This is a genomic window from Pseudomonas sp. WC2 (assembly GCF_050586545.1).
GTDB lineage: Bacteria > Pseudomonadota > Gammaproteobacteria > Pseudomonadales > Pseudomonadaceae > Aquipseudomonas.
Genome location: NZ_JBOBDR010000020.1, coordinates 1 through 108,833 on the forward strand (window position 1 = coordinate 1; position 108,833 = coordinate 108,833).

Annotated in this window: 119 protein-coding genes, 1 tRNA gene and 1 pseudogene; 63 read left to right on the forward strand and 58 right to left on the reverse strand. The window is 58.3% G+C overall.

The window, feature by feature from the left end; translation table 11 throughout:
- Both ACQ4OE_RS21825 and ACQ4OE_RS21830 read left to right on the forward strand, forming a co-directional pair.
- Window positions 1-829: RHS repeat-associated core domain-containing protein (locus tag ACQ4OE_RS21825; protein WP_430947885.1), on the forward strand; the 829-nt coding region annotated here is incomplete at its 5' end.
- On the forward strand, window positions 826-1,245 hold the full coding sequence (locus tag ACQ4OE_RS21830; RefSeq protein WP_430947886.1) for a hypothetical protein: 420 nt from the start codon (window positions 826-828) through the stop codon (window positions 1,243-1,245). The genes ACQ4OE_RS21825 and ACQ4OE_RS21830, both read left to right, overlap by 4 nt.
- Before the next feature lie 12 nt (window positions 1,246-1,257).
- Here the strand turns inward: ACQ4OE_RS21830 and ACQ4OE_RS21835 are convergent, their stop codons facing one another.
- Window positions 1,258-3,048: a bifunctional diguanylate cyclase/phosphodiesterase gene (locus ACQ4OE_RS21835; protein ID WP_430947887.1), complete on the reverse strand. Its 1,791-nt coding sequence runs from the start codon at window positions 3,046-3,048 to the stop codon at window positions 1,258-1,260.
- 134 nt (window positions 3,049-3,182) lie between these two features.
- A complete protein-coding gene (locus ACQ4OE_RS21840; RefSeq protein ID WP_163005301.1) occupies window positions 3,183-5,267 on the reverse strand; it encodes a carboxy terminal-processing peptidase in 2,085 nt (694 codons plus the stop codon).
- Between the two features lie 138 nt (window positions 5,268-5,405).
- Between ACQ4OE_RS21840 and ACQ4OE_RS21845 the strand changes: the two genes are divergently transcribed.
- Window positions 5,406-6,368, forward strand: coding sequence for a zinc-binding dehydrogenase (locus tag ACQ4OE_RS21845; protein ID WP_430947888.1), 963 nt, complete (start codon window positions 5,406-5,408; stop codon window positions 6,366-6,368).
- A 147-nt stretch (window positions 6,369-6,515) separates the two neighbouring features.
- On the opposite strand, the gene ACQ4OE_RS21850 is transcribed toward ACQ4OE_RS21845, so the two are convergent.
- The 6 genes from ACQ4OE_RS21850 to ACQ4OE_RS21875 all read right to left on the reverse strand — a co-directional run bounded on the left by ACQ4OE_RS21850 (window position 6,516) and on the right by ACQ4OE_RS21875 (window position 11,951).
- Complete coding sequence (locus ACQ4OE_RS21850) at window positions 6,516-7,169, reverse strand: HAD family hydrolase (protein WP_430947889.1); 654 nt, start codon at window positions 7,167-7,169, stop codon at window positions 6,516-6,518.
- A 111-nt stretch (window positions 7,170-7,280) separates the two neighbouring features.
- Complete coding sequence (locus tag ACQ4OE_RS21855) at window positions 7,281-8,270, reverse strand: ABC transporter ATP-binding protein (RefSeq protein ID WP_430947890.1); 990 nt, start codon at window positions 8,268-8,270, stop codon at window positions 7,281-7,283.
- A complete protein-coding gene (locus tag ACQ4OE_RS21860; RefSeq protein ID WP_430947891.1) occupies window positions 8,267-9,067 on the reverse strand; it encodes an ABC transporter permease in 801 nt (266 codons plus the stop codon). Before ACQ4OE_RS21860 ends, ACQ4OE_RS21855 begins: the two co-directional genes overlap by 4 nt.
- Complete coding sequence (locus tag ACQ4OE_RS21865; protein ID WP_163005303.1) at window positions 9,054-9,890, reverse strand: ABC transporter permease; 837 nt, start codon at window positions 9,888-9,890, stop codon at window positions 9,054-9,056. The genes ACQ4OE_RS21860 and ACQ4OE_RS21865 overlap by 14 nt, the downstream gene beginning before the upstream one ends.
- 5 nt (window positions 9,891-9,895) lie before the next feature.
- Window positions 9,896-10,702, reverse strand: coding sequence for an alkaline phosphatase family protein (locus ACQ4OE_RS21870; RefSeq protein ID WP_430947892.1), 807 nt, complete (start codon window positions 10,700-10,702; stop codon window positions 9,896-9,898).
- A 181-nt stretch (window positions 10,703-10,883) separates the two neighbouring features.
- Entirely contained in the window at window positions 10,884-11,951 is a 1,068-nt protein-coding gene (locus ACQ4OE_RS21875; protein ID WP_093441622.1) for an ABC transporter substrate-binding protein, read from the reverse strand.
- A gap of 350 nt (window positions 11,952-12,301) precedes the next feature.
- On the opposite strand from ACQ4OE_RS21875, the gene ACQ4OE_RS21880 reads away from it, so the two are divergent.
- A complete protein-coding gene (locus ACQ4OE_RS21880; protein WP_250608340.1) occupies window positions 12,302-13,015 on the forward strand; it encodes a UTRA domain-containing protein in 714 nt (237 codons plus the stop codon).
- Window positions 13,016-13,521: 506 nt separating this feature from the next.
- Here the strand turns inward: ACQ4OE_RS21880 and ACQ4OE_RS21885 are convergent.
- The 8 genes from ACQ4OE_RS21885 to minC form a co-directional block, all read right to left on the reverse strand.
- On the reverse strand, window positions 13,522-14,856 hold the full coding sequence (locus ACQ4OE_RS21885; RefSeq protein WP_430947893.1) for an amidohydrolase: 1,335 nt from the start codon (window positions 14,854-14,856) through the stop codon (window positions 13,522-13,524).
- Window positions 14,857-14,920: 64 nt separating this feature from the next.
- On the reverse strand, window positions 14,921-17,074 hold the full coding sequence (locus ACQ4OE_RS21890) for a mechanosensitive ion channel domain-containing protein (RefSeq protein WP_122594957.1): 2,154 nt from the start codon (window positions 17,072-17,074) through the stop codon (window positions 14,921-14,923).
- Between the two features lie 77 nt (window positions 17,075-17,151).
- Window positions 17,152-17,328 carry a hypothetical protein gene (locus tag ACQ4OE_RS21895; RefSeq protein WP_162835980.1) on the reverse strand — a complete coding sequence of 59 codons (177 nt, stop codon included), beginning with the start codon at window positions 17,326-17,328 and terminating at the stop codon, window positions 17,152-17,154.
- 187 nt (window positions 17,329-17,515) lie between these two features.
- On the reverse strand, window positions 17,516-18,805 hold the full coding sequence (locus ACQ4OE_RS21900) for a M18 family aminopeptidase (protein ID WP_122594945.1): 1,290 nt from the start codon (window positions 18,803-18,805) through the stop codon (window positions 17,516-17,518).
- A 116-nt stretch (window positions 18,806-18,921) separates the two neighbouring features.
- Entirely contained in the window at window positions 18,922-19,557 is a 636-nt protein-coding gene (locus ACQ4OE_RS21905; protein ID WP_007960625.1) for an RluA family pseudouridine synthase, read from the reverse strand.
- Window positions 19,558-19,648: 91 nt separating this feature from the next.
- Window positions 19,649-19,903 (reverse strand): cell division topological specificity factor MinE, encoded by a 255-nt coding sequence (gene minE / locus ACQ4OE_RS21910; protein WP_003223146.1) that lies wholly within the window; start codon window positions 19,901-19,903, stop codon window positions 19,649-19,651.
- Window positions 19,903-20,715, reverse strand: a complete 813-nt coding sequence (minD, locus tag ACQ4OE_RS21915) for a septum site-determining protein MinD (protein WP_007913953.1) — start codon at window positions 20,713-20,715, stop codon at window positions 19,903-19,905. The genes minE and minD overlap by 1 nt, the downstream gene beginning before the upstream one ends.
- A 169-nt stretch (window positions 20,716-20,884) precedes the next feature.
- Window positions 20,885-21,622, reverse strand: coding sequence for a septum site-determining protein MinC (gene minC, locus ACQ4OE_RS21920; RefSeq protein WP_064391243.1), 738 nt, complete (start codon window positions 21,620-21,622; stop codon window positions 20,885-20,887).
- 117 nt (window positions 21,623-21,739) lie between these two features.
- Between minC and ACQ4OE_RS21925 the strand changes: the two genes are divergently transcribed.
- Window positions 21,740-22,672, forward strand: coding sequence for a lipid A biosynthesis lauroyl acyltransferase (locus tag ACQ4OE_RS21925; RefSeq protein ID WP_430947894.1), 933 nt, complete (start codon window positions 21,740-21,742; stop codon window positions 22,670-22,672).
- Between the two features lie 35 nt (window positions 22,673-22,707).
- Entirely contained in the window at window positions 22,708-23,880 is a 1,173-nt protein-coding gene (locus tag ACQ4OE_RS21930) for a patatin-like phospholipase family protein (protein WP_122594942.1), read from the forward strand.
- A gap of 90 nt (window positions 23,881-23,970) precedes the next feature.
- Here ACQ4OE_RS21930 and ACQ4OE_RS21935 read toward each other — a convergent pair whose 3' ends face one another.
- The 8 genes from ACQ4OE_RS21935 to puuE all read right to left on the reverse strand — a co-directional run bounded on the left by ACQ4OE_RS21935 (window position 23,971) and on the right by puuE (window position 32,069).
- Window positions 23,971-24,756, reverse strand: coding sequence for an outer membrane protein OmpK (locus ACQ4OE_RS21935; protein ID WP_430947895.1), 786 nt, complete (start codon window positions 24,754-24,756; stop codon window positions 23,971-23,973).
- A 373-nt stretch (window positions 24,757-25,129) separates the two neighbouring features.
- Entirely contained in the window at window positions 25,130-25,915 is a 786-nt protein-coding gene (locus ACQ4OE_RS21940; RefSeq protein WP_430947896.1) for an outer membrane protein OmpK, read from the reverse strand.
- A gap of 101 nt (window positions 25,916-26,016) precedes the next feature.
- A complete protein-coding gene (locus ACQ4OE_RS21945) occupies window positions 26,017-27,375 on the reverse strand; it encodes a nucleobase:cation symporter-2 family protein (protein ID WP_430947897.1) in 1,359 nt (452 codons plus the stop codon).
- 165 nt (window positions 27,376-27,540) lie between these two features.
- A complete protein-coding gene (locus ACQ4OE_RS21950; RefSeq protein WP_122594938.1) occupies window positions 27,541-28,851 on the reverse strand; it encodes a urate hydroxylase PuuD in 1,311 nt (436 codons plus the stop codon).
- 51 nt (window positions 28,852-28,902) lie between these two features.
- Window positions 28,903-29,406: an ureidoglycolate lyase gene (locus ACQ4OE_RS21955; RefSeq protein ID WP_024012211.1), complete on the reverse strand. Its 504-nt coding sequence runs from the start codon at window positions 29,404-29,406 to the stop codon at window positions 28,903-28,905.
- Between the two features lie 141 nt (window positions 29,407-29,547).
- Window positions 29,548-30,543 carry an allantoicase gene (gene alc, locus ACQ4OE_RS21960; protein WP_008080896.1) on the reverse strand — a complete coding sequence of 332 codons (996 nt, stop codon included), beginning with the start codon at window positions 30,541-30,543 and terminating at the stop codon, window positions 29,548-29,550.
- An 87-nt stretch (window positions 30,544-30,630) separates the two neighbouring features.
- On the reverse strand, window positions 30,631-31,146 hold the full coding sequence (gene uraD / locus ACQ4OE_RS21965) for a 2-oxo-4-hydroxy-4-carboxy-5-ureidoimidazoline decarboxylase (RefSeq protein WP_430947898.1): 516 nt from the start codon (window positions 31,144-31,146) through the stop codon (window positions 30,631-30,633).
- Entirely contained in the window at window positions 31,143-32,069 is a 927-nt protein-coding gene (gene puuE / locus ACQ4OE_RS21970) for an allantoinase PuuE (protein WP_093441662.1), read from the reverse strand. Before puuE ends, uraD begins: the two co-directional genes overlap by 4 nt.
- Before the next feature lie 420 nt (window positions 32,070-32,489).
- Between puuE and uraH the strand changes: the two genes are divergently transcribed.
- Window positions 32,490-32,843, forward strand: a complete 354-nt coding sequence (uraH, locus tag ACQ4OE_RS21975) for a hydroxyisourate hydrolase (RefSeq protein WP_008080901.1) — start codon at window positions 32,490-32,492, stop codon at window positions 32,841-32,843.
- A gap of 127 nt (window positions 32,844-32,970) precedes the next feature.
- On the opposite strand, the gene ACQ4OE_RS21980 is transcribed toward uraH, so the two are convergent.
- The 4 genes from ACQ4OE_RS21980 to ACQ4OE_RS21995 all read right to left on the reverse strand — a co-directional run bounded on the left by ACQ4OE_RS21980 (window position 32,971) and on the right by ACQ4OE_RS21995 (window position 38,916).
- A complete protein-coding gene (locus ACQ4OE_RS21980; RefSeq protein ID WP_430947899.1) occupies window positions 32,971-35,925 on the reverse strand; it encodes a hypothetical protein in 2,955 nt (984 codons plus the stop codon).
- 186 nt (window positions 35,926-36,111) lie between these two features.
- Complete coding sequence (locus tag ACQ4OE_RS21985) at window positions 36,112-36,741, reverse strand: LysE family translocator (RefSeq protein ID WP_122594933.1); 630 nt, start codon at window positions 36,739-36,741, stop codon at window positions 36,112-36,114.
- Between the two features lie 88 nt (window positions 36,742-36,829).
- Window positions 36,830-38,179 (reverse strand): NCS2 family permease, encoded by a 1,350-nt coding sequence (locus ACQ4OE_RS21990; RefSeq protein ID WP_122594932.1) that lies wholly within the window; start codon window positions 38,177-38,179, stop codon window positions 36,830-36,832.
- A gap of 290 nt (window positions 38,180-38,469) precedes the next feature.
- On the reverse strand, window positions 38,470-38,916 hold the full coding sequence (locus tag ACQ4OE_RS21995; protein WP_430947900.1) for a MarR family winged helix-turn-helix transcriptional regulator: 447 nt from the start codon (window positions 38,914-38,916) through the stop codon (window positions 38,470-38,472).
- Between the two features lie 82 nt (window positions 38,917-38,998).
- Between ACQ4OE_RS21995 and ACQ4OE_RS22000 the strand changes: the two genes are divergently transcribed.
- The gene (locus tag ACQ4OE_RS22000; RefSeq protein WP_430947901.1) at window positions 38,999-40,165 is read left to right on the forward strand and encodes a PLP-dependent aminotransferase family protein; all 1,167 of its coding nucleotides are present in this window, start codon (window positions 38,999-39,001) and stop codon (window positions 40,163-40,165) included.
- Between the two features lie 161 nt (window positions 40,166-40,326).
- Here the strand turns inward: ACQ4OE_RS22000 and ACQ4OE_RS22005 are convergent, their stop codons facing one another.
- From ACQ4OE_RS22005 to ACQ4OE_RS22025, 5 genes are all read right to left on the reverse strand, one after another.
- The gene (locus ACQ4OE_RS22005; RefSeq protein WP_122594929.1) at window positions 40,327-40,698 is read right to left on the reverse strand and encodes a glutathione S-transferase N-terminal domain-containing protein; all 372 of its coding nucleotides are present in this window, start codon (window positions 40,696-40,698) and stop codon (window positions 40,327-40,329) included.
- A gap of 104 nt (window positions 40,699-40,802) precedes the next feature.
- Window positions 40,803-41,348, reverse strand: coding sequence for a GTP cyclohydrolase I FolE (gene folE / locus ACQ4OE_RS22010; RefSeq protein WP_003442011.1), 546 nt, complete (start codon window positions 41,346-41,348; stop codon window positions 40,803-40,805).
- A 77-nt stretch (window positions 41,349-41,425) separates the two neighbouring features.
- Window positions 41,426-41,983, reverse strand: coding sequence for a Smr/MutS family protein (locus tag ACQ4OE_RS22015; protein ID WP_430947902.1), 558 nt, complete (start codon window positions 41,981-41,983; stop codon window positions 41,426-41,428).
- Window positions 41,984-42,057: 74 nt separating this feature from the next.
- Window positions 42,058-42,378, reverse strand: a complete 321-nt coding sequence (locus tag ACQ4OE_RS22020) for a hypothetical protein (RefSeq protein ID WP_007914024.1) — start codon at window positions 42,376-42,378, stop codon at window positions 42,058-42,060.
- A gap of 132 nt (window positions 42,379-42,510) precedes the next feature.
- Entirely contained in the window at window positions 42,511-43,101 is a 591-nt protein-coding gene (locus ACQ4OE_RS22025) for a cysteine hydrolase family protein (RefSeq protein WP_122594927.1), read from the reverse strand.
- Between the two features lie 238 nt (window positions 43,102-43,339).
- Between ACQ4OE_RS22025 and prmB the strand changes: the two genes are divergently transcribed.
- Window positions 43,340-44,248 carry a 50S ribosomal protein L3 N(5)-glutamine methyltransferase gene (prmB, locus tag ACQ4OE_RS22030; protein WP_122594926.1) on the forward strand — a complete coding sequence of 303 codons (909 nt, stop codon included), beginning with the start codon at window positions 43,340-43,342 and terminating at the stop codon, window positions 44,246-44,248.
- A gap of 42 nt (window positions 44,249-44,290) precedes the next feature.
- On the opposite strand, the gene ACQ4OE_RS22035 is transcribed toward prmB, so the two are convergent.
- Together ACQ4OE_RS22035 and ACQ4OE_RS22040 are read right to left on the reverse strand one after the other, a co-directional pair.
- Window positions 44,291-45,082, reverse strand: coding sequence for a hypothetical protein (locus ACQ4OE_RS22035; RefSeq protein ID WP_430947903.1), 792 nt, complete (start codon window positions 45,080-45,082; stop codon window positions 44,291-44,293).
- 99 nt (window positions 45,083-45,181) lie between these two features.
- Window positions 45,182-46,135 (reverse strand): alpha/beta fold hydrolase, encoded by a 954-nt coding sequence (locus ACQ4OE_RS22040; RefSeq protein WP_122594956.1) that lies wholly within the window; start codon window positions 46,133-46,135, stop codon window positions 45,182-45,184.
- A 130-nt stretch (window positions 46,136-46,265) separates the two neighbouring features.
- Between ACQ4OE_RS22040 and aroC the strand changes: the two genes are divergently transcribed.
- From aroC to mtnC, 5 genes are all read left to right on the forward strand, one after another.
- A complete protein-coding gene (aroC, locus tag ACQ4OE_RS22045; protein WP_122594924.1) occupies window positions 46,266-47,357 on the forward strand; it encodes a chorismate synthase in 1,092 nt (363 codons plus the stop codon).
- 31 nt (window positions 47,358-47,388) lie between these two features.
- On the forward strand, window positions 47,389-48,534 hold the full coding sequence (locus ACQ4OE_RS22050) for an MFS transporter (RefSeq protein WP_158830637.1): 1,146 nt from the start codon (window positions 47,389-47,391) through the stop codon (window positions 48,532-48,534).
- Window positions 48,531-49,157, forward strand: a complete 627-nt coding sequence (locus ACQ4OE_RS22055; protein ID WP_430947904.1) for a methylthioribulose 1-phosphate dehydratase — start codon at window positions 48,531-48,533, stop codon at window positions 49,155-49,157. Before ACQ4OE_RS22050 ends, ACQ4OE_RS22055 begins: the two co-directional genes overlap by 4 nt.
- Window positions 49,158-49,251: 94 nt before the next feature.
- The gene (locus ACQ4OE_RS22060) at window positions 49,252-49,797 is read left to right on the forward strand and encodes a 1,2-dihydroxy-3-keto-5-methylthiopentene dioxygenase (RefSeq protein ID WP_102901171.1); all 546 of its coding nucleotides are present in this window, start codon (window positions 49,252-49,254) and stop codon (window positions 49,795-49,797) included.
- 4 nt (window positions 49,798-49,801) lie between these two features.
- Window positions 49,802-50,485 carry an acireductone synthase gene (mtnC, locus tag ACQ4OE_RS22065; protein WP_368967981.1) on the forward strand — a complete coding sequence of 228 codons (684 nt, stop codon included), beginning with the start codon at window positions 49,802-49,804 and terminating at the stop codon, window positions 50,483-50,485.
- A gap of 180 nt (window positions 50,486-50,665) precedes the next feature.
- Here mtnC and ACQ4OE_RS22070 read toward each other — a convergent pair whose 3' ends face one another.
- Complete coding sequence (locus ACQ4OE_RS22070; protein WP_122594919.1) at window positions 50,666-50,944, reverse strand: DUF3509 domain-containing protein; 279 nt, start codon at window positions 50,942-50,944, stop codon at window positions 50,666-50,668.
- A 392-nt stretch (window positions 50,945-51,336) separates the two neighbouring features.
- On the opposite strand from ACQ4OE_RS22070, the gene ACQ4OE_RS22075 reads away from it, so the two are divergent.
- From ACQ4OE_RS22075 to ACQ4OE_RS22120, 10 genes are all read left to right on the forward strand, one after another.
- Window positions 51,337-53,175: a long-chain-acyl-CoA synthetase gene (locus ACQ4OE_RS22075; protein ID WP_430947905.1), complete on the forward strand. Its 1,839-nt coding sequence runs from the start codon at window positions 51,337-51,339 to the stop codon at window positions 53,173-53,175.
- 97 nt (window positions 53,176-53,272) lie between these two features.
- Window positions 53,273-53,791, forward strand: a complete 519-nt coding sequence (locus ACQ4OE_RS22080) for an ankyrin repeat domain-containing protein (protein WP_430947906.1) — start codon at window positions 53,273-53,275, stop codon at window positions 53,789-53,791.
- An 87-nt stretch (window positions 53,792-53,878) separates the two neighbouring features.
- A complete protein-coding gene (locus ACQ4OE_RS22085; protein WP_430947907.1) occupies window positions 53,879-54,409 on the forward strand; it encodes a hypothetical protein in 531 nt (176 codons plus the stop codon).
- Between the two features lie 71 nt (window positions 54,410-54,480).
- Window positions 54,481-54,672, forward strand: a complete 192-nt coding sequence (locus tag ACQ4OE_RS22090) for a PLDc N-terminal domain-containing protein (protein WP_007914053.1) — start codon at window positions 54,481-54,483, stop codon at window positions 54,670-54,672.
- A 170-nt stretch (window positions 54,673-54,842) separates the two neighbouring features.
- Window positions 54,843-55,718 carry a polyamine aminopropyltransferase gene (gene speE, locus ACQ4OE_RS22095; RefSeq protein ID WP_008080944.1) on the forward strand — a complete coding sequence of 292 codons (876 nt, stop codon included), beginning with the start codon at window positions 54,843-54,845 and terminating at the stop codon, window positions 55,716-55,718.
- Window positions 55,719-55,934: 216 nt separating this feature from the next.
- Window positions 55,935-56,168: a hypothetical protein gene (locus ACQ4OE_RS22100; protein WP_008080946.1), complete on the forward strand. Its 234-nt coding sequence runs from the start codon at window positions 55,935-55,937 to the stop codon at window positions 56,166-56,168.
- Between the two features lie 209 nt (window positions 56,169-56,377).
- On the forward strand, window positions 56,378-56,725 hold the full coding sequence (locus ACQ4OE_RS22105) for a ribonuclease E inhibitor RraB (protein ID WP_007914059.1): 348 nt from the start codon (window positions 56,378-56,380) through the stop codon (window positions 56,723-56,725).
- Window positions 56,726-57,212: 487 nt separating this feature from the next.
- Window positions 57,213-58,622, forward strand: a complete 1,410-nt coding sequence (locus ACQ4OE_RS22110; RefSeq protein ID WP_007914061.1) for a circularly permuted type 2 ATP-grasp protein — start codon at window positions 57,213-57,215, stop codon at window positions 58,620-58,622.
- A 12-nt stretch (window positions 58,623-58,634) separates the two neighbouring features.
- Complete coding sequence (locus tag ACQ4OE_RS22115) at window positions 58,635-59,585, forward strand: alpha-E domain-containing protein (RefSeq protein ID WP_016982907.1); 951 nt, start codon at window positions 58,635-58,637, stop codon at window positions 59,583-59,585.
- Window positions 59,582-60,385 carry a transglutaminase family protein gene (locus tag ACQ4OE_RS22120; RefSeq protein WP_430947908.1) on the forward strand — a complete coding sequence of 268 codons (804 nt, stop codon included), beginning with the start codon at window positions 59,582-59,584 and terminating at the stop codon, window positions 60,383-60,385. The genes ACQ4OE_RS22115 and ACQ4OE_RS22120 overlap by 4 nt, the downstream gene beginning before the upstream one ends.
- 115 nt (window positions 60,386-60,500) lie before the next feature.
- On the opposite strand, the gene ACQ4OE_RS22125 is transcribed toward ACQ4OE_RS22120, so the two are convergent.
- Entirely contained in the window at window positions 60,501-61,322 is an 822-nt protein-coding gene (locus ACQ4OE_RS22125; protein ID WP_430947945.1) for a c-type cytochrome, read from the reverse strand.
- Between the two features lie 585 nt (window positions 61,323-61,907).
- Here ACQ4OE_RS22125 and ACQ4OE_RS22130 point away from each other — a divergent pair.
- The 3 genes from ACQ4OE_RS22130 (at window position 61,908) to ACQ4OE_RS22140 (ending at window position 66,097) form a co-directional block, all read left to right on the forward strand.
- Window positions 61,908-63,113: an acetyl-CoA C-acetyltransferase gene (locus ACQ4OE_RS22130; protein WP_122594914.1), complete on the forward strand. Its 1,206-nt coding sequence runs from the start codon at window positions 61,908-61,910 to the stop codon at window positions 63,111-63,113.
- Between the two features lie 25 nt (window positions 63,114-63,138).
- Window positions 63,139-65,283 carry a 3-hydroxyacyl-CoA dehydrogenase NAD-binding domain-containing protein gene (locus ACQ4OE_RS22135; RefSeq protein WP_430947909.1) on the forward strand — a complete coding sequence of 715 codons (2,145 nt, stop codon included), beginning with the start codon at window positions 63,139-63,141 and terminating at the stop codon, window positions 65,281-65,283.
- 91 nt (window positions 65,284-65,374) lie between these two features.
- A complete protein-coding gene (locus ACQ4OE_RS22140) occupies window positions 65,375-66,097 on the forward strand; it encodes an amidotransferase (RefSeq protein ID WP_430947910.1) in 723 nt (240 codons plus the stop codon).
- A gap of 97 nt (window positions 66,098-66,194) precedes the next feature.
- Here ACQ4OE_RS22140 and ACQ4OE_RS22145 read toward each other — a convergent pair whose 3' ends face one another.
- The 3 genes from ACQ4OE_RS22145 to ACQ4OE_RS22155 form a co-directional block, all read right to left on the reverse strand.
- Complete coding sequence (locus ACQ4OE_RS22145; RefSeq protein ID WP_122594911.1) at window positions 66,195-67,166, reverse strand: magnesium and cobalt transport protein CorA; 972 nt, start codon at window positions 67,164-67,166, stop codon at window positions 66,195-66,197.
- Window positions 67,167-67,297: 131 nt separating this feature from the next.
- Window positions 67,298-68,020, reverse strand: coding sequence for a 1-acylglycerol-3-phosphate O-acyltransferase (locus ACQ4OE_RS22150; RefSeq protein WP_122594910.1), 723 nt, complete (start codon window positions 68,018-68,020; stop codon window positions 67,298-67,300).
- 216 nt (window positions 68,021-68,236) lie between these two features.
- A complete protein-coding gene (locus tag ACQ4OE_RS22155; protein ID WP_122594909.1) occupies window positions 68,237-68,926 on the reverse strand; it encodes a crotonase/enoyl-CoA hydratase family protein in 690 nt (229 codons plus the stop codon).
- Window positions 68,927-68,990: 64 nt separating this feature from the next.
- Between ACQ4OE_RS22155 and ACQ4OE_RS22160 the strand changes: the two genes are divergently transcribed.
- From ACQ4OE_RS22160 to ACQ4OE_RS22180, 5 genes are all read left to right on the forward strand, one after another.
- Entirely contained in the window at window positions 68,991-69,113 is a 123-nt protein-coding gene (locus tag ACQ4OE_RS22160) for a hypothetical protein (RefSeq protein WP_430947911.1), read from the forward strand.
- Window positions 69,114-69,221: 108 nt separating this feature from the next.
- Window positions 69,222-69,311: transfer RNA gene (locus ACQ4OE_RS22165), tRNA-Ser, on the forward strand.
- Window positions 69,312-69,515: 204 nt separating this feature from the next.
- On the forward strand, window positions 69,516-69,734 hold the full coding sequence (locus ACQ4OE_RS22170) for a hypothetical protein (protein WP_430947912.1): 219 nt from the start codon (window positions 69,516-69,518) through the stop codon (window positions 69,732-69,734).
- 269 nt (window positions 69,735-70,003) lie between these two features.
- Complete coding sequence (locus ACQ4OE_RS22175) at window positions 70,004-71,143, forward strand: AAA family ATPase (RefSeq protein ID WP_430947913.1); 1,140 nt, start codon at window positions 70,004-70,006, stop codon at window positions 71,141-71,143.
- Between the two features lie 2 nt (window positions 71,144-71,145).
- Complete coding sequence (locus tag ACQ4OE_RS22180) at window positions 71,146-72,189, forward strand: DUF4435 domain-containing protein (RefSeq protein WP_430947914.1); 1,044 nt, start codon at window positions 71,146-71,148, stop codon at window positions 72,187-72,189.
- 278 nt (window positions 72,190-72,467) lie between these two features.
- Here ACQ4OE_RS22180 and ACQ4OE_RS22185 read toward each other — a convergent pair whose 3' ends face one another.
- The 9 genes from ACQ4OE_RS22185 to ACQ4OE_RS22225 all read right to left on the reverse strand — a co-directional run bounded on the left by ACQ4OE_RS22185 (window position 72,468) and on the right by ACQ4OE_RS22225 (window position 78,723).
- Complete coding sequence (locus tag ACQ4OE_RS22185) at window positions 72,468-73,652, reverse strand: Arm DNA-binding domain-containing protein (RefSeq protein ID WP_430947915.1); 1,185 nt, start codon at window positions 73,650-73,652, stop codon at window positions 72,468-72,470.
- A 106-nt stretch (window positions 73,653-73,758) separates the two neighbouring features.
- Window positions 73,759-73,929, reverse strand: a complete 171-nt coding sequence (locus ACQ4OE_RS22190) for a hypothetical protein (RefSeq protein ID WP_177413148.1) — start codon at window positions 73,927-73,929, stop codon at window positions 73,759-73,761.
- Window positions 73,919-74,170: a hypothetical protein gene (locus tag ACQ4OE_RS22195; RefSeq protein WP_180699815.1), complete on the reverse strand. Its 252-nt coding sequence runs from the start codon at window positions 74,168-74,170 to the stop codon at window positions 73,919-73,921. The genes ACQ4OE_RS22190 and ACQ4OE_RS22195 overlap by 11 nt, the downstream gene beginning before the upstream one ends.
- A 63-nt stretch (window positions 74,171-74,233) precedes the next feature.
- Window positions 74,234-74,527: a hypothetical protein gene (locus tag ACQ4OE_RS22200; protein WP_430947916.1), complete on the reverse strand. Its 294-nt coding sequence runs from the start codon at window positions 74,525-74,527 to the stop codon at window positions 74,234-74,236.
- Window positions 74,528-74,542: 15 nt separating this feature from the next.
- On the reverse strand, window positions 74,543-77,341 hold the full coding sequence (locus ACQ4OE_RS22205; RefSeq protein WP_430947917.1) for a toprim domain-containing protein: 2,799 nt from the start codon (window positions 77,339-77,341) through the stop codon (window positions 74,543-74,545).
- Window positions 77,342-77,343: 2 nt separating this feature from the next.
- Window positions 77,344-77,577 carry a hypothetical protein gene (locus ACQ4OE_RS22210; RefSeq protein ID WP_150730524.1) on the reverse strand — a complete coding sequence of 78 codons (234 nt, stop codon included), beginning with the start codon at window positions 77,575-77,577 and terminating at the stop codon, window positions 77,344-77,346.
- A gap of 74 nt (window positions 77,578-77,651) precedes the next feature.
- Window positions 77,652-78,017: a hypothetical protein gene (locus ACQ4OE_RS22215; protein ID WP_430947918.1), complete on the reverse strand. Its 366-nt coding sequence runs from the start codon at window positions 78,015-78,017 to the stop codon at window positions 77,652-77,654.
- Complete coding sequence (locus ACQ4OE_RS22220; protein WP_430947919.1) at window positions 78,014-78,493, reverse strand: YmfL family putative regulatory protein; 480 nt, start codon at window positions 78,491-78,493, stop codon at window positions 78,014-78,016. Before ACQ4OE_RS22220 ends, ACQ4OE_RS22215 begins: the two co-directional genes overlap by 4 nt.
- A gap of 29 nt (window positions 78,494-78,522) precedes the next feature.
- A complete protein-coding gene (locus ACQ4OE_RS22225; RefSeq protein WP_160054840.1) occupies window positions 78,523-78,723 on the reverse strand; it encodes a DNA-binding protein in 201 nt (66 codons plus the stop codon).
- Between the two features lie 87 nt (window positions 78,724-78,810).
- Here ACQ4OE_RS22225 and ACQ4OE_RS22230 point away from each other — a divergent pair, with 87 nt between their 5' ends.
- Window positions 78,811-79,179: a helix-turn-helix domain-containing protein gene (locus tag ACQ4OE_RS22230; protein ID WP_430947920.1), complete on the forward strand. Its 369-nt coding sequence runs from the start codon at window positions 78,811-78,813 to the stop codon at window positions 79,177-79,179.
- Window positions 79,180-79,282: 103 nt separating this feature from the next.
- Complete coding sequence (locus tag ACQ4OE_RS22235; protein WP_430947921.1) at window positions 79,283-79,468, forward strand: hypothetical protein; 186 nt, start codon at window positions 79,283-79,285, stop codon at window positions 79,466-79,468.
- Window positions 79,469-79,528: 60 nt separating this feature from the next.
- Here the strand turns inward: ACQ4OE_RS22235 and ACQ4OE_RS22240 are convergent, their stop codons facing one another.
- The 3 genes from ACQ4OE_RS22240 to ACQ4OE_RS22250 form a co-directional block, all read right to left on the reverse strand.
- Complete coding sequence (locus ACQ4OE_RS22240; RefSeq protein WP_008084736.1) at window positions 79,529-79,786, reverse strand: ogr/Delta-like zinc finger family protein; 258 nt, start codon at window positions 79,784-79,786, stop codon at window positions 79,529-79,531.
- Window positions 79,787-79,851: 65 nt separating this feature from the next.
- Entirely contained in the window at window positions 79,852-80,703 is an 852-nt protein-coding gene (locus ACQ4OE_RS22245) for a phage portal protein (RefSeq protein WP_430947946.1), read from the reverse strand.
- Window positions 80,642-82,699 (reverse strand): terminase large subunit domain-containing protein, encoded by a 2,058-nt coding sequence (locus ACQ4OE_RS22250; protein WP_430947922.1) that lies wholly within the window; start codon window positions 82,697-82,699, stop codon window positions 80,642-80,644. Before ACQ4OE_RS22250 ends, ACQ4OE_RS22245 begins: the two co-directional genes overlap by 62 nt.
- Window positions 82,700-82,862: 163 nt before the next feature.
- Between ACQ4OE_RS22250 and ACQ4OE_RS22255 the strand changes: the two genes are divergently transcribed.
- The 24 genes and pseudogenes from ACQ4OE_RS22255 (at window position 82,863) to ACQ4OE_RS22370 (ending at window position 100,104) form a co-directional block, all read left to right on the forward strand.
- Entirely contained in the window at window positions 82,863-83,780 is a 918-nt protein-coding gene (locus tag ACQ4OE_RS22255) for a GPO family capsid scaffolding protein (RefSeq protein ID WP_430947923.1), read from the forward strand.
- 1 nt (window position 83,781) lies between these two features.
- On the forward strand, window positions 83,782-84,801 hold the full coding sequence (locus tag ACQ4OE_RS22260) for a phage major capsid protein, P2 family (RefSeq protein WP_430947924.1): 1,020 nt from the start codon (window positions 83,782-83,784) through the stop codon (window positions 84,799-84,801).
- Entirely contained in the window at window positions 84,798-85,526 is a 729-nt protein-coding gene (gene gpM, locus ACQ4OE_RS22265) for a phage terminase small subunit (protein WP_430947925.1), read from the forward strand. The genes ACQ4OE_RS22260 and gpM overlap by 4 nt, the downstream gene beginning before the upstream one ends.
- A gap of 98 nt (window positions 85,527-85,624) precedes the next feature.
- The gene (locus tag ACQ4OE_RS22270) at window positions 85,625-86,086 is read left to right on the forward strand and encodes a head completion/stabilization protein (RefSeq protein WP_430947947.1); all 462 of its coding nucleotides are present in this window, start codon (window positions 85,625-85,627) and stop codon (window positions 86,084-86,086) included.
- Window positions 86,083-86,529: a phage tail protein gene (locus ACQ4OE_RS22275; RefSeq protein ID WP_430947926.1), complete on the forward strand. Its 447-nt coding sequence runs from the start codon at window positions 86,083-86,085 to the stop codon at window positions 86,527-86,529. Before ACQ4OE_RS22270 ends, ACQ4OE_RS22275 begins: the two co-directional genes overlap by 4 nt.
- On the forward strand, window positions 86,516-87,199 hold the full coding sequence (locus tag ACQ4OE_RS22280) for a virion morphogenesis protein (protein WP_430947927.1): 684 nt from the start codon (window positions 86,516-86,518) through the stop codon (window positions 87,197-87,199). The genes ACQ4OE_RS22275 and ACQ4OE_RS22280 overlap by 14 nt, the downstream gene beginning before the upstream one ends.
- 11 nt (window positions 87,200-87,210) lie before the next feature.
- Complete coding sequence (locus ACQ4OE_RS22285; RefSeq protein WP_430947928.1) at window positions 87,211-88,326, forward strand: DUF2586 domain-containing protein; 1,116 nt, start codon at window positions 87,211-87,213, stop codon at window positions 88,324-88,326.
- Window positions 88,327-88,331: 5 nt separating this feature from the next.
- Complete coding sequence (locus tag ACQ4OE_RS22290) at window positions 88,332-88,781, forward strand: phage protein (protein ID WP_064381012.1); 450 nt, start codon at window positions 88,332-88,334, stop codon at window positions 88,779-88,781.
- The gene (locus tag ACQ4OE_RS22295) at window positions 88,781-88,993 is read left to right on the forward strand and encodes a TraR/DksA family transcriptional regulator (RefSeq protein WP_339433567.1); all 213 of its coding nucleotides are present in this window, start codon (window positions 88,781-88,783) and stop codon (window positions 88,991-88,993) included. The genes ACQ4OE_RS22290 and ACQ4OE_RS22295 overlap by 1 nt, the downstream gene beginning before the upstream one ends.
- The gene (locus tag ACQ4OE_RS22300) at window positions 88,990-89,196 is read left to right on the forward strand and encodes a hypothetical protein (RefSeq protein ID WP_064392730.1); all 207 of its coding nucleotides are present in this window, start codon (window positions 88,990-88,992) and stop codon (window positions 89,194-89,196) included. Before ACQ4OE_RS22295 ends, ACQ4OE_RS22300 begins: the two co-directional genes overlap by 4 nt.
- A complete protein-coding gene (locus tag ACQ4OE_RS22305; RefSeq protein WP_430947929.1) occupies window positions 89,193-89,726 on the forward strand; it encodes a lysozyme in 534 nt (177 codons plus the stop codon). Before ACQ4OE_RS22300 ends, ACQ4OE_RS22305 begins: the two co-directional genes overlap by 4 nt.
- Window positions 89,726-90,178 (forward strand): lysis system i-spanin subunit Rz, encoded by a 453-nt coding sequence (locus ACQ4OE_RS22310; protein WP_430947930.1) that lies wholly within the window; start codon window positions 89,726-89,728, stop codon window positions 90,176-90,178. The genes ACQ4OE_RS22305 and ACQ4OE_RS22310 overlap by 1 nt, the downstream gene beginning before the upstream one ends.
- A gap of 43 nt (window positions 90,179-90,221) precedes the next feature.
- Entirely contained in the window at window positions 90,222-90,515 is a 294-nt protein-coding gene (locus tag ACQ4OE_RS22315) for a putative phage tail assembly chaperone (protein WP_064392723.1), read from the forward strand.
- A 23-nt stretch (window positions 90,516-90,538) separates the two neighbouring features.
- Window positions 90,539-90,679, forward strand: coding sequence for a DUF6890 family protein (locus ACQ4OE_RS22320; protein WP_163005298.1), 141 nt, complete (start codon window positions 90,539-90,541; stop codon window positions 90,677-90,679).
- Between the two features lie 7 nt (window positions 90,680-90,686).
- Window positions 90,687-92,672, forward strand: a complete 1,986-nt coding sequence (locus tag ACQ4OE_RS22325; protein ID WP_430947931.1) for a phage tail tape measure protein — start codon at window positions 90,687-90,689, stop codon at window positions 92,670-92,672.
- Entirely contained in the window at window positions 92,669-92,986 is a 318-nt protein-coding gene (locus tag ACQ4OE_RS22330) for a DUF2590 family protein (protein WP_123533180.1), read from the forward strand. Before ACQ4OE_RS22325 ends, ACQ4OE_RS22330 begins: the two co-directional genes overlap by 4 nt.
- A complete protein-coding gene (locus ACQ4OE_RS22335; protein WP_430947932.1) occupies window positions 92,983-94,158 on the forward strand; it encodes a baseplate J/gp47 family protein in 1,176 nt (391 codons plus the stop codon). Before ACQ4OE_RS22330 ends, ACQ4OE_RS22335 begins: the two co-directional genes overlap by 4 nt.
- Window positions 94,151-94,674, forward strand: a pseudogene (locus tag ACQ4OE_RS22340) (phage tail protein). Before ACQ4OE_RS22335 ends, ACQ4OE_RS22340 begins: the two are co-directional and overlap by 8 nt.
- An 8-nt stretch (window positions 94,675-94,682) precedes the next feature.
- Window positions 94,683-96,272: a phage tail protein gene (locus ACQ4OE_RS22345; protein WP_430947933.1), complete on the forward strand. Its 1,590-nt coding sequence runs from the start codon at window positions 94,683-94,685 to the stop codon at window positions 96,270-96,272.
- A gap of 8 nt (window positions 96,273-96,280) precedes the next feature.
- The gene (locus ACQ4OE_RS22350) at window positions 96,281-96,988 is read left to right on the forward strand and encodes a hypothetical protein (RefSeq protein WP_430947934.1); all 708 of its coding nucleotides are present in this window, start codon (window positions 96,281-96,283) and stop codon (window positions 96,986-96,988) included.
- Entirely contained in the window at window positions 96,985-97,908 is a 924-nt protein-coding gene (locus tag ACQ4OE_RS22355; protein WP_430947935.1) for a hypothetical protein, read from the forward strand. The genes ACQ4OE_RS22350 and ACQ4OE_RS22355 overlap by 4 nt, the downstream gene beginning before the upstream one ends.
- Window positions 97,905-98,459 carry a DNA-binding protein gene (locus ACQ4OE_RS22360; protein ID WP_430947936.1) on the forward strand — a complete coding sequence of 185 codons (555 nt, stop codon included), beginning with the start codon at window positions 97,905-97,907 and terminating at the stop codon, window positions 98,457-98,459. The genes ACQ4OE_RS22355 and ACQ4OE_RS22360 overlap by 4 nt, the downstream gene beginning before the upstream one ends.
- Window positions 98,456-99,148, forward strand: coding sequence for a hypothetical protein (locus ACQ4OE_RS22365; RefSeq protein WP_430947937.1), 693 nt, complete (start codon window positions 98,456-98,458; stop codon window positions 99,146-99,148). Before ACQ4OE_RS22360 ends, ACQ4OE_RS22365 begins: the two co-directional genes overlap by 4 nt.
- Window positions 99,133-100,104: a hypothetical protein gene (locus ACQ4OE_RS22370; RefSeq protein ID WP_430947938.1), complete on the forward strand. Its 972-nt coding sequence runs from the start codon at window positions 99,133-99,135 to the stop codon at window positions 100,102-100,104. The genes ACQ4OE_RS22365 and ACQ4OE_RS22370 overlap by 16 nt, the downstream gene beginning before the upstream one ends.
- 7 nt (window positions 100,105-100,111) lie before the next feature.
- Here the strand turns inward: ACQ4OE_RS22370 and ACQ4OE_RS22375 are convergent, their stop codons facing one another.
- The 3 genes from ACQ4OE_RS22375 to ACQ4OE_RS22385 form a co-directional block, all read right to left on the reverse strand.
- A complete protein-coding gene (locus tag ACQ4OE_RS22375; RefSeq protein WP_430947939.1) occupies window positions 100,112-101,452 on the reverse strand; it encodes a hypothetical protein in 1,341 nt (446 codons plus the stop codon).
- 969 nt (window positions 101,453-102,421) lie between these two features.
- Window positions 102,422-103,093: a hypothetical protein gene (locus ACQ4OE_RS22380; RefSeq protein ID WP_430947940.1), complete on the reverse strand. Its 672-nt coding sequence runs from the start codon at window positions 103,091-103,093 to the stop codon at window positions 102,422-102,424.
- Window positions 103,094-104,046: 953 nt separating this feature from the next.
- Window positions 104,047-104,307: a hypothetical protein gene (locus tag ACQ4OE_RS22385; RefSeq protein ID WP_122594865.1), complete on the reverse strand. Its 261-nt coding sequence runs from the start codon at window positions 104,305-104,307 to the stop codon at window positions 104,047-104,049.
- 150 nt (window positions 104,308-104,457) lie between these two features.
- On the opposite strand from ACQ4OE_RS22385, the gene ACQ4OE_RS22390 reads away from it, so the two are divergent.
- Window positions 104,458-104,778: a YbjQ family protein gene (locus ACQ4OE_RS22390; protein ID WP_122594864.1), complete on the forward strand. Its 321-nt coding sequence runs from the start codon at window positions 104,458-104,460 to the stop codon at window positions 104,776-104,778.
- 55 nt (window positions 104,779-104,833) lie between these two features.
- Here the strand turns inward: ACQ4OE_RS22390 and ACQ4OE_RS22395 are convergent, their stop codons facing one another.
- Window positions 104,834-105,118, reverse strand: coding sequence for a hypothetical protein (locus tag ACQ4OE_RS22395; protein WP_122594863.1), 285 nt, complete (start codon window positions 105,116-105,118; stop codon window positions 104,834-104,836).
- 238 nt (window positions 105,119-105,356) lie between these two features.
- On the opposite strand from ACQ4OE_RS22395, the gene ACQ4OE_RS22400 reads away from it, so the two are divergent.
- The 4 genes from ACQ4OE_RS22400 to ACQ4OE_RS22415 all read left to right on the forward strand — a co-directional run bounded on the left by ACQ4OE_RS22400 (window position 105,357) and on the right by ACQ4OE_RS22415 (window position 107,067).
- Window positions 105,357-105,545: a hypothetical protein gene (locus ACQ4OE_RS22400; protein ID WP_122594862.1), complete on the forward strand. Its 189-nt coding sequence runs from the start codon at window positions 105,357-105,359 to the stop codon at window positions 105,543-105,545.
- Between the two features lie 317 nt (window positions 105,546-105,862).
- Window positions 105,863-106,234 (forward strand): glycine zipper domain-containing protein, encoded by a 372-nt coding sequence (locus tag ACQ4OE_RS22405; protein ID WP_122594861.1) that lies wholly within the window; start codon window positions 105,863-105,865, stop codon window positions 106,232-106,234.
- 138 nt (window positions 106,235-106,372) lie between these two features.
- Entirely contained in the window at window positions 106,373-106,792 is a 420-nt protein-coding gene (locus ACQ4OE_RS22410; protein ID WP_430947941.1) for a YMGG-like glycine zipper-containing protein, read from the forward strand.
- A 122-nt stretch (window positions 106,793-106,914) separates the two neighbouring features.
- Entirely contained in the window at window positions 106,915-107,067 is a 153-nt protein-coding gene (locus ACQ4OE_RS22415; protein WP_430947942.1) for a hypothetical protein, read from the forward strand.
- A 650-nt stretch (window positions 107,068-107,717) separates the two neighbouring features.
- Here the strand turns inward: ACQ4OE_RS22415 and ACQ4OE_RS22420 are convergent.
- The gene (locus tag ACQ4OE_RS22420) at window positions 107,718-108,155 is read right to left on the reverse strand and encodes a DUF6896 domain-containing protein (protein ID WP_430947943.1); all 438 of its coding nucleotides are present in this window, start codon (window positions 108,153-108,155) and stop codon (window positions 107,718-107,720) included.
- Window positions 108,152-108,833: RHS repeat-associated core domain-containing protein (locus ACQ4OE_RS22425; protein WP_430947944.1), on the reverse strand; the 682-nt coding region annotated here is incomplete at its 5' end. The genes ACQ4OE_RS22420 and ACQ4OE_RS22425, both read right to left, overlap by 4 nt.

The following is a 108,833-nucleotide window of genomic DNA, read 5'->3' on the forward strand; positions in this document are numbered from 1 at the left end:
TTGGTCAGCGCAATACGACGCCTACGGAAAAGTCGCCAACCTGACACTGGCCGCCGACGAATACCTGAATCAGCCGCTGCGGTTTCAGGGGCAGTATTTCGATGCGGAAAGCGGACTGCATTACAACCGGCATCGGTATTACGACCCGAGGTTGGGGCGGTATTTGACGCCGGATCCGGTGAAGCTGGCGGGTGGGTTGAATCAGTACCAGTACACGCCGAACCCGACGGGGTGGGTGGATCCGTTGGGGTTGAGCTCTAACTGTCCGCCGCCGAATAAGCCTGGGTGTGAAGTGCCGGGTGGGATTGATGGGGTTAAGGTTGATGAGGGGGGGCCAGCGCTGCCGAAGATGACAGCGCAGGAGCGGAGGGCGCGAGTTGATGAGTTGGCGGAGGCTAATGCAAAGCGACGTGTGACTGAATATGAAAAACTTTATGACATGCACACTGTGAAAAAGCATGGTTCGGAAATTTCTGATCCAGCTCTTAAGCAGCGAGCGATCGATGGCGCGGACCCTCATACCGGCGATGTCCCGAAAGGTGCCAAAGGTAATCTAAGCTCTCAGTTTCATAGTTGGCGCATGCATTTGGGGGCCTTGAATAAAGCGATGACGAAGGATAAAAACGGGTTGATTAAGCATACAGGGAAGGATCAGAAGAAAAATCCAATAGTCAGGTTGGAACTGCCTGGGGCTGGGCGCGGTTACAGACCCAATAAAAAAGATAAGCAAAATCCGGGACTCAATGAGGATATGAATTGGTTTGAGGTGAAATTCGATAAAGTGAATACACAGGTGCCTTTCACAGGCTTCCCTGCGGAGGGGAAATGATGCTGAAGGATCCATTTTTAAATGAGCCTTTTGAACCTGACTTAATGTGGTTCGTTGGGGTGTTCGATGTTTATGATAGAGAGGAGTCCAAGGGTGTAGAGCTCGAGGCTTATGATCCGAACGATAAAGCTGATAGGAGTATGTTAATAAGGAAATATTGCTTGGATCAGCCTTATTTCTCACATAGACATAAGCTTGTACTCATTGAAAATCTAGAGGCGGCGCTTAAGGATCCAAGCTTCGATTTTCAAGTTATATTCGAAATTGATGAGTGCGAGGCAAACAGTTGGCCGCGCGAGGAATGGTATTCATTAGAAAGTCCACGCTGTTTTTTTCAAGATATTTTTAAATTGGCGAAAGAAGTTTGGGAAGAGGATCTGTTGATGGCAGAAGGTGAGGATAAGTCGTCTTGGTAGACTAAAATCAAGTCATCGTTGCCCGATTAGCTGCGACGGATGAAGGTCGGGCGCGGTGAGACTATCAATCACATGCACGCTATACCCCGGAATATTCTTCGCATGATGCTTCGCCTGTGATGCCATCTCAGCAAGCTGACTGGCATCCAGCTGTGCGCAGGCTTCCGGGTGTAGGTGCACGACGCCAATGGACAGCGACAACAACGGAAACTCCTGCCGCACGCCTTGGCGATTCGGGGCGATGAAGCAGCCGGCGTCGAGGTGTTCAGTGCGATAGAAGCGTCGGCATTGGCTCTGGAAATCATCGAGCAGTTGATTCAGTCGCTTGCGCCAGTCTTCGGGGCCGAGGACGAGGAGGAAGTCGTCGCCGCCGATGTGGCCGACGAAGTCGCGGGTGGGGTCTACGCGTTCGTTGAGGCATTGCGCCAGGCACAGCAGGACTTCGTCGCCACGTCCGTAGCCGTAGATGTCGTTGAAGGGTTTGAAGCTGTCGATGTCGACGTAGCAGATGACGGATTCTCGACCCTGCTGCAGCAGGCGGGTGAGGCACTGCTGAATCGGAACGTTGCCGGGCAGCAAGGTCAGCGGGTTGGCGTAGCGGGCCTGTTGGATCTTCAGTTCAGTGATCAGTTTGAGCACGTCGATCACCCGGCCGAGGCCGAGGTAGCTGCCGTTGAGGGTGATGATGAAGTCTTCTTCGATGCGCTGGCGGGCGCGGCTGGTGATGAGGCGGCTAACTTGTTGCAGCGACTGGCTCATTTCCACGGCGAGGAAGTCGTCGTTCATCAGGCGGCTGATCGGTTTGCGTGCGAACAGATCGGTGGCGAAGGGTTTCAGCAGGGCGTCCGACAACGAATGACGGTGGACGATGCCGCAGGGCTGGCCTTGTTCGTCGTGCACGGCCAGTGAGTTGAGGTTGGCCTGGCGGCGGAAGGCTTCGAGCACGGTGGCGGTCGGTGTGTCGCGAGGGACGGCGGGTTGGTCGTTGAGCAGGGCGCTGAGGTCGCTGCCCTCGTCATTCAGCGCCACGGCGCTGCTGTCGTGTTTCGGCATCAGGGCGCGGGCATCGCGCGGTGGTTGCTCTTGCGGGCGACCGAGCAGGTAACCCTGTACCAGGTCGACGCCCATTTCCGTCAGCACGGCGAGTTCTTCTGGCAGTTCGATGCCTTCGGCAATCACCTGTGCCCGAGAGGCTTTGGCGATTTGCAGGATCGAGCCGACGAATTCACGCTTCAAGGCGTCCTGATGAATGCCATCGATGAAGTGCCGGTCTATCTTCACATAATCCGGACGCAGTTCCGACCACAGTCGCAGGCTCGAATAGCCGGCGCCAAGATCATCTAGCGCAATTGAAAAACCCATCGCCCGATAGTGATGCAGCGCGGTTTGCAGCAACTGGAAATCATCGATTGGCGTTTGTTCAGTCAGTTCGATAACGACCTGGCTGGGTGGAATGCCGAAATCCTGCAGCAGTTGCAGCGTACGTCCCGGTTGGTGTGCGGCTTCAAGCAGTGATTCTGGCGAGACGTTGAGAAACAGCTTGCCCGGCAGTTGCTGTTCGTTGAAGCGGCGGCAGGCACTTTGCCGGCAAGCGATCTCCAGTTCACTCAAGCGCCCGGCCTGTCGCGCGACAGCGAACAAAGCAATCGGTGAGTGAAGAGGGCTGTTGGACGGCCCGCGTGTGAGGGCTTCATAACCGAGAATGCGTCGTTCGGAGAGGCAAATGATCGGCTGGAACAGGCTGTGCAATCCGCTTTGAGTCAGGATCGAGCTCAAGGCACTCAGCTGTTCGGTCGTGGTCATGGCAATCTCTGGCGATAAAAAAAGGACTGGGAGCGCTCTCTTTGCAGAGAGTGGCTCCCAGTCCTTTATTGCACGACAGAATGATGACTATTTGATGACGATCCGGGGATCGTCAGCACTAAATTGCCATCACTTTACTTCTTGGCCACCTGATTGCTCAGCTTCAGGTAATCCAGCAGCACGCGCCCGGTTTCGCTCAGGTAGGCATCGTCTTCTGGTTTGACCTTGTCCGGCTCAGCGGCAGTGAGGGCGTCGTCGTCTTCTTTCTTCAGCTCTTTGAGTGGCTCTTCGCCTTTGGCTTTGCGACGGATGTTTTCCATCGTCAGCTGTTTGGCGTCGATGTCGGCGTGCTGGGCACGACGATCGGCTTCGTTGAGGCTGACGGTTTTTTCTTCCATCAGTTTCTGCGCCAAGGCCAGCTTGTCACGGATGAACACGAACTCGGCATCTTTTGCGGTGCGAGTGTCGTGCTCGGACTTGAGCTGAGCCAGGTACGGTTTGAACGGATCAGCCGCCGGTTTGATCGCCGCGCGGATGGTGTCCCACGGCATGGCTTCCGGCAGTGCGCTCTCACCGATTTCCTTGGTGTCGATCAGCGACGGGTAGTCGATGTCCGGCAGCACGCCCTGATGCTGGGTGCTCTGACCGGAAACCCGGTAGAACTTGGCCAGGGTCAGTTTCAGCTCGCCATGGTTCAGCGGCTGAATGGTCTGCACCGTGCCCTTCCCGAAGGTCTGACCGCCAATGATCAGCGCGCGGTGGTAGTCCTGCATGGCGCCGGCGAAGATCTCCGAAGCCGAGGCAGACAAGCGGTTGACCAACAATGCCATCGGGCCTTTGTAGAACGCACCCGGGTTTTCATCTTCGAGTACGTCGACGCGGCCATCGGCGTTACGCACGAGAACGGTCGGGCCTTTGTCGATGAACAGGCTGGTCAGCTCGGTGGCTTCCTGCAGGGAACCGCCGCCGTTGTTGCGCAGGTCGATGACCACGCCGTCGACTTTGTCTTTCTGCAGCTCGGTCAGCAGCTTCTTGACGTCGCGAGTGGTGCTCTTGTAGTCCGGATCACCGGCACGGAACGCCTTGAAGTCGAGGTAGAAGGCCGGAATCTCAATGACGCCGAGCTTGTAGTCCTTGCCGTCCTGTTTCAGGTTGAGGATGGACTTCTTCACCGCTTGGTCTTCGAGCTTCACCGCTTCACGGGTGATCGGCACGATCTTGGTGGTCTGGTCGTTCGGGGCATTGCTCGCCGGAATCACTTCCAGACGCACCACGGTGCCTTTCGGACCGCGGATCAGCTTGACCACTTCGTCCAGACGCCAGCCGACCACGTCGACCATCTCTTTGTTGCCTTGGGCAACGCCGATGATCTTGTCAGCCGGGGCGACTTGTTTGGTCTTGTCGGCCGGGCCTGCCGGCACCAGACGCACGACTTTCACCTGGTCGTTGTCGCTCTGCAACACGGCGCCGATGCCCTCTAGGGACAGGCTCATGTTGATGTCGAAGTTTTCCGCGTTATCTGGCGACAGATAGTTGGTGTGCGGATCGTAAGACATCGCGAAGGTGTTGATGTACGCCTGGAAGATGTCTTCCGGACGGGTCTGATCCAGGCGCGCCAACTGGTTCTTGTAGCGCTTGGTCAGGGTTTCCTGAATCTGCTTCGGCTCTTTGCCGGCGATCTTCTGGCGCAGGACTTCGTCCTTGACGCGTTTGCGCCACAGGTCATCCAGCTCTGCGGTGGATTTCAGCCAAGGGGCGTCCTTGCGATCGATCAGCAAGGTCTCCTTGGTGTTGAAGTCCATCTTGTCGACGCCCTTGTTCAGCTCGGCAAGGGCGAAGTCCAGACGCGCTTTGACGCGGTCCAGGTAGCGCTTGTAGATGGTGAACCCGGCGTTGAGGTCGCCGCTTTTGAGGAAGTCGTCGAACTGAGTCTTCCACTTGTCGAACTCGGCGATGTCGCTGGCCATGAAATAGCTGCGCGACGGATCCAGCAGCTTGATGTAGCTGTCGTAGATGATCACCGAGCGCGCATCGTCAAGCGGCGGCTTGCTGTAGTGGTGACGCTTGAGCAACTCGACGACGTTCAGACTGGCGATGACTTCATCGCGATCAGGCTGCAATTTGTCCCAGCTGTTGGCTGCGAATGTATTGCCCGACACCGGCATAAGGCCGATACCGATGAAAAGAGCGAGGGCGGTGCTGGGGAGCAAATGCTTCATGCTGATTCGACGCGGGGACAATTGATAACGCATATTAGGCCGTCTTTGAAGTCGCCGGTTCTACGAGAGCCGGTCGCATAATGCAAAAAGCCCGGCGCTACAGCTTCGGGCTCAGTCCAGACTCACTATGGAGGCACTGTGAAGGCATTGCAAGGCGTTGAAGGTCAAGTGGCATGGGTTGAGGAGCCGAGTCCTACATGTGATGTAGGACAAGTCCGTATCCGAGTGGCGGCAGCTGGCCTCAATCGCGCCGATTTATTACAGAAAGCGGGGCTTTATCCGCCACCGCCAGGGGCCAGCCAAGTGCTCGGTCTTGAGTGTTCCGGGGTCATCAGTGAGGTCGGTGCGGGCAGTCCGTGGCAGGTCGGCGACCGGGTTTGCGCCTTGCTGGCCGGGGGTGGCATGGCCGAAGAAGTCGTGGTCGACGGGCGACATGTATTGCCGGTTCCCGAGGGCGTTTCGCTGATTGAGGCGGCGGCATTGCCTGAGGTTTACGCAACAGTCTGGTTGAATGTGTTTCAACTTGCGGCGCTCAAACCGGGTGAGAAAGTTCTCTTGCACGCCGGGGCAAGTGGAATCGGTTCAGCCGCCATTCAGTTGTGCAAGGCGTTTGGCAATCCTTGCTGGGTCAGCGTCGGTTCAACCGAGCGGTTGGCTTACTGCGAGGCACTGGGGGCTCAAGGCGGGGTGGTACGCACCGATGACCTGGAAAGCCTGCGCGATTTCGGCCCGTTCGATGTGATCCTTGATCCAGTCGGCGGCAATTACTCGGCGCTGAATCTCAAACTGATCGCGCTGGACGGACGTTGGGTCTTGATTGGTCTGATGGGTGGCCGCGAGGCGAAACTGGATCTGGCGCAGGTCTTGGGCAAGCGCGTGCAATTGCTCGGTTCTACGTTGCGCAGTCGTGGGGATCAGTTCAAGGCCGATCTGTTGAGTGATCTGGGGCAGCAGGTGTGGCCGCTGTTCGCGGAAGGGCGGTTGAGTCCGCAGTTGGCCAAGGCGTTTGCGGTGAAGGATGCCGAAGCGGCGTTTGCCGAGCTGGCCAGCAATACTGTTTCCGGGAAGTTGGTATTGGTGATCGACGATAGCCTGAGCTGACTTGCAGGCAGAAGAAGCCCCTCACCCTAACCCTCTCCCAAAGGGAGAGGGGACTGACCGAGTTGTCCTGTCGAGATTCGTCGACCTGACACATGGCGTCGAACTCAGGTTCGGGATGTCAGCCTGCAATTGCAGATTAAATCTTTGTCATTTCCAGATATGGATCGGCCAGCCGGCTTTTTCGGCGTGCTCGAGCAGCACCGGATCCGGGTTGACCACGTGCGGGAAATCCACCTTCAGCAACAACGGCAAATCATTGCGTGAGTCGGAATAAAAACTCGCGCCCTCCAGATTTTCTTCCTCGGCATCCAGCCATTCCAGCAAACGGGTGATCTTGCCTTCGCGGTAAGTCAGGGTGCCGACGGTGTGGCCGCTGTACACGCCATGGGCGACGTCCAGTTCGATGCCGAGGACTTCATCGATGCCCAGTCGATCGGCAATCGGTTTGACCAGGTGTGTACCTGACGCCGAGATCACCAAAATCCGGTCACCGGCCTTGCGGTGGGCGGCGATGGTTTTCGTCGCGTCACTGAAGATGATCGGCTCGATGAAGTCTTCAACCCACGGCCCGACCAAGTGATCGACTTCTTCTGGCGTGCGCCCGATCAGCGGTTCCAGGCTGAACTCCATGTAGTCTTCCATGCGCAATTTGCCTTGGCTGTAGGCGTCCATCAGTTCGTTGTTCTTGCGCATGAACGATTCGGGATCGACCCAGCCCAAGCGGCCCATCTGCTCGCTCCAGAGGGTGGCGCAGTCGCCGTGGATCAACGTTTCGTCCAGATCAAAAATTGCCAGGGCCATCAGTTCTCTCCGAGAACAGCTGCGAGCTACAAGCGTCGAGCTGCAAAAATTGGAATCAGCTGCGCCGCAGTCTACAACTTGAAGCTTGTAGCTCGAAGCTTGCAGCTGTTTTTAAGCTACTTCACACAGGGCCGTCGGATCGATGGAAAGCGCCAGACGCTGACCGTCGGGGTGCAGATCGGCGGCCGAGCGGTTGAGCACATCCACCACCAATTCCACTCCACGCGCTTCGACGCGATAGCGAATCACATTGCCCAGCAGGCTGTGGCTGCGGATCTGTGCATCGAGTTCGCCGTTGAGGCTCAGCTCGATAGCCTCCGGGCGAATGGCAATGCGGTGGCTGATCGGGCGCTGCAACAGTTTCGACGCGTCATCGGCATCGAGCAGGTTGTAGTTGCCGATAAAACCCGCGGCGAACACATCGACCGGCGCCGTGTACAAGGTTTCGGCATCGCCGCTCTGTACGATTTTTCCCTGATTCATCAGGAAAATTCGGTCCGACATGGTCAGCGCTTCTTCCTGGTCGTGGGTGACGAAAATCGTCGTCAGGCCGAGTTCGCGTTGAATCTGGCGAATCTGTTCACGCAGGTGTTTACGAATCCGTGCATCAAGCGCCGACAGCGGCTCATCCAACAGCAACAAACGCGGGCGCGTCACCAGCGAGCGGGCGAGGGCGACACGCTGACATTGGCCACCGGAGAGCTGGTGCGGATAGCGAGTGGCGAAGTCGTTCAGTTCAACCAGTTTCAACACTTCCGATACACGTTTATGGCTGTCGTCCGCGTTGACCTTTTGCATGCGCAAACCGAACGCAACGTTCTGTTCGACAGTCATGTTGGGAAACAGCGCATAGCTCTGAAACACCATACCGATTCCGCGCTTCTGCGGGCTTAACGGCACGATGTCGACGCCATCGAGCAGGATCTTGCCGCCATCCACCGGCGTCAGACCCGCGATGCAGCGCAGCAGCGTGGACTTGCCGCAACCGGACGGGCCGAGCAGGGTAACGAACTCGCCTTTGTTGATCTCGCAGTCGATGTCGCTGAACACCGGCGTGCCGGCGTAGCTTTTCTGCAGGTGTTGGACGCTGACATAGCTCATTCGCTTTTGTCCTTGTTCAAGATGTTGGCGATCCAGGTCAGGACCAGCACGAAAAAGAAATACGAGATGACCAGCGCACTGGTGAAGTGACCGCTGCTGTTGCGCATGTTGTTCAGATAAACCTGCAAAGTTTCGTAGCGCGTGCCGACCAGAATGTTGGCGAAAACAAACTCACCAAAGAGGAACGAGAACGACAGTAGCAACGCGACCATCAGGCCTTTGCGCAGGTTCGGCAGCACCACCAAAAACGCAGCCTGAAAAGTGCTGGCGCCGAGCAGCTGTGCGGCGTCCATCAGGTCGCGCAGGTTGATCGCTTGCAGGTTGTTGGTGATCGCCCGGTACATGAACGGCAACGCCACGGTGAAGTAGCAACCGATCAGAATCCACGGCGTGCCGACCATCGCCATCGGCCCGGAACCGTAGAGTTGCAACAGGCCAACCGAAGACACCACCGGCGGCACCGCGAATGGCAGCAGGATCAGGATGTTCATCAGCGCATCGAGTTTCGGAAAGTGGTAATGCACCACAAACAGCAGCGGCAGAATCAGCACTACCGACAACACCAGCGCGCCGACGCACACCAGCAACGATTGGCCGAAGGCGTGAAGGAAGCGCGGGTCGCTCCACAACTGGAGGTACCACTTGAAGGTGAAACCGCTGGGCAGAATGGTCGCCGACCAACTGCTGGCGATCGAGTAGACCAGCGTGCCAACGAGCGGCAGCAAGAGGATGGCGAACAGCAGATAAACCACGACGCGGTGGTAGAGGCCGGCCGGGCCGGATTCAGCGCGAGACATGGTAGCTCCTCTTCAACAGCAGTTGATGCACGACGGTGACGATAGTCATCAGCGCCACCAGCACCACGGCCAAGGCACTGGCCAGATTCGGGTCGAGGGAAATATCCCCGGAAACCATCGCGGCAATCCGGATCGGCAGCACGTTGAAGTTGCCAGTGGTCAACGCATAGACCGTGGCATAGGCGCCGAGGGCGTTGGCCAGCAGGATCACGAACGTGCCGAGCAGCGCTGGCGTCAGCACTGGCAAACCGATGTGCCGCCAGAACTGCCAGCCGTTGGCACCAAGCAATGCGGCGGACTCGCGCCAGTCTTCACGCAAGGCGTCGAAGGCCGGATAAAGCAGCAGCACGCCGAGGGGGATCTGGAAGTAGGTGTAGAGGATGATCAACCCGGTTTTCGAGTACAGGTTGAAATCCTGAATGATCCCGGCCTGCTTCAACATGATGGTGATGCTGCCGTTGAAACCGAGCAGGATGATGAACGCGAACGCCAAAGGCACGCCGGCGAAGTTGCTGGTCATGTTGGCGAAGGCATTCACAAAGTTGCGCAGTTTCGAGTCGACCCGGCGCAGGGAATACGCACCCAGCACGGCAATGATGATGCCGAACACGCTCGACCAGAAACTGATTTCGAGGCTGTACTGAATCGCCTGCAGATAGAACTTCGAGCTGAAGATCTTGCTGAAGTTGGCGAAGCCCCAACCGAACTCTTCCGATTGCAGACTGTTGATCATCACCCAGACCAGCGGGGCGATTTCGAAGACGATAAAGAACAAGGCGAAGGGCACCAGGCACAGCGCCGCCAGCCATTTGCCGCGAGTCATGGCATTCACTTGAGCAGCTCCCGGCACACAGGTTTGTCGTGGGGTGCGCCGAGCAGTTCGCACACTGTGCCGCAGATTTCCGTCTGCTTCGGTGCTGCATCAGTGTTCAGGCTGAAGGCGTCGCCGAGGACGAAAAGCGGCACTTGGCGTTCTTCCGGCAGCAGGCCGTTGTGCGAGCGGTCGTTGTTCATGCCGTGGTCGGCGGTCACCAGCACTTGATAGCCGGCATCGAGCCAGCTCTGCAGATAGTCGGCGAGGATGATGTCCGCCGAACGCGCGCTGTTGCGGTATTGCGACGAGTCGAGACCGTGTTTGTGCCCGGCGTCGTCGATGTTCATTGGATGGATCAGCAGGAAGTTCGGATCGTGGCGCAGGCGCAGGTTTTCGGCGTCGGCGAACAGGTGCGAATCCGGGTAGTGATCGCTCCAGTAGAAATGCCCGTGCTGGATCGGCAGCGACAGATTGTCGGTGTGCCGGTCGCGGGCGGCGACGAAGGGCGAGCGGTTATACAACTCGCTGACCCAGTGATACGCCGCAGCGGCGGTTTTCAATCCGGCATCGCGGGCGTAGTGATAAATGCTGCGCTGATTGGACAGGCGCGAGACGTTGTTGTGGACGATGCCGCTGTCGATCGGCGGCACGCCGGTGAGGATGCATTCATAAAGCGGTCGGGACAGGGCCGGCAGCTCGCACTCCAACTGGTAGAGCGCGGCGCGTCCTGCGCCAACATAAGCCTGCAGATGCCCCATGGCGTGGCGCGCGACCTCGTAGTTGAGGCCGTCGAGCACGACAAGGATGACGTTGTGCTTCATAGGGGCAAAAACTCCGCGAAACAGGAAATTTCAGATCCAATCCGGATCCCCTGTGGGAGCGAGCCTGCTCGCGAATGCGGCTGATCATTCAACATTGATGTCGACTGACACGACGCCTTCGCGAGCAGGCTCGCTCCCACATTTGGATCTTCAACAGATCACGCAACCGTGATTAGCCGCTTTATTTCATCTCTACGATGACTTCTTCGTTCCAAGCCTGTGGCAGGGCTTTGGAGGTTTTTTCCCATGCGTCGGCGTCTTTGATCGGGGTGACCTTTTTGTACTGCTCGTTTGGCAGCAGTTTGGCCTTCACGTCTTCCGGCAGTTGCAGGTGTTCGGCGCGGATCGGGCGGGCGTTGCCGCGGGCAAGGTTGGTCTGGCCGGCGTCGCTGAAGATGTACTCGCGGGTCAGCTTGGCGGCGTTAGGGTTTTTTGCGTACTTGTTGATGATGGTGGTGTAGCCGGAAATCACCGAACCGTCGGACGGGATCAGCACCACGTAGTCATCCGGGTTGGCCATCTTGGCTTTGTAGCTCAGACCGTTGAAGTCCCAGACCACACCGACTTCGATCTCGCCTTTTTCCATGGTGGCGATGGTCGGGTTGGCCATCGACAGGCGACCTTGCTTGGCGATGTCGGCAAACAGCAGCAGGGCAGGCTTGATGTTTTTCTCGTCGCCACCGTTGGCCAGTGCCGCAGCCAGAACGCCGTTGGCAGCTTGGGCGGCGGTGCTCACGTCACCGATGGAGACCTTGTATTTGCCGCCCTTGAGGTCAGCCCATTTGGTCGGCACTTCGGAGCCGTGCAGGAGCTTTTTGTTGACGATGAAGGCGATGGTGCCGGTGTACGCCAGCGCCCAGTTGCCGTCCTTGTCCTTGGCCCAGTCCGGGACTTGATCCCAGGTGCTTGGCTTGTACGGTTGCACCACGCCTTGCTTGACCGCGATCGGGCCGAAGGCGGCACCGACGTCGCCGATGTCGGCAGTGGCGTTGTCTTTTTCCGCAGCGAACTTGGCGATTTCCTGGGCCGAGCTCATGTCGGTGTCGATGTGTTTCAGACCGTAGGTCTTGGCCAGGTCTTCCCAGGTGCCTTTCCAGTTGGCCCAGTCATCCGGCATGCCGACGCTATTGACGGCGCCTTCCGCTTTTGCAGCGGCTTCGAGGGTTTTCAGATCGGTGCCGGCCGCCATGGCGGAGGTGCACATTGCAATGGTCGAGCCTAACAGTGTTGCCAGGAAAAGCTGTTTCATTCCGAAGCTCCTTGGTCGTGTTCAACGCTGCGTTTGCGGTGTGTGTTGGTCTAGGTCAGCAATACCTGAGCCAATTTAAGGGGGCTGGATGACACTTTGATGTCGATGGCCCGGCGGCAGGCCTTTTGTTTGCCCGGTATCAGCCGTTGCCAGATAAGCGTAGACCATGCTCAGGCCCCGGCGCACAAGGGACTTGGCCGATGTATTGCAAGTCGTGAGGACGACCGTTCGGTAGTTTTGTCATCTCTCGGTCATCTGCACTGCCTAGGCTTGCAACACACGGAAACGCTCCGTTGGCCGTGGTTTTTTGCCCTGAAACAGTGCTGGTCTAGTCCAGATAGGTAACGTTGATGCGCGATGAGGCAACAAAAGCGGTGACAGCGATTGGCCAGGTGCTGCAGGAGCAGCTCGATCATGGTCTGTTGGCGGCGGGCAGCAAGTTGCCAGCGGAGCGCAAGCTCAGTGAGCTGTTCGGCACGACGCGGATCACCGTGCGTGAGGCGTTGTTGCAGTTGGAGGCACAGGGGCAGATCTATCGAGAGGAGCGCCGTGGCTGGTTCGTGTCGCCGCCGCGTCTGGCGTACAACCTGATGCAGCGCAGTCACTTTCACGCGATGGTCAGTGCGCAGGGGAGGGAGCCTTCAACCGAGGTGATTTCGGCGCGGTTGCAGCCGGCTTCGGCGGCGGTGTGTGCGTGGTTGCAGTTGCCGGCGTTGTCGAGCGTGATTCAGATTTGCCGGTCGCGGCGCATTGATGGGCGGTTGGTGTTGTATGTGGAGCACTATTTGAATCCGCAGTTTTTTCCGGGGATCCTGGAGTTTGATTTGAATCAGTCGATGACCGAGTTGTATGCCCGACATTACGATTTGCACTATGGGCGGGTGCGGTTTGAGATTGTGCCGACGTCATTGTCTGTGGATGCGGCGGCGGCCTTGCGGGTTTCTGTCGGGAGTCCGGGGTTGAGGATTGCTCGGGTTAATTATGATCAGCATGAGCGGTTGATTGATTGTGATCTGGAGTTTTGGCGGCATGATGCGATTCACGTAAGTGTTGATGTTGTTTGATCGTTTTGGGTGTATATCCGTTGCTGCGGTAACGGCTTCTTAAGGTTCCGCCCTTACGGCGGGTCTCTTTTTCCAGACGCCCGGAATGCCGGCCCAGAAAAAAGTAACCAAAAAGGCTTGCTCCTACGTTCGGCCCGCTCGCTGGGGCTCGGGGTTCCTTCGCTCCGGGATCGATCCGGGGGCATCGCCTACGGTTTGCTTCGCTGCACCTCCTCTCGATGCGTTCGACTTCGTCGAACGGTCGCTGCGCTCCCACCCCCAGATCAATCCCTCCACTCAGCCTGCCGAAGGGGCCGGCACGGCAAGATCAAGAGCGGTACTCGAGCTTGCGCTCATTGTGTTGAGTGGGGCGGCTTTGCCGCTTGGGGTGTTCGCAAATCAAAACTGTGGGAGCCAGCCCTGCTGGCGATGGCGGCCTGACAGCCGACCAATTTCTGGAAGGGTGCATAGGGTCCAATTGTGGGAGCGAGCCTGCTCGCGAAGACGCCCCCACATTCACCTCATGCCTACTTGCCTGCCCCCGCATTGGCATACAAATAATCCGTCGCCAACGAGGCCAATGTCCTCACGCCGACCACCAGCGCCGACTCATCCACAAAGAACCCCGGATTATGATTCGGCGCGGCTTTGCTCATGTCTTGGTCCCTCGGTGTCACGCCGAGAAACACAAACAGGCCCGGCACTTCCTTGGCGAAAAATGAAAAGTCTTCTGCGCCGCCCACCAGCGGTGCATTGACCACGTCGTCCTTGGCCGCCCATTTCAACGTCGGCAGCATTTTTTCCGTCAGTGCCGGGTTGTTGATGGTCGGATCGTATTTTTCGAAGATGGTGACATCCGCTTTGGCGCCGCCGCTTTCGGCGATTTTTTCGATGGTCTGGCGGACGTCGGTGTGCAGTTTCTGGCGGATGCCGTAGTCGTAGGAGCGGATCGTCCCGGTCATGTCGACGGATTCGGGGATGATGTTGTAGCGCGTCCCGCCGTTGATGGTGCCGATGCTGACCACTGATGGATACGAGGAAATATCGGTGCGGCGGCTGACCACGGTTTGCAGACCGACGATGGTTTGTGCGCCGACGGTGATCGGGTCGATGCCGTCCCAGGGGCGGCCGGCGTGGGTCTGTTTGCCGAGGATTTTGATGCGCAGGTCGTCGGAGCTGGCCAGCGTTGGGCCGGGCCGGTAGGCAATCTGGCCGGCGGGTACGCCGGCCCAGACGTGCAGGCCGAAGACGGCGTCGGGTTTGGGTGATTTCATCACGCCTTCCTCGACCATCATTTTCGCGCCCCAAGTGTTTTTGCCGTCGGGGATGAAGTCGCTCGGGCCTTCTTCGGCGGGTTGGAAATAGAACACTACGGTGCCGGGCAAGGTGTCGCGCATGCCGGTGAGAATTTTCGCCGTGCTGAGCAGGATCGCGGTGTGGGCGTCGTGGCCGCAGGCGTGCATCACGTCGACTTCTTTGTCGAGGTAGGTGCCTTTGGCTTTTGAGGCGAACGGCAGGTCGGCGACTTCCTTGACCGGCAGCGCGTCCATGTCGGCGCGCAGGGCCACGGTCGGGCCGGGCAGGGCGCCTTTGAGGACGGCGACCACGCCGGTGCGGGCGACGCCGGTTTTCACTTCCAGGCCCATGGCCCTGAGCTGTTTGGCGACCAGTTCGGCGGTGCGTTTTTCGGTGTTGCCGAGTTCCGGGTGGGCGTGGATGTCGCGGCGGGTTTCCAGCAGTTGCGGTTCCAGTTTTTGCGCCTGTTCGGCGATCTCGGCGCGGGTGCTGTCCATCGTCGCGGCGCCGGCGTGGCTGGCTAACAGCGTGAGCAAAACGGTCTGGGCAATGCGCGTCAGTTGCATCGGTTTCTCCTTGATTATTGTTGTCGGGCTTCCCTGCCTGTGACTGCAACCGCGCGCCTGAGTGCTATTCCTTCGGTTCGCCACCGCCGGCGGTGATCACTTGCACACTCATGCGTGGCGTTGCCAGATCGAGTCCAGCCTCGTCGAGGTGGCGCTTGAGCGACAAGTTGAACGCTCGGGAAACTTCCCACTGTTTGATCGGCGCAGTCTTGAAGCGTGCGCGCAGAATCGCGCTGCCGGATTCGAAACTCTCGACGCCCTGAATCTCCAGCGGCGACCAGATATTGCGGCGTTGCAGTGGATCTGTGCGCATTTTCTGACCGACTTCGCGCATCAGTTTGATCGCGTCGTCGATTTCCATGTTGTACGGCACCGCCACCCGGAAGATCGCGTAGCCGAACTCGCGGGAGTAGTTCTTGATGCTTTTGATTTCACTGAACGGGATCGTGTGGACGATGCCGTCGATGTCGCGCAGGCGCACGGTGCGGATGGTCAGGCCTTCGACGGTGCCGAGGTGGCCGCCGACGTCGACGTAGTCATCGATGGCCAGCGAATCTTCGATGATGATGAACAGGCCGGTGATCAGGTCGGCAACCAGCGACTGCGCACCGAAACCGATGGCCAGACCGATCACACCGGCACCGGCCAGCAGCGGCGTGACGTTCATGCCCATGTTCGCCAGGGCGACGATCAGCGCAATGATGAAAATCGCCACGAACAGCACGTTGCGGATCAGCGGCATCATCGTTTGCGCACGGGCATTGGCCAAGCCTTTGCGCGAGCGGGTGAGGGCGTGGTGCACGGCGGTGTCGGAGAGAATCCAGATCAGCCAGGCGAAGATCAGCGTGCCGACCAGGCTGAACAGTTTGACGCTGATGTCATGCCCTTCACCTTCGGTGAAACCGATCAGCGACATGCCCCACACGCGCAGGCCGAGTTCGATGAACACCAGCCACACCAGCAGGTGCGCGAGGGTGTAGAAAAAACTTTTCAAGCGCTCGGAATACAGCGCATGACGTTTAACACCGCGCTGCGGTTTCATTGAATGACGGCGCACGAGGCCGTTGATCACCATGCACATCACCAGCAATACCGTGCAGATCAGCGACTGGCGCAGTGCGGTGCTGGTGTCGCCGGCGGAGACGAACGTGGCGAACAGCGAGATGCCGACCAGCACCAGCGCCGGCACAAACCAGAAGGTCCCGAGGATTTCGATGGTGTCGCTGAGGGCGCGGCGGGTCAGACGCCGCGACAGCGGCTGGTTGCGGATCAGGTGGGCGATCGGTCGGCGGAAACGCAGGATGAACAAGCCGGTCGAGAGTGCTGCGAGCACATTGGCGACGGTCGCGGCGCTGTGCGCCAGATGTACGCCGAGGCTTTCGATCAGCCGCGGGTCGTTCAATGCTTCGCCGAACGCGGCGAAGCTGCCGATCAGCCAGAGTGGCCGGAAGGCCTGATGACGCAGGATGTACAGCGCGCGATGGCGGTGCGGGCCATCGAGCAGGGAGAAGGCAATCACGCAGATCGCCGAGAAACAGGTGCCGACCACCAACGCATAAGCAAGCACCATCGCCAGGCTTTTACCCAGCGACGACGGCAGCGCGTAGCTCATGTAAACGGTCATCACCAACGCGATCAGCCACGGCCCGAGTTTGCGCAGGGCGAAGCGCAGCATGTCGAGGGCTTTGGGGTGTTGCGGCAATTCTTCAGTGAGGCCGAAACGCATGCGCACGCGATGGCCGAGCCAGATCAGCGCGGCGGCGAGCAGGCTCCACACGGCGAGGATCATGGCGAAGCCGAAGATGATCGGCAGCCATTCGTTGGCCGGCAACATCATGCCGCTGAGTTCTTCCTTGGCCAGGTCGAACTCGTTGCCCCAGCGGTTGAGCGGGCTGTCGGCGCCGGTGAATTGTTTTTCGAAATTGGCGAGGGTGCCGCCGATCAGGCCGAGTACGCCTTCTTCGGGCGAGGCCTGGGCCTTTTTCGTGGCGTCGCGCAGCTTCTTCAGGTCGGTCAGCAACTGCGCGCGTTGCTTGTCGTTTTCCAGCGACTTGATGACTTCGTCAAGGGACTGGCCGAGCGGTTCCTGGGCTTCGGGCTGCGCCTTGCTGGTGTTGAGCAGGCCCGGCAAACCGACCGCGTGGGCGGGCGCCAACGGCAGCAGCGTCATCAGGCAGACGAGAAACAGACTGGGCAGAGCAAAAAGACGAGCAAACACTAGGCGGTCAACCTCGCAAGGGGCGGATTCGCTGGAGTGTACGAGGCCCATCTCGTCAATGCGAGCCGGGTGCGGATTTATTCGTTGAGTTTGGCGAGGATCTTGTAAACCACGGTGGCGAGGATCGTAAGCATGCCGATCCACATGGCGAACACCCCGGCGTTCTTGTCACGGAAGTTGAAGCCAATGGCCAGCAGGATCATTCCGCACAGGATAGGAATGAGCATGGCGTGGAACGAAGACATCGAGATCATGGAGACTGCCTTGTCGAAATGAATGATGTAAGTCTAGGTCGGATTTGGTTAAGCGGTTCTGATGTGTATCAGAATTGAGCCGGTTTCAGGATGAAATTTGTAGGGTCTGAACTGGCGCTTTCGCGAGCAGGCTCGCTCCCACATTGGAATGCATTCCAAGGTGGGAGCCAACCTGCTGGCGAAATTTTTACGGCAATTCGCGGCAGGCGTAGAACGCGCTCAGCACTTTGACCAGGTGCGCCAGGTCGTGGCTGCCGCACAGTTCGCGGATCGAGTGCATGGCGAAGGTCGGCAGGCCGATATCGACCGTGCGCACGCCGAGGTGGCTGGCGGTGATCGGGCCGATGGTCGAGCCGCAGCCCATGTCGCTGCGCACCACGAAGCTTTGCACCGGCACTTCTTCGGCCATGCACAGATGGCGGAAAAACCCGGCGGTTTCGCTGTTGGTCGCGTAGCGCTGGTTGCTGTTGACCTTGATCACCGGGCCGGCGTTGAGTTTCGGGCCGTGGTTGGCGTCGTGCTTTTCCGCGTAGTTCGGGTGCACGCCGTGGGCGTTGTCGGCCGAGACCAGCAGGGATTTCTGAATGGTGCGAACGAACTCGTCACCTTCCGGCAGCAAGCGGCGCAGGGTCTGTTCGAGCATCGGGCCATCAGCGCCACACGCCGAGCAGGAGCCGACTTCTTCATGGTCGTTGCATACCAATACGCAGGTTTCGTCGGTTTCGGCGGTCAGCAGCGCTTGCAGACCGGCGTAGCACGACAGCAAGTTGTCGAGGCGCGCGCCGGCGATGAAGTCGCCATTGAGGCCGATCACCGCAGCGCTTTGCGTGTCGTAGAAGCTCAGCTCGTAATCGAGCACGACGTCGGCATTCAAACCGTGTTCGCGGGCCAGTTGATCGGTGAGCACGGCACGGAAATCGACGCGTTCGTCACCGGCAAATTGCGCGAGGATCGGCGGCAATTCGGTCTGCGCATTGATCGCCCAGCCCTGATTGGCTTCACGGTTGAGGTGAATGGCCAGGTTGGGAATGATTGCGATCGGTGCCTTGAAATCGATCAACTGGCTCTCGACCTTGCCGTCGCGGCGGAAGGTCACGCGGCCGGCCAGCGACAGGTCACGGTCGAACCACGGCGCCAGCAGCGCGCCGCCGTAGACTTCGACGCCCAGTTGCCAGAAACCCTGACGTTGCAGTTCCGGTTGCGGCTTGACCCGCAGGCAGGGGCTGTCGGTGTGGGCGCCGACCAGGCGAATGCCGTCGTGCAACGGCGAGTTGCGGCCCATTTTGATCGCGACGATGGAAGAGTCGTTACGGGTAACGTAATAGCGGCCATTGGCCTCGGTGTGCCATGGCTCACGCTCGTCGAGGCGCACGAAACCGGCAGCCTCCAGACGCTGAACAAGGCTGGCAGTGGCGTGGAACGGGGTAGGGGAGGCCTTGAGGAAGTCGATCAGGCCTTGGTTCAACTCTTCGCGCATAAGAAGCTCCAGACAGCAATGGGCGGGAGTTTAACGCATTGACCGGGGAATTGAATCTGCACCGGATCCCTGTAGGAGCGAGCCTGCTCGCTCCTACAAGGGTTCAGTGTGGTCTGTCAGAACGGCGCGGGGCACTCGAAGCGCAGGCGTTCGCCGGTTTGCGGATGGGTGAAGCTGAGCATGCTCGCGTGCAGGCACAGGCGTGGCCAGGCCGCGAGGGCTTGTTCGTGGGCGTAGAGCCCGTCACCGAGCAGCGGATGCCCGATGGACAGCATGTGTACGCGCAACTGGTGCGAACGGCCGGTGATCGGCGTCAGCTCAACGCGGCACCAGTCGCCGCAACGTTCCAGCACGCGCCAGAAGGTCAGCGCATGTTTGCCGAATTCGTGATCGACCACGTGGCGGGGTTTGGTCGGCGGATCGTAGCGCAGGGGCAGGTCGATGCTGCCGCTGTCCAGCTCCGGTTGTCCCCAAGCCAAAGCGGTGTAGGCCTTTTCGGTTTCGCGGTCATGAAACTGGCGGGACAGTTCGCGATGCGTATCGGCGTCACGCGCGAGCAGAATGATGCCGGAGGTTTCCCAGTCCAGCCGATGGACGATGCGCGCTTCCGGGTAGCCGTTTTCCTGCAGGCGGGTAATCAGGCAATCCTTGTTGTCGTCGGCGCGACCGGGCACCGAGAGCAGCAACGTCGGTTTGTCGACCACCAGTACGGCGGCGTCCTGATGGATGATGCGGATGTTGGACAACGGCATTAAAACAGCCTCGTAACAAATGCCAACGGCGGTTCAGGATCATTCCAACGAGGGAATGACCCTGAACCGCCGTCGTACCTGCCGGATCGACTCAGCGATCGGGCAGGGTGATGTTGAGTTCCAGAATCGAGCAACTGCCCTGGCTTTCCAGTGCAACATGTACGTCGTCGTTGCCGATGTTGACGTACTTGCGGATCACGTCGACCAGTTCCTTCTGCAAGGCTGGCAAGTAATCCGGCGTGCTGCGCTGGCCGCGCTCATGCGCCACGATGATCTGTAGACGCTCTTTCGCTACCGAGGCGGTACTTGGCTTTTTGTTGGCACGAAAGAAGTCAAAAAGGTTCATTACCTACCTCCAAACAGGCGCTCGAAGAATCCCTTCTTCTCGACATCGAGGAAACGGTGGGCTTTTTCTTTGCCCAGCAAACGGTCGACGGTATCGCTATAAGCCTGACCGGCATCGCTCTGGTCGTCGAGAATCACCGGTACGCCCTGGTTGGATGCCTTGAGCACCGCCTGGGATTCCGGGATCACGCCGAGCAGGGTTACCGAGAGGATTTCCTTGACGTCTTCAACGCCAAGCATCTCGCCCTTTTCAACACGCTCAGGGTGGTAGCGAGTGATCAGCAGGTGTTCCTTGATCGGGTCTTCGCCACGTTCGGCGCGACGCGATTTGCTCGCCAAAAGGCCGAGCATGCGGTCCGAATCTCGTACCGAGGACACTTCCGGGTTGGTCACGACGATCGCTTCGTCAGCGAAGTACATGGCCAGGTGCGCACCTTTCTCGATGCCCGCCGGGGAGTCGCAGACGACGAACTCGAATTGTTCCTTGAGCTCCATCAGGACTTTTTCCACGCCTTCGACGGTCAGCGCGTCTTTGTCGCGGGTCTGACTGGCGGCCAGTACGTAGAGGTTTTCCAGGCGCTTGTCTTTGATCAGAGCCTGTTGCAGGTTGGCTTCGCCGTTGACCACGTTGACGAAGTCATACACCACGCGGCGCTCGCAACCCATGATCAGGTCAAGGTTACGCAAGCCCACGTCGAAGTCGACGATCACTGTTTTGTGGCCGCGCAGAGCGAGGCCGGTACCGATAGCGGCGCTGGTGGTGGTCTTACCCACACCACCCTTGCCGGATGTAACCACGAGAATCTTGGCCAAGGTGTTTCACCCCTAAGGAAGAAGGACTTTTTAGCCCCTGAAAAACATCTCTTGAAAACTACTGCAGTCGGACAGCCTTGGCTGGAATTCGGCTTTTGGCCTTTTTCCTACTTCGTTTGAGCCGTTTTCGCTACGTTTTAGAGATGCTTGGAAAATGCGGCAGTATCCGTTAAAGCCGAATGATGTTCAACACGTCGCCCGATAGGCTGACCTGTACGCCCGAACCCCACATTGGGTCGCGACGCAAATCTTCGGAAACCTTGTAATGACCGGCGATGGAGATCAGTTCAGCGCTCAATTGCTGACAGAAAATCCGTGCCTTGGTGTCACCTTTCACGCCGGCCAGCGCCCGACCGCGCATCGGGCCGTATACATGGATGTTGCCATCGGCGAGAAGTTCCGCCCCCGGGCTGACCGAAGACACCACCACCAAATCGCCACCCTGGGCATATATCTGTTGGCCACCACGTACTGGCGTGGTGATGACGCGGGTCTGTTTGACGGTCGGCTCAGGCGGCTTTTCCGGCTTCTTTTTGACTTCGGCTTCGGCCATTTCCAGCGGTCGCTCACGGGCACCGGACGGCGGCAGCACGGGGATGTCGATGGCGATGGCGGCGGCGATGTCTTCGATGCGGCTGGCGCGGATTGCCAGGGTGCGCAGGCCATGTTGGCGACACACGCGCATCAGGCCCGGCAGATCGACCGCACCTTCGCCCGGCGGCAATTTGTCCAGCGCCAGAACCAGCGGCGCGTTGCTGAAGAAATTCGGCGCCTGCGCAACTTTGGCGGCCAATTGCCGATCGAGGCTGTCGAGGTCGTTACGGGCCAGTTCCAGCACGGTAATGGCCAGCATGCTGCCCTTTAGCTGGAACACGGGATCTTGGTCTAACGGTTCGGTTTTGCTCATGTCGGCATACAACGGCTTGTCACTAAAAGTGCCGAGACTTATAACGAGAACGCCCGCAGGCCGCAAGCCGGGTCGAACGATGTAGAATGCGCGGCCACTGAATTTACGGAAGCTTTAATGGATCGCCCGCGTTTTCGAAAAGCATTTCTTGCTCCACGCTTCTGGCCGCTCTGGTGCGGCTTGGGGCTGTTGTGGCTGATCGTGCAGCTGCCGTATCCGGCCTTGCTGACCATCGGTCGAGTTTTGGGTGCAGTGATGTATCGCTTCGCCGGCGACCGGCGGCGCATTGCCAAGCGCAATCTGGAGTTGTGCTTCCCGGAAAAATCCGCCGCTGAGCGCAAACGCCTGCTCAAGGAAAATTTCGCCTCCACCGGAATTGCCTTTTTCGAGATGGCGATGAGCTGGTGGTGGTCGCGCAAACGCCTGGCGAAACTGGCCCACGTCGAAGGCCTCGAGCATCTGCAAAAAGCCCGGCGCGAAGGCAAGGGTGTGATTCTGATGGCGGTGCATTTCACCACGCTGGAAATCGGCGCGGCATTGCTTGGCCAGCAGCACACCATCGACGGCATGTACCGCGAACACAAGAATCCGTTGTTCGACTACATCCAGCGTCAGGGCCGTGAGCGGCACAACCTCGATTCGCTGGCGGTGGAGCGTGACGACGTGCGCGGCATGCTCAAGTTGCTGCGGTCGGGACGGGCGATCTGGTACGCGCCGGATCAGGACTACGGCGCCAAGCAAAGTATTTTCGTGCCGCTGTTCGGCATTCCGGCGGCGACCGTGACCGCGACCACCAAGTTTGCCCGTTTGGGTAAAGCGCTGGTGGTGCCGTTCACGCAGGAGCGTCTGGCCGACGGCAGCGGTTATCGTCTGGTCGTGCATCCGCCGCTGGAGGACTTCCCGGGCGAGACCGAAGAAGCTGACTGCATCCGCATCAACCAGTGGGTCGAAGGCGTGCTGCGTGATTGCCCGGAGCAGTATTTGTGGGCGCATCGGCGCTTCAAGAGTCGGCCACCGGGCGAGTCGAAGCTGTACGCCAAGCGCGGTTGATTGACCCATCCCTTTAAGCACCCTGGAGTGTTGCGATGAGCCCAGCTGAACCGGTCACAGGTTTGATTCTTTCTGGCGGCGGGGCTCGGGCGGCGTATCAGGTGGGGGTGCTGGCGGCGATTGCCGAATTGCTGCCGTTGGGCGCGGACAATCCGTTTCCGGTCATCGTCGGTACCTCCGCCGGGGCGATCAACGCGGTCAGCCTCGCCAGCGGCGCCACGGATTTTCGCGCCGCCATCGAACGCCTGACGCTGTTCTGGCAGGGCTTTCGCAGCCATCGCGTGCTGCGCAGTGACTGGCCCGGCGTGATCCGCCAGGCCAGCCGTTTTGTCAGCCACAGCCTGCTCGGCCTCGGTCGGCATTTGCCGGTGGCGCTGCTCAACAGTTCGCCGCTGCGTGAACTGCTCAATGAAAAACTGCACATGCCCGGCATCGCCGAGTCCATCGCGCGCAAGCAATTGCATGCGGTGGCGGTGACCGCGTTCGGCTACGAATCGGGGCAAGCGGTGACGTTCTATCAGGGCGGCGGCACGATCGATTCATGGCTGCGGCATCGGCGCATTGGTGTGCCGACGCAATTGTCGGTGGACCATTTGCTCGCCAGTTCGGCGATTCCGCTGTTGTTCGCGCCGGTGAAAATCGGTGATGAATATTACGGTGATGGTGCGGTGCGGCAATCGGCGCCGATCAGCCCGGCGCTGCATCTGGGCGCCAGTCGCGTGCTGGTGGTGGGTGTTAGCGGCAACCCGCGCGGGTTTGATCCGCAGCAGCCGCTGGAGCGCACCTACACGGGGCAGCAGCCGACGCTAGCGCAGATCGGCGGGCACATGCTCAACAGCACGTTCATTGACAGTCTGGAGAGCGACATCGAGTTGTTGCAGCGTCTCAACCAGTTCAGCCATCTGATGCCTCCCGGAACGCCGACCCGCGAGTTGGGCGTGGCGCCGGTGGAGGTTTTGGTGATTTCGCCGAGTCAGCCGATCGATGAGATTGCGGCGCGGCATCGTCAGGAATTGCCGGCGGCATTGCGTTTGTTCTTGCGTGGGCCGGGGGCGACGAAGACGAGCGGGGCGGGGGTGTTGAGTTATCTGTTGTTCGAGGCGGGGTATTGCAGCGAGTTGATCGATTTGGGGCGACGGGATGCGTTAGCCAAGCGTGCAGAGTTGTGCCGGTTTTTGGGTATTAGTGAAGCGGTGACTTCGGCCTGAAATTGGCGCTGGGGCATTCGCGAGCAGGCTCGCTCCCACATTGGAACTCGGTCGAATGTGGGAGCGAGCCTGCTCGCGAAGCTTTCAAGATCAGAAGTGGAACTTCACCAGGAAGTTGGTCACGCTCTGATTGGTCTTGAACGCACCGGTGTCGTCGATGCCGTACTTGTCTTTCCAGTAGTCGTATTCAACACCGACATACAACTGCTTCTCGCCAAAACTCAACGCTTTGCCCAAGTCGTATTTGACCTGTGGGTTGAAGTGCAGGTTGGCGTGGTAATCGCCCTTGGAGTTGGAATCGTTGTCGGTCACCCAGTCCATGTAGCCGTCGATCAGGATGTCCGACTTGCCGACCGGGATGGTGTAGGACCAGACCGGGGTGATCTGCCAGACGTTGTCACCGGCACGCGGGCCTTCGGTGTGGCGCTGGTAGAAGTTCAACTGGAAGTAGTCGAAGCCCGGGATGGCCAGGTCGAAGCCTGGACCGATCAGGTAGGACTCGGTGTCACCTTCGCCGAACTCGTAGGTCATTGCCAGCAGGACATCTTTGATCGGGCCGAACTCGATCTTCTGGTCGAGCACCTTGCCCAGCGAGATGCGCGGGCTGAACTCACCGTAGTAGGTATTCGGACCGTTGCTGAAGTCCTTGCCACCGTTGTAGAAGATCTTGTCGAAGAAGAAGAAGTTGTCGCCGTACGTCCACGCATCGGCGTGTTCGAAGGTGACGGTCTGCTGGATGCGCGGGTTGACCTGGAAGTCCTTGCCATACAGATAGGTCAGGCTGTTGTTCTGCCACTGCAGCAGGCCCTCGGCCATGGCCTGGCCGCCGGCCAACATCGATCCCGCGAGCATCAGGCTGGTGCACATACGTTTCATTCGGTTGCTCCCAAAGTAGGTGTTCCACGTTTATTTTTTTAAGATCGGCGCTCTGGTGTGGCGCCTTTTTTCGTTGCTGCAAAAGTCATCCGATTGGTCAGCTTTCATGCTGTTAGCAAGAGCTGGGCCAAGGCTTTTCGAAAAGCAAAAAAACGCCCGTCGGCTGCAAAAAAACAGTCGATTGAGCGTGTTTTCGGGATGCCTCGGTACTGACCGGGGCCGGGATAAGTTGGCCCGTCGGTCAGGAATTAAATCCGGGCTTTTTTTTAGACCGAATTCAAGAGGCCGCGGAGAATACTGACTCCTCGGCCAGCTCTCAAGTGCCCCGCAACAGAGCACCGACGACAGGTATGGAGCACGGTTGCGGGCCATCTTAAAAGTGCACCTTCACCAGCAGGCTGGCGGTGTTCTGATTAGTGTCGAAATTGTGGGTGTTTTCGATGCCGTATTTGTTCTTCCAGTAGCTGTATTCGGTGCCGACGTACAGCTGCTTCTGACTCCAGCCCAAGGCTTTGCCGAGGTCGTATTTGATCTGCGGATTGATGTGCAGGTTGGCGTGGTAGGTGCCGCGCGAGTTCTCGTCGTTGTCGACCACCCAGTCGAGGTAGCCGTCGATCAGCACATCGGAATTGCCCAGGGGAAAGCTGTACGACCAGGCCGGGGTGATCTGCCAGACACCGTCGCCGGGGCGCGGGCCTTCGGTCTGGCGGCGATAGAAATTCAGGGTGACGTAGTTGAAGCCGGGCACCTTGAGGTCGAAGCCGGGGCCGATCAGATAGGCTTCGCTGTCGCCTTCGCCGTATTCATACGTCATGGCGAGTAGAACGTCTTTGATCGGGCCGAACTCGAGTTTCTGGTCGAGGATCTTGCCGAAGGACAGGCGTGGGCTGAATTCGCCGTAGAAAGCGTGGGGGCCTTTGTTCGCATCTTCTTTGCCGTTGTAGAAGATCTTGTCGACGAACAGGAAGTTGTCGCCGTACTGCCACTTGTCGGCGTGCTCGAAGGTCAGCGTTTGCTGAATCGACGGGTTGATGGCGAAATTCTTGCCATACAGATAGCTGAGGCTGTTGGTTTGCCACAGCAGGAGATCGCCGGCCATGGCTTGACTCGCAGCCAGCAGGCCACCGCTTAACAGCACATTTGTCTGTGTACGAATCATCTGTTGCTCCCTCTTGTTTTTATTGTTTGAGGCGCAGAGCTGTTGCTGCCCCTTGTGGCAGCGAGCAGGCTCGCTACAACAAGGGGATATCCGTGTTGCTGTTAGTGCTGGTGTGCGTGGCAGTCGTTGATCGCCGCGCGCTCTTTGCCGCCGAGAATGTTGAACAGCAGGTTCAGCGTCAGCGCGCTGAGCGTTGCCATGGCGATGCCGCTGTGAGTAATCGGGCTCATCCACATTGGCAGATGGGCGAAGAACTCAGGGCGCACCACCGGGATCAGGCCCATGCCGATGCTCACCGCCACCAGCAACTGGTTGCGACGGTCGCCGATGTCGGCTTCCTGAAGAATCTTGATGCCGGTGGCGGCGACCATGCCGAACATCGCAATCGCTGCACCGCCGAGAACGGCCGGTGGAATCGAGGCGACGAGGAATGCCGCTTTCGGCAGCAGGCTGAGGACGATCAGCAAGCCCCCGGCCACGATGGTCACCGAGCGGCAGCGCACGCCGGTCATCTGCACCAGGCCGATGTTCTGCGCGAACGAGGAGTGGGTGAAGGTGTTGAAGAAACCGGCGACAAACGAAGCGCTGGCATCACACAGCAGGCCGCGTCGCAGCATGCGTGGGCAGACTTCCTGGCCGGTGATCTTGCCCAGCGCGAGGAACATGCCGGTGGATTCTACGAAGATGATCACGACTACCAGACACATCGACAGGATCGGCGCGAGTTCGAATTTCGGCATGCCGAAATGCAGCGGGGTGACGAATTGAATCCATGGCGCGTTGGCCATGCCACTCAGGTCGACCATGCCGATCGCGCCGCACAGGATGTAGCCGAAGCACATGCCGATCAGTACGGAAATATTGACCCAGAAACCGCGCATGAAGCGGTGGACCAGCAGAATAGTGCCCAACACCAGAGCGGCGATGGCGAGATAAATCGGTGAGCCGAATTGTGCAGCATCGACGCCGCCACCGGCCCAATTCACGGCCACGGGGAACAGCGATAAACCGATCGAGGTGATGACCGTGCCGGTCACCAGAGGCGGGAAGAAGCGTACGACCTTGGACATGAACGGCGCGATGATCATGCCGAAGAAACCGGCGGCGATCGTGGCACCGAAGATGCCTTGCAGGCCGATACCGGGCATGCCGGCCATGGCGACCATGCTGCCGACTGCGGCAAAACTGGCGCCCATCATCACCGGCATGCGAATGCCCATCGGGCCGATGCCCATGGACTGGACGATGGTGGCGACACCGGCGACCAAGAGGTCAGCGTTGATCAGGAAGGCAATTTCTTCACGACTCAGGCCAGCGGCCTGTCCAATGATCAGCGGCACCGCGATGGCACCACCGTACATCAGCAGAACATGTTGCAAACCGACCAGGATCAGTTGCAAAAGGGGCAATCGCTGAATGGCGGGTGCGTCGGGGATGCGCGCTTTGGACAGCTCGGACATGCAACACCTCGGATCTTTTTATTCTTGTGATTAACAGCTGCCGGGTTGCTCACAGCTGTTTCTTTGCATCAGGTAAAACGCATTAAGGCGATTCGCGAGCAGGCTCGCTCCCACAGGAAATGCGCGATCTCTGTGGGAGCGAGCTGGCTCGCGAAGTTTTACGGCTTAGTTGGTCTGGGCTCCCTGCACAATCCAGGCGCCGATCAGGTCACGTTCCTGCTGGGTCATCTGCGTGATGTTGCCCAGTGGCATGATCTGACTGGTGACCGCTTGTGCCTGAATCCGCGCCGCGTTCTGGCGGATTTGCTCAGGGGTGTCGAACATCACACCCGCTGGTGCAGCGCTGAACAACGGGCTGGTTGGCTTGGCCGAGTGGCAAACCGCGCAGCGTTCTTGAATCACGCTGTGCACTTTGTCAAAGCCAGGGCCTGCGTTGGAGGCTTGCGCCGGTGCTGCTGCGGGTTCGGCAGGGGCTGCCGGTGCCGCTTCAGCGGGTTTCGCGCCACCGCCCAGTGCCGTTTCAGGCAGCGGTTGGTACTCGATTTTTGCCGGAGCCTTGGCCACTTCCGGCGCGGTCGACATCGGCGTTGGGCCGGTGACGTAGGCCAGGGTGATCATGCCCACCGCTGCCACTGGCAGGGTCCAGGCAAACTTGTGGCTGTCGTGACGGGTGTTGAAGTAGTGACGCACCAACACGGCCAACACCGCGATCCCGGCCAAGATCAACCAGTTGTACTGGCTGCCATAAGTGCTCGGGAAGTGGTTGCTGATCATGATGAACAGCACCGGCAGGGTGAAGTAGTTGTTGTGACGTGAACGCAGCAAGCCTTTGGCCGGCAGCGCCGGATCCGGCGTACGGTTCTCGGCAATCGCCGCAACCAGTGCACGCTGCGCCGGCATGATGATGCGGAACACGTTACCGACCATGATCGTGCCGATGATCGCGCCAACGTGCAGGTACGCACCACGACCGCTGAACACTTTGCTGAAGCCATATGCCGCGCCGATGATCAGCACGAACAGGATGAAGCCCAGCAGAGCAGGGCGTTTGCCCAGGGCCGAGTCGCACAGGAAGGAGTAGATGAACCAGCCGATAAACAGCGAGCCGATACCGATGGCCACGCCTTCAGGGCCGCTCAGTGTGCTGCCCGGAGCCAGCAGGTAGAGCGTTGGGTTGGAGTAGAACACCACGCACAGCAGCGCGATACCCGACATCCAGGTGAAGTAGGCTTCCCATTTGAACCAGTGCAGGTTGTCCGGCATGGTCGGTGGAGCCAGTTTGTATTTTTCGAGGTGATAGATACCGCCACCGTGGATCGCCCACAGGTCACCGGCCAGGCCGGTTTTCGGGTTGACGCGGTTGAGGTTGTTCTCCAGCCAGACGAAGTAGAACGACGCGCCGATCCAGGCCACGCCAGTAATCATGTGAACCCAGCGCACGCTCAGGTTCAGCCATTCCAACAGATGTGCTTCCACAGTCTTTACCTCTCGCCTGTCACTCTTGTTGTCGAGTGATCAGACCTTCTCTTATTGGTGGGGGGCGAGGATCAAACGCTCATCCTCTTTGAAAAAATGCTCATCGCAGTTATTGCCTGTGCCACTGCGATCAACCACCAGGAAGTCATCCCGCTTTTCGATCGTCAGCACCGGATGGTGCCAAACGCCGCGATGGTAATTAATGCCCTGCCTGCCGTTGGTGACGAAGGCGCGGACCAAGCCTGATACAGGTTCATCGCCAACTGGCGCGACCACGATCAGAAAGGGGTTGCCGAGCAGCGGTATGAAAGCCTGGCTGCCCAGCGGATGGCGTTCCAGCATGCAAACGGTCAGTGGCATGTCCTGCGCGTCGGCGCGGAAGATGCTGATGATCGCGTTGTCCTCAGGCTGAGCGGTTTCGACCGTCGCCAGTTTATGGAAGCGCATGGTCGAACCGTTGTTGATCATGAAGTGATCGCTGCCGTCGGTTTCGATCACGTCACCGAAAGGGGCGAAGGCTTCTTTGGTCAGCGGTTCAATCGTTAGTGTGCGCATGCTGTTCTTCTTTTCGTTGAGTGATCGTTCCCACGCTCCGCGTGGGAATGCAGCCCGTGACGCTCCGCGTCACATCCAGAACGGACGCAGAGCGTCCAGTGATGCGTTCCCACGCAGAGCGTGGGAACGATCAGTGCGGCGTTATTTAGCGACCTTGCCGAGAACGCGCAGGCGGCTCACACCACCGTCCGGGAACACGTTCAGGCGGATGTGGGTGATCGGGCCCAGTGCCTTGATCTGCTCGACGAAGGTGTGCTCGGCGTGCATTTCCAGTTTCTGGCTTGGCAGCAGATCGCGCCAGAACAGCGACTGGGTTTCGATCTGGCTGTCCGTACCGCCCTTGACGAACGCGCCCTGGATCGAGCAAGTGTCCGGGTAGTTGCCTTTGAAGTGCAGGGTGTCGACGACGATCTTCTCGATCTCGCCCGGATGACCCAGCGCGACGATCACCCAGTCATTACCCGGCGTGCGACGACGAGCAGTTTCCCAGCCGTCGCCCATGTTGATGCCACGGCCCGGGTTGAGGATGTTGCTCATGCGGCCGAAGTGTTCGTCGGAGCAGGCGAGGGCGCGGCCACCGTTGAGGGCTGCTGCCAGATCGACTTGCTCGTTGTCGCCAACCGCCGACCAGTCGCGATGCGGCACACCGTACACGCGCAGACGGGCAACACCGCCGTCCGGGTAGATGTTGAAGCGCAGGTGGCTGAACGCTTGGTCGTTGCTGATTTCGTGGTAGTGGTGGCTGTTGCCCTGCAGCTCGACGGCCGACAGCACTTCAGTCCACTGGGTGTTTTCATCAGGCTCGCCCGAGGCCAGGAAGCAGGCTTCCAGCGAGGCCGATGGCGGGAAGTTGCCGGTGAAGAATGAAGTGTCGATGTCCACGCCTTTGATCGAGCCCGGTACGCCCAGACGGATCACCGCGCTGTCGAAGCCTTCGAAGCGCTTGCGGCGCGATTCCCAGCCGTCCATCCACTTGCCGTTGTCATCGAACACGCCCTCCTTCCATACGGCCGGGGTCGGTTGGAACAGACGATTGGCGTCTGCGAACCAGTCATCGGTGACCGAGATGATTTTGGTGCCCAGACGGGCATCGGCCAGGTTGACGAACTTCTCGAAAGGTACGGCGTAAGCTTTCATTCTTCTTGTCTGCCTTTAAATAAGTGGCTGGGGATGCTTGCAAGACCCTGGGTACTCTCCGCGTTTGATGTACTCGGGTCAGGCTCGCTATAGGGTCAGTAAACGGAACAGGGCGATCTTGTTGATCTCCGCCAGCGCGCATTTGAACTCGGTATCTTGCGAGTTGTGAATGCGCGTTTCGAACGCCGCGAGGATCTGATGCCGATTGCTGCCTTTTACCGCCATGATGAAGGGAAACTTGAACTTGGCCTTGTAGCCGTCGTTCAGCTCGGTGAAGCGCTGGAACTCTTCGGCCGTGCATTGGTGAATACCGGCGCCAGCCTGTTCATTGGTGCTGGCTTCGGTCAGTTGGCCCTGGACGGCCGCTTTGCCGGCCAGGTCCGGGTGAGCGTTGATCAGTGCCAGTTGACTGGCGTGATCGGCGCTCAACAGGATGTCGCTCATGCGCTGGTGCAGGGTTTCGATCTCGTCGATCGAAGCGTCCGCGCCGAGGTCGTAGGCCTTCTCGGCCACCCATGGCGAATGTTCGTAGATGTCGGCGAAGGCTTTGACGAAAGCGTCGCGGCTCAGGGTCGACGGTTGCAGGGTTTGAAAGCGGCTCATTTCGCGGCCTCTTGGTACGGGTGGGTTTCGTGCCAGTGACGCGCGATGTCAACGCGACGGCTGAACCACACCTGTTCATGACTTTTGGCGTATTCGATAAAGCGTTTGAGCGACGCGAGGCGACCCGGACGGCCGATCAAGCGGCAGTGCAGACCGATCGAAAGCATCTTCGGCGCTTCGGCGCCTTCGGCGTAGAGCACGTCGAACGCGTCTTTGAGGTATTCGAAGAAGTCGTCACCCTTGTTGAAACCCTGCACTTGGGTGAAGCGCATGTCGTTGGTGTCGAGGGTGTAAGGAATCACCAGATGCGGCTTGCCGGTCGGGTTGTTCGGTTCCCAGTAGGGCAGGTCGTCATCGTAGGTGTCGCAGTCGTAGAGGAAACCGCCTTCTTCCATGACCAGACGACGGGTGTTCGGGCCGGTGCGGCCGGTGTACCAGCCCAGTGGGCGCTCACCGGTGATTTCGGTGAGGACGCGGATCGCTTCGAGCATGTGCTCGCGTTCCTGCGCTTCGTCCATGTACTGATAGTCGATCCAGCGGTAGCCGTGGCTGCAGATTTCGTGGCCGGCATCGACCATCGCGCGGATCACATCCGGGTGGCGCTGCGCGGCCATGGCGACGGCGAAGATGGTCAGCGGAATGTCGAATTCCTTGAACAGTTTCAGGATCCGCCAGACGCCGGCACGGCTGCCATACTCGTAAAGCGATTCCATGCTCATGTTGCGCGCGCCTTGCAGCGGCTGAGCAGCAACCATCTCGGACAGGAAGGCTTCGGATTCTTTGTCGCCGTGCAAAATGTTGCGCTCGCCGCCTTCTTCATAATTGAGTACGAAGGACAGGGCGATGCGGGCATTGCCCGGCCAGTGTGGGTGAGGAGGGTTACTGCCGTAACCGATCAGGTCGCGTGGGTAGTCAGCGCTCACTGCAGTTTCCTTCTTGTTCGTTGACAGATGGGTGTGGCGGCCTGGCAGGCTGGCGTCACAGCGATGGGCTGATTGTATACAACTTCAATCGCAATTTGTAAGCCTGAATTTTCGCATTTTTCACCGGCTGTCATCTTTTACGGGGATAGCCGTCAACCTGCAAGAAACCTGCCTGATCAGTCAGCTAATGGATCGGAGGTTCACTGATCAGGCGCTTTACCGGCCTATCCGTGGTAAATGCCCGGATGGCGGGGGTGACGGAAAAAATGTCGTTTTTATTGTGTACAATTTTTTTGAAAAGTGTCTTAATCAATCGCTCGCCGCAGCTTTTCGTGCTCCGAATCGGTGCGGTCTCCTTTTTATCTGACTTCGGGAGGCGCGAGGTCTGACTGCTTCCACGCAGGCAGGCGCGCAGAATCAATGGGACGTTTGACAACACACGTTTTGGACGCTGCACACGGTTGCCCGGGCAGTTCGATCAAGGTCGAGCTGTACCGCGTTGAAGGTTCGCAACTGGAATTGGTCGCCAGTGCCGTAACCAACAGCGATGGCCGGGTCGATGCACCGCTGCTGCAAGGCGATGACTATCGCACCGGCGTTTATCAGGTTCAGTTCCATGCGGGCGATTACTACCGCGCCCGTGGCGTGCAGTTGCCGGAACCGGCATTTCTGGACGTGGTGGTGCTGCGCTTCGGCATCTCTGCCGAACAGGATCACTACCACGTGCCTTTGCTGATTTCACCTTACAGCTATTCCACGTACCGGGGCAGCTGACCCCCAAGCAGCTGCCCCCACCGGGAAGCGACTGCGCATATAGCTTCTTTGGTCTTTCGCCCGCTCACACTGCGGGCTTTTTTTTGTGCGCAGTTTTGGTGCCGTGGTGATGCTCGGGCCTCGCTGATCAGATCATTGGAATGTCGTCCCTGACCATGAACACCGTCTCCATGCCTGCCGTTTGCTGAATCCCGCCCTTAAGCCAGATCACTTTGCCACCGGCGTCGGCGTCCAGCAGCACTTGCGAAGCCGGCTCGCCAATGCGGTCGATCAGTGTGCTCGCCGTGCGTGGATCAGGCGTCAGCGGCAGCGGGATGAAGTTTTCGCGGATGCGATACAGGCTCAGGAAAAATACCCGGTCATGCCCCTCGCGCGTGAACACCAGCGCCGGCCAGGCGTTGCCGCCGTTGGGCTGGATCACGCTGTATCCCGTGCGCCTGAGCATGTCCGCCATGTACACCTTGAAGTTGAGTCCGCCGGGATGCGCGAGGAAGTAGTCGTAATCGGAGCGGTAGTAATTGACCTCCAGATCGATGCGCGTCAGGTCACCGCTGACTTTGTCCGGTATCACCAGTTTGCGAACGGCCTGGCCGCTTTCCGGGGTGATCGGCAGGGTGGGCAGCATCAGCAACGGTTCGGCCAGTTCCGCTCGTGAGGCCGGATTACCCACCCGCCAGTCGTTGAAGGTTTGCCGCAGGGCGGTCAATCCGGCACCCGTGGTGGTTGTGGAGCCGTTGGCCAGAATGAACTGGTGCCTCGCGACATTGTGCAAGGTGATCGAAGAGAAGACCGGGAAGAAGTCGGCAACCGAGGCCGTCATGGATTTTTCGAAGGCCATGAAGGGGTCGATTTTCCAGGCATTTTCCGGTGGCACACGGATCGCACCGCGCGGTTGATGGTGCTTGTTGATGTGCAGCACCGTTTCCAGTGTGTCGAAACTGCGGGCCGGATGGGCCGGGTCGTCGATGTAGACAATCAAGTCATCGGTTGCCCGTGGCAGTAACGCATGGCGCTCGCCTTCGACGGAAATCGAGTGGGGTGGCGACGCTTCCACCGGAATGTCGCGATTGGCCAGCGTGGCTTGCGTTGGCCGAGTGGCCTGCGAAGGGTACGCATCAAGTTCCGGTAAAGGCTGCTGGCCGGGCTTTCTTGCCGCTTTAAGTTCAGGGGCGGAAACGCGGTAAATAAAAAAGTCCGTCTGCCTGGCTTCGGTGAGATGGACGCCCCCGACGAGCCAGTTCAGCGTGTTGCTTTCGTGTGCCTCGACCACCACCTGATGAGTTTCGTGACCTAGATAAGTGCGCATGGATTGTGAGTAAAGATCCCTCGGCAAGTCGTAGGCAAGGTGACGGGTCGAGGTGTTGCGCAGGGTCATGAAATAGGTTTGATCGGCTCGCCTCAGCACCAGCGTTGCACCCGCGCTTTGCGCAGAAGGGGGGAAAACCTCGTAACCGCAGCGTGTCAGCAGGGTTTGATAGGTCTGCCGGATCAGCATTTGGTTCACGCCTTGGTGAAAGGTTTGCCATTCGTCATGACGCAATTTGAAGTCGACGCGGTGCGCTGCCTGAGCATGGTCGACCAACGGCAGGTACAACGTGCGCCATCCGGACACTTCGCCGCTATGAAACACCGGGAGCAATTGCAGCGGATCGTTGAGGTTCCCGAGCGCAGCAGCGGCGCTGCTGTCCGTCGACGGCGCGCCCCTCCATCGGGCCAGGGTGTTTGAGAGGTGCAGCAAGCCATTGGCCGTCATTTCATTGGAGGGAAAGGTGCTTTCGAACAAACCTCGGGCGAGTGTCCGAGCGGTGACTTCGGTGAAACTGTCGAAGCTCTCCGCGATGCTTTGCGTCAGCGGTTTGTCGAAGATCGGCCCGGTGACGTGCCATTGCGCGGTGGGTACATCCGTTGAGTTGGAAGCCGGGGTGCTCACCTGCGACACGGCGCGAACGGGTTGTCGCCAGGGTTGAGCAATGAGCATGCCTTCAAATGAATCAAACCCTTCAGGAAAGGTAAATGGACGAATCACCGCCACGTCCGCCGACGAGCCGGGCAGGGTTCGGTAGTGCTGCCCACCGATCTTGATGGACCCGGAAAGACTCGGCTCGGCCTCTCCCCACGTGCGCCACAGATCCGGGTTGAGGCGGGGCCTGTTGCCGCGTTGCGCTGGGTTGCCTGGCGATCGGCTCGGTGGCTCGAGGCGTACGCGTTTGCTTGGCCCGGTATCCATCGAGGGAGGCGCGGGGCGCTTGACGGTGTCTTTAGCTTGGGGTTTCTCTTGCCACAGCGAGGTGCCTTCAATGCGCTCAAGCAGCGGACCTTTGGCATTTGGATTGGTCGCGCTGATGGCTCGAATGTCACCACTGCGGTGGGTGGTCACCATTACCACGCCGCCGTCCTTGATGCGGGCATACCTTCTGTTGGCGTTTCCTCGCACGCTCCACGACGTGCCATCGGCATCAGGCTCGGTGAGAAAGGCCTGCTGATATACGGAAATTTCGAGCTTCTTCAATGGCACCGGCGCGGGCGGCGAAACGGGGATGTTCCAGTCAGCAGCGGCCGGTGGTGTGGCGTCGGCGGGTGTTTGCCATTTCGACGTGCCGTCGACGCGCGTCAGTACCAACAGATCCTGATGGGGCGACTGGCTCGCCAGGACAAACTGACCTTGACCGTCGGTGCGGATACTGGTCACGCCCAGACCTTGCACGTCGGCATACAGCGTGCTGCTCGAATCGACGAACAGACCGGTATCGCCGAGGGGCATGCGGTCGCGGGCGCTGTCGGCACCGAGCACCACCAGGTCAGGCGGAACGTTCGGAGAATCGGGGCTGGTCAGGTCGACGACGATCACTTCTGCGGGGCTCGCCGGTTGGGTGTCGAGCGTTGTGCCAGCCTGGGTCGGGTCGACGGGGCGCTCACTGCCGGGCTGAAGAATGCCGGGCAGATCCGGGCGCGGAATGATGGGTGTCGCGTCTGGCGTAAGCCTGGGAGGCACGATGTTGACGGTATCCGGCGTGACGGGTGTGCCGCTGCCAGGCGTCGTGGGGGTGTGGGTGCCAGGGACTGGCTTTGGAGGTTTATACACGGTAACTCTCCGATCGTTGATCGCTTGTCTGGGCCGTCGGCGAAACGCTCGCCGGGGGATGGCCGGAGATGCTAGCGATGGATCAGCGGGGGAGAGGCATACATATATATTGCGTGGTTACGGGGTATTGCGAGGCATGAGCGGGTGATTGCCCTCGCCAGCAATTCTGGCGAGGGCTGCGGCGGATCAGTGGCTGCTCAGCAGCGAAACACCGCCAGCGGTGCCGAACAGCGCAGCACTGATGCGGTTGAACCAGCTCTGGCCCTTGCCGCTGCGCAGATAACGCGCGGCACCGTGAGCGCCGAGGCCGTAGGTCAATTTGCACAACAAATCGAGCACGGTCCAGGTTGCAATCATGATCAACAGCTGTGGCAGGAACGGCTGCTCGGCGCTGAGGAACTGCGGCAGAAACGCGGCGAAGAACAGAATGTCTTTCGGGTTGCTCGCGCCCAGTACGAAGGCTCGGCCAAACAGTGCACGGAAGCGCGGTACTGCGGCAGCTTGCGGCACTTCAGCGCCGGTCGATGGCTGGCGCGATTGCTGCCAGCTCTGCCAGGCGAGGTAGAACAGGTACAAGGCGCCGACGATTTTCAACGCGCTGAACAGTTGTTCCGAGGCCAGCAGCAAAGCGCCCAGCCCGAGCGCCGAGGCACTGAGCAGGCAGATCGACGCGGTCACGCCGCCGAGAAATGCCGGATAAGAACGGCGCAATCCGTAATTCAGACTGTTGCTGATCATCAGCAACGACAGCGGCCCCGGAATCAGGATCACCACCAGTGCAGCACCGCTGAACAGCAGCCAGGTTTCCAGACTCATCACTTTCCTCCTTTTTGTTGTATTGAAAAATGCACAAAAGCCCCACCCGCAAGGGTGAGGCTGTTTTGAAGCCTGAACCGCTTAGCGCTTACAAGAAGATGAACTTGGCGATGAAGATCGCGCAGAGCACCCACAGGCTGACGGAAATTTCCTTGTACTTGCCAGTGCCGGCCTTCAACGCCACGTAAGTGATGAAGCCCAGCGCGATGCCGTCGGCGACCGAAAAGGTCAGTGGCATCATGATCGCGGTGACGATGGCGGGGATGGCGTCAGTGGCTTCGTCCCACTCGATGTGGGCCATGCCGCCCATCATCAGCATCGCAACGTAGATCAATGCACCGGCGGTGGCGTAGGCCGGAATCATGCCGGCCAGCGGTGCGAAAAACATTGCCGCTATAAATAGCACACCTACGGTGACTGCGGTAAGACCAGTCCGACCACCAGCGGCCACGCCGGCAGCACTTTCTACATAGCTTGTTACTGGAGGAACACCGACCACGGCGCCGAACACGCTGGAGGCACTGTCGGCTTTCATTGCGCGGGAAAGGTTTTCGATGCGACCGTCGGCGTTGACCAGATTGGCGCGCTGGGCGACGCCCATCAGGGTGCCGGCGGTGTCGAACATGTGCACAAAGAGGAACGCCAGGACCACGCTGATCATGCTGACGTTGAACACGCCGGCCACGTTCATCGCCATGAAAGTTGGCGCCAGACTGGGTGGCGTCGACATGATCCCTTCGTAATGCACGATGCCCAGGCCCCAACCGGCCAGGGTCACGGTGATGATGCTGATGAGGATTGCGCCGAATACGCGGTGGTAGCTGAGGATCGCGATCATCAGGAAGCAGATGGCGGCGAGGAGCGGGCCAGGTTCACGCAGGGAGCCGAGCTTGATCAGTGTCGCTGGACTGTCGACGACGATGCCGGCGGTTTTCAGACCGATCAGACCGAGGAACAGACCGACACCGGCGCCCATCGCAAAGCGCAGGCTGACCGGAATACTGTTGAGCAGCCATTCGCGAATCCGCGAGAACGTCAGGATCATGAACAGCACACCGGAGACAAACACCGCACCGAGCGCGGTTTCCCAGTTGTAGCCCATGGTGCCGACCACGGTGTACGTGAAGAACGCATTGAGGCCCATGCCCGGCGCCAGACCCACCGGCCAGTTGGCGTACAGGCCCATCAACAGGCAGCCCAGCGCAGCGGCGATACAGGTGGCGACGAAGGCTGCACCGTGATCAATCCCGGCATCGGCCATGATGTTCGGGTTGACGAAGATGATGTAAGCCATGGTGATGAAGGTTGTCAGACCGGCAATCAGCTCGGTCTTCACCGTGGTGCCATGCAAGCTGAGTTTAAACAGACGTTCCAGCAAGCCACCGCGTATTGGTGGCGAGAGATCCAGCGTCGATGCTTCGGATTTGCGGCTTTCCACAGCGAGTACTCCTCAAGAGTTTTATTGTTATTTCCAGGGCCGGACCCATGAGGGGTGGCAGCGGCCCTTTGAGGCATACGCGAATTTGTTGACCATGCGGTCAGGAACTCGCACGCTGTGGATTATGCTTTTGTGTACAAATAAAGCAAATATTGTTTTTGGTTTTGTTTACGAAAGTACCGTCGATAGGGATATATCGCCCTTGAGCGCACCTTCCCGAGCAAGCTCGCTCCAACATCGGAATGCGGTCAAATGTGGGAGCGAGCGTGCTCGCGAAGAGGCCGTCCCATTCAATCGAGCACTGCCTGACTGTTCCCCAACGCCAAATTCACCGCCAACCACCCATTCACAGCCGCCTCCCCAGCCTCGGCAAACACCCGCTCCAGCAATTTCACCTGCTCACGCCGCAGCGCCTGCTCGAACTTAGCGCCTTCCGCCGTCAACTCGAGCAACCGCTTACGCTTGTCGGCCTCCGACGCCACGCTGTCGACCAGGTGCATCTCCTGCAACTGGCGCAACGGCATGTTCAACGCCTGTTTGCTCACGCCCAGCAATCCGAGCAACTCCTTCACACTCAGATTCGGATAGCGCGCGATAAAAAACACAATGCGTTGGTGCACCCGGGAGAGGCCGCGGCGCTCGAGCATTTCGTCAGCCTTGGCGGTGAACGCCTGATAGCCGAAGAAAAACGCTTCCATCGCTTGTTGTTGGCTGGATGGGTTTTTAAGGTCAAGCATGTTGACGTACTCGCTCAAGCTGTCGTAATTTCAGTCAACCAGTTTGACTCATTTTTCATCCGCCTCGCTACCGGTGACCCCTATGGCTTTTTCCGAACGTGTTTCGCGCCTTAAAAGTTCTCTGATCCGTGAAATCCTCGCCGCCGCTCAGCGTCCCGAAGTGATGTCGTTCGCTGGCGGCTTGCCGGCCGAAGCCATGCTGCCGAAAGTCGAGTGGGCTGAGATGCCGCTGGCGCTCGGCCAATACGGCATGAGTGAAGGCGAACCGGCGTTGCGCGAAGCGTTGGCGGCGGAGGCGAGGGCGCTCGGCCTGGAATGTCAGGCGAGTCAGGTTCTGGTGGTCAGTGGTTCCCAGCAAACCCTCGATCTGGCGGCCAAGCTGTACATCGACAAGGGCACGGAGATCCTGCTCGAAGCGCCGACTTATCTCGCCGCGCTGCAAATATTCCAGTTGTTCGGCGCCGATTGCCTGACCGTAGCGCAAGAGTCCGATGGTCCGAACCTGGCGCAGTTGCGTAGTCGTCTGGAGCAACATCGTCCGGCGTTCATCTACCTGATCCCGACGTTCCAGAACCCATCCGCCGTGCGCTACAGCGAAGCCAAACGCGCAGCGGTTGCCGCGTTGCTCGACGAGTTCGGCGTCACACTGATCGAAGATGAACCGTACCGCGAACTGACCTTCGACGGCGGCAGCGCCAAACCGATTGCCGGACGCTTGCAGAAATCCAGCTGGATCTACACCGGCACCGTGTCGAAAACCCTGCTGCCGGGGCTGCGCGTTGGTTACCTGATCGCCAGCCCGGATCTGTTCCCGCATCTGCTCAAACTCAAGCAATCGGCGGACTTGCACACCAACCGCATCGGCCAGTGGCAGGCGCTGCAATGGATCGGTACGGAGAAATATCAACAGCATTTGAGTGAATTGCGCGGGTTCTACCGCCAGCGCCGGGATGCATTTCAAGCCGCGCTGGAAACGCATTTTTCTGATTTGGCCGACTGGAACATGCCTCAAGGCGGGCTGTTTTTCTGGCTGACGTTGAAGCAACCGCTGGACACGCGAACCTTGCTCAACGAGGCGTTGGCCAATGACGTAGCGTTTATGCCGGGTGAACCGTTCTTTCCAGAGCCAGATAACCATCACGGGCATTTGCGCCTGAACTTCAGCCACATCGATCCGGCGCGACTGGATGAAGGGTTGAAGCGATTGGCGGCGGTGGTGCGCCGGGCTCAGCTAGAGAAAGCGGCGTGAAAACAAATAAACCGGCTCATGGGCCGGTTTATTTTTGTCTGGAATTTGAGGCGGCTGAGAGGGCCTCTTCGCGAGCAGGCTCGCTCCCACAGTGGAAATGCATTCCAAAGGGTGGGAGCGAGCCTGCTCGCGAAGGCGTCAATCAGCCCACCACATAATCATCAGACTGCCGCGAAGCGTTTATCCAGATAATCAATAATCACCTTCGACTCATACATCCACGTCGTCTGCCCATTCTCTTCAATGCGCAGGCAAGGCACTTTGATCCGGCCGCCCTGTTCCAGCAGCGTCTGACGATCCTGCTCGTTGTTTTTCGCATCCTTCAGCGCTACCGGCACATTCAAACGACGCAAAGTACGGCGGGTTTTCACGCAGAACGGGCAGGCGTGGAACTGGTACAGGGTCAGATCCTTCGCGGAGGCATCTACTTGAGCCTGGGCAGCGGCGGGGCGTTTTTTCTTGCCCGGACGGGTGATGAAGTCGATGAAGATAACCAGTTGGCCGAGGCCGACACGAAGCGCTTTGACGAACACGTTGAAAGCCTCACGGTGCAGATTGAGAAAGGCGCGCAGCTTACCCGATTTTTCACGGACGAAAAAAAACCGGCGATGAATGCCGGTTTTCTTCGTGCTGCAGATTACTTGATCAGGCTGAGAAACTCGCTGCGGGTCGCTGCGTTTTCACGGAACTCACCGAGCATCACCGAAGTGATCATCGACGAATTTTGCTTCTCGACACCGCGCATCATCATGCACATGTGCTTGGCCTCGATCACCACGGCCACGCCCAGCGCGCCGGTCACTTGCATCACTGCATCGGCGATCTGGCGGCTGAGGTTTTCCTGAATCTGCAGGCGGCGGGCGTACATGTCGACGATCCGTGCGACCTTGGACAGGCCCAGCACTTTGCCGCTCGGGATGTACGCAACGTGCGCCTTGCCGATGAACGGCAGCAGGTGATGTTCGCACAGCGAGTACAACTCGATGTCCTTGACCAGCACCATTTCGCTGTTGTCGGAGCTGAACAGGGCACCATTGGTGACCTCTTCGAGCGTCTGTTCATAACCGCGGCAGAGGTACTGCATGGCTTTGGCGGCACGCTTTGGCGTGTCGAGCAGGCCCTCGCGGGACACGTCCTCGCCCAATTGGCCGAGAATCGCGGTGTAATTCTGTTCCAGGGACATGAAACTACCTGTGGGGATTTTCGCAAAGGGCAAGGGTACGGTGGCGGACACAACCCTGCAAGTTCGGTGTAACGCGATTATTCGTCGCGGCCTTCCATCATGGTGCGTTTGAGCATCACGTAAACCGCACCGGCGCCGCCATGTTTCGCCTGGCACGAGCAGAAACCGAGGACCTGCGCATGCTGGCGCAACCAGGTGTTGACGTGGCTTTTGATCATCGGGCGTTTGCCGTCCAGACGCACGGCCTTGCCGTGGGTGACGCGCACGCAGCGGATTTCGAATTTGGTCGCTTCGGCCAGAAAGGCCCACAAGGTTTCGCGGGCCTTTTCCACGCTCATGCCGTGCAGGTCGAGGCTGCCTTCGAACGGAATCTGGCCGACCTTGAGCTTGCGCATCTGGCTTTCCTGCACGCCGTCGCGGGACCACATCAACTCGTCTTCCGGACCGACGTCGATCACGAACTGATCGGACAGACCATCAACCGTGGTGGCATCGGTGCGCACAGTGGCGGACTGGCGCAGCTTGGCGATCTGTGCGCGGTCAGCCTTGGGTTTGCCGGTGTCGGCGCGATCGTGCTTGATCGGTTTGACGCCGCGCAACTCGTTTTTGAACAGGGAAAAATCGTCGTCTTGCATGTCAGCCTCCGCGAAGGGCGGCCAGTTTACCCAAGTCGAAACAAAACGGCCCGGCAAAAAGCCAGGCCGGTGATTCAGTCGTGTTTTTTCATCAAGTGCGGGGACATGTTCAGTTCCCGCGATTGCCGTGCGCGACGGCGGCAACGGCGCCACAGGGCGACACCGAAATACAGAAACAGCAAACCGACCGCCAGAATGATCGCCGAGCCCATTGGCGTAGCGTTCAAGTCACCGAGTGCCGGTGGGCGCCCGAGCAGGCTGGCCGCCCCGGCCATCGCCAGCAGCACGCCGAACGTTGCCAGAATGGCCGCGATCGCCGCGCCGAATCGAAATCGCCAGTTGCTTTGGCCTTTGGGCCGCAAGCGGCGTGCGTCAAATCCATCGGATAACTTCATTCCGACCTTCCTCAATGGGTATCGGCCCTTCGACCGGGAGTTGACCGGGTTGTTCCTGAGGCTATGGCATTTGCGGCAAATGAGAGGATTTTGCGGATGAGCGGCGCTTGAGGCCGCCCATCAGCGCGCGAATCAGATCAGATCTTGAGTCAAGGCGAGGGTGGCGAAGTTGTCGGCCATGATCGCCATTTCGGCTTCCTGCACGACTTCGGCGCTGAGCACGCGGCCCTTGAACGGCAAGTCGCGAGTGGCGCAGGCGTCTTCAACCAGTGTGCAACGGAAGCCCAGGTTCTTCGCCGCGCGCACGGTGGTGCTGACGCTGGAATGACTCATGAAACCGCAGACGATCAGGTCCAGCGAGCCGAGGTTTTGCAGACGATCCAGCAACTCGGTGCCATGGAAGGCGCTCGGCAGCAGTTTGCCGATAATGGTTTCATCACCTTGCGGCTCGAGGCCGGGGATGAATTCGCCGCGTTCGCCTTGGGGGTCGAACAGGCCACCGACGGTGCCGAGATGACGCACGTGCACGATCGGCCGACCGGCTGCACGGGCTGCGGCAACCACTTGTTTGATGTTCGCGACGGCCGCGTCCATGCCGCTCAGGGCCAGCGGGCCACTGAGATACTCTTTCTGGGCATCGATGATGACCACGGTGGCATGGCTCAGTGTGGCCGCTGCGTAACCGCGACCGCTGAGTTGAAACATCGTTTTTGGAACGGACATTCTGGGGCTCCTTGGGGTGGGGCTTTTGCGACATTGTCCTCTGGCTGAGCGGTTCTGTGAATCGCTACCATCGTAGGCACCGTCGTTACTGGCCTGCAGCCTTGTCAAGTTACACGTTCTGTTCAATAGCCGGTGCAAAAAACAGAAAACTCCTACCGTCGCCCGGCTGATTTTCCTGCGTCGTCGTGGCGCGTTTTGGCTGTTAGAATCGCCAGTCGTTTTTTCTGGAGTTTGCCCCGTGATCACTTCCCGACTTCGTACCCTGCGCGACCACATCCGTTGGGCCGTCAGCCGCTTCCATGGGGAGGATCTGTTTTTCGGCCATGGCACCGACAATGCCTGGGACGAAGCCCGGCAACTGGTGCTCGGTGCGTTGCACCTGCCATGGGAAATCGCCGACAGCTACCTCGATTGCGCGCTGGAAGACGACGAACTGGTCAATCTGCAGCGCCTGCTCAAGCGCCGCATCGAAGAACGCATTCCGACCGCTTACCTGTTGGGCGAGGCGTGGTTCTGCGGCATGTCGTTCATCGTCGACGACCGTGTGTTGATTCCGCGTTCACCGATTGGCGAGCTGATCGAAAACCACTTCGCGCCGTGGATCGGCACCGAGCCTGCTCGCATTCTCGACCTTTGTACCGGTTCCGGCTGCATCGGTATTGCCTGCGCTTACGAGTTCGAGAACGCCGAAGTGGTACTGGCCGACCTGTCGTTCGAAGCGCTGGAAGTCGCCAACCAGAACATCGAGCGTCATGGCGTCGATCAGCGCGTTTACACGGTGCAGGGCGATGGTTTCGATGGCTTGCCGGGTCAGCGTTTCGACCTGATCGTGTCGAATCCGCCTTACGTGGACGCGGAAGATTTCGCGGACATGCCAGACGAATATCAGCATGAGCCGGAGCTGGGCCTGGCCTGTGGCGATGATGGTCTGAACTTGGTTCGGCGGATGCTCGCTGAGGCGGCGGATCACTTGACCGAGAAGGGCTTGCTGATCGTTGAAGTGGGCAACAGCCAGGTGCACGTTGAAGCGTTGTACCCGGAAGTCGATTTCGCCTGGCTCGAATTCGAGCGCGGCGGACATGGCGTGTTCATGCTGACCGCAGAGCAGTGCCGCGATCATCAGGCCCTGTTCGCTTCCCGCGTCTAATCGGCCGATTGTTCCCACGCGGAGCGTGGGAACGATCAGCCCTCAGCGGTGCGTGGCAATCCAGATCAACAACCCCGCCTGAAACACCGCAAACGCCACCAGACAGGTAATCGTGAAACGCAACCCGGCGTCTTCACGCTTGAACTTGCTGACCTTGTCTTCCTGCTTCTTCAGCTTCACTTCCTGCTCGGCCAGATTCTGCTCGGCCTGCTGCAGCATCTGCGCCGCTTCGAGAATCTCGACGATCTGCAGCTTCTCGCTGTTCCAGTCACCGAGCAAATCGCCGACCTGCACTTCCTTGACGCTGCCCTTCAAATGCTGGGCATCGGCGTACACCACATCAAACCCGTGCACGCGCAAAAAGTGATCGCGACGCAGACGGGTGTCTTCGTTCAGCGCATCCTTGTTGTTCAAGTCGATGCCGTCGACGGTGTAAGTCGGCCAACGCTTTTTCGCCCAATTGATGCCTTGTGCGGCCATGTAACGGCCGATGCCACGGTTCATCGGTTCGATCTGCAGGCCGCTGTCGGGACCGAAGTGCACCCGCTTGGTGGTGTGATCGACCCACACATCCAGCTGATTCTGCTCTTTGCGCACACGCTGGCCGGGCAGTTTGATCGCCATGCGCATCAGGCTTTTTTCTTTGCTGTTGCGCTCGGCATAGCCGAATTCGACAAAGCGCAAAGGTCGCCCGCCAGTGTTGCGGTCGGTTTGCAGCGGGGCCAAACGGAGCATCTTGTGGTGCTCGACGTGGACATCCGCCCACGGCAGCTCGGCCGCTGGCGGTGCGTCTTTTTCAGCGGTGGTGTCGGGTGAAGTCTGGGTATCAGTCATAACGGCGAGATCCTGTCCAAGCCCTGCTTGTCGCCAGCCATTGCGCTGGCGACAAAGGCTTATCGGCCGTTTCCTGCAAGACTAGAGGGCAAACAACGGTTAACTGGCGCGAAGTCCGCCAATAAACTCGATGATCTTCGCGCCGAGTTCTGCCGCCAGTGGCAAATTCGGATCCTTGTACGAGGCCAATTGCCGCTTCATATCGTTGTGCACGATGCGCATGACGTGGTTCATGCCTTCGATCACCACCAGTTCGGCGTCCGGTTTGGCGGCCTTGAGCAGCTTCGCGTCCTCGGTGCCGACCTGAATGTCGTTGCTGCCCTGAACGATCAGTGCCGGCATTTTCAGTTGCGCAAAGGCTTTTGCCGGATCCTGGCGGAACAGCGAGATCAGATAAGGCTGCACACTCGGGCGGAAAATCACCTGCAACGGTTGCGGCACATTGTCATCGGTGTGGCCGGCCTTGAGGCTGTCGAGCAGTTCGTTGCTGCGCAGCATCAGCGGCGGCGGCAGGCTGCGGGCCAGTTGTTCGCGGATCACCTGATCGACCGGGCGGGCGCTGCCGGACAGGGAAATCACCGCCGCTGCATCCATTTTTGGCGCGGCGAGGCTGGCGATCAACGCACCTTCACTGTGGCCGAGGACAATCAGCTTGCCAAATCGCGGATCAGCCTTGAGCTTCTGCCCCCACGCCACCGCATCCGCCGCATAGGCTTCCACCGACAAATTGCGCTCATCCGGCGTCGCCGCCAGGCTCGCGGCCACGCCGCGTTTGTCGTATCGCACGCTGGCGATATTGTGTTTGGCCAGCACCCACGCCAGCCGTTTGAGACTGTCGTTGCGCCCGCCGTCGGGGTTGTTTCCGTCACGATCCGTGGGACCCGAGCCAGACAGGATCAGGACAACCGGCACCGGACTGTCGGATTTCGGCAGCAACAGCGAGCCGAAAAGCTCACCGGTGCCGGTATCCAAAGTTACCGGGCGTTGTAGGACCGTCGCTTGGGCAAAGCCCGTAAACAGGGTAAGACTCAAGATCAAAACTCGCAGCATCATCACGCCATCATTCGCCAAGGTGCCGGTTGGACTCGCCAGCACCACTAAGGTTCGAGGATGAACTACTCGGTTAGCCTGCGTATACTGGCGCGCATCACGAATTTGGGTTTGATTTCACGGAGCGTCCTGCATGTCCGGCAATACCTACGGCAAGTTGTTCACTGTCACCACCGCTGGCGAAAGCCATGGTCCGGCGTTGGTCGCCATTGTCGACGGCTGCCCGCCGGGCCTGGAGATCTCCCTCGAAGACCTGCAGCGCGACCTCGATCGCCGCAAGCCGGGCACCAGCCGCCACACCACTCAGCGTCAGGAAGCCGACGAAGTCGAAATCCTCTCTGGCGTGTTCGAAGGGCGCACCACTGGCTGCTCGATCGGCCTGCTGATCCGCAACACCGACCAGAAGTCCAAAGACTACTCGGCGATCAAGGATCTGTTCCGTCCGGCCCACGCCGACTACACCTACCACCACAAATACGGCGAGCGCGACTACCGTGGCGGCGGCCGCAGCTCGGCCCGCGAAACTGCGATGCGCGTGGCGGCCGGTGCGATCGCCAAGAAATACTTGGCCAGCCAGGGCATCGTCATCCGTGGCTACATGAGCCAGCTCGGTCCGATCGAAATCCCGTTCAAGACCTGGGATTCGGTGGAAGAGAACGCCTTCTTCAGCCCGGACCCGGACAAAGTGCCGGAGCTGGAAGCCTACATGGACCAGTTGCGCCGCGATCAAGACTCGGTCGGCGCCAAGATCACCGTGGTTGCCGAAGGCGTGATGCCGGGTCTGGGCGAGCCGATTTTCGACCGCCTCGACGCCGAACTGGCCCACGCGCTGATGAGCATTAACGCGGTGAAAGGCGTGGAAATCGGCGCCGGTTTCGCCTCGGTCGCCCAGCGCGGCACCGAACACCGCGATGAAATGACCCCGGAAGGTTTCCTCAGCAACAACGCTGGCGGCATCCTCGGTGGCATCTCGTCCGGTCAGCCAATCGTTGCCCATCTGGCGCTGAAACCAACGTCGAGCATCACCACCCCGGGCCGTTCGATCGATATCCACGGCAACCCGGTCGACGTCATCACCAAGGGCCGTCACGACCCGTGCGTCGGCATCCGCGCCACGCCGATTGCCGAAGCGATGATGGCCATCGTGCTGATGGATCACCTGCTGCGTCACCGTGGCCAGAACGCCGATGTGCGTGTGAACACGCCGGTGCTGGGTCAGCTTTGATGGCAGGCCTGAAAGCCGTCGCGGCATAACCGTGGCGGCGCTCCCTTACTGGCGGCTGTCCAGTTTCTATCTGTTCTATTTCGCCTTGCTCGGTTCGACCGCGCCGTTTCTGGCGCTGTACTTCGATCACCTCGGTTTCAGTCCGGCGCGGATCGGTGAACTGGTGGCGATCCCGATGCTGATGCGCTGCGTGGCGCCGAACATCTGGGGTTGGCTCGGTGATTACACCGGCAAACGCCTGGCCATCGTGCGTTTCGGCGCGGTTTGCACGCTGCTGACCTTCTCGTTGATTTTCGTCAGCAAGACTTACGCCTGGCTGGCGATGGTCATGGCGCTGCACGCATTCTTCTGGCACGCGGTGCTGCCGCAGTTCGAAGTCATCACCCTGGCGCATCTGCAAGGGCAGACTTCACGGTACAGCCAGATTCGCTTATGGGGTTCGATCGGTTTCATCATCACCGTGGTCGTGCTGGGGCGGTTGTTCGAATGGCTCAGTCTCGACATCTACCCGGCGGCGCTGGTGCTGATCATGGCCGGCATCGTCCTCAGCAGTCTGTGGGTGCCGAATGCGCAACCGCCGCAAGGCAATCGACCGAGCGGCGAGGGTTTCCTCAAGCAGCTGCGCAATCCCGGCGTGCTGGCGTTTTACGGCTGTGTCGCGCTGATGCAAATGAGCCACGGCCCGTATTACACCTTTCTGACCTTGCACCTTGAACGACTCGGCTACACCCGCGGCACCATCGGCATGCTTTGGGCCGTAGGCGTGGTCGCCGAAGTGTTGATGTTTATGGCGATGAGCCGGATTCTCGCGCGGTTTTCCCTGCGCCGCGTATTGCTGGCGAGTTTTCTACTGGCGGCGCTGCGCTGGTTGCTGCTAGGTTCGTTCGCCGAGTTCCTCTGGGTGCTGTTGTTCGCGCAGATTCTGCATGCGGCGACCTTTGGCAGTTTTCACGCCGCGGCCATTGCTTTCGTGCAACGCAGCTTCGGTGCGCGCCAGCAAGGGCAGGGCCAGGCGCTGTATGCCGCATTGGCCGGCACCGGTGGCGCCATGGGCGCGTTGTATTCCGGTTACAGCTGGAATGCCCTCGGCGCAACATTGACCTTTAGTATTGCCAGTCTCGCGGCGCTCGCTGCCGCCGTTATCATTGCCACACGTATGCAAGAGGACAGGCCATGAGCCTTACGCGTGAACAACTCGCCCAGCAAATCGTCGACGCCGGGCGTTTTCTTTATGGTCGCGGCTGGTCGCCGGCCACCAGCAGCAACTACTCGACGCGCCTGTCGCCGAGCGAAGCGCTGCTGACCGTGTCCGGCAAGCACAAAGGCCAGTTGGGTCTGGACGATGTGCTCGCCACTGACCTTTCTGGCAACAGCCTGGAACCGGGTAAAAAACCGTCTGCCGAAACCCTGCTGCACACCCAGCTCTACAGCTGGCGCCCAGAGATCGGCGCGGTGTTGCACACCCATTCGGTCAACGCCACGGTGCTCTCGCGCCTGACCCCGGAAGACTTTATCGAGTTCGAAGATTACGAACTGCAAAAAGCCTTCAGCGGCATTTCGACCCACGAATCCCGGGTGCGCGTGCCGATTTTCGACAACGATCAGGACATTGCGCGCCTCGCCGCCAAGGTGCAGCCTTGGCTCGACGCCCACCATGATTGCGTCGGTTATCTGATTCGCGGCCACGGCCTCTACACCTGGGGCGCGCAGATGAACGACGCGCTGCGGCAGATCGAGGCTTTTGAATTTCTGTTTGAATGCGAGTTGAAAACCCGCAGCGTCATGAACCGCCAAGGCTGACTTCACCAGAAGTAGCCCATTTGCCTGATGAAATGCTGTGCCCGACCGGTCTGCAAGAACCGGACGGCAAGGCCGATACCGAGGAATTGCCCCAATGAGCAGCCTGTCCGTCTATCACGTCTCCAGCCCCGACATTCCCAACAAAGTGCTGACGCACTTTGAAGACATCGCCTCGACCCTGGCCGAGCAGGGCGTGCGCTTCGACCGCTGGCAAGCCGCCGCCAAGATTCAGCCCGGCGCCACTCAGGAAGAAGTGATCAGCGCGTATAAAGAGCAGATCGACCAATTGATGACCGAGCGCGGTTACATCACCGTCGATGTGATCAGCCTGAACAGCGATCACCCGCAGAAAGCCGAACTGCGTGCCAAGTTTCTCGAAGAGCATCGCCACGGTGAAGACGAAGTACGATTTTTCGTCGCCGGCCGTGGGCTGTTTACTCTGCACATCGACGATTACGTCTACGCCGTCCTCTGCGAGAAGAATGATCTGATTTCCGTGCCGGCTGGCACCAAGCATTGGTTCGACATGGGCGAGCATCCGCACTTCGTCGCGATCCGCCTGTTCAACAACCCTGAGGGTTGGGTTGCCAACTTCACCGGCGAAGACATCGCCGGCCGTTTCCCGCGTCTGGAGGACTGAGTCGATGTCGATCAAAGCCATTGTCACTGACATCGAAGGCACCACCAGCGCGGTGAGTTTCGTCTTCGACGTGTTGTTTCCGTACGCGGCCAAACACCTGCCGGATTTCGTGCGGCAGAACGCCGAGCGTGCCGATGTCGCCGAGCAACTCGACGCCGTGCGCCGTGACAGCAATGCACCGCAGGCCGATGTTGAACGGGTAGTTGAAATTCTGCTGAGCTGGATCGAGGAAGATCGCAAAGCCACGCCGCTTAAAGCCTTGCAAGGCATGGTTTGGGCCCAGGGTTATCACGCCGGGCAGTTGAAGGGGCATGTTTACCCGGACGCGGTCGAAGCGCTGCAACGCTGGCACGCGGCGGGTTATCAACTGTTTGTGTATTCGTCGGGTTCGATTCAGGCGCAGAAGCTGATTTTCGGCTGCTCAGAGGCGGGGGATCTGACGCCGCTGTTTAGCGGTTATTTCGACACCACATCGGGGCCTAAGCGCGAGGCGCAGTCATACACCAATATTCAGCAAGCCATCGGCGTTGAAGCGGGCGAGATTCTGTTCCTTTCAGACATCGTCGAAGAACTCGACGCTGCTCAGGCAGCCGGTCTGCAAACCTGCGGCCTAGCCCGCGAAGGCGGGGAGTTGGGGAGCCACATCACCGTCGACACCTTCACCGGCATAGAACCCGAAGCCTTCTAACCACACCCATAACTAATGTGGGAGCGAGCCTGCTCGCGAAAGCGTCCGTTCAGCCAACTTTTTCAGTGGCTGACACACAGCCTTCGCGAGCAGGCTCGCTCACAAGTTTTGTATCAGGCACAAAAAACAGGCCGTGAAGCGAATGCTCCACGGCCTGTTTTGTTTAATGCGGTTTAAAGCTTACAGCGAGTGATACGTCGGCAGGGCAAAACGCTGTTGGCTCTGCAGCATACCGATCTGCGGCAATTCACTGGCTTGTTCAGCCAAGTCACGACGGATCGCACTGATCGCCCACGACAGTTGGTCGCCGGCATGCAGTTGCGAATACGTCAGTGCGCGTTTGAACACTTTGCCGTCGCTGCTGCGCAGAGTCAGCAGGATCCCGCCATCAGGACGTGGCGCAGTGGTGACGTCGAAGTTGGAGAACAGGGAGGTAAATTTCTCTTGGATCAGGCTCATGTTTTTCAGCTCCGTATGCACTTGAATGGCAAGCATGCAGAGGAGATTGCAGCGATTGTGCCAGCATTTGAAAATAAAAAAACCGTTATAAAACAATGAGTTAAAAAATAATAAATTTCAGGCTGTCGTGCAATCTGCATGAATGGCCATCGTGCATCCTGCATTTTGCGGGATCGTTGCCCGATCAACGGAACCAAACGCCGAATCCGAGATCCGCTCTGTCGCCGTCGGGTCAGCAGATACAAAACATTGCAAAAACGGCGTGTACAGCCTGAGAAGCGCTGACGTATTTTCGATCTCGACCCGCGCTTGAATGTGCCGGTCGCTTAAAAAGCCAAAGCCCGAAAAATAAAAACATCGACCTGCATGCCAAGGTCGAACGGGGAGCTTCCATGCATCATGCGCCAAGCGACACGATTACCTGGAGCATGATGCTCCGCAAACTGCCGATGATTGCCAAAGCCATCCCGCGGGTGGTCAAAGGCATGAAGGCAGCCAATGTCACGGATCCGACCCAAAGCTGTGGCCTTGGCTGGACGTTCGAACAAGCAACCCTGCGCAATCCCGACGGGCCGGCGTTTTTGCATGGCGATGTGCTGCTGACCTACTCGCAGGTCAATAAGTGGGCGAACCGCATCGCGCACTATCTAAACGGGCAGGGCATCGGCAAAGGCGATGTGGTCGCGGTGTTCATCGAAAACCGTCCGGAATTGCTGGTGACGATTCTGGCGCTGGCCAAGGTCGGTGCAGTCAGCGCGTTGTTGAATACCTCGCAGACTCGCGAAACCTTGATCCACAGTGTGAATCTGGTGGCGCCGGTGGCGATTGTCGTCGGCGAAGAGTTGCTGCCGGCGTTTGCCGCCGTACGCGAGCAAGTAGCGATTGCAGCGCAACGTACCTGGTTTGTCGCCGATCAGGACACCTACAGCCACCCGGGCATTGCGCCCGAGGGTTATGTCAATCTGATCAGCGCCAGTGCCGACGCCTGCAGCGATAACCCGCCAAGCAGTCAGCAGATCTTCTTCGACGATCCTTGTTTTTATATTTACACATCCGGCACCACAGGGCTGCCGAAGGCTGGTGTGTTTAAACACGGTCGCTGGATGCGCAGTTCGGCGAGTTTCGGCCTGATCGCCCTCGATATGCGCCCCGAAGATGTTCTTTACTGCACCTTGCCGCTGTATCACGCCACCGGTCTCTGTGTGTGCTGGGGCTCGGCGATCAATGGCGCTTCCGGGTTCGCGATCCGCCGGAAATTCAGCGCCAGTCAGTTCTGGAGTGATGTGCGTCGCTATCGCGCGACCACCATCGGCTACGTCGGCGAGTTATGCCGTTATCTGGTCGATCAGCCGACCAGCGCCGATGACAGCCTTCACGACGTGCGCAAAATGATCGGCAACGGTTTGCGCCCCGGTGCCTGGGCAGAATTCAAGACACGCTTTGCGGTTGATCACATCTGTGAGCTGTACGCGGCGAGCGACGGTAATATCGGTTTTACCAACATTCTCAACTTCGACAACACCATTGGTTTTTCCCTGATGGCCTGGGAACTGGTGGCCTACGATCACGACAGCGGCCAACCGCTGCGCAGTGACGACGGCTTCATGCGCAAGGTCGGCAAGGGTGAACAAGGTTTGCTGCTGGCGCGGATCGACGAGAAAGCGCCACTGGACGGCTACACCGATCCGCAGAAAACCGCCAAGGTTGTTCTTCACGACGTATTTACAAAGGGCGACCGTTTCTTCAACACCGGTGATCTGCTGCGCAACATCGGTTTCGGCCATGCGCAGTTTGTCGATCGCCTGGGCGATACCTACCGCTGGAAGGGCGAGAACGTCTCCACCACGGAAGTGGAGAATCTGCTGCTGCAACATCCGCTGATCTCCGAAGCGGTGGCTTACGGCGTGGAAGTGCACAACACCAACGGCCGCGCCGGCATGGCGGCGATCACCCCGGCGGAATCGCTGGCGACCCTGGATTTTGCCGAATTGTTGAGCTTCGCCCGCCAGCGCATGCCGGCTTACGCGGTGCCGCTGTTTCTTAGGGTCAAGGTGAAAATGGAAACCACCGGCACGTTCAAATACCAGAAAACCCGTTTGAAAAACGAAGGCTTCGACCCCGGCCAGACGGGGGATGATCCGATCTTCGCCTGGTTGCCGGGCAGCGAAACCTATGTGCAGGTCACTGACGACGTGCTGGCCGATATCCATCAAGGCAAATACCGTTATTGATTCTGGCTATGGCTGATCTTGAGAGAAAGGGGGTGACAGCGTGCGCCGCGCTCGGGAAACTGTCTGCTTTCCGATTGACCGAAAGTGGAGTTGCACCATGTCCGACCAAAGCCGCCAGATGACCCCTGACGAAGCCGCCGAATTCACCGAGCAGGTCTTCAACAAGGCACGCGACGGTGATGCCGAGATGCTCGATCGCTTGGTCACGGCCGGTTTGCCGGTAAATTTGAAGAACAGCAAGGGCGACACCCTGCTGATGCTGGCCAGTTACTACGGCCATGTTGATGCGGTAAACGTGCTGCTTAAACACAAGGCTGATCCGGAAATGCGCAATGGCAACGGCCAGAGCCCGATTGCCGGTGCGGCGTTCAAGGGTGATCTGGCAGTGGTCAAGGCGTTGGTCGAGGCGGGCGCCGAGCTTGAAGGCTCGTCGTTTGATGGTCGCACCGCGCTGATGATGGCGGCGATGTTCAACCGTGTTGAAATCGTTGAATACCTGATCAGCAAAGGCGCCAACGCCCACGCCAAGGACGCCAATGGCGTGACGGCGCTGGACGCCGCGCGAACCATGGGCGCGGTGGATACCACCGCGCAGCTGGAAAAGCTGTCGGGCTGAAATACATTTTCGATGGCCTGTGACGACGGAGAGAATGCGCTATCCTTCGCGCCCTCAAAATTCACCTTCGTCACAGGATCCGCCCTCATGAAAGCCGCACTCGCCGAACTCATCAGCAAAATCAGCTCTGGCTGCATGGGCGAGGACGAGATCCTGAAAGTGGCCGACGAAGCGGCGCAAGCCTACGCCGATGCCGACGCCTTTCTGGCAGCCAATCCGGACATCAACTACGACGACACCTTCCCGATTCCGTTGGGCGAGTGGGTCGTGGTGGGCAGCCTGCCGGAAACCGTGCTGTTCCAGGCCGACACCTACGTCGACCTGTTCGCCCAGATCGTCGCCTCGTTCGGCCCGACCGTGGACTTCAACCTCAAGCCCAAGCAGCTGGCCAAGACCGAAGCGCTGACTGCACTCAACCGCATTCAGGTGCAGATGAGCAGCCTGAGCAAGGAAAACGGCGGTTACACGCTGATGAACTTCAGCCAGTTGCTCGACGACGAGCTGCAAATGGTGCTGGTCTACGGCGACGACGTGCCTCGCGTGCTGGAATTGTGCGGCGAAGTCGGCATCGCCGCCGCGCCAGCGCTGGAAGCCCTGAAGATCGCTGTTCACGTCTGAGTGCAATAAAAGGGAACCCTGCGCGCGACCGTCTATCCTAAAAGTGCATGCCACTATTCTGGAGCGACACCATGGGTTCCACGTTCAACGGTCTGATTGGCCTGATCATCCTCGCCCTCGACATCTGGGCCATCATCAACGTACTGAAAAGCGGCGCGACCACCGGGATGAAAATTGTCTGGGTGCTGCTGATCATCCTCCTGCCAGTGCTGGGCCTGATCATCTGGGCGATTGCCGGACCGCGTGGCAACGTGCGGATCTGAATCAACTAACACCGCAATACCCATGTGGGAGCAGGCTCGCTCCCACATGGGATTATGGTTTGCCGATGAAGTGAGGTTCGACCTGTCATCTTCGGCAACGTAGAATGCGCGCCTTTCCCGGGCAATCGTCCCCACGATTGACGCCCGCGCATTCATCGGAGCACTTCACCATGACCGTCACCAAAACCAGCGAGTACCTGGAAACCCTCTACGAAGGCTACGGCCAGCGTTTTCGCATGGAAAAACTGCTGCACGAAGTGCGCACCGAACACCAGCACCTGGTGATCTTCCAGAACCCGCGCATGGGTCGTGTGATGGCGCTGGACGGCGTGATCCAGACCACCGAAGCCGACGAATTCATTTACCACGAAATGCTCACCCACGTGCCGATCCTCGCCCACGGCAGCGCCAAGCGCGTGCTGATCATTGGCGGCGGTGACGGCGGCATGTTGCGCGAAGTGACCAAGCACGCCGGCGTTGAACACATCACCATGGTCGAGATCGACGGCACCGTGGTCGACATGTGCAAAGAATTCCTGCCGAACCACTCCAGCGGTGCGTACGACGATCCACGGCTGAACCTGGTGATCGACGACGGCATGCGTTTCGTCGCCACCACCACCGAAAAATTCGACGTGATCATCTCCGACTCCACCGACCCGATCGGCCCGGGCGAAGTGCTGTTCTCGGAAAACTTCTACCAGGCCTGCCACCGCTGCCTGAATGAGGGCGGCATCCTCGTGACGCAGAACGGCACACCGTTCATGCAGATCGATGAAGTGAAAACCACCGCCGGTCGCCTGAAAAGCCTGTTCCCGGACTGGCACTTCTACCAAGCGGCCGTACCGACCTACATCGGCGGCTCGATGACCTTCGCCTGGGGTTCGACCAACCCGGCGTATCGCAAACTGAGCCGTGAAACCCTGCAGCAGCGCTTCATCGGCAGCGGCATCGTCACCCGCTACTACAACCCGGAAATCCACATCGGCGCATTCGCCTTGCCGCAATACGTGCTGCAGGCAATCAACAAGCCAAGCAACGACTGACACTGAACCTGCGATCTGCTCACTGATCATTCCCACGCTCTGCGTGGGAATGCAGCCGGGGACGCTAAGCGTCCCAAAGATCGCAGCCTTCGGCAGCTCCTGTAGCAGATGTCGTTTTTTTCATGTTCGCCCGCTGTAATCCTTTTGAACCAACTTTCGGCGTACACAGTCGAGATAGTTGTAAGCCCATTTGCGGGTTTGATCGAGGAGGCACCGATGCAAAAGTGGAAAGTCACTTTCGTGGACGATCATGGTGAAATTGTCGATGAGGTGTTCGAGCGCGCGGAATGCCCTAGCGACGATGAGGCCGCACAACTGATCAAGGCGAAGCTTCTGCCCGTCGCCGCCGCACTGGATCTGAACGATCTGGAAGGGCGCACCCCCGACGCCGGGGCGAAAAGCCTGAAAACCCAGAACAGTATTGAAATCCGCAGCATCACTCCCGTCTGACATTCTTCCCGTCACCTTTCACACCAGGCCTTGGCAGCAGCTCTAACTTGGGGCTACTCTGCAAGCGAGATCAGCGAACGGATCGCTAAGGTCTGGTCTTGTCAGCTACATGCTTGTTCCCGCGTGCAACCACGTTGCCGTAGTACTTTGGCCAAAGGCCCGGGGCGGGAATACGGAAAGTCTATCCATCTATGCGAGGGGGACGATTCATGAGCACAGCCTATCAAGAAGACATCAGCAGCAATGTTCTGCGCCGCATGAAAGAAGGCGGTTTCGATTTTTCCCGATTCCATCCGATCGAGTTCTACGCCATTTTCCCGGACGAGGAGCGGGCGCGCAGGGCCGCGGGCAAATTTCGCGGTGAGTCCATCAATGCCCAGGTCAGCGTGCGTGACGACGGGGCGTGGGCGCTGGAATTGAGCAAAGTGATGTACGCGACCTATGACGATATTGGCGATTTCGAGCAGGGCTTCTCCGCCGTGGTCGAACCGCTGGGCGGCATCATCGAAGGCTGGGGCGTCAAGCAGGAGGTACGCAACCGCCACCGTTTGAACTGATGACCTGATTCAACAGTGATGCAACGGCTGACCCTCGGGTCGGCCGTTGTCGTTTCCGGCGTTCGTAAACCATTGTGGCAAAACCCTGAAACAAGAATCCCAGGCAAAAAAAAGCCACCGGAGAGGGTGGCTAAAAGGGAAGACCGATAAGGAGAGGAAACCGGTCAGGGTTAAGGCAGGGCGGGCTGCGCGGGCAGTCCAGGTCAGTTGAGCTGAAGACTTTTCAGCGCTGTGGCCGAGCAAGTTTTGCAGCGAATGCGCGGATTATCCGCACGCGGCGCCGGGCAGTGAAATCAACTCTGACTATGCTGGTGATAGGCGATGCAGTGCGTCGCAATGAAGCGGGGGCAATCGGCTTGGGGCATTTGCCGCACAGGAATGGTGCGGCGTCTGTGGCGTGATTATCCAACCGATTGAAATCAAAGCGTTTATGCCGATGGCACGGGCCTTGCGAAGGCCTGTATGTCCGGGTGACAAGGAGTACGGCATGATCCGCACCTATTTTGATGAAATGTACGATGCCGGCGGCCAGGTTCGCCCGCATTATCGGGAGTTCGCCCGATGGCTGGCCGACACGCCTGACGAGCTGCTGGCCCAACGGCGACGCGAGGCCGATCTGCTGTTCCATCGTGCCGGGATTACCTTCACGCTCTACGGCGACGAGCAGGGCACCGAGCGCCTGATTCCGTTCGATACCATTCCGCGCAGCATCCCTGCCAGTGAATGGAGGATCGTCGAGCGCGGCTGCATCCAGCGCGTCAAAGCGCTGAACATGTTTCTCGCCGACCTTTATCACGAACAGCGCATCATCAAGGCCGGGATCATTCCCGCCGAGCAGGTGCTGGCGAACGAGCAATATCAGCTGGCAATGCAAGGCCTGGATCTGCACCGCGATATCTATTCGCACATCTCCGGCGTCGATCTGGTGCGCGATGGCGACGGCACGTATTACGTGCTCGAAGACAACCTGCGCACGCCGAGCGGCGTCAGCTACATGCTCGAAGACCGCAAGATGATGATGCGTCTGTTCCCGGAGCTTTTCGCCGCGCAACGCATCGCCCCGATTGACCACTACCCGAACCTGTTGCTCGACACCCTGAAAAGCTCGAGCCCTATTGACGACCCGAGCGTGGTGGTGCTGACGCCGGGGCGCTTCAACAGTGCGTTCTTTGAGCACGCGTTTCTCGCCCGGGAAATGGGCGTGGAACTGGTCGAGGGCGCGGATCTGTTCGTGCGTGATGACAAAGTCTTCATGCGCACCACCGACGGCCCGAAAGCGGTGGATGTGATTTACCGCCGCCTCGACGATGCGTTTCTCGATCCGCTGGCTTTCAACCCCGACTCAATGCTCGGCGTACCGGGCCTGCTGTCGTCCTATCGCTCGGGCAACGTCGTGTTGGCCAATGCCATCGGCACCGGGGTGGCGGACGACAAATCGGTCTATCCGTTTGTCACCGACATGATCCGTTTCTACCTCGACGAGGAACCGATCCTGAAGAACGTGCCGACCTGGCAATGCCGCAACCCGTCTGAACTTTCCCATGTGCTGGCCAATCTTCCAGATCTGGTGGTCAAGGAAACCCAAGGCTCTGGCGGTTACGGCATGCTCGTCGGGCCAGCGTCGACCAAGGCAGAAATCGACGCCTTTCGTGAGCGCATCAAAGCCAAACCACACGCCTATATCGCGCAACCGACGTTGTCGCTGTCGACTTGTCCGACCTTTGTCGAAAACGGCATTGCGCCGCGCCATATCGACTTGCGTCCGTTTGTCTTGTCCGGTCGCGAAACCCGCGTGGTGCCCGGCGGCTTGACCCGCGTGGCGCTGCGCGAAGGCTCTCTGGTGGTGAACTCATCCCAGGGCGGCGGAACCAAGGACACCTGGGTGGTCGAGGATTGAAGGAAGCTTGCCATGTTAAGTAGAACTGCCTCGGATCTGTATTGGATGTCGCGTTACCTGGAGCGGGCGGAAAACCTCGCCCGGATGCTCGATATCAGTTATTCGCTGTCGCTGATGCCGCAAGACGGTCGCGGTGACGGTCTGCACGAATTGGCCATGCCGCTGCTGATCACCGGCACCCTTGACGATTATCTTGAGCGTCACGGCGCGTTGCATGCTGAACGGCTGCTGCACTTTTTCGCCCTCGATGCCGCCAACCCGGCGAGCATCTACAGCTGCCTCGGTGCGGCGCGGGCCAGTGCCCATGCGGTGCGCGGACGGATCACGGCGGATATGTGGGAGAACATCAACTCGACGTGGCTGGAGATCCGCGGCATCGCTGAACAGGGCCTCAGTCGCTATGGCATGAGCCGTTTCTGCGAGTGGATCAAGGAACGCTCGCACCTGTTTCGTGGTGCGTCTTACGGCACGATCATGCGCAACGATGCCTTTCGTTTCATTCGTCTCGGCACCTTTATCGAACGGGCGGACAACACGCTGCGATTGCTCGATGCCCGCTATGAGATGGCCGGCGATCAAGCCGAAGCGGTCAGCGACGGCACGGCCCACGCCTATTACCAGTGGAGTGCATTGCTGCGAGCGCTGTCGTCGTTCGAGGCGTACACCGAAATCTACCGTGATGCGCCCGGCGCCCGACATGTCGCCGAGTTGCTGTTGTTGCGCGCCGATGTGCCGCGCTCGCTGCGGGCCTGCACCGAAGAGATCGATCAGATTCTCGCGCAACTGCCCGGGGCCAACGGTCGCCCGGCGCAGCGCCTGGCCGCGGAAATGGATGCGCGCCTGCGCTACACCGGCATTAACGAAATCCTCGAAGAAGGCCTGCATGCCTGGCTGACCGAATTCATCCCGCTGGTGCGCCAGTTGGGCAACGCCATTCACAGTTCCTACCTGGAGGCTGCATGAGACTTTCCATTAGCCACGAGACCACTTATCACTACGAAGATAAGGTGCGGGCGAGCATCCAGTACCTGCGGCTGACCCCCCACGACAGCGAGCGTCAGCATGTGCTGAGCTGGCAACTCGACCTGCCGCGCCCGGTGCGCGCGCAACTCGATCCATTCGGCAACATCCTGCATGTGCTGACCATGGATGAACCGCACGAGGCGATCATCATCGGTGCACGCGGGCAGGTCGATATCGACGAACTGCGCGAGGCCGAACACGAGAGCCAATCAGCGTTGCCGTTCCTGCGCTTCACCCGGTTGACCGAGGCCGATGAAGCGTTGCGAGCGTTCGCCGAAAGATCCTGCAAGCAGCGGCGTGATCGCACGGCGTTGATTGATCTGATGCACGGCTTGAATCAGCACATGACTTACACGCCGGGCTCCACCGAAGTCGACACCAGCGCCGCTGAAGCTTTCGCCGGGCGTGCCGGAGTTTGTCAGGATCACGCTCACGCGTTTCTGGCGTGCGCACGCAGCCTCGGGATTCCGTCGCGTTATGTGTCGGGGTATTTGTACAGTGAGGATTGCGAGCATCTGGCCAGCCATGCCTGGGCGGAAGCGTGGCTTGATGACGCATGGTACAGCTTTGACGTGACCAACGAACTGGCGCGGCCGGAGCGGCACCTGAAACTGGCGGTGGGCCTGGATTATCTGGATGCCTGCCCGGTGCGCGGCATGCGTCGGGGTGGCGGGTGTGAGCAGATGCACGCGAAAGTGTTCGTCTCGCCGACCCCCGTGATCTCCGTCCAGCAACAGTAAACGCCCGTACTCCTGTGGGAGCGAGCCTGCTCGCGAACGCGGTTTATCAGTCACTGGTGCAGTGTCTGACACGCCGCTTTCGCGAGCAGGCTCGCTCCCACAGGTGAAATGGCGTTTACGGCTTAACCTTGCGCCCTGCCATGTGTTTCAGGTATCCCACCAACATCTGCAAATCCCCATCCGGCAACACCTCTGCCGAAAACCCCGGCATCTTCGCCTGCGGCCAGTGACGCAAACTCTGCGGATCACGAATGTAGCGCTTCAAGAAATCTGCAGCGAAATACTCGGTCGGGCTGTAAGGGATATTCAGATCCGGTCCGAACTGCGCATCCCCCGCACCGTTCAACCGGTGACACGCCAGACAATTTTTCTGAAACAGCGCGAACCCCAGATTCACCGGGTCATCGGCCTTCAACGCAGGATCCGGCAGCAGGGCAGGGAAACGCTCCGCCACCGGCGCCATACGCTTGATGCTCGCCACTTCAAACGGCCATTGTTCAGGGCTGATATTGCCGGCCTGAGGATCCGTCCACACCAGGTAGAACGGCCCGGCGCTGTGCTTGCCTTCGGACAGCGGTGGCCACGGTTGAGCCGGGTCTTCAATCGCCAGCCACGCTCGCGCGCCTTGTTGATTGAGCAACGGCGCCGCCGCCAATTCTGCGGCGAAGCCGTCCAGCGCCACCGCTTGCAGATGATCCTGCGGTTTGATGCCGGGGAGCAGGGCGGCCACCGGCACGGCGCGGTAGACCATGTCCTTCTTGTAGGACACGTCATTTTTAATTGTGAGGGTTTTCGCTTGAGGGTGCTTGAGCAGCTCCTCGGTCTGCCAGGTGCGGCTGTTTTCGCCAAGCTGCAGATCCAGCTGTGCGGCACACAAGGGCATGCTCAGCAGCATGGCCCCGAACACAATGAGCGCTTTCAAATGATCGCCGTCCATGTCGTGGAAGTGCGCAAAGGTTGGCACAGCCACGCTGGCCCGGGTAGCGGGCCAGTCACATTTTTAGTGGCGATAAACCGCACCTGCCGCTCGATTCAGCCGATGACCTTGGTCAGATTCGGCAAAATCAACAACAGCGTCGTGGCGAAAAGAATGAGTCCTGCTTGACGAACTTTCGGTTGTTTGAACATGGCTTGACCGCCTTTATTGTTATTTCCTGATGCGTACCTGCATATCCATGACGGCACGCGTTGCACTTCCTGTTGAAGAACGCTGGCCCCGGCAAAACCCGACGACACTGACGTACAAGTACTACCTTAGGGCCCGCGTCACGCTTGGCTTAGATCCATTTCATATGGACGGTTTGCCAATTGCGATTAAAAAAGCATGAGGCGTATGGCCAGCTTCTTTGCCGCCCGCTGGCTAGACAACTCGCCGACCTGAACCGGTTCACCCGGGCCCCGATGACCGTCCGTCTGAGCGCGTGCGTCAACCGTATTGAGCGCTGTGGTCATTGAATCCACGGCCGCTCGGGTCAAGAGTGACGGCACACGCATTCACTCACCGCACAGGTTCGAGGACGTCATGACCCAAGCTTTGATTTTCGATGCGCTACGCACGCCCCGCGGCAAAGGCAAGGCGGACGGCGCCTTGCACAGCGTCAAACCGGTGAATCTGGTGGCCGGTTTGCTGACCGCGCTGCAACAACGCACGTCACTCGACACCAGCCAAGTGGATGATGTGGTGCTCGGTTGTGTGACGCCGATTGGCGACCAAGGCTCGGACATCGCGAAAACCGCGGTGCAAGTGGCCGACTGGGACGTCAGCGTTGCGGGCGTGCAGATCAATCGCTTCTGCGCTTCCGGGCTTGAGGCGGTGAACCTCGGCGCGATGAAAGTGCGCTCCGGTTTCGAAGACCTGGTGGTGGTTGGCGGCGTCGAATCGATGTCGCGGGTGCCGATGGGCAGCGACGGCGGTGCCTGGGCGCTGGATCCGCAGACCAACCTGCACAGCCATTTCACCCCACAGGGCGTTGGCGCAGACCTGATCGCGACGCTGGAAGGCTTCAGCCGTCAGGACGTCGATGCCTACGCCTTGCATTCGCAACAGAAAGCCGCGCGCGCCCGCGCCGATGGCTCGTTCAACAAGTCGCTGGTGCCGGTGCAGGATCAGAACGGCATCATCCTGCTCGATCACGATGAGTTCATTCGTGCCGAATCGACTCTTGACGGCCTGGGCAAGCTCAAGCCGAGTTTCGAAATGATCGGGCAGATGGGTTTCGACGCGACCGCGCTACGGGTCTACAGCCACGTTGAGCGCATCAATCACGTGCACACGCCGGGCAACAGTTCCGGCATTGTCGACGGTGCGGCGCTGATGCTGATTGGTTCCGAAGCCAAGGGCCGCGCGTTGGGTCTGCAACCTCGGGCGCGGATTGTTGCCACGGCAGTCACCAGCACAGATCCAACCATCATGCTCACCGGCCCTGCGCCGGCCACGCGCAAAGCACTGGCCAAGGCTGGCCTGCGCGTGGAAGACATCGACCTGTTCGAGGTCAACGAAGCGTTTGCCTCGGTGGTGTTGAAATTCATCAAGGACATGGCCGTTGACCCAAACAAAGTCAACGTCAACGGCGGCTCCATCGCCATGGGCCATCCGCTGGGCGCCACCGGTTGCGCGATTCTCGGCACCCTGCTCGATGAACTGGAAACGCGACGCCTGCGTTATGGCCTGGCGACGCTGTGCGTCGGCGGCGGAATGGGCATTGCCACCATCATCGAACGTCTCTGAGCCCCCGAATTCAAGGAACCTTGTTATGAGCGAAGCCATTCGTTACGAAAAAGGCCAGGACGGCATCGTCGTGCTGACCATCGACATGCCGGGCCAGAGCGCCAACACCATGAACGCCGTGTACCGCGAGGCGATGGCCGCGTGCGTCGCCCGTCTGGTCGCTGACAAAGACACGCTTGCAGGCGTCATCATTACCTCGGCCAAGAAAACCTTCTTCGCTGGCGGCGACCTTAACGAGCTGATCAACGTCGGCAAGCCTGAAGCCAAAGCTTTCTACGACATGGTGCTGACGCTCAAAGGCCAACTGCGCACCCTGGAAACCCTCGGCAAACCGGTGGTGGCGGCGATCAACGGAGCGGCGCTGGGCGGCGGTTGGGAAATTTGTCTGGCCTGCCATCATCGCGTGGCGCTGGATGATGCGTCGGTGCAACTCGGCCTGCCAGAAGTGACCCTAGGCCTGCTGCCGGGCGGCGGCGGGGTGGTGCGCATGGTGCGCATGCTCGGTATCGAGAAGGCATTGCCGTATCTGCTCGAAGGCAAGAAAGTGCGCCCGCAACAGGCATTGCAGGCCGGTTTGATCGATGAGCTGGCGGCTGATCGCGATGAACTGCTGGCCAAGGCCCGCGCCTGGATCGTTGCCAATCCGACGGCCGTGCAGCGCTGGGATGTGAAGGGCTATCAGATTCCTGGCGGTACGCCGTCGAATCCGAAAGTTGCGCAAATGCTGGCGATTGCGCCTTCGATCCTGCGCAACAAAACTCAAGGCACGCTGCCCGCGCCGGAGAAGATTCTGTGTGCGGCAGTGGAGGGTGCACAGGTCGATTTCGACACCGCGCATCTCATCGAAACCCGTTACTTCACCGAACTGACCACCGGACAAATCTCGAAAAACCTGATCGGCACCTTTTGGTTTCAGCTCAATGAAATCAATGCGGGTGGCTCGCGACCGCAGGGTTTTGCGCCGTATAGAACCCAGAAGGTCGGCGTGCTGGGTGCGGGGATGATGGGCGCGGGGATTGCGTTTGTCAGCGCTTCGGCGGGGATCGAGGTGGTGCTCAAGGACATCAATCTGGCGGCGGCCGAGAAGGGCAAAGCGCATTCTGCGGCGTTGCTCGACAAGAAAGTTGCCCGTGGCCAAATGACAGTCTCACAGCGTGAGACGGTGTTGGCGCGGATCACGCCGTCCGAGAGCGATGCGGATCTGGCCGGTTGCGATCTGATCATCGAAGCGGTGTTTGAAGATCGTGATCTCAAAGCCAGAGTCTCGGCAGCGGCGCAGAAGGTGGTCGGCGCCGATGCGGTGATCGCGTCCAACACGTCGACCTTGCCAATCACCGGTCTGGCAAGCGCCGTACCGGATCAAAGCAAATTCATTGGCCTGCATTTCTTCAGCCCGGTGGAGAAAATGCCGCTGGTGGAGATCATCAAAGGCGCGCAAACAAGCGATGAAACCCTCGCCCGTGGTTTTGATTTCGTTCTGCAAATCAAGAAAACCCCGATCGTGGTCAACGACAGTCGCGGTTTCTTCACCTCGCGGGTTTTCGGCACGTTCACCAATGAAGGCATCGCCATGCTCGGCGAAGGCGTGAGCGCGCCGATGATCGAGACTGAAGCACGCAAGGCTGGTATGCCGGTCGGGCCTCTGGCGATCTCTGACGAAGTTTCCCTCAGCCTCATGAGCCATATCCGTCAGCAAACCGCCAAGGACCTACAGGCAGAAGGGAAACCGCTGATTGAGCATCCGGCCTTCGCCGTGATTGACTTGCTGCTCAACGAATACAAGCGTCCGGGCAAGGCCGCAGGCGGCGGTTTCTATGATTACCCGGCGGGTGGTCAGAAGCATTTGTGGCCCGAACTGAAGACGCGTTTCGAGAAGGCCGATGGGCAAATTTCGCCGAAGGATGTGCGTGATCGTCTGCTGTTCGTGCAGGCCATCGAAACCGTGCGCTGTGTGGAGGAGGGCGTGCTGACCTCGACAGCGGACGCCAACGTCGGATCGATCTTCGGTATCGGTTTTGCCGCGTGGACCGGTGGTGCGCTGCAGTTCATCAACCAGTATGGGGTGAATGATTTCGTCGCTCGTGCGCAGTATCTGGCCGAGCAGTATGGCGAGCGTTTCGCGCCGCCCGCGCTGCTGCTGGATAAAGCGGCGAAAGCTGAACTGTTCTAACGGGAGGCGCATTCCGGGGCTTGCCTTGCCAGGGTGTTTCGAGGCAGGCTCTGGGGTGTTCATTATTCCCATCACGTGTCAGGTATTTTTTATGTCGCTACGCATCTGCATTCTGGAAACCGACATCCTGCGTCCAGAACTGGTCGATCAATATCAGGGTTACGGGAAGATGTTCCAGCGCCTGTTCTCGCAGCAACCGATTGCCGCTGAGTTCACTGTGTACAACGTGATGCAGGGCGAATATCCGAGCGACGATCAAACCTTCGATGCGTACCTGGTCACCGGCAGCAAGGCCGATTCGTTCGGCACTGATCCGTGGATCCAGACCCTCAAGGAATACCTGCTGACCCGCTATGAGCGCGGCGACAAACTGCTCGGCGTGTGTTTCGGTCATCAACTGCTCGCATTGCTGCTCGGTGGCAAGAGTGAACGTGCGACGCAGGGCTGGGGTGTTGGCACCCACAACTACAAACTGGCGGCCAAGGCGCCGTGGATGAGTCCGGTGCGTGAAGAATTGACGCTGCTGATCAGCCATCAGGATCAGGTGACGTCGCTACCGGAAAACGCCACCGTCATCGCGTCCAGCGATTTCTGCCCGTTTGCCGCGTATCACATCAACGATCAAGTGCTGTGCTTCCAGGGACATCCGGAATTCATCCACGATTACTCGCGGGCGCTGCTGGATTTGCGTCAGGAAGCGTTGGGGTCGCAGATCTACAGCAAAGGCGTGGCCAGCCTGGAGCAGGAACACCATGGCGCCACGGTCGCGGAATGGATGATGCGCTTCGTCGCGCACAAGCCAGAAACCGTCTGAAGCCTTAAATATGGCTCCCGCATTAGATCTGCGCTCTTGCACAGATCCCTGTGGGAGCTAGCCCTGCTAGCGATTTTCCCAGCCAACGCGGTCTGCGCTACAACCACCCCGACCTCTTGAAACTCGCCCACAAACTCACACACCCCACCGTAATAAACCCCAGCACGGCGAAATAGCCGTAATGCCAACTCAACTCCGGCATGTTCTGGAAATTCATCCCGTAAATCCCCGCTACCGCCGTCGGAAACGCCAAAATTGCTGCCCACGCGGCAAACTTGCGCTGGACGACACTCTGCCGTGATGCCTCAAGCAACACACCAATCTCAATGGTCTGGCTAGCAATGTCAGCCAGCGTGCTGAGGTCTTCCATCTGCCGCGTGACATGGATCTGCACATCACGGAAGTACGGACGCATGTTTTTGTCGATAAACGGGAAGCTCAGCTTCTGCAGTTCCTCGCCGATCTCCACCATTGGTGCCGCGTACCGGCGCAGCCGCACGACATCGCGACGCAAGCCGTGCAGCTTCTGAATGTCACGCTCGTTTAATGCGCTACACAGCACGTTGCGTTCGAGTTCATCGATCTCGGCATGGATCGCCTCACCGACGGGCTGGTAGTTCTCGATGACGAAATCCAGCAGCGCATACAGTACGAAATCTTCCCCGTGCTCCAGCAACAGCGGACGTGCCTCACACCGTTGGCGGACATGCGCGTAGGACGCCGAGTGGCCATTGCGCGCGGTAATGATGTAGCCCTTGCCGGCGAAGATGTGCGTTTCGATGAACTGCAGAACGCCGTTTTCACGGATGGGCGAGTAGGTAACGATAAACAAAGCGTCGCCAAAGGTTTCCAGCTTGGGTCGGCTGTGCTTTTCCAGGGCATCTTCAATCGCCAGTTCGTGCAGGTTGAACTGACGTTGCAGGTTTGTCAGTTCCTGCGCGTCCGGCTCTTCCAGGCCGATCCAGACAAAATGGCCAGTTTTTGCGGCCCAGGCCGCGCCTTCATCAAGGGAAATATTGGTGACTTTCTTACCCGCGCTGTACACCGCAGCAGCAACAACTCGACCCATGGTGGTGATTCACTTCTTCTTGGCAGATGGCAGGGAATGCAAGGCTTCAGCTTAGCCGTGTCGTTGCTTGAGAGTCAGTGAAATCTGCACAGTTCCGGCAAAAGAAAACCCGCTCAGGGCGGGTTTCATTTTCAGGCGGCTTGCAGCTGCCGATCCATCGATTCGATGCATTCGCGCATCTGCTCGCGGCACTGATCGATGAGCATGGGCATGTCATCCATGGTCAACCCGGCTGTAGGAATTGCCGGCAGCGAGCGTATGAGGATTTTCCCGCTTTGCCAGCGGTTCAGCCGCATGTGCTTGATGTAGCTGCTGACGCAAACCGGAACAATCGGCACCCCGGCGGCAATAGCCATCTGGAACGCGCCTTTTTTAAACGGCAGCAGGTCTTCACCGAGGTTGCGCGTACCTTCCGGGAACACCCATATCGAGGTGTCTTCGTTTTGCAGGGTATTGGTGGTGGTGAGCATCGACTGGCGCGCCTTGTGCGCATTGCCTCGGTCGATCAGAACATTGCCTGCCAGCCAGAACAATTGGCCGAACAACGGCACCCACTTCAGGCTTTTCTTGCCGATGCACACGGTGCGGCGTGGCACAACGTTGCCGAACACAAACAGATCGTAGTTGGATTGATGGTTGGCGATGATCACGCAGCTGGCGGGTTTGTTCATCAAACCGCTGACGTCGGACTTCACGCGTAAACGCAAAATACACATCGCCGGCAAGGCGTAGAGGCGGGCGCATAAACGGCTGTTGTCCGGATTAAACGGCCGGCAGATGCCGAGGATCACCCCAAGCACACCCGCCAGAATAAAGTGCAGGCCCATCAATAACATACGAAACACAAACAGCATTTTCAGGCCCCACCGGGACAAAAGGTGGCGCAGTGTACGGATGTGCACTGTTTTCGGCAATTGCCGCTATAGAGTGCGGAGATAGGCGATGTTTAAGCGTATGTTTCAGAGTGGCTTGTCAGACCCGTCCTAGAGCCGCCACAGCGTTTTCAACCGAGCAGATACGAAAAAGCCCGACTCGATGGTCGGGCTATTCTTCGCTGCAGGCGTTTGGGGTTAACCCAGGTGCTCCTGATCCTGAACAATCGCACTGTCCAGGGTTTCCAGCAGCGCCTTGCGCACCTTCAGTTTGGTGTTTTTGTGCGCGAGCATGTTGATCTTCTTCAACTGACGCGCAGCGGCGAGTGCGGCGCCTTGCAGCTCCTCGGCAGACACCACCTTGTCGAGGAAGCCAGCGTCCACAGCGCTTTTCGGGTCAAACATCTCGCCATTGATCACCGAACGGTGGAACGCCGAGCGACGCAGGCGATCACGGGCCAGTTCGATACCGGCGTGATGCATGGTCATGCCAATCTGCACTTCGTTCAGACCAATGCTGAACGGGCCATCGACGCCGATGCGATAGTCGGCGGACAACAGAAGAAAGGCACCCTTGGCCACAGCGTGACCCGGGCAAGCGACGATCACCGGGAAAGGGTGAGAAAGCAGACGACGGGCCAGGGTCGAACCCGCCGTCACCAGTGCCACGGCTTCTTTAGGGCCAGCCGTCATCACTTTCAGGTCGTAGCCGCCGGACAGAATCCCTGGCTGGCCGGTAATGATCACGATGGCACGATCAGTCACCGCCTGATCCAGCGCCGCGTTAAACGCCGCAATCACGTCAGGGGAAATGGCGTTGACCTTGCCATTGCTCAAGGTCAGGGTCGCGATACCGTCTTCGAGGTGGTAGGTAATCAGCTCACTCATGACGCTATTCCTTGTAAGAAAGATGGGCAGACGTTACCCACCACCGCAGGCCAGGTAAAGCGCCGTGACTGACTCACCGGTCACCGATTCCCGGCGCATGCGCCATGGCCCGCCGTTCTGCTTCTATATAGAAGGCTGGCCGAAACCGAAGATTGGCCGGTTTGCCATGGCCCGCCGACAGAGCTAATGGCTTTTTCTCTTAACCGCATGAAAATTCTGAAAAAAAGTTTGCCATCGGAAAAGCTTTCGACTACATTAGCGCGCCTCGACAGACAGAACATGTTTGAAGAGTTACGGTGAAGTGTCCGAGTGGCTTAAGGAGCACGCCTGGAAAGTGTGTATACAGGAAACTGTATCGAGAGTTCGAATCTCTCCTTCACCGCCATATTCTGAAAACGCAAGCCCCTGATTTTCCTAGAGAAAGTCGGGGGTTTGTGGTTTTTGCTGTCTGAAAAATGGCCCCATGGGACTGATATGGGACTGGCGCACTGTTCTGGTGCGAAAAGGAGCTTGGCTGTGAATATCTGGGCCGCCCTACTCGGCCGCATGAGCTAGGCTTCGCAAACCCCTCACGTCCAGGATGGATAACATGCCGAATAACTCTGCCTCCAACATCGTCACAGCGGATGCGCTGACATTGCTTCTGCACAACCAGCATGCATTGGCGGCGGCGATTGAGGAGATCACCAGATGGCTTTCAAGGAAGGGCGAAGCGGTCGTTGCAGATAACGCCATTGTGGCTATGGAGACCCTAGACACAAACGCAAAAGCGATTACGGATGCGATTATGCGATTGCGGCAGTCCTAGGGAAATTGCCCAGCCAGACATCGATCGGTCAACAAGACAAAGCAGATACTCGACATAGCTCTCTAAAAACTGTAGCCACAGAGAGTCACGAGTGACAACCAATGTCAGCTGGGGCACTCCGTCATTTTTTAACGACGCTATAAAAACTCACCAGGCTTCCTCTGGAAGGATTTCTGGGTGATATTCGGATGGTCATTCGCTATTATCAACAAATGCCTTTACACAAACGCTTGCCGATTGTGAGCTGATTCAGATTTCGGGAATGAAAATTGAAAAAAATTACCAGCATCTCTCTATTCAATACGCCGATATTAGGTACTAATATTGAATTAGCTATTGAGCCTGGAAAAAATGTTCTGATATTGACCGGATATAATGGCTCTGGGAAAAGTAGAACCATCGGTGTGATTCTTGAAGCTCTGTCGCTTCTTCGAGACGAAAGCCATAATGTAACCAGCTATGATTGGATTGTTGAGCTTGTTTTCGAGAAGGAGATAAAGCTTCGAGCATTGAAGATGAATGCGCACACCTACTCTCCAACAGAAATGAAAAACTTAATTGAGGAGGAGTTTACAGGTGCTGACACCATTGAGCATGCTTATAATCGAGTTCAAGATATAGTTAGTAAGTATAAGCCGACTGGTAGCTTCAAATCAAAAAGTGAAAAAGAGGATCGAACTTTTGGTTGTGTGGCCTTATCGCCAAAAAATAAACAGTCAATAGAAGATTTTGGCGATAAAACTGAGGCTGTTGCTTTTATCGATTCGGAAATTTACTTCAACTATAAGCGTGAAGTATCAGAAGAAGTAATGAATCGAAGTTCGGGTATAAATCAAACTCTGTACACGTTGTTCTTCGAGCTTGCGGTGAGGCAGGTAGAGAATCCAGATGTCTTCAGTAAGGTATACTCGTTACTTAAGGAGTTCGAGGAAAAGAGCGGGGGGAAAGAGGATGAGGAAAGTGCTCGTAAGTATGTGAAGAGTAAGCTGGATCCCCTTGTTCTTGAAAATACCTTGAGTGCTTTAGAAAGTACAGAGGTGTTTATCGAGCTTAATAAATTTTTTGCACTCACGAATCGTAAATTGAGATGGACAAATACGCATGCGGTGATGCATCTCGATAATGGGCAGGAGATTCCTTGGATCTATTTCTCAAGAGGTGAAAAAACGCTGCTTGCATTGTTGTTGATTGTACATCTTTATAGTGATAGTGCTATTTTTCTGTTTGATGAGCCTGATCTTTCCTTGCATGTGGAGTGGCAGCGGATGCTAATTCCTGCACTTACAAAACTTGCTCCAAATTCGCAGTTCGTAATTTCGACTCACTCCCCTTTTATGGTCATGAATACCGATTGTGAACAAGTTGTAAATATGGTTAATTTTAGCTGCGCTACGTCTAGGCGGGGTTGATTATGAAGGCCACGAACAAGGATGTAGGATTCTCATTTACTAGTGCAGATTTAGAAAAAACCAAGTTTTTCAACATTGATGGTTCGAGTGTTATTCATGTAGATATATGGGTGGAGGCTTTCGATGATAAACGGTTTTGGCTTGCTCACCTGCCTATCTCTTCAAAGTATAAATTCTTTCCAAAGACCCCAGACCAAATAACTGCGCCTGACGGAAAAGTTTCAACAGGTTGCGACAGGCTTTTTAAGATGGAAAGGGATGGCGTAATTGTCTTAGGCAAGTCGCAGATTTTTTGTTTGGATAGTGATGATAGTTATTTAAAAGGGTTTATCGGTGGTTTCTCATCTCAGAAGCAAGAAAGAGATTTTGTTTACCTTACAAAAGTATACGCAATCGATAATGTGTTTTTAACTGGTTCCTTATTAGATAGAGTGTTCGAAAGCGTGACAGGTGCATCAGTCGCGGGTTTGTTGAGCAAGCCTTCAACTTTACTTGCTGAAGTTTCCAGTCTTGTTTCAGACATAGTTTTAGGTTTGGCGTTTTACGATGTGGTACTGTACTGTCGTAAAGTGCGTAATGAGTTTAAAATTAAATTTAATAAATTGCTTGAGTCACTAGTTAAGCTAGATTGCCAGCGAGCGTTGACGTCTTGCCCTGAGTTTTCAAAAATCACGATGTCTCTCGCGAAGCTTAATAAGCGACTTGAAAGCCTTTTTGTCTCGAGTGGAAAGAAATCGGAATATGACAAGTTTCGGGCGGCTGTTTTTGTTGACGGTTATTCGAATAAGAACGCGTATCTTTTCGTGAAGGGCCATTGTGTATATGAGGGCTTGGTGGGGTCTCTGGAAAAAACATCCCTAGAAATCCGGGATGCAGAGATAGTGCGAATTACAGCTCTGCACTCTGATTATGAGCAAAGAGTTCAAGCTCTCAAGAATCAGTGGCCAAATTTTGGCCACACGCTGAAAACATCTTATTATGCGGCACTACCTGCCGTGCCTTTTTTTGATGCATGTCGCAGTCGACTTGTTGCAGATTACGCTTAGGAAGGTTGATTTTTTATTGTTCGCTTCGCCATTGTTATAAACATAGCGAGTCTAATGCTTTCAACCCATAGCTCATCATTTATCAATAGTAGCTAGTGGCCGATCTTGGCGTGACGGTCCATGATAGGCAGGCAGAATTCCAGCCTATGTTCAATCGGCCCCCACACCTCGCCCAGGTGTGGGGGCCTTTTTTTGCGGGCTTGGAAACCAGTATCCCCTGGACTGGACCACTATTACATGACCTCCTGGCTTCGCCGAAAGCGGTGGCCTCAGTGGGTTCAGTGTAGAGCGGTGACCGGTGACAGGTTCAAAGCCATTTGCAGCATCCCCACCACATCTGGTCCGTCTTCATTGATCCATGTGCCGTAGTGCTGACGGATCATGTTGCCATTGGTGTGACCCATCTGCTCAGCAATCCAGTCGATCGACGCCACGCCGGTGGTCAGCAGCTGACTGGCGTAGGTATGCCGGCATTGCCCGGGTCCGCGGTAACGAACGCCGGCGGCGAGCAGGTGCGCCTTGAAGAAACGATCGCGCACCACGAAGTCATTGGCGTGCGGCAAGCCGCTTTTGCTGTTGAGGAACACAAAGTGCAGCTTGTGTGGCCGCACCGTCTTGTTGTCCCGCTCGACGATCTCCACGGTTTCCGCCTTGCGTTTGCGCGTCAGCGCATCGATCTTACGCAGGGCGTCCCACGCCGGAGCCAGCAGCCGCACCCGCCGCATCGATCGGCGGGTTTTCGTCACCCGGTACGCGCCGCGCACCTTGGAGCGGCGAAAGGTTACTGTGCCCTGAGCCAGGTCGACGTCCTCCCAAGCCAAGGCGATCGTCTCGGACACACGCGGGCCGGCCCATAACATGAACTGGACCATCAGCAGTTCGTGGGTGCGGTGGGTGGGCGTGTCGAGGATCTGTTTGATTTCCGCCCGGGTGAACGGGTCCGGGGCTTCCGGATCGGGCAGGCGCACCATCAACCCTTCGGTCGGGTCGTGCGCGACCTTCATCCGCGTGCGGTACAAGCGAAACACTTGGCGCACGTTGCTGATGATGTCGCGGATAGTCTTGTTCTTCAGGGTCTTCGACAGCGTGTCCTGAATCCAGACCTGCAGGTCGAGGTGATCGATCTGGTTGATCTGCACCTTGCCCCAGCGTGGCCGCACATGCACTTCGGCCTTGTTGGCGTAACCCCGGTAGCTTGAGGCCGCGACGCTGTTGGCCTTGATCTTCAACCACAGGTCTAGGTAATGGCCAAAGGTGTTTTCCACCAGTCGCGGCGAGTTTGGAAAGTGCCGGGCGTAATCAAAGGTGCCAGTCTGGATCTCGTATTCAATGATGTCGGCCAGGCGTTTGGCCTGGGCCACGGTAGCCGGTGTGTTGGCGCCCGGGACCGTTTCCCGGCATTTCTCCCCTTTGTATTGAAAATAGATTCTCACGGACTTGCCGCGAGCTTCGACCCCACTCATGTAAACCCCTAAAGCTGTACTCGTATTTCGACAGTCTGACGATCGGAAACAAAAAGGCCCGTTTCCGGGCCAAGTATCTGCAAGCGCGTCTTCTGGTGGACGCGGCTTATGGTTTGGGCTTGTGCCGGCGCAGGTGGGCATTCAACAGCTGACGCCGCCGGCTGCAGGCCTGGTGATTGCCCTGGGCGCGCCACTTGCCACACTGGTCGCACACGCTGGTGTGATCCATGTTCCAGGGAAAGCGGCGCACCGGTGTTGCGGCAGGGTCATTGGTCATGGCGGGACGCTCCCCGAGTGGCCGGGGTGGCCAGCAGTTGGCTGATCACGGCGACATCCGTTTCGCTCAGGTCGCCCAGGGTGCTGGCCATCTGGCTGAGGCTTTCCAGGCGCGTTCGAGCTTCAGGGGTTTTATGCACCAGGTAGCCGATGACGGCGGCACCGATGATCGCGGTCGCCACCAGGTGCCGCGCCGGTGTGGTAGCCTTCGTGCCGCTGCTGCTGGGGTTCTGTGCTTGCATGGTATGGTCCTCGTAAGTGGTGGGGTGTCGAGGAGCTGCAACTCCTCGGCACTGTTTTTAAGCTCAGTCCTTTCGTGCCAGGTGGATCACCAGGCCGTCAAAATCCGGCTCATGCTCAACACATGATTGCCATTCCAGTACCCGCAAGATCTGTTGCCTGCTGCAGTTGTCCACGAGGATCTCGCGCTGGCCAGCGGCTGCCCGCACTTCCAGAATCTGCAGCAAACCTTCCTCCCCGTAAGCACCGGCCTGAATGATCGGCGCGCTTTGCCCAGTAAATTCCATACGGCTTTGCACCCATTGGAGCTTGCTGGTTTTGCCGTCGCCGGCATTGCCCATCAACACTTGGATCTGCATCGGTCTTGCTCTCCTTTACGCCTTGAATGTCCAGCACTTGACCGTGGTCGGTCGGGGTTGTGAAACAGGGTTACGGTGGTTGAACGCGGCGCGCACGGCGCTGTGCACAGCCTTGTTGCTGTCGAGGAATTTGCGCGAGCGCGACTCCTTGAGCAGGTTGCGCAACGTGGCCACGTCGGCCAGCTTCTGTTTGTGTTCGGCGGCGCGTTCGCAGAATTCGTTGAGGTTGATGGCGATCACGGCCGGGTCACTGCTGTGGTCGACCACCGGATCCTCACTGAGGGATTCGAGGTAGTCGTAGACCTCCCAAAACTCGGCCACGGCCGGGTGATCGGAACTGATCGACGCCTGACGCTCGATGGCCATGCGCACGATCTGCCGCTGCGTGGCGGCGACTTGCGGATCACTCAGTTTCAGGACCAAGCGCAGGCCGTCCAGCAGCGAGAGCAGTTGTGCGTGGTTCTTGCTGATGCGCTCGACACGGATGTAGCCGCGCAGGTCATAACCGCAGCTGCTGCAGTTACCCTGGTCGCTGATATAAGCCGTGCTGCAGGCAAAACAATGGGTGTGCAGGCGGCGCAGCTTGGCTTCATGTTCCGGCATGCGCTGGGCGAACAGATCGAGCACGGCGGATTCTTTGCCCACCGCTTTCAGCAGAAAATGACTGAGGGTGCCGCCATCCAGCGCGTTCAACTGATCAGCGGCCGCACGGCTTTCCGGGGTGACGGTCGGACGCACAAAGTGCAGCTTTACGATGCGCGTCATGATCGCTTCGTGGGCCACTACAGCGGCGTTCTGGCTGATGGCAATCGTTCCGCGAAAGGGTGGTTCGTAGGTCTCGTTGCCAGCCGTCTTGACGCCTTTGGTGGCCAGGGTGCCGCCGCCGTAGAAGTCTTTGAGCTCGTCCCATTCGAAGGTTTTCGCGTGTGCCCGATCGTCACTGTGGCGATCGGCCTCGAGGAACACCACCGGCATGCCGGAGACCTGACCCATCAGGCGCGAGCGACCCGCCTTGGTCGACTTCATCGGGTCGAACCCTTCGTAACCCTCGCGGCCGAGCAGTTTCCACAGCAGGTTGAGCAGGGTGGTCTTACCGGCGCCGGCTTCACAGGTGGCTTCCAGAAACGGAAACGACTGGTAACGCGCGCGGATCTGTTCGCAGAACAGCGAGCCAAAAAAGAACACCAGAGCGACGAAGCCCTGGGCGCCGAAGCAGGTCCACAGCAGCTTTACCCACTGCTCGTTGAAGTCCTTGCCGTCACGTTGCAGCTTGATCGGCACACCTTTCTGCAGGGTTTTCAGGCGCAGCTTGCCGAACTCGAAATAGTCCTCGCTGTTGACCTTGTAGGTGCTGCCGTCCTTGATCGCGATGTCGCCGTAGACGTAGCAGGCGTATTCCTTGCTGTAGCCCACGTAGTCGATCGTCGACACGGTTTTGATGCCGAACAGTTGATCCTTCATCAGCTTGTCGAGCTGCTGGCCGCTGCCGGTAAACATGGCCCCGGCCGCCATGCCGAGCAGGCGCTTTTTGAATTCGCTGGCCGCTGACAACTGGCCGCTGGTGAAGGTGTTTTTGACGCTTTCCGAATCGTGCGGGAAGTCCACGCGCAGGTAATACCAGGACTCGTCCGTCACCTCGTTACGCTGGAAGTACAGGGCTTGCGGGTAGCAGTTGGCAATCTCAACGACACTGCCGGATTGCTGCAGCGCCTTTTCGCGCTGCTGCCCCTGGTTGAGCAACTGGTCGTCGTGGTTGTCGCTATCCTCGATGTCGGACATGGCCCGGTTGAATTTCTCCATGTCCAGCTTGAACCAATACAGGCGGCTGCCGAAGCCCAAGTGAAATTCACCGCGTTTGTTCCAGTCGTACATGAGCAAGGCTTTTTCAGCCGCACTGTCTGCCAGCAGCAGGGCGCCCAGATGCCGCGCCTGCTTGAGGTCGGTGGCGATCTGTTCGGCACGCTTAGCATCGTCCTGGATGAAGCTCCAGCGCTGATGCAGATCGTTCCAATCAGCCTTGCGCCCGTCGCGCTGGGAGATCTGCGCGGATTCGCAGATGAAACCCAGGGCGCGGGCTTCGCGTACCCAACGACGGGTGTAGGCGTTGGCGCTCGGCTCGTTATCCAACGCCCACACCAGCTTGGGCAGCTTGCCGCCCTCACGGATTTTGATCAGCGCCTTCAGCGAGTCCCCCGGGAATGCATTGGACGACATGGCCGATACCGCTGCGATGTCGTTGTGCACCAAGGCGATGGCATCAAAGATGCCTTCGACGATCCAGATTTCCTTGACCTCGAGCAGGTCGACGCAGGGGGGGCACCACCAGACGCCGCGGTAGCTGTCCTTGGATTTGAAGCGCGCCTTCATCTTGCCAAAGCGGTGCGGCTGATCGATCAGACGTTCCCACCATCCGCCTTTTTCCAGAGCGAAACGCACCGTGGCGCTGCCGGCGTTGTGTTCAGGGGAATAGAAACTTTCTTGCGTGAACCAGCCCTGAATCAACTCAAACCGAAAGCCTCGGGCATATTCCAAGTAGGCCCGGGCGGTGGCGTTGGGATGCTGGTCGGTTGCTGGCGCACGCTTGCTCCAGTCTTCAAACAGATCGTCGTACAGCTCTTTCACGTGCAGCGTGTGGCCGCATTTTTCCGGGCGACCACAGATCACCATCCAAGGCGTATCGAAACGGGAATACAGCTCCTTTTTCTTGCACTTGGGGCAGGTGCCGCCGCGCATGTAGTCGGTGCCCGTGCGGTGCTTCAATCCGAAGTCGGATTGGAGGCGTTGCAACACGTCGTGGCGAAGATCTTCTTTCATGATTACTTCACTGCTTTGAGGCTGAGGGAGAGGGCTGCCATCAGGCGTTTCTGCGCAGCCATCACCGGAGTTCTTTCCAGAATCGAGCTGTGCCGTTTTTCTTGTGGGACATAACGGTATTCATCCGCGTACCAGTAGTCGTTGAGGCTCAAGCGGTACTGCTCACGCATCACAGCCAGAAGCGCTTCGGCTTCTGCAGCTGGCAATTGGGTGGTCAGAATCACAGCGTTTCCCATCTTGAAACCTCGATTTCAGGCGCAGCTCACCCAAACCCACAGGGTGCGGGGCAGGCGTTCGTTGGGGGTTGGTGTTACGAGTTGGCTAAGCGGAAACGGCCAATGTCTGGCGCGTTGATGATTCGCTCGTAGATCAGGCTGACCGGCACGGCCCATTGACTGCCGGTGACTGGGTCAACGATGACGGTGTGGGTCGACGTGCTGCTCTGGATGTTCAGGCGCTGCCGATCGCGCACGGCAACCATGGAGCTGTTGGCCAGGTGAACGATCCTTTCCGCGATCTGCGTCTGTACGTCGTAGTCCGCAACCAGGTGTTGGACGGCTCGGCTGAACAGCTGCTGATCGTCGCTCAGATGTTCGGACTGGTGACGCTCAAGAAACAACAGTGCGGAGCGCTGCAGCGTGTCCTGGTATTCGTTCACTTCGGGCATGGCAGTCATTTGGCTTTCCCCGACTTAGACGCGTGCAGTTGGATGACCGCCAGAACTTCGGCGTGTCTGGCTGCGAGGTGCAGTGAGTCCGCGTGAAGGATCGCTTCAGCCTCGGCCTCGCTGATGATCCCGTCCTTCAAAGCTTCCTCAATGAGGTGGTCGACGGTGCCTTTCTTGGCTGAGGCCTGGACGCAACGGGCGTACATTTCGACGTTGTCCAACGGATCTGGCTCCACCACTGGGACGAAAATCCCGCCGTACATTGCTGCGATGTACTCGGATAGAAAGGTCGTCCCGGTCTCCAGCTCGAGCTGGTGGATCTGTGCGTCGGTCAGTGGGCGGCAGTTGTTGTTTTCATAGGCGTGGTTGTCGAACTTTTTAAGCGATAGGCCGATGCGAGCGGCGGCGCATTCGCGTCCGCCGGGATAAGCGCAAATAATTGCGCTGACTACCTGACGCCGAGTTTTTAGAACTGTGCTTTTCATGTTCTGCTTTTTCCTATAGCCCGGTGCCATTACTGTTCGATCACGCCGTCTTTGATACCCAGCAACACCGCGGCGCGATGTGCCTCCCCACGGCGACCTTTTTTACGACCGTTCAAAAGGTCGCTGACCAAATTCTTATTCAGCGTGTGGATCCGACAAAACTCCGCAATGCTCATTCCTTTGTGATCCAAGGCCTCGCGGGCTTGCTCGGGTGTAAGGGTGGCGGGCATAGTGTTCGCTCGTGTGCGTTTGTGTGGGTTCGTGTTCGTACGGCGCTGATTATGACCAGTTTATTTGTCCTGTAAAGGGGCTAAAGTTTGAAAAAGTTGTCATCGAGTGAGATCTCGGAGTTGAGTGCGGGCGAATGCTTGCGCGAAGAAAGGGTTCGATTGGGCCTTAAACAAGAAGAAATGGCTCAGATTGGCGGCGTAACCCGGAACACTCAGGGCAGCTACGAACGAGATGAGCGCCGCCCGGATACTGGCTATTTAAAGGCCTTGCATGCCGTGGGCCTCGACATCCTCTATGTCGTCACAGGGGTCCGAACCCCTTCTCCCGTCGGGGGGTTGAGCGAAGACGAGGAGGTGATGGTGAAGCGCTATCGCAGCATTCCCCAAGAAGACCAAAAATCTGTGCGCCGATTTCTGCAGGCGATCGCAGACGACGTTGCAAAAAACTCGAATTAACTTGTAACAAAGTATGTAATGCATTCGTCGCCCCTCGGTTTTAAAGCCCTTACCAGTCCCCGATAACGTCGATTCAGCAATGCACTTATATGGAGTAGTGAGCATGTTGGATCGCGCAAAAGTCGATAACGGTTATGTACAAACCCTTGAGTTTGAATGGCACGCCCTCTCGAAAATCGAACGTCGTTTAGTCGGGCTATATCGCCAGTTGACCGAAGAAGATCGAAAGCAACTACGGCGTCTTACCGAAGCACTGGCGACAATTCCAGAGGAACTGGAAGCAAGCTGATCGCTGTTAATTGAATCGTTAGATACGATCGCCGACACATATGAGTCGGCGGTTTGCAAATCACGCCACCGCCTGCGATCCCAGTTGTTCAAACAGCTCCCGCTGTTTCGCCCTGGGCATATCCCGCAAATGGTCGAACAACATCCTTTCGAAGGACTGAGCCGATGGGCTCAACGTGTGCGAAAACGTCAGATTCGCGACCCAGGTGTGCCCGCACTTTGCGTCCAGGCACTGGCAGTACAGCTTCGCAAACTCCGTCGATAGCTTCTCCCTCGAAGCGATCCGTCCTCTGTGTCCGCATTTGCATTCAACTCGCATTGTGTCCCTCCCCAGGGCAGCCAATCGCCACCATATTGCCACAATTTGTAGTGGCAATCTCTTAGCTAGGCACCGACTCCAGTTGGATCAACTGGTATATCGACCTCTCTCCAGTTGATTCGCCTGTCTGGCCTTAAGGTGTCGTTGATTTGGTTGAACAGCTGGCAGATCGGCCTGATCTCGTTGCTGGTGTACACCCGGTCAATCTTTTCGATGTCGCCAAAACCCCCGCTGTTTTCCGGAATGATGCCGGCGAGCGCGGGGTTCATACGCCAAGCGGCGATCACGTCATTGCGGGTGATGTTCTTCACCTTCTCCAGCTCGTCTTTGGCTTGGAAGTCCCCCACAGGGATGATCTGGATCGCGTTCTCTTTGCCGTTCGGGATGTTGACGAACATCGATCGGAAGTTGCCCACACCCTTGCTGGAGCTGATCTGCGCGCGCAGGTTGTCTTCGTCCTCCTCGGTCAGGTCCGGGTCGTTGGTGTAGAAGATGTAACCGGCGTGGGCGCCGTTGCTGTAGTAGCGACGGCGGAACAAGGTCGCGGCTTCGTTCAGCAGCAGCGCCTGCATGCCGCCTAGGTAGTCTGGCACTCCGTAAATGTTCTGTTCCACGTCATAGTCGAGGACGTGCTCGATCTCGTCCTGGTCGAAGTCCATGAATTTGTTGTCCGGCAGCAGCATCCGGAAACCGCCGTCGACCTTCACCCGCATGTTGATCGACGCCAGATGCTGCAGCTCCAGGACTTGGCCGAAGGCGTTGGTGTCGCGATAGAAGAAGGCTTCGCCGAACACCATGTAGTCCAGCCCCGCGCAGCCCATTGTGCGAGCGCTACAGCCGGCCGAGGGAACCAGCTCACGCAGCAGCAAGTTGCGTTTGAACTTCGGGATTGCGCCGTGGTGCGCGTTGGCGCGCAACAGTTTGGCCAAGCCGGGACGTGACACTGGCGGCTTGTAGATCTCGCCGTCGTCGCTGAGGAACACGCCCAGGTATTCTCCGATGTTGCCCGACAGTACCTGTTCTGGTTCGCCGAACGTAAACGCCCGCATCGGTTGCTGCTGTCGTGCCTGTTGTTTGACCTGGCGCTTTTTGTGTCGAGGATTGGGCATTGTTTCCACTCGTGACGTAGCGGCTACGACGCCGCTTGTTGGTGTTCAAAGGTTCGTTGGCCAGGGCGTGCATGACCGCCCAAGCGATGTCGGCGTGGCCGGTCGCGTCGGTGCGCGAAGCGCTGTAGGTGACTTGGCCGCTGTTGGTTGTGCCGCGTTTGATGGTCAGGAACGCCTGGGCGATGTCGGTCCATCCGGCATCCCACTCGATGCGGCTGCCTTGGATCGTGTCCTGGGCTTTGAGCACCAGGGCGTTCTTCGCCTCAAGGCTGTAATGAATCGGCGTCGCTTTGGCGTAGAAGTCGCGCACCAGGTCGAACACGCCGTAACCCACGCCGGTGACATCGATACCGATGTGCTGGACGTTGAAGCGCTCGGTCAGCTTCTTGACCTGGGCGGCCTGGTAGGTGAACGAGTGGCCACGCCAACTGTGCTTTTCCAAGATCCGGAACTTCGCGCCAGGCTCCAGCGGCGGGGCGATGACAACGCACGTCGCGTCGTCGCGAGTCCGGCTCGGGTCGTAGCCCAGCCAGACCGGGCTGTTGCCAAACGGTCGTTCCTCGTCGGGCTTGTAGTCCTCCCACAATGACAGGTCGGAATAGCACCGCTCCAGATCCTTGAGGCCGAACGCGCTCTGTGTGCTGTCGATAAACTTGCAGTAGAAGAGCTGCTGAAACTTGTCCTCGTCGTACTCCAGCTGCAGCTGCTCGAGGTCGAACAGATCGCAGCCGCCGTCGATCGCATCCTGAATAGTGATGGTCTTGCGCCATTGGCCGTCCGGACACAGTGCACCTTGGGTGTACGCGGCCTCGATCGGCCAGGTGCCGCCGGCCTTTTTTCCGCGCTTGCTGTTGCGGAATTCTTCGCCGGTCCAGAACGGGTAGGCCTGATGCGACACCGCGCTGGGCGTCGAGAAATAGGTCTTACGCCATTTCTTGTGGGTGCCCATGGCGCTGGCCACGGTGCTGAGTTTTTCGAAGTCGCGGATCCAGAAATATTCGTCGACGTAGACGTGACCGTGGTAGCCCTGGGCGGTGCTGCTGTTGGTGCTGAGAAAACGCAGTTCGGCGCCGTTGCTCAGCACGATCGGGTTGCCGGTCAGCTCAATGTCGAACCACTGCTTGGCGAACTGGATGATGTAGCTGCGGAGGATCTCGGACTGCGATCGGCTGGCAGACAGAAACACCTGGTTGTCGCCACTCAACACCGCGTCCATGAACGCTTCGCCGGCGAAGTAGTAGGTCAGGCCGACCTGACGACTTTTGAGGATGTTGCGGATCCGGCAAGTCAGCGGGTTCTGTTTGGCCGCGAACAGCTCCTGCTGGTAGCGGTACATTTTGCTGATGAACTTATCCAGGAAGTCGACTTCGGTGAGACCGCTGATGTCGTTCTTGGCCTTCTTCTCTTTCTTCTTGCCGCCGCCTTCGCCACGACCGGAGCGATCGCTACGCGGGCGCTGGCGAGGTTCCGAGGAATCGCCCGGATCATCTCCGATCGATGCCGCCGCCAGCGCAGGTTTAGCCGCTTGCTTTAGCAGTCGTTCGCGCACGGCGGTCAGCCGGTCGAGTTCGTTTAGATCGTCCTTGGAAAGGCTGCCGACCTTGTCCAGCAGCAAGGTGATACGCCGACCAACAGCGGTCAGCGGTTCCTCGTCCGACAGCATGTCCTCCCATCCACCCTGGCGGATCCAGTAGTAGACGATCCGGATGTTGGGCAGGTTGAGTTGCGCCTGAATTTCCTTGGCCTTACAGCGGCGCAGAAACAGGCGTTTGGCGGCTTCTTTAACTTCGGTCGAGTAGTACATGGGCCGCAGTCTATGCGGCGAAAACAGCGAAAACGCGGGGTTAAATTCTGCGATTTACCTAGATCCTGAATCTAGGAGGAACGCGCAATTGAACCGTTTGTTAGGGGGCGTTTTGCTCCATATCTTGGCGGCTCAAATCACCGATTGAGCGCAGTTATCGCCCATGCCCCGTTCCCTTGTTTCATTCTGGAAACGTGTCGCCACCAGCGGCACCACCGCCGATGGTCGCGAGATCCTTCCCCAGGAACTGCGCGATATCGCCGAAACCTACAGGCCGTCCAAGTACACGGCTGTGATCTGGTGTGACCACGAACGTTGGAGTGGTTCCCACGGCACTGTTTACGCCGTGCGCCTGGTGGAAGAGGGCGAGGATTTGGAAGAAGGGCAAATTGCCCTGGAAGCCCAGCTCAAGCCCAACGATCGACTGCTGTACCTGAATGATCAGGGCCAGAAGCTGTTCACCAGCATCGAGATCACCCCGAACTTCGCCGGCAGTGGCAAAGCGTACCTCACCGGCCTGGGCGTGACTGATGAACCCGCCAGCCTAGGCACGCAGGAACTCTATTTTTCGAAGAAAACCCACAAGGACGCTTTCTACGCCGCGTCCGTGGAATTGGGCTCCTTTGAAGAGGAACCCCAAGGCGAAGTGGGCAAGCTGATTGGCTTGCTCACCGGCCTGTTCAAGCGCTTTGCAGCGGACGCACCGCCTGCCGAACCCACCACCCCAACCGAGAGCAAACCCCCAATGGATGAAGCTACAGCAACGGCCCTTAAAGCCCTGCTGGCTCAATTGCTGATTGTCGCTGCTGGCATTCAGGCTGTGATTGAGCCCGTCGCGGAAGAGGCTCCTGAGCCTGAAGCCGCACCGATCGACGACGTGCAAGCGGCGGTCGACGGCATCGTGACCACTGCCGAAGAGGAGCGTGAGTTCAGTCGCAACGGCGGCGCCACGAACAAAGCTCTGCTGGCCAGCATGGCCGCACTGCAGAAGCAGTTCAACGCGCTGCAGAACACCACGACCGGCCGCCAGCTGCCACGCAACCCCGGTCCAGTGACCACTGCCAAAAAGCGGGTGCTTTGACATGGGCCAGCCATTGAGCGCCAAGGGCGCCAAGCAGTACGCCGCGCTGCAGGAAGCGATCGCCGAAACCTACGGTATTGAGCGCGCCAGCAAGACGTTCAGCGTTGAACCGTCGATCGCTCAAGAGCTGAACGACTCGATTACCGCCAAGGCCGACTTCCTTGAGCGCATCAACGTCGTTCCGGTTAGCGAGATCAAGGGCGAAAAGGTGTTCATTGGTGTCAACGGTCCGGTGACGGGCCGCACCAACACTAAGACCACCGATCGCGAAGCCAAGGATGCCTCGGCGCTGGAAAACACCACCTACGAACTGAGCGACACGCAGTCCGACGTGGGCCTGCCGTACGCGAAGATCGACGCCTGGGCGAAGTTTCCGGACTTCCAGGACCGCTATTCCGGCGCGGTGCAAAAGCGTATCGCCCAGGACCGCATCGTGATCGGCTTCCACGGCACGCACGCGGCTACCCAAACCGATCTGGCTGCGAATCCAAAGCTGCAGGACGTGAACAAGGGCTGGCTGCAGCAACTGCGCGAGCAGGCCCCGCAGCAGGTGCTCAAGGAAGGCGCCGCTGCGGGCAAGGTGACACTCGGCGCCGGCGGCGACTACGCCAACCTCGATGCCCTGGTCCATGACACCAAGCAAATGGTCGACGAGATCCTGCGCGAAGACGGCGACCTGGTGGCGATCATCGGTTCCGACCTGCTGGCAGCTGATAAGGCCAAGCTGTACACCAAGCAGGGCGACACTCCGACCGAAAAAGAGCGCATCGAAAACCTGCAGGTCATCGCAACCTACGGCGGTCTGCCTTCGTTCAGCGTGCCGAACTTCCCGGTCAATGCCGTGTTGGTCACCAGCTGGGACAACCTGTCGATCTACTTCCAGGACTCCAGCTGGCGCAAGCAGGCCGTCGACAACCCGAAGCGCTCCCGCGTCGAGGACTACAACAGCCGCAACGAAGGTTACGTGATCGAGCAGTTGGAAAAGATCGCGCTGACCGAGAACGTGGAGCTGCTGGCGTGAGCCTGGCCCTGGCGCACAAGCGCCGCACCTTGGCCATGGGCGTGACCGCTGTCGCGGCAGCGCAGTCGAGCGCGGCCATGCCGTACACCCCGGCCGACGCGCTGAGCAGTCCGGCTAATGCTCGCAAGAACCTGATGCTGCAGGAAGCGTCGTTGGATCAGGATCTGGCGCGCCTGAGCGCGATGAAGGGAGCTTTGGCAGGGCGCCAATTGCTCAAGCGCGACGAGCTGCTGCCCAAGTACCAGGAATACGTGCAGCGCTACTGCGAGTCGGGGCTGAACTTCACCAATCGCGTTGCGGTGCAGGTGATGGTGTGGCTGTTCGATACCGCCCAGTTCGAAGACGCACTGGAGCTTGCCGACTTTCTGATGGAGCAGGGCCAGAAGATGCCGGAGCGATTCAATCGCCGCGACATCCAGACCTTTGTTGCGGATGCCATCGCCGATTGGGCGTACGACGAATACAACGCCGGCCGAAGTCCTGAGCCCTACCTGTCCGACCTGTTGCCCCGCGTTGACGGTGAATGGGACCTGCCTGAGCAGATCCCTAGCAAATACCACAAGTTGATCGGCATGCGCGCTATGGAGGCTGAGCAGTGGGAAACCGCGCTCAAGCATTTGGAGCGCTCCACCGAGCTGTACCCGAAAGCCGGCAACGACACCCGCATCAAAAAGGTCCGCAAGGCCTTGGAAAAACAAGTGGCCGCTAACCCGGCTTCCAAATAACCGACTACCCCCCCCAGCGGGAACCTGTGGAAGTGAGCCGCCCATTTATGGACCGTCCCACTGAAAACAGGCTTCCCGCCCTATTCGAGTGGCCAGCAATGAGCTTTTCCGGGAAACCCACCACCTTTGTGGAACAAGCGATCGAGAACGACGGCTTCTGGCCGGACCTCTCCGTGACCGAGTTTCAGAAGGGTTACCGCCTGCCGGCGGAGCACCTGGTAGAGATGCTGCTCATCAACCTGGCTACGGCCATGGCGCAGGTCAACAGTGATCTGGCCAGTTTAAAAGCGCGCTGGCAGGGCGCTGGAGTGTCACGCGTTGAATCTGCAGACACCACCGTCCTGCCGGAGCGCACCTTTCAAGCTGAGACGTACAAGCGCGCCGTGTATTGCCGTGCGAAGGCCAGCCTGCTGCCGGAATTCGCCTCGATCATCCGTCGCGAAAGCGCGGAGAACCTGGGCAAGGAAGCCCCCGAGCGCAAGGAAACCTTCCTCGAGTTCAGCCAGCAGGCCGTCCGATCGCTGCAGGGTCGCGGCCGCATCACGGCGGTGCTGCTGTGATCAAGCTCCGCGCCCTGACCACGTACCTGATCGAGCGCCGCCTGGTCGAGTTCGAGCAGCTCGACAGCTGGACTAACCAGGTGAATCTCGAGCTGATCTGGAAGCCCGACGTCGGCGGCATGCGCATGGGTGACATGCGCTACAGCGCCACGATCGCGCTGGAGCGTTTCGCCGATCACCCGGGGCGGCTGATGGCGTTGGTGGGCAGTTGGCTCGAGAGCAACGACCAGGACCGCGACGAACTGCCGGCGGCGAAGTTCGATATCACCATGCTCGACAACGACCTGGCCGACGTCGACATCACCCTCGAGTTCGTAGAGCCGCAGTACCTGGCCGAGGATCCGGAGGGCGAGATCGAAGCTTTCGGCACGGCCTGGTCGTTCATCCCGTTTGACCTGTGGGTTGCCGAACACGGCGAGGTGTCGAGCCGTGGCCGGACGTAGCACCTTCGAACTCGATGCCCGGGGTTACCTGGGCGTGCGCGAGCAACTGGCGCTGCTGAGTCTGCCGCCGCAACTGCGCCGGCGTTTGCTGAACAACGTCTCCAAACGCGTGCGATCGATGAGCCGCAAGCGGGTGCGCGACCAGCAGAACCTGGACGGTTCACCGTTCGAGGCGCGTAAGGGCACCGGCAAGGGCAAAAAGAAGATGGAAGCGGGGCTGGCCAAGCTGATGCAGGTCACCCGTGTCAGCCCCGACGAGGCCGTGCTGGGCTGGAAAAACGCCCTGACCAGTTGGGTCGCGGCGCAGCAACACAACGGTGTCAGCGAACGCCGGACCGCCGCTCAGATGAAGCGGTGGAACAAGGTTCCCGAAGGTTTGGCAGCGACCGAGAAACAGGCAAAGCGCCTGCGTCGCTTGGGCTTCAAGGTCCGTCAGGAGGGCAAAAAGTCGCTGACCAGGCCGTCCGTGGCTTGGATTCAAGAGCATGTGAACTACGCCAAGGCGGGGCTGCTGATCCGCATCTTGGACGATGAAAAAGCCGAGAGCAGCGGTGCGCAGAGCTGGGAAATCACCCTGCCCAAGCGCCAGTTCATCGGCGTCAGCACCGAACGAGACACTGGCTTGCTGCTGAACCAGGTGCTCCAACAAATCCTTAATTCACCCCGCTAGCGAGGCACTGCATGGCACTCGGCAAAGTCAGCGTTAACAACCTCAATCTCGGCCAGGGTGCCGTGACTGAGATCGAACGCTATTTCCTTTTCATCGGCACCGCCGCCAAAAACGTCGGCCAGTTGCTCGCCCTCAACACCGACAGCGACCTCGACGGTTCGCTGGGTATTCCGGCCAGTGACCTGAAAACTCAGATCACGGCCGCACGTCTCAACGGCGGCGATCGCTGGGCGTGCCTGGCTGCGCCGATCGCGGCCGATGGGAGCTGGTCCGAAGCACTGACCATCGCCCAGCAAAAAGGCTTTTCCGTCGAGGCGGTGGTGATTACTACCCCAGTGGATGCCGGCAATGAACTGTCAGTGATGCATGACGCGGCGATCGCACTGAACAACACCTTTGGCCGTCGCGCTTTTGTCATGGCGGCAAGTGCCGGCATCACTGTGCAGCAGACCTGGGCGGAATACCTGACCGAGCAGAAAGCGATCACCGCCGATCTGGCTGCGCCGCGTGTCCTGGTCGTGCCGCAGTTGCACGGCAATGACCTGGGCGTGCTGGCTGGCCGACTGGCCAACGCCGCCGTGAGCATTGCCGATAGTCCGATGCGCGTGGCGTCTGGTGCTCTGCTGGGCCTGGGCCCCGTTCCCGTCGACAAGGAAGGCGTGCCGTTGCCGTCCGCCATTCGCGCCGAGCTGGACGCCGCACGTTTCTCCGTGTCGCAAACCTATGCCGATTACCCAGGCGTGTTCTGGGGCGACGGCAACATGCTCGATGCGCCTGCCAGTGACTTTCAGGTGGTCGAGTACCTGCGCCTGGCCGACAAGGCCGCTCGCCAAGTTCGTCCGCTGCTGATCCGCCGTGTGGGTGATCGTCGCTTGAACAACTCGCCCAACAGCATGGCTGCTGCAATCAGCGCGTTCATGAAGCCGCTGCGCCAGATGGCCAAGTCCACCACCTTCGCCGGCGAGGTGTTCCCGGGCGAGATTGAAACGCCCAAAGACGGCGACATCGTCCTGGTGTGGCACAGCAAAACCAAGGTTGAGATCTACATCAAGATCCGACCGCTCAACTGCCCGAAAGACCTCACGGCGAACATCGCCCTCGACCTTTCCAGCGAAGATTCGGAGTAACCCTTATGTCCCGTATTGGCGGTAAAAACTTCGACATCAACCTGGGCGATCTGCAGATCCATGTCGAAAGCTGCACCCTGGATATCACCGACAACACCGCCGTGGCGCAAACCCGTGGCGTGCCCAACGGCACCGTTGACGGCGATGTTTCTGCCAGTGGCGAGTTCGAGTTCGACACCAACAACTTCAACCTGCTGATCGAGGCGGCACGCTCTGCCGGCAGCTTCCGCCAGTTGGAGCCTTTCGACTCGGTGTTCTTCGCCAAAGCAGGCGATGAAGAGCTGCGCATCGAGGCCTTCGGCTGCAAGTTGAAGGTGTCCAGCCTGCTCAGTGTCGATCCGAAAGGCGGCGAGAAAACCAAGCACAAGGTGCCGTTCGACGTTTCCAGTCCGGACTTCATCCGCATCAACGGCGTGCCGTACCTGGCTGCGGCCGAGATCGAGGGCCTGCGCTGATGGTCTGCCCGTTCGACCGCGCCCAGGCATTGGAGCAACGCCAGCGTGATCAGGCGATCGCCGCTCAGCTGGCCCGCACGCGGCCGATCGGGCCAAGCCTGACCCATTGCGAAGACTGCGATCAGCCGATCCCGGAAAAACGCCAGGCGCTGGGCGGTATGACCCGCTGCGTGCCGTGCCAAACCATTTTTGAGAAAGAGGTTCTGCGATGAGCGCGAATCAGGTCGCCCAGGACACCGCCGTTGCCTTGGCCAAGGCGTCGCCCGCAATCGGCGTGGCCGCTACAGGTGTGACGGGCGCCGTCGATTGGTCGGCGGTCGCCTACATGCTGACCGCGCTCTACATGGTGCTGCAGATCCTTCTGCTGATTCCCAAGTATCGCCAGATGCTGCTCGACTGGAAGGGCAAGTCGTGAGCCTGCGCACCAAGATCGCCGCCGGCGCCATTGTGCTGGCCAGCGCGCCTTTGCTCGCGTTCCTGGGCAAGTGGGAAGGCAACGGCCAGAACGTGGTGTACGCCGACAAGTTGGCCCGTGGCCTGCCTACGGTGTGCAAGGGCATCACCCGTTACACCAGCCCGTATCCGCTGATCGTCGGTGACTACTGGTCGCCGGCACGCTGTGCCGAGGTGGAGCAGCTGGTGACCGAGAAAGGCCAGTTGGCTCTGGCGGACTGCCTGAGCAATCAGGCGATCGGCCAGAAGACTTTCGACGCCCTGAGCAGCCATGGCCACAACTTCGGTGTGCCCAGTACCTGCGCCAGTCGGGCCGTCGGCCTGATCAATGCCGGCCGTATTGCCGAGGGTTGCAAGGCGTTGGCCTGGGCGCCGGATGGCAAAACACCGGTGTGGTCATCGGTCACCGATGCCCAGGGCCGCAAGCAGTTTGTACCGGGGCTGCACGCTCGCCGGCGCGCCGAAGCGGCGATGTGTGCGGAGGGGCTGTGATGCTCCGCGAGATCCTGTTTCCGCTGCTGGTGTGCCTGGCGGCGTTCGTTGGCTTCGACATCCTGCAGGGACAGCGCGACTCCGCCCGGGCAGAACGTGATGCAGCCCAGTACGAAGCCAGCGGCCTGCGTGAAGCGGCCCGAATCACAGGCGAGATGATCGCTGCACGAGACGCGATCGACCGTAACCGTACCCAGGAACTGACCGATGCACGCACTGAAATCGATGCTTTGCGCCTTGACGTTGCCGATGGCCGTCAGCGGCTGCGCGTCAAAGCCACCTGCAGCACCCCGTCAAACGCCACCGGCGCCGGCGGCGTGGCTGATGCAGGCACCGCCGAACTCGCAGCAGACGCTCGATCGGATTATTTCACCCTCAGAGATCAGCTCGCCCTCAGCAAGCAAATGATCCTGGGCCTGCAGGACTACGTCAGCCAGGTGTGCCTGCGCTGACCCGAATCACCCCTTTAACCCAACCACCAAAACGGACATGAACATGAGCCAGATCCAATCCCGCGAAATCACCCTGGAAATCGGCGAGAAAGAATTCGCCTTCAACCTGACGCCCCAGGACGTGACCAAGTACTTCAACGCCATGACCGCCAACAACAAGGTTGCGCCGTCCTTCAACTTGCTGAGCACCACCGTGCTGCCGGCACAAAAGGCCGATCTGCGCGAGCTGATGGTTAACCCGGTTAACACCATGCAGATCGCCGGCGCGCTGCTCGAGGAGTACGCCCCTGACATCGGGATCATCGTAAAAAAGCCCTTGAGCACGCTGACCGCCTGACCGAGGACGGGCTGGGCCAACTGATGGCCCTGACCAACCGTTGGCTGCCTGGCGCCGAGCCCACCATCGAGAACATGGGCACGGCCAAGTGGCTGGAAGACGAACACTGGAAGCGCATGGAATTTGCCGTAGCCAACGGCATTGCCCATGCGCTGAACGGATAGGACACACATGGCCGACCGTAGCGCCCGCCTGGACTTCATCCTGGCCCTGACCGACAAGGTCACTGCACCGTTGGGCAAGGTGAAAGCGGGTTTTTCCGACCTTACCGAGCAAAGCGAAAAGAACATCAAAACGATGGGCATGGGCTTGGCCGGTGTCACGGGTGCTTTCGTCGGTATCAACGAATCGCTGCAGCCTGCGCTGGAAATGAATCGCGCCCTGGGCGAGGTCAAATCTTTGGGCGTGGCCGAGGACGCGCTTACGGCGCTGAATCAAAAATCCCTGGAGTTCTCGGTGGCCTATGGCGAGAACGCCCGGGATTTTGTCGCTTCGGCGTACAGCATCGAGGGCGCCATTAAAGGCCTGACCGGCAACCAGCTCGCCACGTTCACCAACACCAGCAACCTGCTGGCCAAGGCCACCAAGTCCGATGCCGAAACCATGGGCGCCTATGTGGGCACCATGTACAACCTGTTCAAGGGCCAAGCAGACGCCATGGGCAAGGGCGAATGGGTTGAAAAGCTGGGCGGGCAGACAGCGCTCGCTGTGCAGCTGTTTCGCACGGATGGCGCCCAGCTCAAGGACGCTTTCAAGGAAGTGGGGTCGATCGCCACCGCCGCCGGCGTGGACATCGCCGAGCAGTTCGCGGTGATCGGCTCGCTGAGCAGCACCATGGAAGGCGGCGATGCCGGCGGCCGTTACAAGGCGTTCTTCGAGAACCTGGGCGCCGCCTCCGAAAAAATGGGCGTGAAGTTCACCGACTCCAACGGCAAGGCACTGCCGATGCTGCAGATCATGGAAAAGCTGCAGGGCAAACTCGGCGATCTGACCAGTGCGTCGGCCAACACCAAACTGATGGAAGCGTTTGGCGGGGAGGGGGCGCAGGTGATCACGTCCCTGGCCAAGGACACCGATCGGCTGCGCAATGGCATGGACAAGCTGGGCAAGGTACGCGGCCTCGAGGACGCGGAGAACATGGCCAAGGCCATGGTCGACCCGTGGCAGCAGTTCGCTGCAGCAGTCGAAGCGCTGCGCATTGCCTTCGGCCAGGCGCTGATCCCGATCCTGACGCCGCTGATGGCCAAGCTGTCCGGCATTGCCGGCACCATGACCCGCTGGACCCAAATGTTCCCCAACATCACGCGGGTGATCGGCATCGTTTCGCTGACGATCCTTGCGCTTATCGCCGCGATGTCCTTGCTGACGTTCGCGGTGGGCGCGGGTCGTATGGCATGGCTCGCCATGGTGACCGTCTGGAAAGTCGTGCAGTTGCTCAACTTGCGCGCCGTCGCCGGCTTCCTGCTGCAGGTCGCTGTTATTGCGTTGTACGTGGCTGGCTTGACGATCCTGTACACGACGATGGCGTTGATTCGCGGCGCGATGATGCTGTGGCAGGGCGCGATCTGGCTGGTCAACGCGGCGATGCTGGCCAACCCGGTCGTATGGATCGTGATCGGCGTTATGGCCCTGGTCGCGGCGGTGATCGCCGCCGTCGTGTACTGGGACGAATGGACCGCCGCGCTGATGAACAGCGAGGCGTTCAAGTGGGTCAGCGCTCAGCTCACCGCGCTGTCGGACTGGTTCACGTCCATGGGCGGCTGGAGTGGCATGGCCAAGGCCGCTTGGGACGGCATCGTCGCGATTTTTCACAAGTCGATCAACAGCCTGATCGAGATGCTGAACAAGATCCCCGGCGTCGACATCGAGACCAAGTTCGGCGCCATGCCTGAAGTGCCCGGTACCGACATTGGCGTCAACAACGTGGACGCCTCTGCAGCTGCGCAAAAAGCCCAGCAGACCATCAACGCGGCTATTCCAAGCCTGTCGCCAGCGCGGCCTAACGCCGTGCCGGCGGGCGGCCTGCTAACCAGCATTCAGAACAACAACAGCAGCCAGAACAAGGGCACCCATGTGGAAACACTGAACATCAACACCGCCAAGCCCATGACCCCGCTGGAGCTCGAAAACATGATGAGTATGGCGGTGCCGGGATGAGCGAATACATCGACCTGCTGATCCACGACAACGACCTGGTGCTCGATCCGTCCCGCCAGCCCGAGCTGATCGATGACCGGGCCAGCATCGCCCAGGACATCGCCCACATGATCCGCGACAGCGGCCTGCTGGTGACGTTGGTGGCCGAGCGCAACCGCCTGAAACAGCGCGACTGCATTCAGCAACTGGAGCTGCTGGTTGAGGCGGACGAACGCCTCGTACCGGGTACGGCACTGATTACCCAGCTTGAGCCTGGGCAGTTCCTGGTGACGGCCACAACCCTGAAATTCGGCAGTATCGAGGTGACGTTGTGAGTGACGTGGATTTCAAACAGGCCCTGTCCGATGCCGGCATTCCGACCACTGAGGCTGGCCTGCGCCAGGCGTGGGAAGCGGAAGTACTCGCCCAGGGCAGCAAGCTGAGCAACACCAGCACCTGGTCGCCGTTCTGGCGGGTGGTCACCGCGTTGGTGACCAAACCCGTGCTGTGGATCCTCGACTTCTTTGTCGCCACGGTACTGCCGAATTTCTTCGTCAAAACCGCTGCGGATGCCTGGCTGGATATGCTGGCCTGGGGCGTGAACGTCGAGCGCAAGGGCGCGACCAAAGCCAGCGGCCTGTTGCTGTTCACCCGGGTCGCCCCGGGCGGCGCGCTCGAGGTCGCGAAAGGCACGGTGGTGCAGTCCGCCGCGATCAATGGCCACGTTTACCAACTGGTGACCACGGCGGTCGGGACTTTTACCGATGGCCTGATGCAGTTGCTGGTACCGGTCGAAGCGGTAGACGTTGGCAGTGGCTTCAACTTGGCGCCCGGCTATTACGCCGTGTTGCCGGTGCCGATTCCAGGCATCGCCCAGGTGGTCAACGCGGACGGCTGGTTGACCACACCAGGCGCGGACAGGGAGCCCAACGACGAGCTGCGTCTGCGCGTGCGCAATCAGTTCTCGGCGGTCAACCAATGGCACACCGACGCGGTGTATCGAGCGATGATTTCCGCGTTCCCGGGCGTGCGTCCGGATGGCGTGTATTTCGAGCATGGCGCGCCACGTGGTCCGGGCAGTGCCAACGCTTTTGTGCTGTTCGATGCTGACGTGCCTGCAGCGACTTACCTGGAACAAATCAACTCGCACATCCGGGACCAGGGCAACCATGGCCACGGTGACGATCTGCTGGTGATGGTCATGCCAGAAACCCTGCATGCGTTGCGGGTGACCCTCTGGCCGCGTTCGACGCTGTCCGATGCCCAGCGTCAAACCCTGCAGGATGAAACCGCGCTGTTCATCCGCGCGGCGTTTCGCGAAAGCACCACCAGCGACTACCAGCCGACGCTGACTTATCCACAGTCGCGCTTTTCATTCAGTCGCCTGGGTGAAGAGCTGCACCAGCAATTCCCGGGGATCGAGTCGTTGCACTTCGACAACGACGACATCCTGTCAGAGCTGAACATCCCCCGGATCCAGAGTCTGGAGGTGCTGACCAATGATTAAGCTCGAGCTGAATTCTGGTTGGCCGGTACCGAGCTGACCAAGCTCAAGGACGCCGCGCAGTCCTGGTGGGGCAAGGTCGAGGGCTGGTTGCGCTGGCCGCTGCTGCAGCTGGACGCTGATACCTGCCATTTGACCACGCTCGATTTGCTGGCTTGGCAGCGCGACATCACCCGCTTCAAAGGCGAGCCCGAAAGCATGTACCGCTTGCGCGTGAAGTTCGCCTTCATCAACGCGGTCGACGCCGGCAGCACCGCCGGGATGAAACGCATCCTGCAGCGCCTGGGCGTTGGCTACATCGAGATCGAGGAACGCATGCCCGATCGGGATTGGGACGTCGTGCTGCTGCGTTTCTCGGACACCCAGCTTTCACAGAACCCGGAACTGCTGCGGGTTTTGATTCAGCAATACGGCCGCACCTGCCGCCGTTATGACTTCGTGACCATCACGCCGGTGCCGTTTCGCATCGCGCTGGTCGACTTCAACGACGACCAGCAAACGCTGGTTGCCAGTCTTTAGGAGCCCCCATGGGAGCCAGTATTACCCTTGCGGGTGAAAGCCTGATCGCGCAGAAACACGCCGCCCAGCTGGGCCTCGATGCCACGCGGTTTATTTTTGCCAACGTGCCCGGGCTTGACCCGAGCGGGCCGGTGGATCGCGCCGCGCCGAAACCTGCCGCCGCGCAGATCGTTCACGTTTACGACATTCCCAAGGAGAACGCCGGTTACGTGAACCCCAACCAGGTGGTCTACAGCTCGCAGATCGGCTCCGACGTCGGCGACTGGGACTTCAACTGGATCGGGCTCGAGACGGCCGAGGGCGTCCTGTTCGCCGTGGCCTATGTGCCGCTGCAGATCAAGCGCCGCAACATCCCGCCGCTGCAGATCGGCAACAACCTGACGCGCAACTTCCTGGTGGCGTTCGACGGTGCCCAGGCGCTGACCGGCATCACGATTGATGCCAGCACCTGGCAGCACGACTTCACCGTGCGCTTGGCCGGCATCGATGAGCGTGAGCGATTGAGCAACCGCGACGTCTTCGGCCGTGCATGTTTCTTCGGCGCCTCGCTGCAGTTGGTGAAGGTCGGCAGCGCATACCAGCTACAACCGGGCAGCGCCTACGTCGAAGGCATTCGCCTGGTGCGCTCTGCCGCGCTTGCGGTGGTGCCGCCGGCATTCCCCACCACGGCATGGCTGGACGTGGCCCTGCAGCGCGAGCTCAGCGATGTCGTGGCCAGCTGGAGCGTGGTGTTCGCTGCCGATCGCCCTGACTACATCGACAGTGCCGGCGTGCGCCATTACTGCGTGGCACTGGCGGATTTGCCGAACGCCGGCACCGTCACCGATCGCCGAAGTGTCGAGCTGATCGACGGGCCGCTGGTGAAGCACTTCGCGGCGCGAACGGGTGATTACGAATACCTGCGCGCCCGGGCGACCACCAAAGAAGACGTCGACCTGGGCAATCTGCCCAACGCCAAGAGCGATGATCCCAGCACCAATAGTAGCGAGATTCTGGCTACGACGGCGGCACTCAACAGACTCCAGCAACAGGTCGGTGAATCGTTAACGGGCATGGTGGGTTCGTTCGCGATGAGTACAGCGCCAACTGGCTGGCTCAAGTGCAACGGCGCCGTGGTGTCGCGCACTACCTTTGCCAGCCTCTTTGCGCGTATCGGTACGGTGTTTGGGGCCGGTGACGGCACCAGTACCTTCGGCGTACCTGATCTGCGTGGGCTGTTTCTTCGCGGCCTGGACGATGGACGCGGTATCGATGCCGCTCGAGTACTGGGCGCTTATCAAGAAATGATGCACCAGTCCCACGGTCACACTGCTTCGGCCACCGCAGAAGGTAATCACTACCACAGTGCGTGGACAGATGCCCAAGGTGCACACACCCACGTGACTTCAGGTGCGCCCGGTATTGGTCAAGGTGCGCCCGGAATCAACTCAGTGCAACAGTCGAGCGGTGCGCATGAAACTGGATTGGCTGGAAGCCACTCGCACAACGTAGTTATGAATAACGCTGGACTCCACACCCACACGATCACCGTCGCTGCCGCCGGCGAAGCTGAAACGCGGCCGAAGAACATCGCCCTTCTTTTCTGCATCAAGTATTGAGACTGAGCATGACTGACAAACTCGTTTATCAGACAGACCATCTGGGTATGTTCGTTGGTACCACTGAGGCTGACGAATCGCCTCTTGAGCCTGGTGTGTACCTGATCCCCGGTGGCTGCGTGGAAACACCACCGCCTGTTGCCCTCGAACATCAGGCCGCATGCTGGAACGGCGAGAATTGGCAACTTGTGGACTACTTGGGCGGCGTGGTGGTCTACAACACGGAGTCCGGCGAGCCCCGCACTCTGGAAGGATTTGAGCGGCTACCGTCCGGATACACCATGAAAAAGCCCGGGCCGAATCAGGTCTGGAAAAACGGCGCTTGGGTGGATGACATCGACGCAGTGTTGACTGCACTGCAGGGTCAAAAGCTGCTGATGATCGAAGCGGACTACTCGGCTTTTATCGCCGGTGGCTTCAACTCCAAGGCTTTGGGTGAGGTACATCGCTACAGCAGCGCCATTGATGACCAGTTGGATCTCAATGGCCAGGTGCTGCTGGGCGTGGACGACGTTTACCCATGTTGGGACGCCGAACAGGTGAAGGCATTCCGACCGCACACCATCGCCCAGTTGCAACGCGTCAGTCAGGACCTGGTGCGTTTCAAGCAGGGTGCTCAGAAGCACGCGGACAGTTTGCGTGAGACCTTGGACAAAGCTCGGCAAAGCAAAGATCTCAAGATGATGAAAGCCGTCACCTGGAAGCTTTCGGCATGACCTGGTCACCGGTGACCATGCGCTGGCCAGAACAAGCCACGCAATGGATGGAAGGACTGAGCGCGGCTCAGGATCTGGCCGGCGGCGAGCTGGCCAGCACTGCGTTACGTCTGGCGAGCCTCGACGGCATGACCAGCACGAACCCGGGGCCAGTCGGTGACGCGGCGAAAGGCGCGATCGCCGCCGGCCGTGCAGCGATGGCGGGGCAGTTGGCTGAGGCGCCTGCTTGCCTAGTGGTGACACCGTTCCAGAGCGGCATTGGTCAGGGACGAGGCAATCAGCGTTTTCTGTCTGCGCCGAATCTGCTGCTGCAGCTGGCCGGCAAACTGATCGACGCCACAGACACTGGTCGGCCGACCGGACCACAGTACGCGCTGTCACTGATGTTCCTCGGCACCAACTACGCCCAGCTGGCCGCCACGCTGTCGCGCTTCAATGCGCTGCTACCGATCCCGGACCTGGTGCGCACCGAGCGTCGGGCCGGACATCTATCGACGCTGGAGACAGACAAGTGGGTTATCCCCGGTTCTGGCCCGCTGCCGCGTTGGCAATCGCTGCCGCTTGAGCGCTGCACGTTGGTCAAAGCCGCGAAGCAATCGATGTCCGGCCAACTGGCGGTGCTTGAGAGCTACGCGGCGGACAGTTCACCGATAGCCGATCTGGCAGCGCTGGCGACACGCAAAGCGGCGCAACAGCAGGGCCGGGATCAACAGCTGAATGACCTCAAGGCGCTGCTGGCCGGAGGCTCGGCAGACACGACCATGCGCGCACGGCTGATCGGCCCGGGCGATGTCAATGAACTGCGCCGCTCGCTACTCGAGGGCGAAGCACCAGGTCATGAGTGGGTGCTGTCTGCCGGCGTGCTGCTGGTGGGGTCGCTGGAAGGCTTGAGCTTCGTGCGGGAGCTGGTCGGCCTATGACGCTATTACTCGACGGCGAGCAGGTCCTGGGCAAGCGGATGAAGATCACCGCCAACCTGCGCATCGAAGCCGATGACATGTCTGGCCAGACCAGCAACACCGAGACTGCCCACAAAGGTTTCAAGCCGAAAACCCTAGCGGTGTCGCTGATGATCCCCTTCGTTGATGCGGTGCAGATGCGCACGATCATGCGCTTGGCTGAGGCCACTGCCGGCGGTGGCCAGCTCAAGATGTACCGGATCGTCAACGATACCGCCGCAGCGTTCGGCATTCGTGAGGTGCAGTTTTCGGACGGTGTCAGCGCCCGGGAAGACGACACGCTGGCCGCTTGGCTGGTCCAGTTCACACTGTCGGAAAAAGCCTCGAACCCCGAGAAGGTCGAACAGCGACGGGCAGCGAACGGCGTCAGTGCCCAGTCTGCACCTGGTCAGGCGGTCGGCGGCGCCGCAGGCGGCGCGGCAGGTGGTGGGACTGGAAGCGAGGCCCAAGAACTGAGCGGCTTTGAAAAGACCCTCAAGAAGCTGGATGACTACCTGGCGCCCAAAACATGAAGCTGCATAAGGTTTTGACGATCGCCGGCCAGGTTTACCCGCTGATCAAGGACGAAGTGCGCCTGGACATCAAAAGCCCTGGCCGTGCGACGTTTACGGTGCAGGCCGGCGAATCGTTGAAAGGACTGGTGACGCTGGATATCGGCTACAACGAGCGCACGCTGCAGCGTCACTTCCTTGGCTACGTCGAACGGTCGACCGCCGCCAACAGCACCCAGCAGCTGGTGGCTTGCCGCGAGTTGTCCTCGATCCTGGCCAACCCTTTGCCGTTGAACCTGCGTCACGTCGACCTGCAGGCCGTGCTGGCCGAGATCAGCGATAAAACCGGGCTGGGCTTCCGGGTTCCGGACAAGGCCTATGCCAAGGTCAAAGCACCGTATTTCTACAGCCTGGCGGTGGGCTATTTGGCGATGGACAGTCTGGCCAACGTCTTCAACATCCCCGACTTCATCTGGCAGCAGCAGGGCGACGGCGAAGTGTTCGTGGGCAGTTGGGCCGACAGCTTCTTCGGTACCCGCACTGCGCTGCAGCTGCCGGTCGAACTGTTCGACAGCTACCAAGGCAATCAAAGCGCGGTGATCGCGCCCCTTCCGGGGCTTCGACCAGGCGCAACCATCAACCAGGGCGAACGGATCACAAGCGTGACACTCGCCGGCAATCAAATGGCGATCAAATGGACGACGCAATAAAGCGCAGCGTAGCGCGCCAATTTCCTGAATTGAGCGGCGGTTACCACCTGCCGCGCTTTGGCCGCGTGGTCGCGGTACCGGATGCGCCGGCGGCACCTGGGCTGTGTGACGACTTCCGCCCGCGCTTTGGCGTCGACGTCGAAGTGCTGCTGGCCGATGGCGAGCCTGATCCGGATCTGCCGATCCTCGAAGGCCTGCCATTGCCGGCGCCGATGGGCGGGCAAGAAGCCGGGATGTTTGGCTTTCCGGAGGAGGGCACAACGGTCGTGATCTGTTTCGCCTATGGCCTGCCGCACAAGCCGTTCATCACGCAGATCTTGCCGCACGGGCTGAGCCTGCCCCGGGTGCCTAAGGGCGACCAGGTGTGGCAGCACAGCGAAGCCTGCCAGCAGCGCGTCGACGCCGACGGTAACTGGCTGCGCCAAACCGATGGCAAGATCCAGGACAAGGCGATCGAGCGCGAGGTGGAAGCCTTGGACAACACCGAGACCTTCCAGAATCACACCAGGACGGTCGACGACCATTCGACCGAGACGGTGGGAGGCATCAAGAAGATTGAGGCGCTGGGCGCGCTCAAGTTGCTGTCCGGTGGATCTGCGAGCCTAGCGGCGGTCGATGATCTGCATCAGGCGACCGGTCGGGATCTGAACGTAGTCGTGGGTCAAAAGCACAACGCCACGGTGGGCGGGGACATGCAGGAGCGGATCGAAGGATTGCGCGAAAGTGTGGTCGGAATCAGCCAGCGCCTGATCGCGCCGAAGAGCCATATCGGGTCGGAGTCGGTGAATATATTCCAGGTGTTGTGCGACACCTTAGTTTTGGTTGAGAAGATGGCAGGGCAAATAGCGAGCCACGTCCATGGTCCAAGTCCCGTTCCAGCGTCAGCCGCCGCCTTCGCTTCGGATGGCAGAGAGGCGGCGACACTTCGTGCGGCCTTGAAGGCCATAACATCCTGATTTAGCGCTATTTTTTCTCTGTTATTGCTTTAACAATCAATTCAATAGGAGTTGCTGGTGTTTGATCTGGTATCGCAGCAGATTGAGAGGCGCGAAACAAGGTGTCCAGCACCAATTTCATATCGCCATCGGATGTTAGTTTTCCCTCACTTGCTAATGCTAAATATGTCTTAATCATTGTCACTCGCTCTTCGGCATCGTGGTGCAAATACGTGCGCGTGTTGTATTGCCTCAAACAAAGTCGAAGTAAAACAGACATTAGCGTAACTATGAGTGCGGCGCCGGTCAGATCAGCAATGCCGCTTGCGAAAGCGACTTTTTCGATTGTGTCATTAGGCAAAGGGCCAGAAGTTGCGGCTTTTTTATCGCTGGATTGTGAGCTTCTCTCGATAGTTTGATCCTGCGCGGTATTTGACGATACAGAGTTGCGCGCGATATCGGCGTGCCGGTTAGCCGCGAGTGATGATACGCCGCCATAAAAATAATATACCACCGGCAGACTAAAAGTTAACAATACAGTAATAATTACAAGAGTGAGCCATCTCCAGCTTGACTTTTCATGTTGAACTGCCTTGCCTTCCCAATACGTTACTGAAGCTTCGATGTCGAGCTTAGAGAGAAGCGCCCGATGAGCGTTGCTTAAATCATCCATGACTGTTTTTCTCGTTGTCGCGGCTTCTTCTCTTACCGTACTGAAAGCTTTCCTATAGCGCCGAATTCTTTTGCGGTGTCGTGCGATCATCTGAGCATTAGTTCGATTGAATTCCTCACCGGTGTCGGCAACCAACTGGTTTGCTCTATTGGATAATTGATCGATTTCGTCTAGGGAGGAAAGTGCTTGCTTTTTGAGATCCTTGGTTAGGGCATTTAGTGTCTTGACGGCATCATCAGTTATATAATCGGCTGCATTTATGTATTGAAAGAATAAATAATGGGCTAACTGATATTCATATGACGTCGTTTTTTTTAGAGCTTCCCCCCTGTTGAAGTTTATGTTTTGATCTTTTGTTGATTCAAAGGTTGCTATTTCCATCAAGTAGAGGGCTACTACATCGCCGTGATTATGTTTGGTTTTTAATACAAATTGCCCCATGTCCCCGAAAGGGTCAATGTATCCCGGAAACGAGACTGAAAGGGCACCGCTAAAATTGGTTGGGTCTCTTAAGAGCTCTGCTATTGGTTCAATGCTTAGAAGGTAGTATTCGTGGGCGTCTTTGCTTTTTAATTGTCTAATCCAGTCCCAGCGTTTTACGCCCGGCCCGAGAGCATCTTGAAATTGCTCAGGTCTGAGGCTATATGATTTGTCGTACGTGACTACAGTTACTCTCTTGTCTTTATTTTCAGCCATGATTCGTGTCCGAGGTTCCATTTTAGTGAGAGCTGGGTTCTGAAATACTGCCTGTGATTGTCATGATGACAAAAGCTATCGGTGAGAGAAAAAACGCTGTCCTGCAACATCCACTTGGCCGCTCAGGCTTTCAGGCGTGAACTCCAATCTAACCATCATCCTCGCCGGCACCATTGTAGCCGCGCGTTGTACCCCTCAAGCAACATCTTGGCCCGTCGCATCGATTTGCATAGCGCCATCTTTACTAGATTCGCCATACCCGATCGTTGTATCCGGAGCGACGGACGCCGGGCAGAGGCTGCGGTCGTTAGCAAACCCACCAAATCGGAGCTTGCAAAGAAAATCTGCGAAATAAAGCACTTATCCCCCTCCCGCCAACGGGCCTTGTGCCCTTTTTTTGTGCAAATACGGATGTAGTGCAAACGAAGCTGCAGCCCAGGCGGGCCATGGGGCTCTGCAGGCGACTGGCGATTTCACAAAATGCAAAGTTCTGAGAGGAAATGCAGCGCGGTTACACAACCCAATCGGTGTCGTCATCTAAGTGCACCCGCTGTATGCCCCGGATTCACTGAGCAACGGATATAAAAATCAATGTTTCGGTGACTTTTGCAAAAAGCAGCCGCTGTTTTTTCAAGGTGATCGGCTAATTTTTAATGACAAGAAATCCTCTGCAAGCCACGACTGGCACGGGTTGTGCCGTGTTTGCTCGATTTCACACCACCACACTAGCCTTCCCATCTTTCGGTCGGTTCGGGCTTTTGATCCTTAAACTGGTCACTTAAACCCTCGTAATAAATTTTCCATCGAATGTCCCACGTTGGAATTTCTTCCCAATATGGTTCTGACGTATTACGTTGAGGGCCGCTACTCCAACTTACTATTTTGGTGTTGGAGTCATCTGAAAACTGCACGTAAGGCATATTTTACTCTCTATGGTGTTTGGCAGAGAAAGTGCGAAAATTTGCTCGGCTAGATGGTAATTATCAGATCTAATATTTTATATAGGCATATGGCAATGCTCAATGTCGCCAGCAACATCGGAAACAAAAAGTCAACGGCTCCTTTAGATATGGTAGATGCTCTTAAAAAGGTCAGCGCTTTAATCTTGCATCGCTCAATACATGGGAATTCGAAGTCATACTTCGTCTCCTTGTCGGTCGATAGAAAAATTTCTCCTCGTTTGTTTGTGATTTTATAAGTGATACCAACCTGTCCGGAAGAGCAATTTTGGTCCAAAAAATAATGTGGCTTGAACAAAAAATTATCTATTGGAAACAATGTCTTTCGGATTTCAGTGGGAATCAAATGAGGCATCCCATGAGGTGGTTTACCAGTCTTCAGGTATCTGTGCACTCGACGTTTTATCTGCTTGGCTGCCTTTTCAATTTTTAGATTGGTGTACTCGGTCTTAAATTTCTTTAAATCGTCTTTGACTTGATCTGAGTATATATATCGCAAAAAGAAGTACACCAACATTAAAGTCAGTAGTGACCATATTTTAAACGGGGGTATATCTGGTATGTCAACAACTCCAAGAATGCTGCCAGATGGTTTTAGTGTTAAATCAAAACCCCATGTTGACAATATTACTGTGCTAATAATCATTACATTTCGCCGCAGTTTGTCTGGCATATCTTCCATTTTCTTGTCCTTTGGTCCAAATTGTTAGAGATCTGGATGGGTGTTCTAAATGCCAGATTTCTCGAAGCATAATCGCTGTCCATACACGACCTAATGGATGTTCGGGGTGGCATCTCCTAGCTAGCACTAATGAGTTTTTAAGTCATTACGGCCTCAAAACCTCGTTTGGCATCGAACTCGGCTTTATTCGAGAACCCAGATCATAGCAGCGACTAAGCCCGTGCATGAGACTGAACATGTTTACATCAATCGGCTAGCAGCATTGCACAGCGTCACGGAAAAGCCTGTCGTTGTAACTGGCGATTTACGGGCGCGTAAAAATGTATCAAAGGGAGGCACATGGCCATTTTTCCGACGTGGGCTGGGAAAAAGGTAATTTTGGTAGCTGAGGTATGGAAAGTGGCTAGAGCCGTTGCTGGGCTTGACTTTCAGGCATTACCTCAAGAGGTAATTTTTGGTAATGGTTAGGGTAATAATTTTTGAAGTGCCCCATTTTACTGGGTTTGAGGGTTATCAGGGATTACTCATAGGAAAGGTAATTTTCTAACTTCATACTTACCGAATTATTACCTCTGCGGAATTCGCTGAAAGCCACGATTTTCAAGGCTTCCAGAAGTCGGATCATGCTGCATTACTAAAATTACCTTTTTCCCATGGGTCAACATGAAACGTCGAAATGGCCTTCGCGACCCTGTTCTGCAATCTGGTGCGCAAAGCCCATGGGACTGGCATGGGACTAAGATTCAAAATCTGGCTCCTCTGCAGGCCTTATGAACCGGGGGGGTATGCTCAGAAAACCGCAAACGGGTAGTTTCGAATCTCTCCTTCACCGCCACATTCAGTACACAAAACCCCTGATTTCGAAAGAAGTCAGGGGTTTTGTGGTTTGTGGGGGCTGGAAAATAAGCTATGGAATGCGCAATGCATTCCATGGTTCTGACTAGCGCAAGGACTTACTCGGATACCCAGTAGCAGTGCAGCTCGTAGGCGCTACCGATGCTGCTGCTGGAGTAGACGATGAAGCGAAGTTTTATGCCTTCGAGGGTCACATCAATTTTGGCTATCCGCAGTCCGTGTTGCTGCAACGATACGGAGAGGATCACTTGGTCTTTGTGAGCGTCTTGAGTGATATGGATGACGGTCTTGACGGACATCCGACGGTAAAACGGTTTAAGGCAGCGGATGATCAAGTCCGCCTCGCCGATGTACTCCATGCGCCTCCCCTGAATGACTTCCTGTCTGGGGAGGAGGGTACAGCACAAACAGCGAGTCCGAGAGCCTGACTAAAGTCTGATGGGTAGAATCAGCACCGTGGCGGTTGGCATTACAATCGCAACTTTATCTGCCAGAGAAGGGCTGCATTCATGATCATTTCTACGACCCACGCCATCGAAGGCCGGCAGATCACTGCGTATCTGGACATCGTCAGTGCCGAGTCGGTGCAGGGCGTCAATGTGATTCGCGATATGTTTGCGGGGATGCGCGACTTTTTCGGTGGACGTTCGCAGACGCTGGAGCGGGCTTTAAAAGAGGCTCGTGTGCAGGCGACGGAAGAACTTCGCGAGCGGGCGCGTGCTTTGCAGGCGGATGCGGTGGTCGGAGTGGATTTCGAGATCAGCATGCCCGGCGGCAAGGGCGGGATGGTGGTGGTGTTTGCGACGGGGACGGCGGTAAAGTTGCGCTGATCTGTTTTTGGGCTGCTGAGCCCATTCAGAATCGAATGGGCTGTTTTATCGGCGATCAGCCCTGCGGCTTGAGAATCACCAGACCTTTGTTGTCATAGGTCAGCGGCGTGTCGATAGCGACCAGCGGAGGCGTGTCGGAGGGCTGGCTCGGCTGCACTGGCTGACTCGGATGGTAAATGACGCCAGGCTGCAGAACCGGCGTATCCGGACCGGGTTGTTTGATGGTGATTTCGCCGGAAGCGATCTTGTCCTTGAGTTTTTCCGCCCCGGCTTTGCCGGCTGCGATTTGTTCGTCCGTGAGCTTTACGACGGGCAGATTCGGGAATCCGTTGATTTGCATGTTCTCTCCTTGAGATTCATTTGTATGAAAAAGGGCAACGGCCTGTCGGCGGAATTCTTTAGCCATGTGGGATCAACGGTTCATCGCACTGTTTAAGCTTAGTGGGCCATTCGTCGGGCACCAGCGGATCTGAATCACAAGTCCAGGAATGACCGGCTAGTCTCAAAAGCCTTGGAGGTCGATATTTTTTCAGGCAAAAGGGTTTGCCGGTGTCGACCGATGGCGAAGGGGCGAAGGTATGACTGATCCGTATATCGAAGATGATGGCGCTGAATTTTCCTTCAACAATTGCGTACGGTGCGGCCAGACCGAGTACCAGGCAGGCTTTGGTGAGGATCCGGTACAGACCGGCAAGATCAAATCGACGGCACCGAAAGGACCGAAAGCGAAATTTCTACCCAAGGTCACGGCGCGAGCCAGAAAGTAATCGTTCTCTAAATAACCCCGTCATTTGAGCGGGGTTTTTTATGGTTGAACGATAGAGGAAATATGCTTAACACGATGTTTAGACGGATTTCACAAACTTTTCACGTCTACGGCAGTAGGGTGAAGCCATCCGTTAGAAAGCAACTCTCCAGCCCGTCTCCCCAGCGGGCTTTTTTTTGCCCGCCATAAAACCTTTTGCCCAATTGCTGTCCAATCGGCGCCGAGTGCGCGCGAGCCTGCGCTTGCGTCTGGACTTTTGCGCCGCGGGTGCATTTAATCCCGGCCCTTTTTGTCATCCCAATTTTTGAGGTTTTCTGCATGCGTTTAACTCTGCCTGCTCTGGTTCTGGGCCTTCTGGTTGCACAAGGTGCAATGGCTGCCGGCGATGGCACGGCTGCCCTCGGCGGCGGCCTGGGTGGCGCGCTGGGTAATGTGCTCGGTCAGAAAATGGGCGGCAGCACCGGTGCGGCAGTGGGTGCCGGCGTTGCGGGCGCAGCAGGCAGCGCATTGACGGCTCGCAAGGGCAGCCGCACCAAAGCGGCCATCGGTGGCGGTGTTGGTGCAGCCGGTGGCTCGGTGATCGGCAACAGCCTCGGCGGCAGAACGGGCGCCACCATCGGCGCAGGTCTGGGTGGTGCAGCCGGTGGCGCAGTGGGCAGCAACTTGTCCAAAGGTCACAAGCGTCACTGAGATTGATCGCTTGTCAGAAAAAGCCCGACTTGATGTCGGGCTTTTTCATGGCTGAACGTTTTCCCCGCAGATGCCTCCAATCTCGCATAGGCCCTTGTTTTGGGCGAGCTGTCCCGCTTCGGGAACTGTGAGGTTCATATGCGATTGTCATTATCTGCACTGTTTTTCGGCCTGCTGGTGGCGCAAGGCGCGATGGCGGCCGGGGATGGTTCGGCCGCCGTGGGCGGTGGACTCGGTGGCGTACTCGGCAACGTGGTCGGCGGCCAACTCGGCGGCAGCACCGGGGCGGCGGTCGGTGCCGGCGTAGGCGGCGCGGCCGGTGGTGCAGTCGGGGCGAATAAACGTAATCGCACCGAAGCCGCCATCGGCGGTGGCCTCGGCGCTGCGGGTGGCTCAGTGGTCGGCAATAGCCTCGGCGGATCAACCGGTTCGGCGATTGGCGCCGGGTTGGGTGGCGCGGCGGGCGGCGCGGTCGGCAACAACCTGGGTGACGACGGAGGCTCTCACTCGGGCGGCGGCCACAAGCACAAGAACAAACACAAGAACCGCCATCACTGATAAGCGGTTCCACAGAAACCCGGCCTCGTGCCGGGTTTTTCGTTTTTGCTGGTCAGATGCTGGAACGATTGGCTGTAGGGCTTTTCGAACGTTATACATTCCCCGCATTGAAGAGGTTTGCCATGACTCCAGAAACTGAAGGCAATGAAGAAAAAGGCCCGAGTGGACTGCCGTTTATCAATGATCCGGGGTCGCTGATGGACGATGCGACAGTGCCGCTGAATGATTCGGATGAGGCGGATATGGAGTATGAGGAGGATGAGGACGAGCAGTGAGTGCATGATCCTCGAGTGTTCCAGGGCCTGTTTTTCTCAGGCCCTTTGTGAGGCTTGTAATGCTTGAAGCTCAGAATGAGACATCAATTCTTTCTGCTGTGATCTTGACGAATTGTCCGTTGAGGTATGGGTATTCGTAGTGAGCGCCTTGATCCGAAAAAACCAATGAAAGACAGGACAAGGTCTACTTCTAGGTAGCCGTAAACATCACATGAAAAACCATCGTCGAGCATATCTATTCGTGATTCTCCATGTTCTGCTTTTGTGATGTTTAATTCATTAGGCAAGACCATTTAAAATTCGGCCTCGTAGGTTTCTCCCTCTTTAATGACAGATGAGGGGTAACCTACGAAACATCTGAAGGTCACATCTTGAATGGTGAGCACAATTAATTCTTCGGCGAATTCGTCGATTTAATTATTTTTACGAAGTGTTTTTTAGGCGTGTGCTAATTCCACTACCTTGTTTTTTTTGCGCTGTAATGCACTCTGACGTATTTGCTATTCACAGGGGTGGAAATTAATCTATCGTTCAATTTTTATGAGTTTATTCGGCGTTGTTAGTTCGGGGCAGTCGATGTGAGCGATGATTAAGAAAGATTTGCAAAGTGTCGGTGCTGAACAACAAGCCCGACGACGTCAACGGGCCTTTTATCGTTCGGGGCTGTATTGATCCGTTCTGACTAGGACGTAGAGATTATCGTTAATGGACATTTTTTCAATTTTGTTCAAGCTTATATATTTTGTAAATTCATCTTCAAGTGTTTTTTTATTGGTGAACTTTTTGTATTGTTCGGGCCTGTCGGTAGCATAAATATAAAGGCGCCACACATCAAACCCATCGATTCTTCCTCCAGGCCCGTAATCGAAGTCCACTGATTCTGATGGAAAGTGAATCGCACATCCAACACCGTGTAGCTCATATTGAGTTTCGTTATTTATATCTCCGCAGCGTTCAATTTGTTTGCTCCGCCACAGCCTTAAAATATTCCGTACACCAAATTTTTTCTGCAATAACTCCGTGCCGCTCTCTACTTTTGAAAGAAAGTCAATGATTAGGTCTTCAAGATTTTTATCGTCTGTTTTCATCTTCTTCTATGGTGCTCCAGTCGATCATGTCCGACGTTGTTAGCTGATTCAATTACTTCCTCTATAGTGTTAAGTTCTCCTTTGTGTTCTCTGATATTTGTGATCAATTGTATAGTAATAGGCGTTGCTGTTTGTCTAGCAGCCGCTGCGCGGTGATGTCCATCTAGAATATAGAGGGCGCCCTGGTGTTCTGCTACATCTATGGGATACTTGTCATCGTACCCACCTGCCCGCATTGCATCCCTTATTTTTTCGACGTCTTTAGTCGATTTCTTTCCCATAATTGTATGCGTTCGCTTCAATGAATGTGGGTCAACGCCATGAATCAAGCCCGGTAATTGTGGCTCACCTGCCTCAACTTTAGCGCCATCAGTCCCACCGGGAACCTCACAACCCGGCTTATTCGCCGACGGACAGTTAGAGCTCAACCCCAACGGATCCACCCACCCCGTCGGGTTCGGCGTGTACTGGTACTGATTCAACCCACCCGCCAGCTTCACCGGATCCGGCGTCAAATACCGCCCCAGCCTCGGGTCGTAATACCGATGCCGGTTGTAATGCAGCCCGCTCTCGGCATCGAAATACTGCCCCTGAAACCGCAGCGGCTGGTTCAGGTATTCGTCGGCGGCCAGTGTCAGCGTGGCGACTTTTCCGTAGGCGTCGTATTGCGCTGACCAG

What these genes read in the sequence shown, in the direction of transcription:
- ACQ4OE_RS22420 (WP_430947943.1), bottom strand. Translation starts at nt 108,155, where the DNA reads ATGAAAACAGACGATAAAAATCTTGAAGACCTAATCATTGACTTTCTT.
- ACQ4OE_RS21985 (WP_122594933.1), bottom strand. Translation starts at nt 36,741, where the DNA reads ATGAGTCTGGAAACCTGGCTGCTGTTCAGCGGTGCTGCACTGGTGGTG.
- ACQ4OE_RS22145 (WP_122594911.1), bottom strand. Translation starts at nt 67,166, where the DNA reads ATGGGTCGAGTTGTTGCTGCTGCGGTGTACAGCGCGGGTAAGAAAGTC.
- ACQ4OE_RS22115 (WP_016982907.1), top strand. Translation starts at nt 58,635, where the DNA reads ATGTTAAGTAGAACTGCCTCGGATCTGTATTGGATGTCGCGTTACCTG.
- ACQ4OE_RS22260 (WP_430947924.1), top strand. Translation starts at nt 83,782, where the DNA reads ATGGGCCAGCCATTGAGCGCCAAGGGCGCCAAGCAGTACGCCGCGCTG.
- ACQ4OE_RS22135 (WP_430947909.1), top strand. Translation starts at nt 63,139, where the DNA reads ATGAGCGAAGCCATTCGTTACGAAAAAGGCCAGGACGGCATCGTCGTG.
- ACQ4OE_RS22185 (WP_430947915.1), bottom strand. Translation starts at nt 73,652, where the DNA reads ATGAGTGGGGTCGAAGCTCGCGGCAAGTCCGTGAGAATCTATTTTCAA.
- ACQ4OE_RS22070 (WP_122594919.1), bottom strand. Translation starts at nt 50,944, where the DNA reads ATGAGCCTGATCCAAGAGAAATTTACCTCCCTGTTCTCCAACTTCGAC.
- ACQ4OE_RS22225 (WP_160054840.1), bottom strand. Translation starts at nt 78,723, where the DNA reads ATGCCCGCCACCCTTACACCCGAGCAAGCCCGCGAGGCCTTGGATCAC.
- ACQ4OE_RS22375 (WP_430947939.1), bottom strand. Translation starts at nt 101,452, where the DNA reads ATGGCTGAAAATAAAGACAAGAGAGTAACTGTAGTCACGTACGACAAA.
- ACQ4OE_RS22170 (WP_430947912.1), top strand. Translation starts at nt 69,516, where the DNA reads ATGCCGAATAACTCTGCCTCCAACATCGTCACAGCGGATGCGCTGACA.
- mtnC (WP_368967981.1), top strand. Translation starts at nt 49,802, where the DNA reads ATGTCGATCAAAGCCATTGTCACTGACATCGAAGGCACCACCAGCGCG.
- ACQ4OE_RS21935 (WP_430947895.1), bottom strand. Translation starts at nt 24,756, where the DNA reads ATGAAACGTATGTGCACCAGCCTGATGCTCGCGGGATCGATGTTGGCC.
- ACQ4OE_RS22110 (WP_007914061.1), top strand. Translation starts at nt 57,213, where the DNA reads ATGATCCGCACCTATTTTGATGAAATGTACGATGCCGGCGGCCAGGTT.
- ACQ4OE_RS22025 (WP_122594927.1), bottom strand. Translation starts at nt 43,101, where the DNA reads ATGTCCGTTCCAAAAACGATGTTTCAACTCAGCGGTCGCGGTTACGCA.
- ACQ4OE_RS22205 (WP_430947917.1), bottom strand. Translation starts at nt 77,341, where the DNA reads ATGAAAGAAGATCTTCGCCACGACGTGTTGCAACGCCTCCAATCCGAC.
- ACQ4OE_RS22035 (WP_430947903.1), bottom strand. Translation starts at nt 45,082, where the DNA reads ATGACTGATACCCAGACTTCACCCGACACCACCGCTGAAAAAGACGCA.
- ACQ4OE_RS22000 (WP_430947901.1), top strand. Translation starts at nt 38,999, where the DNA reads ATGGCTTTTTCCGAACGTGTTTCGCGCCTTAAAAGTTCTCTGATCCGT.
- ACQ4OE_RS22015 (WP_430947902.1), bottom strand. Translation starts at nt 41,983, where the DNA reads ATGCAAGACGACGATTTTTCCCTGTTCAAAAACGAGTTGCGCGGCGTC.
- ACQ4OE_RS21940 (WP_430947896.1), bottom strand. Translation starts at nt 25,915, where the DNA reads ATGATTCGTACACAGACAAATGTGCTGTTAAGCGGTGGCCTGCTGGCT.
- ACQ4OE_RS22290 (WP_064381012.1), top strand. Translation starts at nt 88,332, where the DNA reads ATGTCCCGTATTGGCGGTAAAAACTTCGACATCAACCTGGGCGATCTG.
- ACQ4OE_RS22215 (WP_430947918.1), bottom strand. Translation starts at nt 78,017, where the DNA reads ATGACTGCCATGCCCGAAGTGAACGAATACCAGGACACGCTGCAGCGC.
- ACQ4OE_RS21880 (WP_250608340.1), top strand. Translation starts at nt 12,302, where the DNA reads ATGCGCGATGAGGCAACAAAAGCGGTGACAGCGATTGGCCAGGTGCTG.
- ACQ4OE_RS22180 (WP_430947914.1), top strand. Translation starts at nt 71,146, where the DNA reads ATGAAGGCCACGAACAAGGATGTAGGATTCTCATTTACTAGTGCAGAT.
- ACQ4OE_RS22415 (WP_430947942.1), top strand. Translation starts at nt 106,915, where the DNA reads ATGACTCCAGAAACTGAAGGCAATGAAGAAAAAGGCCCGAGTGGACTG.
- minC (WP_064391243.1), bottom strand. Translation starts at nt 21,622, where the DNA reads ATGAGCAAAACCGAACCGTTAGACCAAGATCCCGTGTTCCAGCTAAAG.
- ACQ4OE_RS22320 (WP_163005298.1), top strand. Translation starts at nt 90,539, where the DNA reads ATGGCCCTGACCAACCGTTGGCTGCCTGGCGCCGAGCCCACCATCGAG.
- ACQ4OE_RS22125 (WP_430947945.1), bottom strand. Translation starts at nt 61,322, where the DNA reads ATGGACGGCGATCATTTGAAAGCGCTCATTGTGTTCGGGGCCATGCTG.
- ACQ4OE_RS22315 (WP_064392723.1), top strand. Translation starts at nt 90,222, where the DNA reads ATGAGCCAGATCCAATCCCGCGAAATCACCCTGGAAATCGGCGAGAAA.
- ACQ4OE_RS22380 (WP_430947940.1), bottom strand. Translation starts at nt 103,093, where the DNA reads ATGGAAGATATGCCAGACAAACTGCGGCGAAATGTAATGATTATTAGC.
- ACQ4OE_RS22400 (WP_122594862.1), top strand. Translation starts at nt 105,357, where the DNA reads ATGACTGATCCGTATATCGAAGATGATGGCGCTGAATTTTCCTTCAAC.
- ACQ4OE_RS22040 (WP_122594956.1), bottom strand. Translation starts at nt 46,135, where the DNA reads ATGATGCTGCGAGTTTTGATCTTGAGTCTTACCCTGTTTACGGGCTTT.
- ACQ4OE_RS22395 (WP_122594863.1), bottom strand. Translation starts at nt 105,118, where the DNA reads ATGCAAATCAACGGATTCCCGAATCTGCCCGTCGTAAAGCTCACGGAC.
- ACQ4OE_RS22300 (WP_064392730.1), top strand. Translation starts at nt 88,990, where the DNA reads ATGAGCGCGAATCAGGTCGCCCAGGACACCGCCGTTGCCTTGGCCAAG.
- ACQ4OE_RS22060 (WP_102901171.1), top strand. Translation starts at nt 49,252, where the DNA reads ATGAGCAGCCTGTCCGTCTATCACGTCTCCAGCCCCGACATTCCCAAC.
- ACQ4OE_RS22385 (WP_122594865.1), bottom strand. Translation starts at nt 104,307, where the DNA reads ATGGAGTACATCGGCGAGGCGGACTTGATCATCCGCTGCCTTAAACCG.
- ACQ4OE_RS22155 (WP_122594909.1), bottom strand. Translation starts at nt 68,926, where the DNA reads ATGAGTGAGCTGATTACCTACCACCTCGAAGACGGTATCGCGACCCTG.
- ACQ4OE_RS22390 (WP_122594864.1), top strand. Translation starts at nt 104,458, where the DNA reads ATGATCATTTCTACGACCCACGCCATCGAAGGCCGGCAGATCACTGCG.
- ACQ4OE_RS22285 (WP_430947928.1), top strand. Translation starts at nt 87,211, where the DNA reads ATGGCACTCGGCAAAGTCAGCGTTAACAACCTCAATCTCGGCCAGGGT.
- ACQ4OE_RS21865 (WP_163005303.1), bottom strand. Translation starts at nt 9,890, where the DNA reads ATGACTCGCGGCAAATGGCTGGCGGCGCTGTGCCTGGTGCCCTTCGCC.
- ACQ4OE_RS21855 (WP_430947890.1), bottom strand. Translation starts at nt 8,270, where the DNA reads ATGAGCTATGTCAGCGTCCAACACCTGCAGAAAAGCTACGCCGGCACG.
- ACQ4OE_RS21930 (WP_122594942.1), top strand. Translation starts at nt 22,708, where the DNA reads ATGAGCCCAGCTGAACCGGTCACAGGTTTGATTCTTTCTGGCGGCGGG.
- ACQ4OE_RS22250 (WP_430947922.1), bottom strand. Translation starts at nt 82,699, where the DNA reads ATGTACTACTCGACCGAAGTTAAAGAAGCCGCCAAACGCCTGTTTCTG.
- speE (WP_008080944.1), top strand. Translation starts at nt 54,843, where the DNA reads ATGACCGTCACCAAAACCAGCGAGTACCTGGAAACCCTCTACGAAGGC.
- ACQ4OE_RS21955 (WP_024012211.1), bottom strand. Translation starts at nt 29,406, where the DNA reads ATGCGCACACTAACGATTGAACCGCTGACCAAAGAAGCCTTCGCCCCT.
- ACQ4OE_RS22190 (WP_177413148.1), bottom strand. Translation starts at nt 73,929, where the DNA reads ATGACCAATGACCCTGCCGCAACACCGGTGCGCCGCTTTCCCTGGAAC.
- ACQ4OE_RS22235 (WP_430947921.1), top strand. Translation starts at nt 79,283, where the DNA reads ATGTTGGATCGCGCAAAAGTCGATAACGGTTATGTACAAACCCTTGAG.
- ACQ4OE_RS21905 (WP_007960625.1), bottom strand. Translation starts at nt 19,557, where the DNA reads ATGCCGTTGTCCAACATCCGCATCATCCATCAGGACGCCGCCGTACTG.
- ACQ4OE_RS21830 (WP_430947886.1), top strand. Translation starts at nt 826, where the DNA reads ATGATGCTGAAGGATCCATTTTTAAATGAGCCTTTTGAACCTGACTTA.
- ACQ4OE_RS21900 (WP_122594945.1), bottom strand. Translation starts at nt 18,805, where the DNA reads ATGCGCGAAGAGTTGAACCAAGGCCTGATCGACTTCCTCAAGGCCTCC.
- ACQ4OE_RS22295 (WP_339433567.1), top strand. Translation starts at nt 88,781, where the DNA reads ATGGTCTGCCCGTTCGACCGCGCCCAGGCATTGGAGCAACGCCAGCGT.
- folE (WP_003442011.1), bottom strand. Translation starts at nt 41,348, where the DNA reads ATGTCCCTGGAACAGAATTACACCGCGATTCTCGGCCAATTGGGCGAG.
- ACQ4OE_RS22200 (WP_430947916.1), bottom strand. Translation starts at nt 74,527, where the DNA reads ATGCAGATCCAAGTGTTGATGGGCAATGCCGGCGACGGCAAAACCAGC.
- ACQ4OE_RS22310 (WP_430947930.1), top strand. Translation starts at nt 89,726, where the DNA reads ATGCTCCGCGAGATCCTGTTTCCGCTGCTGGTGTGCCTGGCGGCGTTC.
- ACQ4OE_RS22210 (WP_150730524.1), bottom strand. Translation starts at nt 77,577, where the DNA reads ATGGGAAACGCTGTGATTCTGACCACCCAATTGCCAGCTGCAGAAGCC.
- ACQ4OE_RS21860 (WP_430947891.1), bottom strand. Translation starts at nt 9,067, where the DNA reads ATGTCTCGCGCTGAATCCGGCCCGGCCGGCCTCTACCACCGCGTCGTG.
- ACQ4OE_RS22085 (WP_430947907.1), top strand. Translation starts at nt 53,879, where the DNA reads ATGAAAGCCGCACTCGCCGAACTCATCAGCAAAATCAGCTCTGGCTGC.
- ACQ4OE_RS22150 (WP_122594910.1), bottom strand. Translation starts at nt 68,020, where the DNA reads ATGCTGTTTGTGTTTCGTATGTTATTGATGGGCCTGCACTTTATTCTG.
- ACQ4OE_RS22355 (WP_430947935.1), top strand. Translation starts at nt 96,985, where the DNA reads ATGACCTGGTCACCGGTGACCATGCGCTGGCCAGAACAAGCCACGCAA.
- alc (WP_008080896.1), bottom strand. Translation starts at nt 30,543, where the DNA reads ATGAAAGCTTACGCCGTACCTTTCGAGAAGTTCGTCAACCTGGCCGAT.
- ACQ4OE_RS21840 (WP_163005301.1), bottom strand. Translation starts at nt 5,267, where the DNA reads ATGAAGCATTTGCTCCCCAGCACCGCCCTCGCTCTTTTCATCGGTATC.
- ACQ4OE_RS21875 (WP_093441622.1), bottom strand. Translation starts at nt 11,951, where the DNA reads ATGAAACAGCTTTTCCTGGCAACACTGTTAGGCTCGACCATTGCAATG.
- ACQ4OE_RS21835 (WP_430947887.1), bottom strand. Translation starts at nt 3,048, where the DNA reads ATGACCACGACCGAACAGCTGAGTGCCTTGAGCTCGATCCTGACTCAA.
- ACQ4OE_RS22345 (WP_430947933.1), top strand. Translation starts at nt 94,683, where the DNA reads ATGGGAGCCAGTATTACCCTTGCGGGTGAAAGCCTGATCGCGCAGAAA.
- ACQ4OE_RS21925 (WP_430947894.1), top strand. Translation starts at nt 21,740, where the DNA reads ATGGATCGCCCGCGTTTTCGAAAAGCATTTCTTGCTCCACGCTTCTGG.
- ACQ4OE_RS21885 (WP_430947893.1), bottom strand. Translation starts at nt 14,856, where the DNA reads ATGCAACTGACGCGCATTGCCCAGACCGTTTTGCTCACGCTGTTAGCC.
- ACQ4OE_RS22350 (WP_430947934.1), top strand. Translation starts at nt 96,281, where the DNA reads ATGACTGACAAACTCGTTTATCAGACAGACCATCTGGGTATGTTCGTT.
- ACQ4OE_RS21895 (WP_162835980.1), bottom strand. Translation starts at nt 17,328, where the DNA reads ATGATCTCGATGTCTTCGTTCCACGCCATGCTCATTCCTATCCTGTGC.
- ACQ4OE_RS22220 (WP_430947919.1), bottom strand. Translation starts at nt 78,493, where the DNA reads ATGAAAAGCACAGTTCTAAAAACTCGGCGTCAGGTAGTCAGCGCAATT.
- ACQ4OE_RS22410 (WP_430947941.1), top strand. Translation starts at nt 106,373, where the DNA reads ATGCGATTGTCATTATCTGCACTGTTTTTCGGCCTGCTGGTGGCGCAA.
- ACQ4OE_RS22365 (WP_430947937.1), top strand. Translation starts at nt 98,456, where the DNA reads ATGAAGCTGCATAAGGTTTTGACGATCGCCGGCCAGGTTTACCCGCTG.
- ACQ4OE_RS22105 (WP_007914059.1), top strand. Translation starts at nt 56,378, where the DNA reads ATGAGCACAGCCTATCAAGAAGACATCAGCAGCAATGTTCTGCGCCGC.
- ACQ4OE_RS22370 (WP_430947938.1), top strand. Translation starts at nt 99,133, where the DNA reads ATGGACGACGCAATAAAGCGCAGCGTAGCGCGCCAATTTCCTGAATTG.
- minE (WP_003223146.1), bottom strand. Translation starts at nt 19,903, where the DNA reads ATGAACCTTTTTGACTTCTTTCGTGCCAACAAAAAGCCAAGTACCGCC.
- ACQ4OE_RS22325 (WP_430947931.1), top strand. Translation starts at nt 90,687, where the DNA reads ATGGCCGACCGTAGCGCCCGCCTGGACTTCATCCTGGCCCTGACCGAC.
- ACQ4OE_RS22055 (WP_430947904.1), top strand. Translation starts at nt 48,531, where the DNA reads ATGAGCCTTACGCGTGAACAACTCGCCCAGCAAATCGTCGACGCCGGG.
- ACQ4OE_RS22255 (WP_430947923.1), top strand. Translation starts at nt 82,863, where the DNA reads ATGCCCCGTTCCCTTGTTTCATTCTGGAAACGTGTCGCCACCAGCGGC.
- ACQ4OE_RS22075 (WP_430947905.1), top strand. Translation starts at nt 51,337, where the DNA reads ATGCATCATGCGCCAAGCGACACGATTACCTGGAGCATGATGCTCCGC.
- ACQ4OE_RS22330 (WP_123533180.1), top strand. Translation starts at nt 92,669, where the DNA reads ATGAGCGAATACATCGACCTGCTGATCCACGACAACGACCTGGTGCTC.
- ACQ4OE_RS22120 (WP_430947908.1), top strand. Translation starts at nt 59,582, where the DNA reads ATGAGACTTTCCATTAGCCACGAGACCACTTATCACTACGAAGATAAG.
- ACQ4OE_RS21945 (WP_430947897.1), bottom strand. Translation starts at nt 27,375, where the DNA reads ATGTCCGAGCTGTCCAAAGCGCGCATCCCCGACGCACCCGCCATTCAG.
- ACQ4OE_RS21870 (WP_430947892.1), bottom strand. Translation starts at nt 10,702, where the DNA reads ATGAAGCACAACGTCATCCTTGTCGTGCTCGACGGCCTCAACTACGAG.
- ACQ4OE_RS22130 (WP_122594914.1), top strand. Translation starts at nt 61,908, where the DNA reads ATGACCCAAGCTTTGATTTTCGATGCGCTACGCACGCCCCGCGGCAAA.
- ACQ4OE_RS22140 (WP_430947910.1), top strand. Translation starts at nt 65,375, where the DNA reads ATGTCGCTACGCATCTGCATTCTGGAAACCGACATCCTGCGTCCAGAA.
- ACQ4OE_RS22360 (WP_430947936.1), top strand. Translation starts at nt 97,905, where the DNA reads ATGACGCTATTACTCGACGGCGAGCAGGTCCTGGGCAAGCGGATGAAG.
- uraH (WP_008080901.1), top strand. Translation starts at nt 32,490, where the DNA reads ATGGGACGTTTGACAACACACGTTTTGGACGCTGCACACGGTTGCCCG.
- ACQ4OE_RS21850 (WP_430947889.1), bottom strand. Translation starts at nt 7,169, where the DNA reads ATGGCCCTGGCAATTTTTGATCTGGACGAAACGTTGATCCACGGCGAC.
- ACQ4OE_RS22240 (WP_008084736.1), bottom strand. Translation starts at nt 79,786, where the DNA reads ATGCGAGTTGAATGCAAATGCGGACACAGAGGACGGATCGCTTCGAGG.
- ACQ4OE_RS22020 (WP_007914024.1), bottom strand. Translation starts at nt 42,378, where the DNA reads ATGAAGTTATCCGATGGATTTGACGCACGCCGCTTGCGGCCCAAAGGC.
- ACQ4OE_RS22405 (WP_122594861.1), top strand. Translation starts at nt 105,863, where the DNA reads ATGCGTTTAACTCTGCCTGCTCTGGTTCTGGGCCTTCTGGTTGCACAA.
- uraD (WP_430947898.1), bottom strand. Translation starts at nt 31,146, where the DNA reads ATGAGCCGCTTTCAAACCCTGCAACCGTCGACCCTGAGCCGCGACGCT.
- ACQ4OE_RS22270 (WP_430947947.1), top strand. Translation starts at nt 85,625, where the DNA reads ATGAGCTTTTCCGGGAAACCCACCACCTTTGTGGAACAAGCGATCGAG.
- ACQ4OE_RS22080 (WP_430947906.1), top strand. Translation starts at nt 53,273, where the DNA reads ATGTCCGACCAAAGCCGCCAGATGACCCCTGACGAAGCCGCCGAATTC.
- ACQ4OE_RS22195 (WP_180699815.1), bottom strand. Translation starts at nt 74,170, where the DNA reads ATGCAAGCACAGAACCCCAGCAGCAGCGGCACGAAGGCTACCACACCG.
- ACQ4OE_RS22100 (WP_008080946.1), top strand. Translation starts at nt 55,935, where the DNA reads ATGCAAAAGTGGAAAGTCACTTTCGTGGACGATCATGGTGAAATTGTC.
- ACQ4OE_RS21995 (WP_430947900.1), bottom strand. Translation starts at nt 38,916, where the DNA reads ATGCTTGACCTTAAAAACCCATCCAGCCAACAACAAGCGATGGAAGCG.
- aroC (WP_122594924.1), top strand. Translation starts at nt 46,266, where the DNA reads ATGTCCGGCAATACCTACGGCAAGTTGTTCACTGTCACCACCGCTGGC.
- ACQ4OE_RS22090 (WP_007914053.1), top strand. Translation starts at nt 54,481, where the DNA reads ATGGGTTCCACGTTCAACGGTCTGATTGGCCTGATCATCCTCGCCCTC.